We start from the raw sequence: 104,366 nt of genomic DNA, 5'->3' as shown, positions 1-104,366 counted from the left end.
CAGCGTCATCGCCAGAGGCACGATCATCCACACCAGCAACAACAGCACCGATGGCGCAAGCATGACCCGCGCTAGACCGCTTGTGTTTCGGGTTGCCATTGCACTCACCTCCCCTTGGGCCTGGGCGTCACGACATGCGCCCGGCATATCCGGAAGAACCGGCTCATTCTTGTTTTGATTTGAAAGGCTTAAACGCCACCGTACAGACTGGTGGCTTGCCGTCCCCAAGGTTCGCTGCCCGGCATTGGCGCCGGACAGCGATCTTCGGGAGGATTACTTGATGTAGCCGGCGCGGGTCATTTCACGCGTCGCGGTCGACTGGGCGCCCGCAAGCGCATCGTCAACGCTGGACTGGCCGGCAACGACCGCCGAGAAAAGCTGACCGACCGTGGTGCCGAGCGCCTGGAATTCAGGGATCGCCACGAACTGGCCGCCGGTGTAAGGCACGGGCTTTACGGTCGGCTTGGTGATGTCAGCGGCATCCATCGCGGCAAGCGTCGGCTTGGCGAAGGCGGCGGCCTTTTCATACTCGGCATTCTTGTAAAGCGAGGTGCGGGTGCCCGGAGGCACGTTTGCCCAGCCTTCCTTGGAAGCGACGAGCTCGGTATATTCCTTGCTGGTTGCCCAGGAGATGAACTTCTCGGCCGCTTCCGCCTTCTGCGAGCTCTTCGGGATCGCGAGGTTCCACGACCACAGCCAGTTGCCGTGGTTCTTCAGCTCGCCATGCGTCGGGAAGATGGCGTAACCGACCTTGTCGGCAACGGTGGAATCCTTCGGATTGGAAACGAAGGAAGCAGCGACCGTAGCGTCGATCCACATGCCGCATTTACCCTGCTGGAACAGCGTCAAGTTTTCGTTGAAGCCGTTGGAGGATGCGCCCGACGGACCGGCATCCTTCATCAGATCGACGTAGAACTGCAGCGAGCTCTTCCATTCCGGCTGATCGAACTGCGGCTTCCAGTTTTCATCGAACCAGCGGCCGCCGAAGGAGTTGGTCAGCGCGCTGATGAAGGCCATGTTTTCGCCCCAGCCGGCCTTGCCACGCAGGCAGATGCCGTTGATGTCGGCCTTGCGATCCGTGATCTTGCGGGCCGCATCGCCGATGAATTCCCAGGTCGGGTTATCAGGCATCTTCAGGCCGGCTTTTTCGAACAGGTCCTTGCGATACATGATCATGGCGGATTCGCCATAGAAGGGCGCGGCGTAAAGCTTGCCTTCGCTGGAGAGGCCGCCGCGGATCGCCGGCAGCAGATCGTCGACGTCATATTTGTCGCCAAGCTTCTCGAGCGGCAGCAGCCAGCCCTGCTTGGCCCAGATCGGCACTTCGTAATTGCCGATGGTCATGATGTCGTATTGGCCGCCATTGGTGGCGATATCGGTCGTCACGCGCTCACGCAGGACGTTTTCTTCAAGCGTCACCCACTCGACCTTGATGTCGGGGTTCTTGGTGGTGAAGTCCGAGGTCAGACCCTGCATGCGGATCATGTCGCCGTTGTTCACGGTCGCGATGGTCAGCGTCTCGGCGGAAGCAAGGGTCGAAAAGGCGAGTGCCGAGCATGCGCCCAGCAAAATGGTCTTCAATGTCATGTCTTCCTCCCAGAAGAAAAATGATGAGCATTCGCTTTGCTCTAGGGCATTTACTCACCTCATCAGTAAAAAAGTCAAGCGACATCCTGTGCTGCGACGCACATGGAAAAACCAAGCCATTGATTTTATGTGTTTAATTTTTGCTCAGTGAGTGAGCAAATATTCGCTTGTGACTTCATCGGTGATGAGGCCGTTCAGCAGACCGCCCCTCAGCGCCGCCAGAATCGAGGCGTTCTTGCGTGCGCCCTGCGCCATGCCGATGACGGTGCAGGTCTCTCTTGAAGGGATGGGAACGGAGGCGACGCGCTCGTTGACGGAATGCTCGAGAATGCGGCCATTGGCATCATACATCCAGCCGCAAATCTCGCCGACGGCACCGCTGGCCATCAGCGCCTTCATCTCGTCGACACCCAGAAAACCATCGACGCAGAGCGGTGCGTTTTCACCGAGTTCGCCGACACCGACGAAGGTGACATTGGCCGCAGAACCCAGCGCCAGCGTGGAGCGCACCATGGACTGGTCGTGCAGCAGTTCGCGCTCTTCCGCGGAGGAGCATAGAACCGGCAGCGGCATCGGAAAATGCCGCGCCTTGATGGCATCGGCCATGCTGAAGATGACGTTATAATAGGCGGCCGAGCCATCCGGCCCGATATTGCCCGTCAGCGACACGATACGGTGCTGCGGGCACTCCATCGGCGGTAGCTGGTCGACAGCGGCCTTCAAGGTACGGCCGGTGCCGATGGCGAGCACGATGGGATCGGCATTCTTCAGCCAGCGCTCGATTTCCGCCGCCCCGGCCTCGGCAATGCCGACAGTGGAGGAGACCCCGGCCGGATCGCTCGGCACCACCTCGATATATTTCAGGTCGAATTTCTCTTTCAGCCGTTCGGCTTTTTCGAGACAGGCGGCGATAGGGTGATCGAGCCGCACCTTGATCAACCGCTCGGCGACGGCAAGCGACACAAGCCGCTGCGCCGATTGCCGGGAAATGCCCATGGCGGCGGCGATCTCATCCTGCGTGCGGCCGGCGACATAATAAAGCCAGCCGGCACGGGCCGCATCATCCAGCCGTCCATGTGCGTCGTTTCGTCTGGCCATGCCGCCGCCCTTTGAGAATTATGCTTGCGCATTTGCTGGCATTTTTTTGCGTCGGCTGTCAAACGGCGGATGCGGAAGAGTGCGCTCAGTGGGCGTAAAATCATCTGGCGTGGCGGTGCGGCGTGTTTCTTCTCCCCGAGGGGGAGAAGGTGGCCCGAAGGGTCGGATGAGGGGGCGACGTTAGCGATATACGAAGAACTTGCCCCCTCATCCCGCTGCCGCGACCTTCTCCCCCTCGGGGAGAAGAAATGCGCGGCACCCACTCGGTCCCTTACCAGCGCTCAGCCCGAAGCCAGCACCAATCATTCACGCCGCTTCCTGCACCAGATGCCCTGCGGAAACCTCGCGGTAGTGGCGCTGCGGCGGCACGTAGTCCACCGGCCGGATCGGGCTTTTGATCTCGTCGGTCGCCATGTTGCGCCGGATCTGCCGCCGCGCCGGGTCCGGCACCGGAACGGCGGACATCAGCTTTTTCGTATAGGGATGCTGCGGATTGTCGAAAACCGCCGCACGCGGGCCGATCTCGACGATCTCGCCGAGATACATCACCGCCACACGATGGCTGACGCGTTCCACCACCGCCATGTCATGGCTGATGAACAGGAAGGCGAGGTTGAGGCTCTGTTGCAGGTCGAGCAACAGGTTGCAGACCTGCGCCTTGATCGAGACATCGAGCGCGGACACCGCCTCATCGGCGACGATGACCTTGGGGTCGAGCATCAGCGAGCGGGCGATGGCGATGCGCTGGCGCTGGCCGCCGGAAAATTCATGCGGGAAGCGCCGCATCATATCCGGGCTGAGGCCCACCTTTTCCAGAAGATCGGCCGCCTTTTCGCGGGCCTGCTGCTTGGTTCCGAGGCGATGCTCGATAAAGGGCTCCATGATCGCCGTGCCGATGCTCATGCGCGGATCGAGCGAGGCGAAGGGATCCTGGAAGATCATCTGCACGCTGCGGCGCATGGTGCGCAGCGTCGTCTTGTCGAGCTTCAGCACCTCGTAGCCATCGAGCATGACATTGCCGGATGTCGGCTCGATCAACCGGGTGATGGAGCGGCCTGTGGTGGACTTGCCGCAGCCCGATTCACCCACGAGAGACAGGGTTTCGCCCTCGGCGAGATCGAAGGAGACCTTTTCCACCGCATGCACGGCGCCGGATTTGCGGCCGAAAAGGCCGGTGCGGATATCGAAACGGGTGGTGAGGTCCTTGACCGAAAGAATGGGCGTGCGGCCGCCAGAGACCGTGTCCTTCACCTCCGCAACGGGCTGGCTTTCGCCGGTCTTGATATCGATGATCGGGAAACGGGCCGGCAGCACCCTCTCCTTCATCGAGCCGAGCTTCGGCACCGCCGAAAGCAGCGCCCGCGTATAAGGATGGCGGCCACGATGGAAGATGTCGTCGGTGGTGCCGGTTTCCACCACATCGCCGCGGAACATGACGATGGTGCGGTCCGAGACTTCCGCAACCACGCCCATATCATGGGTGATGAAGAGAACGGACATGCCCTCCTCTTCCTGCAACGTCTTGATGAGGTCGAGAATCTGGCCCTGGATCGTCACATCGAGCGCCGTCGTCGGCTCGTCGGCGATCAGCAATTTCGGTTTGGAGGCGAGCGCCATGGCGATCATCACGCGCTGGCGCATGCCGCCGGAAAACTGGTGCGGATAATCGTCGAAACGGTTCTTCGCATTGGGAATACGGACTTTCTCAAGCAGGCGGATGACCTCGGCGCGCGCGGCGGAAGAGGAAATATCCTGATGCACGGTCAGCGCCTCGGCGATCTGCTTGCCGATCGGGAAGATCGGGTTGAGGCTGGTCATCGGCTCCTGGAAGATCATCGAAATGTCCTTGCCGCGAACCTTGCGCATCTCCTCTTCCGGCAGCGCCAGCAGGTCGCGCCCGCCGAGCATGACCTTGCCTTCGATCCGGCTCGTCTTTTTATCGAGGAGCCGCATGATGGAGAGCGAGGTAACACTTTTTCCCGAGCCGCTCTCGCCGACGATCGCCACCGTTTCGCGCGGCGCGATCTCGAAACTCATGTTGCGGACCACGGATTTCCAGCCGCCATCGACACGGAAGGATGTGGTGAGATTTTGAACCGATAAAACCGGGCTTACCGAACCGCCGGTCTGTTCCATGGACGTCGCCGCCAAAAGCATGCCGATCTCCTGAAAAGCAGAAGGCGGCCATGAAGGCCGCCGGATGTCTTACGCAGCAAGTGCGGTTTCGGCCATCGAAACCCAGTAGCTGATGCCGTAAGGAAGCGCATCGTCGTTGAAATCATAGGCCGCATTGTGCAGCCCGGCGGTATCGCCATTGCCGATGAAGATGAAGGCGCCGGGGCGCGCTTCCAGCATGTAGGAGAAATCCTCGGCCCCCATATGCGGGTTCGGATTGGTGTTGACGGCGTTCGCACCGGCCACGCCCATGGCCACGCCGGTCGCGAATTCGGTTTCGTCACTGTGGTTGAAGGTGACGGGATAACCGCGATGATATTTCACCTCCACGGTGGCGCCATGCGCCATGGCGGTGGCGGTCGCCACTTCCTTCAGGCGCTTTTCGGCGAAATCGCGGGTTTCCGGCAAAAGCGTGCGCACCGTTCCCGTCAGCGTCACCGCACCGGGAATGACATTGACGGCCGTGCCGCCATGGGTGGTGGCGACGGTGACGACCAGCGATTTCAACGGGTCCGTCTCCCGCGAGACGATGGATTGCAGGGCGATGATGACATGCGCCGAGGTCAGCACCGGATCGATGGAAAGATGCGGGGCGGCCGCATGGCTGCCCTTGCCGGTGATGACGATTTCGAAACTATCCGCCGCCGCCATGGTCGATCCCTTGCGGATGGCGAAATTGCCGACCGGAATGCCCGGCTCGTTATGCATGCCATAGACCTGCGAAATGCCGAATTTCTCCATCATGCCGTCGTTCAGCATGGCGAGCGCGCCCGCGCCGCCCTCTTCCGCCGGCTGGAAGATCACCGCCACGGAGCCCTTGAAATTGCGGGTCTCGGCCAGATATTGCGCCGCACCCAGAAGCATGGCGGTGTGCCCGTCATGACCGCAGGAATGGGCCTTGCCCGGCGTCTTCGAAGCCCAGGGCTTGCCGCTCGTCTCGAGGATCGGCAGCGCGTCCATGTCGGAGCGGAAACCGATGGTCGGGCCATCCCCGTGCCGGCCCTTGATGATGCCGACCACGCCGGTCTTGCCGATGCCGGTCTCGACCACGTCGCAGCCGAAGGATTTGAGTTTTTCGGCCACGAATTTCGATGTTTCGAAGACATCGTAGAGCAGTTCCGGGTGTTCATGCAGATGGCGCCTCCAGCCGGCAACTTCTTCCTGCATTTCAGCCACACGGTTCAATATCGGCATTCTCTTTTTCCCTTTTTTTGTTCCCCGCCGGGTTGTCGGACGCCATATTGCGTTTGGAATTTCTCGTTTTGCAAGCATGAAATTTGCTGCATGAGCGAAAAATAGGCCCAAAACTGAATGGCTCAATTTTTGTTCATCAAAGAAACATTGGGACTTGCTTTTCAAAAAAACTGACAATAGCATCATCGGGAATGGAGGAATATTCCTTAGCAAAGTCAAATACTTAGAATAACAGACCTTGCACATGACGACGGGAAAAGCGTCAAACATTCAAATAGATAAAATCCAAAAAGGGGAAAACGACAATGAAGAAGCGCAGCGTTCTCTTTGCCAGCACGGTGGCGGCCATGGCCTTGGCAGGCTCTGCCGCCCATGCCGAGCGTGGCAGTGACGGCGAACTGAAAATCCTGTTCTGGCAGGCGGTATCGACACTTAATCCCTATCTTTCCGGTGGCACGAAGGAAGTCTACAGCTCGTCCATGGTGATTGAGCCGCTGGCGCGCTACGACGAAAAAGGCGAGCTGGTGCCGATGCTGGTCACCGAAATTCCGACGATCGACAATGGCGGCGTCGCGAAGGATCTGCTCAGCATGACCTGGAAGCTGAAAAGCGACGTGAAATGGTCGGATGGCACGCCGCTCACCGCCGAGGACGTTATTTTCACCTGGAAATATTGCACCGCACCGGATGGCGGCTGCGCGCAGGCGGCGCAATATGAGGGCGTGAAGAATGTCGAGGCCGTCGACGCCCACACCGTCAAGGTCAGCTTCACCGAACCGAAACCCTACCCCTATTCCGCATTCGTCGGCGCACAGTCGCCGGTCATCCAGAAGAAGCAGTTTGAAAAATGCGTCGGCGCTGCCGCACCCGGCTGCACATCCGCCAATTTCGGTCCCATCGGCACCGGCCCCTTCGTGGTCAAGGATTTCAAGCCGAACGACGTGATCAGCTTCGTCGCCAACACCAATTACCGCGACCCCGCCAAGCCCGCCTTCGCCACGGCGACCCTGAAGGGCGGCGGCGATGCCGCTTCCGCCGCACGCGCCGTGCTGGAAACCGGCGAGTTCGACTATGCCTGGAACATGCAGGTGGAGCCGGAAATCCTCGCCACCATGGTGGCCGCCGGTAAGGGCAAGCTTGAGACAGCCTTCGGCACCCAGGTCGAGCGTATCAATCTCAACTGGTACAATGCCGATCCTTCGCTGGGCGACAAGCGCTCCACCAAGCAGGCCGGCCCGCACCCGGCCCTTTCCGACCCCGCCGTGCGCCGTGCATTGTCGCTCGCCATCGACCGCGATGTCATCGACGAAGCGGGTTATGGCGAAGCGGGCAAGCCGACCTGCAACATCGTGCCGGCTCCGGAAGCCGTCGCTTCCACCAAGAATGACAGCTGGTGCCTGAAGCAGGATGTGGAAGGCGCAAATAAACTGCTGGACGATGCCGGCTGGGTGAAGGGCGCCGATGGCATTCGTGCCAAGAATGGCGTGAAGCTCTCCTTCCTCTACCAGACCTCCACCAACTCGGTTCGCCAGGCCACGCAGGAGCTGGTGAAGGACATGTGGTCGCAGATCGGCGTCGCTTCCGAACTGCGCAATGTCAGCGCCTCGGTCTTCTTCGGCGGCGACCCGGCAAGCCCGGATACCTTCCAGAAATTTTATGCCGACGTCGAAATGTACACCAACAATTTCGACGGCACCGACCCGGAAAAATACCTGGCGGAATGGCTGTGCGACAAGATCCCGGCACCCGCTAACGGCTGGCAGGGACAAAACATTCCGCGTTATTGCAACCCGGCATTCGACAAGCTGGTCGGCGAACTCTCCAAGACCGCAGACCTTGCCAAGCGCGGTGAGATTTCCAAGCAGCTGAACGACATGCTGACGGAGGAAGGTGCGCATATTCCGCTCATCCACCGCGGCAGCGTTTCCTCGCATTCGCTGACGCTGGAAGGCGTTCGCATGAATGCCTGGGATTCGGAACTCTGGAACGTCGCGGACTGGTCCCGCAAGAAGTAACACGCAGATGCGCCGGCTTCTCCATCCGGAGAGGCCGGCCTTCTGCATGCCCCTGGACCATGATCTGAAGACACATTTGCCGCGTTAAGGCGAAAACGCTCCCAATTTTCGTCCTGTCGCGCTCTGGGTCTGGAGAGTTTCAGATGTTTACCTTTACGCTCCGGCGGCTTGCCTTTGCCGTACCGACGCTGCTTGTCATCAGCTTCGTCATCTTCGCGCTGCTCGATCTTGCGCCGAACGACCCGACCGGCGACCTGCCGCTCACCATCCCGCCGGAAGTGCGTGAGCAAATCCGCGCCTCGCTCGGCCTCGACCAGCCCTTCTTCATCCGCTACCTGATGTGGCTGCAGCAATTCTTCATCAACGAACCGCTGAACCTCATTGAAAGGCTGACCGGCTGGCAGATCGGCGATGGCAGCCGCATGCGGGTGCTCTCCTGGGCGACACGCAGCCCGGTGGTCGATCTCGTCATTCAGCGCATGCCGCAGACACTGTGGGTGGTGGGCCTCGCCTATCTCTTCGGTGCGCTGCTGGCGATCCCGATCGGCGTCATTTCCGCCTACAAGCAATATTCGATCTTCGACCAGATCGGCACCTTCGTTTCGATGGTCGGTTATTCGGTGCCGACCTTCTTCACCGGCGTGCTGCTGGTCGTCATCTTCAGCTCCTATCTGCAATGGTTCCCGTCCGTTTACGACACCAACCTTCAGGTGACCGACTGGGGAAGTTTCGTGGCGCAGGTGAAGCAGATGTTCCTGCCCGTGCTGGTGCTGACGCTCTATAATGTCTCGCAGATCAGCCGCTTCGTGCGCGCCTCCATGCTGGACAATCTGCATCAGGATTATGTGCGCACCGCACGCGCCAAGGGCGTGAAGGAAAAATCCGTCCTGCTCATCCACGTGCTGCGCAACAGCCTGATCCCGGTGGTGACGGTGATTGCGCTCGGCGTGCCGACGATCTTTTCCGGCGCCATCATCACCGAACAGATATTCCGCGTGAACGGGCTTGGCCAATTGCTGATCACCGCCGTTCAGGGCGCGGATATTCCGCTGGTGCAGACGCTCACCTTCATTTTCGCGGTGCTTATCGTGCTCTTCAACCTGATTGCCGACGTGCTGTACGGCATTCTCGACCCGAGGATCCGCTATGACTGACGCCACCATCGCAGCGCCGACGGTTGCGGCCACCCCCACACAATCCGCCCTTGCCGATATCTGGAAACAGTTCCGCGTTCACAAGGGCGGCGTGGCGGGCCTCTTCGTCTTCGTCTTCATCCTGCTGGCGGTCTATGTCGGCCCCTATATCCACACCGTTGCGCCCAACACCATCAATGTGAAGGCGCGCAACCAGTGGCCGTCGCTCGCGCATCCTTTCGGCACCGATAATCTCGGAAAGGATATGCTGGCGCAGGTTCTTGCCGGCGGCCGTATCTCGCTTGCCGTCGGCATCACCGCCATGCTGCTGGCGCTGTTTCTCGGAACGCTGGTGGGCGTGCTGTCTGGCTATTTCCGCAGGCTCGACGGCCCGCTGATGCGGCTGACCGACCTGTTCCTGGCGCTACCGCTTTTGCCGCTGCTGCTCGTCATCCTGATGCTGTTCCGCGATACGCTGCGCGCGGCCTTCGGGCCGGAAACCGGCATCTTCATCCTGATCGTTTTCGTGATCGGGATAACCAGCTGGATGCATACGGCCCGTATCGTGCGCGGCGACGTGCTGACGATCAAAAGCCAGGAATTCATCATGGCGGCGAAATCGAGCGGCATGCGCGAATACCGCATCATCCTCAGGCATATATTGCCGAATGTGCTGAGCTCGATCATGGTCTCGGCCACGCTCGGCATTGCCGCCGCCATCATCACGGAATCCGCGCTGTCCTTCCTCGGCCTCGGCTTCCCCTCCGATTTCCCGACCTGGGGACGGCTGCTGTTCGATGGCGCGAACTTCCTGCAACTGACGCCCTCGCGCGTGCTGTGGCCAGGGCTGGCGATCTCGCTGACGGTTCTGAGCGTCAACTATATCGGTGATGCGGTGCGCGATGCGCTTGATCCAAGGGCGCTGAAGAGTTGAGGAGAATGCGAGAGAGGGGAATCCTCGAACCATTCCCACGTCATCCTCGGGCTTGTCCCGAGGATCTAATCACGTCGAAAAAAACGATACGCCGGCAGATCCTCGGGACAAGCCCGAGGATGACGTCGAGTGTACTGTGACCGCCTAGTGATAATTCACCTTTTCCGCATCGAGAATGCTGTCCGCATCCAGCGCTGCAATCGGAATATCGCTGCGCGCCGGAATATCGCCGGAAAGCTGAAGCGCCAGATAACGCCCGCAGCAGACCCGCAGGAACGAGGTGAAATTGCCGAGATCGTGCCCGGCATCGATCGATTCATTATAAAGCTTGGCGATCAGCTGCACGCTGTTCATGCCATCGCGACGCGCAATCTCGTCCAGCGTCGCCCAGAAGAAGTTTTCAAGCCGCACACTGGTGACCATGCCATCGATCCTGAGCGACCGCGTATGGCTCTCCCAAAGCGTCGGGTCTGCCTTGATGAAAAGCTTGCACATGGTTTCCTCTCTCACCACGCCTGAAAGATAGGCGGAAAACGGGGCCGGAAAAAGCCCCGTTTCGCAGGTCTTATTTGCCGAGCACGGCCATGAATTGCGAAAGCCAGGCCGGATGCGCCGGCCATGCGGGCGCCGTCACCAGCTTGCCGTCGGTGACGGCCGCATCGATGGCGATATCGGCATAGGTGCCGCCCGCCAGTTCGACTTCGGGGCGGCAGGCGGGATAGGCCGAGCAGGTGCGGCCCTTCAGGACGCCCGCAGCCGCGAGCAGTTGTGCGCCGTGGCAAACGGCGGCCACCGGCTTGTCGGCCTCGAAGAAATGTTTCACCGCAGTCAGCACATCGGCATTGAGCCGCAGATATTCCGGCGCGCGGCCACCCGGAATGACCAGCGCATCGTAATCCGCAACCTTGATATCGGCGAAGGTAGCGTTGAGCGCGAAATTATGGCCGCGTTTTTCCGAATAGGTCTGGTCGCCCTCGAAATCATGGATGGCCGTGGCAATGGTCTGGCCCGCCTTCTTGCCGGGGCAGACGGCGTGCACCGTGTGGCCGACCGCGAGCAGCGTCTGGAACGGCACCATGGTCTCATAATCCTCGGCGAAATCGCCGGCGATCATCAAAATCTTCTTCGGCATGTCTGCTCCTCCCGTTTTCGAATGCCTTTGGGCACCCTAACAGGCAGGATCGAGATGCGGGTATTATGGCAATACTACACGGCCGATAAAGGTGGATCAGCGGACCTGCGGCGGCTGCGGCCAGCGTCTCACACCGCCGCCCCAATTCTCGAAGGCTTTTGAAAGCTTCAGCACGAACAAATCTTCGTAACGCGGCCCGACGATCTGCAAGCCGATGGGCATTCCCGATCTGGAGAAGCCGCAATTGATCGAGGAGGCCGGCTGTTCAGACATGTTCCACGGCACCGTGAAGGCGATATGCTCGAAGGGGAGTTCGGGATCATTGGTGGGCGAGGCCCAGTCGGCCGGATAGGACACGATGGGATTGACGGGTGAAATCACCGCATCAACGGACTGCATCAACCGCCCGCAAGCCTTACGCATTTCCATGGTCTGGTTGAAACCGAAAACGGCGCGCGAACCGGAAATATCCGCCCCCTTCTGCGCCCATTCATGAATATAGGGAAGGATCGCAGCGCGACGGTCCGCGTTCAGCGCCGCCATGTCGCCCCAGAACTTCGCCCGCCAGAAATCGTCCAGCCCATCCAGCATTTCCCGCGTCAGCACCGGCTCGACCGGGATGACGATGGCGCCGGCAGCCTCGAACAGTTTCGCGGCGGAGAGCACGGCGTCGCGCACCTCTTCGTCCAGCGGCAGGCCGCAGCCGGCATCCAGCATCAGGCCGATTTTCAGGCCCTTCACATTAATATCGAGGTTCATCCAGTCGATATCGTTGGGCGGCAGCGCCGTGCCGTCGCGCCAGTCGGGCCGCGAAAGCGTCGCCATGGCATAGGCGGCATCGGCAACAGTGCGGGTCATCGGCCCGGCGCAGCGGCCGGTATAATAGGGATCGACAGGGATGCGGCCCTGGCTCGGCTTGAATCCGAAGAGCCCGGTCCACCCCGCCGGCAGCCGCACCGAGCCGCCAATATCCGTGCCGATATGCAGCGTACCGTAACCCGCAGCGCCTGCCGAAGCCGCGCCGGCGCTGGAGCCGCCGGGGTTCTGGGTGGTATCCCACGGGTTGCGGCTGAGCTTGTGGAAACTGGAAAGGCCGGAGGAAAGCATGCCGTAATCCGGGCAGGTCGTCTTGGCGTAAATAATCGCGCCATCTTCGCGGCAGCGTGCAGCCACCGGTGCGTCTTCAACCGCGGGCACCAGTTCCACCGCTTTGGTGCCGAGCGGCACCGGATGGCCTTTCGTGGCGATCAATTCCTTCAGCGAGACCGGAATGCCATCGAGGGCCCCGAGCGTTTCGCCTTTTTGCCAACGTTCCGTCGAGGCCAGCGCCTGCCTGCGTGCATCTTCCGGATCGTAGGCATAAAGCGCGTTCACCACCGGTTCGAAAGCATCGATGCGCGCCTCCACCGCCTGCCAATATTCCGATGGCGAAAGCTTCCTGTCCCGGTAAAGCGCCAGGATTTCGAGCGTGTTGAGGTCTATGAGATCGGTCATGGCATCGTCTCGTCAGAAAAACAGGAAATAAGGGCGATATCGGCTTGAAACGGTCAGCTGGTATCGCGCGGGTCCAGCAGGTCGCGCAGGCCATCGCCGAGAAGATTGAGACCGAAGACGGCGAGCGCGATCGCAAGGCCGGGCATGATGGCGAGCCAGGGTGCGGTGCCAAGATAGGTCTGGGCATCGGCCAGCATTCGTCCCCAGGTGGCGGCGGGCGGCGGCATGCCGAGACCGAGGAAGGAAAGGCCTGCTTCCGTCAATATCGCAAGACCGAGCTGGATCGTCACCTGCACGATGATCTGGTTGGAAATATTCGGCACGATATGGAAAAGCGTGATCTTGGCGCGGTTCTGGCCGATGCTGGTGGCGGCGGTGACATATTCCCGCGACCATATCTGCAACGCCGCCCCCAGCGTCAGCCGGGCAAAGACCGGCACCATGAAGGTGGCGATGGCGATGATGGCGGTAAAACGTCCCGTGCCGATGAAAGCGCCGAGCATCATGGCCGACAGGATGGGCGGCACGGCGAAGATGATGTCGCAGATGCGCATGACCACGGTTTCGGTGAAACCGCGCAGCGCCGCGACTGCCACGCCGATGGTCGTGCCGATAAATGCGCCGATGGCGACGGCGGCGATGGAGGTGGACAGCGAGTTCCACGCACCGGCCATCAGCATCGACAATACGTCGCGGCCGAAATGATCCGTGCCGAGGCCGCCATAAACGAAGGGCGATTTCAGCTTCTGGACGATCTGCATCTTGGTGGGGGACACCGGCGTCCAGACCAGCGACAGCAGGGCGACTGCGACCAGAAAGGCCGTGACGGCGATGCCGACGGCAAAGGCGGGGCGACGGCGGATCAATCGCATCATCGCGCACCTGCCCGCAGTCTGGGATCGATGAAGAGATAGGCGATATCGACCACGAAATTCATGACGATCACTAGCGCCGAGAAAAACAGCACGACGGATTGCATGACGACGATATCGCGCTGGGTCAGCGCCTGATAGGCAAGCCGCCCGAGGCCCGGCAGGTTGAAGACATTTTCCACCAGCACCGCGCCGGCAATGAGGAAGGTGAATTGCAGGCCGATCATGGTGACGACGGGGATCATCGCGTTCGGCACCGCATGCCGCCACAGCGCCACCCGCTCGCTCAGGCCCTTGGCGCGCGCGGTGCGCACGAAATCCTCATTCATCACCTCCAACACGGCGGAGCGGCACACACGGGTGAGAACACCGGCCTGCGACAGCGCCAGCGCGACCGCCGGAAGGATGAGCGCCGTGAGACCCGCTGAAAAGCTCGGCGTCCAGCCGGGAAAACCGCCTGATGGCATCCAGCCGAGCGTGGTGGAAAAGACGATGATGAGCAGCAGCCCGACCCAGAAACCGGGCACGGCAATGCCCACGTGCGAAAACAGCCCGGCCGCAAAATCCAGCGCCCCGTTACGGCTCCTCGCCGCCGCCACGCCGAGCGGAATGGCAATGGCCACCGAAAGGCAAACGGCCAGCAGCGCAAGCGGCAGGGTAACGGCCAGCCGCTCCAGGACCAGCCCCGCCACCGGCACGCCATAGGTATAGGATTGCCCGAGATCGCCATGAAACACGCCGGCAAGCCAGTGGAGATAACGCAGCGGCAGCGGCTGATCGAGGCCCATCTGCTTCTGCAGCGCCGCGAGCGTATCGGGGCTCGCCGAGGTTCCGAGCATGATGGCCGCCGGATCGCCCGGCAGCAGGCCCATGACGACATAGATGATGAGGGAGACGGCAAACAGCGTGATGACGAGGCTTAAAAGACGCCGGATGAGGACGGCTAACATCTGGCATCTTCTCCTTGCTTTGTTTCGCCTGCGGTCGAAGGTCCAGTTATCTCTCTCCCGTCATTCCGGCCCTGAGCCGGAATCCAGCCGACGCGCGTCTGCGCGGCGGAGAGAGCCCTTTCAGCCCAAGGACTTGGGCTGGCTGGATGCCGGATCAAGTCCGGCATGACGGAAGAAACGGCTATCGACAAACGTCACTCTTCCCAATGCACATCCGTCAGCACATTCGAGGGAATGGGTTCGTTTTCCCATAGCCCCTTCACCTTCTTGTCCCAGACGCCGAGTTTCGGCATGACGAAAAGGAAGAGAGCCGGCACGTCTTCCGCGAGGATTTTCTGGGCTTCGCCATAGAGCTTTTCCTGCTCGCCGGCATCCGCCGTCTTTTCGACATTCGCCACGACCTCATTGAAGGTCGGGTTCTTGTAATTGAAATAATAGGGGTCGCGCGCGTAGATATCGATATCCATCGGCTCGGCATGGGCAACGATGGTCATGTCGTAATTCGCGCCTTTGAGAACATCCGCCACCCATTTCGCCGGAAATTCGGTGGTCTCGATGGTCATCGTCACGCCGATTTCGGCAAACATCGCCTGCAGGATTTGCGAGGTGCGCTGGGCATAGGCCATTTGCGGGGCCTTGATGGTGAAACTGAAACCATCCGGATAACCTGCTTCGGAAAGCAGCGCCTTGGCCTTGTCGATATCAAAGGGGTGAACGCCCGTCGTATCGATATAACCGCGGTCATTCAGCGTGTAATGGCTGCCAATGGCCGTGCCGAAGCCGGACCAGGCGCCTTCAATAACAGTACCGCGATCCACCGCCATCATCAGCGCCTGGCGCACGCGCTTGTCGTCAAAGGGCTTGCGGGCATTGTTCATGCCCGCCACGACCTTGAGCTCGGTATTGCCGACGAAGGTGCCGAGGCGCGCGTCGCCATCGAAGGAGGTCATCAGTTCCGGTGCGCCGAATTCCGGGAAGGCATCGATATCGCCGGATTTCAGTGCGGCGGCCTGCGCCTGCGGGTCGGAGACGAAACGGAAGGTCGCTTTCTCCAGCTTCACCGCCACGGCCTTGTCCCAATAGGCGTCGCTCTTCTGCAGCTCGACCTTGTCGCCCTTGGCCCAGGCCACGAATTTGAACGGGCCGGTGCCGATTGGCGTGGTGCGGTTATTCTCCGCGCTTTTCGGCGCCACCATCACGGAGGCCGGCCAGCCGAGCCAGTAGAGAAGGCTGCCGGCCGGCTGCTTCAGCTTCAGCACCAGCGTTGTCGCATCCGGCGTCTCGATACTGTCGATGGCGGCGAAGAAGCGTTTCTGCGGATTGACCGAGCTTTCGCCACGCGCCCGATCCAGCGAAAATTTCGCGACAGCGGAATCGAAGGCCTCGCCATCATGGAAGGTCACGCCCTTGCGCAGCTTGAACGTATAGGTCTTGCCATCAGCAGAAATCTCCCAGCTTTCGGCAAGCTGCGGCTTCACCTTGCCTTCTCGGTCGATCTTCACCAGACCTTCGAAGACATTCTGCCAGGTGACCTGGCCGATGGCGACGGGGGCGGCGATGGTCGGATCGAGACCGGCCGGCTCGACGGCCATGCCAAGCGTCAGCGCGGTTTTCGGCGCGGCTTCGGCAACCGTTGCCGAAAGCGGCAGCCAGAGCGCCGTGCCCAATGCGAGGCTCAGCGCGGTACGGCGCGAAAGCGTTGCCGCCTGCGAAAGATAAGTGCGTGGCATCATTGTCCCCTGTCTGGCGGCCGGGGCATTTTTGCCCTCGGAAGACCGCCCGTTGCAAAAAGAGTGTCATGTTGCAGGCGCACACACAATCTCGATTTTTGTGTGCTCCGTGTAGCTGAAATGGCTACACGGAAATGCAGATGGAAATCAACCTTCCGGGCGGAAAGACCAAACCGTCCCGCTTATCCCGCCGTCGCCTCGCGCATGAAGCGCTCGATAAAATCGGCGAGCTTGGAGGCGGCGAAGGACAATTGCCGGTCGGGCGCAACGCAGAGATCGATCTGGGTATGGATGCCCTTCTTGCCGGAGAGCGGAACGGCGACCATCTGGCCGCTGCGGATTTCCCGCGCCACCGAAAGCGCCGGCAAAAGCGTGGCGGCGGCGTGGCCCAGCACCAGTTCCTTCAACATTTCAAGAGAACTGGTAATGAAGACGGGATCAAGCTCGATGCCCGCATCGGCAAACAGCGTGTCGAAGGCCTGACGCGCAGCAAAACTCTTGTCCGGCAAAGCAAGCGGCAGGCTGGCCAGCTCTTTGAGCGAGACTTCCGGCTGGGCGGCAAGCGCATGGCCGGCCGGAAAGATCGCGTCGTAGCTGATGCGGGTGCGAGAGCGCACTTTTACGCCGGAAAGCTTGGGCGCAAACAGGCTGACGACGAGATCGGCTTCCGCAGCACCCAGCGCCTCCATTGCCTGCCGGGCGCTGGTAATATGCACTTCGAAGCGCAGTTTTGGATATTTCAGGCTGAACTGCGCCAACACCGGCGCCAGAAGGTTCGCCACCGTCGCGCCATTGGCATAGACCGTGACCCGGCCGCGCTGCAGGCCCTTCAGATCGTCGATCAGCTGGTGCACATGGTCGAGTTCCCGCAGCGTCTTGCCGGCGCGGGCGGCGAGCAATTCACCTGCCGCCGTGAGCTTCACGCCGCGGCTGGAACGCTCCACCAGTGGCGAGCCGAAATAATATTCGAGGTTCTCGATCTGCCGGCTTACCGCCGTCGGCGCCACATTCAGGTTTTCCGCCGCGGCGCGCATGGAATTGGTGCGGACCAGTTCGTCGAAATACATCAATGCGCGCAGTTGCATGGGGTGGATACCTTGTTCGGGTGGGCCGATTTGGAGGCCCACCATATCATCGCCGCGTCGCGAGAAAATACTTCACCCAGGAAGATCGCTGGTGAAAGCAAAGCTCGCCGCTTGTTTCTTCTCCCCGCCGGGGAGAAGTCCGCGGCAGCGGGATGAGGGGGCGACGGCAGAGATATGCGGAGAGCTTGCCCCCTCATCTGCCCCTTCGGGGCATCTTCTCCCCCTCGGGGAGAAGAAAAAGGAGGCACCCTCGCGCCATCACGCGCGCTTGAAGCCCTCGCTCGCCACCAGCAGCTGGCGTGTATAATCCGCGCTGAATTCGCGGCTTTCCAGCGCTTCCGCCTCCAGCATTTCCACCACCTTGCCGCTTTTCATCACCGCAAGGCGATCGCACATATGGCTGATGACACCGAGATCGTGGCTGACCATGACGAAGGTCAGGTTACGATCCTTGCGGGCCTGTTCAAGCAGGTTGAGGATTTCCGCCTGAATGGAGGCGTCGAGCGCCGAGGTCGGCTCATCCAGCAGCAGGATTTTCGGCTCGACGATCAGCGCACGCGCAATGGCGATGCGCTGGCGCTGGCCGCCGGAAAGCTGGTGCGAATACCGGAAGCGGAAGCCGGAACCGAGGCCGACTTCATCCAGTGCGCGGGCAATGCGCTGTTCGCGATTGTCGAGACCGTGGATGACCAGCGGTTCGAGCAACAGCGCATCCACCGTCTGGCGCGGGTGCAGCGAGCCATAGGGGTCCTGAAACACCATCTGCACGTCGCTATAGAAGCTCTTGTCGCGGTGCTTGCCGGCATAGGAGCGCCCGGCCACCGTCAAAGAGCCTTCGTCGAAATGATTAAGGCCGGCAATGGCGCGCAGCAGCGTCGATTTGCCGGAGCCGGACTCGCCGACGATGCCGAAAGATTCACCCTCGGCCACATCGATGCTGACGCGGTCGAGCGCGATATAACCATCGAAATCGACCACCATATCGCGGACGGAAAGAACTGAACTCATGCGCGCCACTCCGGCTTGCGTTCCAGAACCGGCAGCGGATGCCGGTGGCCGCCGATTTCCGGCAGGCAGTTCAGCAGGCCCTGCGTATAGGGGTGCTTCGCCTCTTTCAGATTGGCGGAAGACAGCTCCTCCACCACCTTGCCCGCATACATGACGAGAACACGGTCGCAGAAAGAGGAGACGAGGCGCAGATCGTGGCTGACGAAGATCAGCCCCATGCCACGGTCGCGCACCAGCTTGTCGAGGATGTCGAGCACTTCCAGCTGAACCGTCACATCGAGCGCCGAAGTGGGTTCGTCGGCGATCAGCAGTTCCGGGCCGCAGACCAGCATCATGGCGATCATGACACGCTGGCCCATGCCGCCGGAAACCTCGTGCGGATAAAGATCGAAGACGCGTTCTGGGTCGCGTATCTGTACCGCTTCGAGCATGGCGAGCGTGCGCTGGCGCGCCTCGCCGCTGCCGATCTTTTCATGGGTCCGCAAGGTTTCCATGATCTGGCGGCCGATGGTCATGACCGGGTTCAGCGAATATTTCGGGTCCTGCAGGATCATGGCCATGCGCTTGCCGCGCATGATCCGCCGCTCTTTCGCAGACGCCTTAAGCAGATCGATATCGCCGAAGCGCAGCGCATCCGCCTCGATATGCGCGTTTTTCGGGGTCAGCCCCATGATGGCGCGGCCGGTTTGGGACTTGCCGGAGCCAGATTCGCCGACGATGCCGAGACGCTCGCGGCCGAGCGTGAAAGAAACACCGCGCACCGCCTCCACCAGCCCGGTGCGGGTGGGGAAGGACACGCGGAGATTCTGAACGGTCAGAAGCGGCGCACTCATTGGCCCGCCTCCTTGGGGTCCAGCGCATCGCGCAGACCGTCGCCCAGCAGGTTGAAACCGAGGCTGACAATGAGGATCGCCACGCCGGGCATGGCCGCGACCCACCATTGATCGAGAATGAAGCGGCGGCCGGAAGCGATCATCGCGCCCCATTCCGGCAGCGGCGGCTGTGCGCCGAGACCGAGGAAACCGAGGCCGGCGGCGGTGAGGATGATGCCCGCCATATCCAGCGTCACGCGCACGATGAGCGACGACAGGCAGAGCGGCATGACGTGCTTCAACACGATGCGGAAGGGCGACGCGCCCATGAGCTTGACCGCGGCGATGAAATCGGAATTGCGGAAGGTCATGGTTTCGGCGCGCGCGATGCGCGCATAGGGCGGCCATGAGGTGAGCGCGATGGCGAGCACCGCGTTTTCGATGCCCGGCCCGAGGGCCGCGACCAGCGCCAGCGCCAGAACGAGCTTTGGAAAGGCAAGGAAGATATCGGTGATGCGCATCAAAACCGCATCCACCCAGCCGCCGGCATAACCGGAAACCGTACCGACGATAAGGCCGACGGGGGCCGCGATGATGGCGACCAGCAGAACCACGAACAGCGTCAGCCGCGAACCGTGGATGAGGCGCGAGAGAATATCGCGGCCCTGATCGTCGGTGCCTAGCAGATAACCTTCCGTGCCGGGCGGCAACAGCCGGGCATTGCGCAGATCGCCCTGCACCGGGTTATGCGGGGCCAGAACATCGGCAAACAGCGCCACGAACAGCAGCGCGATGATGATGGCCAGCCCGAGCAGCGCCAGACGGTTTTCCGAAAAGCGCCGCCAGATGACATAGGCGCGGCCAAGCCGCGCCTGTTTGCGCGAGGCCGGCCGGTCGGAGAGCAGCCATTCGCGGCTATAGGGTTTGATCGTATCGGTCGAAAGGGTCATCGGCTGCGCGTCCTTGGATCGAGCGTCCGGTAAAGCAGATCGGAGAAGAGATTGATGCCGACGAAGATGGCGCCGATCACGATCGTGCCGCCAAGAACGGCATTCATATCCGCATTCTGCAGGGAATTGGTGATGTAAAGGCCGAGCCCCGGCCAGGCGAAGATGGTTTCGGTAAGCACCGAACCTTCGAGCAGACCGGCATAGGACAGCGCAATCACCGTTACCAGCGGCACGGCGGCGTTGCGCAGCGCGTGGAACCAGATGATGCGGGTTTCCGAAAGCCCCTTGGCGCGGGCCGCGACGATATATTCCTGGCCAAGCTCGTTCAGCATGAAGGAGCGCGTCATGCGGCTGATATAGGCCAGCGAAAAATAGCCGAGCAGACAGGCCGGCAGGATGATGTGGCGGAAGAGATCCCACAACACGTCCCATTGCCGCTGCCAGATCGCGTCGATCAGGAAGAAGCCCGTGACCGGCGTGAAGGTGAATTCATAAACGATGTCCATGCGGCCGGGATAAGCCACCCATTGCAGCCGGGCGTAAAACACCAGCAGCGCCAGGAGGCCGAGCCAGAAGATCGGCACGGAATAACCGATGAGGCCGATGACGCGCACCACCTGGTCGGCAAAGCTGCCGCGCTTGACGGCGGCAAGCACGCCGAGCGGAATGCCGAAGACGGCGCCGATGATGGTGCCGAGCGTGGCAAGTTCAATCGTCGCCGGGAACACCCGCTTGATATCCTCCATCACCGGATTGGTGGTGAGGACGGAGGTGCCGAAATCGCCCGATAGCGCCTGTTTCAGATAAAGGAAGAACTGCTGCCAGAGCGGCAGGTTGAGGCCGAGCTGCTCGCGCACCCGCTCGACCACATGCGCAGGCGCACGGTCGCCGACGATCGCCAGCGCGGGATCGATCGGCACGACGCGGCCAATGAAGAATGTGACCGCCATCAGCCCCAGAAAGGTGGTGATGACGGTGACGGCGAAGCCGAGAACGGCTTTCACGCGGGCATTGGCACGGCGTTTGCCGTGCCTCGCCCTGCTGTTGGTTTCAACCATGCTCATTCAACGATCTCCAAGGGACCGATCCTTCCGGATCATTCCTTGGAAATGGTGTATACGAAGTTGGTGTCGAAGCTCGGTCCGAGCTTCAGGCCCTTCAGCTTGGCGGAATATCCCGCCACTTCCGTCTGCTGGAAGATGATGACGAAGGGACCCTTCGCCAGAACTTCCTTCTGCAGGTTTTCATAGATGGCGGCGCGCTTGGCGCTGTCCTTCTCCAGCAGTGCCGACTGGGTTTCCTTGGTCAGATCGGGAACGTCCCAGGCATTGCGCCAGGCGAGCGTCTTGTTCTTACCCTCGTCGGAATTGTCGTAGTTGATGGTGAAGGTTTCCGCATTCGAGTTCGGGTCGAAATAGTCCGAACCCCACTGACCGATATAGATATCATGGGTGCGGGCGCGATATTTGGTCAGCGTCTGCTTGCCGTCGCCGGGGATGATTTCCAGCTTGATGCCGGCCTGCGCCAGCGTCTGCTGCACGCTTTCGGCAATGCCGGTCACCGGCTGGGTGTTGCGCACATCCATGGACACGGTAAAGCCGTCCTTCAGGCCGGCCTTGGCGAGAAGCTCCTTCGCCTTGGCGACGTCGAGCTTGTAGGGGTTCTCGTCAAGCGCGCCGAGCTGGCCCTTCGGCAGGAAGGTCTGGTGAACTTCGCCGATACCCTTGATGATCGTCGCACCGATGGCATCGTAGTCGACCAGATATTTGAAGGCTTCGATGACCTCGGGCTTCTTCAGGTTCTCGTTCTTCTGGTTGAGGCTGAAATAATAGACGGTGCCCTTCGGCGCGGAAGTGACGGCAAGGCCTTCCTTCTTGGAAACGGCTTCCATGTCGCCCGGCTCGAGGTTGCGGGCAACGTCGATATCGCCGTTTTCAAGCGCCAGGCGCTGGCCCGAGCTTTCCTTCATGTGGCGATAGACCACGCGCTTCAGCTTCGGCTTCTCGCCGTAATAATTCGGGTTGGCCTCGAGGATGACCGCTTCATTGGCCTTCCAGCCGAGGATTTTGTAGGGGCCGGAACCGGCATAACCGGTCTTCAGGAACTCGTTGCCGAAATCGGTATCGTACTTGTAATCGGCGCTCGGCGTGACCGACTTGGCCTTTTCCGTCACGAATTTCTTGTCGACCACCGAAGCGACGGTTGCGGTCAGCACGTTCAGCACGAAGCTCGGCGCATAGGGCTTGTCGACCGTCAGAACGAAGGTGTTCGCATCCGCGGCCTTCGCCTTTTCGGTGACGTTGTCACCGCTGAGGCCGAACTGCGTCAGCAGGAATGCCGGCGACTTGTCGAGCTTCACGGCGCGTTCGAAGGAGAAGGCCACATCATCGGCCGTGACCGGATTGCCCGACGCGAATTTCAGGCCGGATTTCAGCTTGAACGTATAAGTCAGGCCGTCCTCGGAGGTCGTCCAGCTTTCGGCCAGATCGCCGATCACCTTGGACGTATCGTTGAGATCGATGGAAACCAGCTTGCTGTAGGTATTGCCGGTGACTTCGGCGGCGGAAAGTTCGAATGCCTCGCCCGGATCGAGCGTGATGATGTCGTCGATGGCGAAACCTTCGACCAGCGTATCGGCCGGCGTTGCGGCAAACGCATGGGGCGCCGCCAGCATCATCAGCGACAAAGCGGCGCTGGTGCTGAGAATACGCATGGATTTGTTGAGCGATTTGATCATAGGATCTCCCCTTTTGTTATAAGCTTGATTTGGTTCGCTTCAGCTCTTCTCAGGCCGCCTCGTGCCAGGCCTCAGACAAAACACGCAGCCAGTTTTCCCGGCATATTTTAGCAAGTTCTCCATCACCGTAGCCCGCCGATTTCAGCGCCGCAACCAGATTGTGATTGCCGCTCGCATCGGCAACGCCGACGGGTATCGTCGCGCCGTCGAAGTCCGATCCCAGCGCCACGCAATCGATGCCCATGCGCTCCACCATGTAATCGATATGGCGCACCATGTCGGAAAGCGGCGTATCGGCAATGTCGCGCGCATCCGCCCGCAGCATGGTCACAGCGTAGTTGAGACCCACCAGCCCGCCGCTTTCCTTGATGGCATCCATCTGCCTGTCGGTGAGATTGCGGGCCACGGGGGTAAGCGCATGCGCATTGGAATGGCTGGCGATCAGCGGCTGGTTGGTGGTTTTCGCCACATCCCAGAAGCCTTTTTCGGTGATATGCGCGAGATCGATGAGAATGCCGAGCCTGTTGCATTCCTTCACCAGCGCAAAACCGGCCTCGGTGAGGCCCGGCGCCGTATCGGGAGACATGGGATAAGAGAACGGAACGCCATGGCCGAAGATATTGTGCCGGCTCCAGACCGGGCCGAGCGAGCGCAGGCCGGCGGCGTAAAACACCTCCAGCGCGTCGAGATCGGCCCCAATCGCCTCGCAGCCTTCCATATGCAGCACGGCGGCGAAGATATCCTCGGCAAAGGCCTTGCGGATATCGGCCGTGGAGCGGCAAAGCCGCCACGCGCCGGCGCGGTCGAGCCTCAGCGCAATCGCCGCCTTTTCCATGGCGATATCGAGCGAAGGCTGGCGCTCCAGTGGGGAGGCGAGCGGCGTGTTGTAATGGCCGCTTTCATCCGGTTCCTGAAGAATGAGATCGCCGGAGGGAATATAGATCGCACAGATGCCGCCGCCGAGACCGCCTGCCCTCGCACGCGGGCCGTCTACATGGCCTTCCCGTGTACCGTTCCTGAATTCGGCCACCGGATCGGCACCGGCCTTGCTGTTGCGCCACAACCGAAGCAGCACATCATTATGACCGTCGAACACTGCGTGCATGGGAAGAAATTCCAGTCATCGGAAAGAACAAAACGGGGGCGGGCAGACGCCGGGATGACACCGCGCGAAAGCAAACCGGCGCATTGTTCGCCGACCGCTATTGTCTGTCGGAGGCGATCTTAGGACGATCTCTTCGAGCTTCGCAAGACACAAATTAGGCAGCGGTGAAATTATCACCACTTGCCTTTTGCCGGAATTTGCGCTTCGTCAGGCGCGCCAGCCGCCTTCCGCTTTCGTGAGCAGCGGCGTTGAAAAAACACCCCTCACCCGCTCCGGCCATTCCGGCCCGAAAGCGGCGATTTTTTCCCGCCAGCGATCCGATTGCAGCATGGCCGCGCCGATGACGGCGGGCCGAATGCCGGAGGCGGCGAGAAGAGAAAGACCCGCTATGATGGAGCTGCCGCTGGAGATCACATCATCCACCAGCGCCACCCGCCGGTTCTCGATGAGCGGCAGCATGCGCGGATCGATATAGAGCCGTTTTTCCTGCCTTGTGGTGATGGAGGACATCGGCACCGACAATTCCTCCAGATACCAGAATTTGCGCGAGGTGCCGAGCGGCACGTAACGGGAATGGCCGAGATGCCGGGCGACGGCGGCGGCGAGCGTCAGCCCCAGCGTCGGCAGGCCGATGACGACATCGGGCTTGAAGGGAAGAAGTTGTGCGGCAAGGTCGGCCGCCAGCGCCTCGAGCACCTCAAAAGAGGCCTGATTGACGATAAGCGAAGCGAGCGCATGTTCGCCATCCGCCAGCGGCCTTATCGGCAGACATATCTGCCTTCCGTCATCCAGCTCCGCCGGAAAGAAGGCGGAATGCGGGCCGGCCGTTTCGAAGCTGCGGCGCGGATGGATCTCCTGCCAGAACTCATGCGGCGCGGCGGGGGAATGGGCGGCAGGCGATGCGGATGACGGCATCGGTTTTTCCTTTCAGAACCGGGATGGCGCAAGGCGGAGATGGTTTTCGGCCGCGCCAATCCCGTTCGGCAGATTAGTCATTTTAGCAACCACAGAGACGCTGCGGGTTCATTTCATTGGCTTTTTCCGTTAGGGTATTTCCGTTTTTCTCCGAAACACGGAAATACCCTAGCTCTTTGTTTTACGCATTTCCGAACGCAAAACCGCTACACACTTTTGCTGGAAATGCTCTAGAAGAGAAACAAGCAACAGGCATTCGGATGAACCCACCTATGACGCGGGTTTTTCCCATATTCAAGGACAAGCTGCCCATGAGACTGCTGGACCGCATCGGCGAGGACCTGCCATTCCTGACGGAGCTTCGCCACGACCTGCACGCGCATCCCGAACTGGGCTTCGAAGAGGAAAGAACCAGCGCCATCGTCGCCGATCTTCTCGAGCGTGCCGGGCTGAAGGTGCATCGCGGTCTCGGCGGCACCGGCGTGGTCGCCACGCTGCAGGTGGGCAACGGCACCCGCAGCATCGGCCTGCGTGCCGACATGGATGCGCTTGCCATGCCGGAAGTGCCCGACCGGCCCTATAAGTCGAAATTTCCCGGCAAGATGCATGCCTGCGGCCATGACGGCCACACCGCCATGCTGCTGGGTGCGGCGCGTTACCTCGCAAAGACCCGCGATTTTTCCGGCACCGTGCATTTCATTTTCCAGCCTGCGGAAGAAGGCCGCGGCGGCGCAAAAAAAATGGTGGAGGACGGGCTTTTCACCCTGTTTCCCTGCGATGCGGTCTATGGCCTGCACAATATGCCGGGGCTTGGCATCGACGAAATGGCAGTGGTGGAAGGCCCGCAGCTCGCCTCTTCCGACAGCTGGCGCGTCACGTTCAAAGGCATCGGCACCCACGGCGCCAAGCCTCATCTCGGCCGCGATCCGGTGACGGCGGCGGGCACTTTCCTCGCCTCGCTGCAAACCATCGTCGGCCGCGTTGTCGATCCGCTGCAACCCGCCGTGGTCAGCGCCTGTTCGGTGCAGGCGGGCGACCCGAAGTCGCTCAACGTCATTCCCGATCTCGTCGAAATCGGCGGCACGGCGCGTGCTTATGCGGCTGACGTGCGCGACCAGCTCGAAGCGGAAATCGGCAGGCTGGCAAAGGGCACGGCGGCGATGTTCGACATCGAGGCGCATTACGAATTCATCCGCCGGATTCCGCCCGTCATCAACGAGGCGGATGCGACGAAACGGGCGCTGCGCGCCGCAAGAACCGTCTTCGGCAACAGGACCCGCAACGCCTTCCCACCCTCGACCGCCGGCGACGATTTCGCCTTCTTCGCGGGCGAAGCTCCCGGCTGCTATGTCTGGCTGGGCAACGGCCCGGCGGTGGATGGCGCGCTGCACCACAACACCTCCTACGACTTCAACGATGCGGCCATCGTGCCGGGCGTGGCGTTCTGGGCAACGCTGGTGGAGCAGGAACTGGCGGCGGAGTGAAAGTGGCCACCCGGCGCAATGGCCGCTCAGGCGCGCCGCGCGCCCGGGCGAGCGAGGCTGGCTAAAATTCCGGCAAGCGCGCAGCCGGCGGTAATCGCCATGATGCCGGGCCAGCCGGCATGGATCCAGAACCAGCCGCCGACCCAGCCGGTGATGCTCGCTCCGCAATAATAAAACAGCAGATAAAGCGCGGAAGCATGGCTTTTGGCGGCGCCCGCATTCGCGCCCACTCCGCTGCTGGCAGCCGAATGCCCGATGAAAAATCCGATGGTTATCGCCGCAATCCCCGCCACGATGAGGATGATGCTCGAGGCGAATGTGAGCAGGATACCGGCAAGAATGGTGGAAAAGGCAACCACCAGCATGATCCGCCGACTGAACCGGTCGACCAGCGCCCCGCCATAGGAGGACGCGACGATACCCAGGGCGAAGGTCAGGAAAATCATGCTGACGGCCGTCCGGCCCAATTCGTAAGGCGGCGCGACGAGGCGAAAGGCGCAATAGTTGAAAACGGTGGTGAACACGCTCGTCAGCATCGCGCCCAGGAAATAGAACCGCCGAAGTTCCGGATTTCCAAGATGTTGCGCCCATATTCTCAGATGATTTTTAAGCGGCATGTGCTGCGGCCGGAAATTCCGCGAGGGCGGAAGCAGCAGCAGGAAGCCGATGGCCGCGAGGATGCAGACCGCCCCCAGCGCATACATTGCCACCTGCCAGGAGGTATAGGCCGACACCAGCCCCATGCCGACACGTCCCGCCATGGAGCCGAAGGCCGTGCCGCCGACATAAAGCCCCATCGCCTTGCCGAGACTGGAAGGTTCGATCTCCTCGGCAAGATAGGCCATGGCGACGGCCGGAACGCCGCCGAGCACGAAGCCTTCCAGCGCACGGGCGGCAAGCAGCCATGCCCAGCCTTGCGTACTTGCTGCAATGATATTGGCGATGGCGGCCAGCATCATCGAAACGAACATCAGATTTCGGCGGGTGAAGAGCTGGGCAAAGGCCCCGCTGAGAAGAATGGCGAAGGCAAGCGTTCCCGTCGTCAGCGACAAAGCGAGCGATGCGGTTGCAGGATTGATGCCGAATTCCGCCGGAAATTCCGGCAAGAGCGGCTGTACGCAATAGATCAGCGAAAAGCTGGCGAAGCCCGCGAGGAAAAGCGCCCAGCTCGCCCGGCGAAACTGGCGGCTTCCCTGCCGTATCCAGAGCACATCCGGCGGCTCCTCCGTCATGACGATCGGCGGGGTGAAATCCTGTTTTTTGAGCTGGCGCATCGGGTTTGTCCTTTTCGCTCCCAGCTATAGCGCAGCTCCGTCTTTCATTCTAATATATGGAAGGCGTTCCCATCATATCTGGATCTAATATCATGGAACTCAGGCACATCCGCTATTTTCTGGCCATCGCCAATGAAGGCAGTTTTACGCGGGCGGCAGAACATCTGGGAATCGCGCAGCCGCCGCTCAGCCAGCAGATAAAGGTTCTGGAACAGGAAATCGGCGTGCGGCTCTTCCGGCGTCTCGCGCATGGCGCGGAACTGACACCGGCGGGCCATGCCTTTCGTGCTGCGGTGGCCCATATTCCGCATCAGGTGGGCGAAGGTGTCCGGCTCGCACGCAGGGCGGCGGCCGGTGAAACCGGCATTCTGAGAATAGGCGTTACCGGCACGGCGGCGCTCAACCCTCTGGTTCCGGCCTGCATCCGCACCTATAGACGCCAATATCCCGACGTGGAACTTCAGGTGATGGAGGCAGCCGCCCTGGCGTTGACGCCGGCTCTCCTCGAAGATCGGCTGGACGTGGCGCTTTTGCGCCCTTCTCAATCCGATCCCGATACATTGCTCGAGGAAGTGCTCACCGACGAACCGCTTCTGGTCGCCCTGCCGGCATCCCATCCGCTCGCGCGGCGCGGCACCGCCATAGACCTGATGGAATTGCGCGACGACCCTTTCATTCTGACGCCACGCAACGTCGGCACCAGCCTTCACGATGCATCGATAAAAGCCTGCCAGGAGGCCGGTTTCACGCCGCGCCTCGGGCCGGCGGCACCGCAAATCGCCTCGATATTGTCGCTGGTCGCGGCCGAACTCGGGGTTTCCCTCCTTCCGGAATCCGTCGCGCAGGTCAAAATGCAGAACATCGTCCTATTACCCTCCAGCGGCCCGCCACCGCGGCTTTCCATATCGCTCGCCTATCGGCGCGGAACGACATCACCGGTGGTGAAGAATTTCGTGTTGGCGGCGCGCATTGCCGCGCGCGAAACACAGACGCCTGATGCGCCCACCGTCGAATAAACCGCAGCCCGCAGATGCGGGCCGCCGCTATTCGAGAACGGCAATCACCGGGCTTTCCATCACCCTGCCCGTCAACACATCGGCAATGCCCATATCCGTCTGGTGCGGGCCGATATTGCAGGCGAGCGTGGCGCCGAAGCAGGCCTTGAAGACGAGATAGGGCGGCTGCCATTCCACCACCCTGCCGACGGCTTCGCGCAATTCTTCGAAAGCCTTTGCCACGTCTTCAAGCGGGGCATCGGAAACGAGGCCGGAAAGCGGCAACGGGAGAAGTGCGGTGACCTTGCCTTCGGAAGCGACAGCCATGCCGCCGCCTGTCTTTATCACCGCATTGGCGGCGAGCGCCATGTCGTCTTCATTACCGCCGAAAACGGTGAGGTTGTGGCTGTCATGCGAGACGGTGGTGGCGAAGGCGCCGTTCCAGTTTCCCCAGCCGGTGAGGAATCCGGTTCTGGTGATCGGCTCGGCCATGCCGTGGCGATGGGTGACGGAAATCATCGTCGCACCTTCGGGCGGAACGACGAAACCGTCCTTCACCTCGGCTTCAGCCTCGCCCCATTGCGTGAAGCGCGGGCGGTCGATCGTGGCAAGACGCACCTTTGCGCCTTCGCAGGCAACCCGGAAATCATCGGCTGCGCGCAGCGGCAGCTTCATCGAGCCTTCGAGCGCCGCCGCATCACAGGCCGGAACGTCGACGAGCATATGCCCGCCTTCCGCAACCGCCCTGCCCCCGGCCAGAACGTGGCGGGCGGCAAAACCGCTCAAATCCTCGAACACAACGATATCGGCGCGACGGCCGGCGGCGATGAGGCCGAGATCGGCACGGCCGAGCCTTTGGGCAGCATTCAGCGTTGCGGCGCGCAGCGCCCATTCGGGCTTCAGGCCATAACGGACAAGGCGGCGTACCACATCGTCAAGCCCACCGCCCTGCAACAGATCGTCAGGGAACACGTCGTCTGTGCAGAGCGTCACCGTCTGCGGCAGGTGGCCGAGCGCGTTCAGAGCCTCCACGAATTCCGGCAGCAGGTGATCGTGCGAGCCGCGCAGTTCGATGGTCAGTCCTGCCCGCAGTTTCGCCATCAGGTCTTCGCCCGAGACCAGCTCGTGATCGGAAGAAACGCCCGCCGCCATGAAGGCGTTAAGATCGGCATCTTTCAGGCCGCGTGCATGGCCGCAGACCAGCTTTTCCGAGGCAAGCCCGGCCTGCACGATACCGCTCATGCGCGGATCGCGCTCGATGACACCGCGCATATTCATGATTTCCGCAACGCCGCCAACCTGAGGCCATGACAGGATATCGGCAAGAATGGCGGCATCGAAATCCGCCCCACCGCGCTCCAGCCCGGGTGCGGAGGGCACGCAGGAAGGCGCGAGCAGAATGGCGCGCAGGGGCAGGTTCTGGATGGATTTCGCCGCCCAGCGCACCCCATCCACACCATGCACATTGCCGAATTCATGCGGGTCCCAGACGATGGTGGTGACGCCACGGGCAACCACGGCCGCCGCATAGGCGGCCGGTGTGACCATCGAGCTTTCGATATGCATATGTGTGTCGATGAGGCCGGGCGAGACATAGGCGCCTGCCGCATCGATGATCCGTGCAGCGTCGCTCCGGCTTGCCCGCTCGTGCACGCTGGCGATCAGCGGGCCGACGATGCCGATATCGGCGGCGCGAAGCTCTCCCGTCACCACATCCACCAATGTTCCGCCGGTGATGAGAACATCGAAAGGCGCATCGCCGCGTGCGGCGGCGACCGCGCGGCTGCGCAGCGCATCATCGGTGAGATCGGCAGGCTCGCATTTTGTAGAGTTCGCGTTCATCGGGCGGCCTCCCGGCGCAGCGCCTCGAGAATCGCCGTCTTCGCACCTTCGGCATCCACCGTTTCGGCGAAATGCGCGTTGAAGGCTTTCGCTTTCTGAGCGCGCGTCTCGACCACAGTTCGCCCACGCGTCAGCGTCGCCTGAAGCTCGACATCGATCCGCGCATGACGCCAACCGATGAGACCGGAGGTAAAGGCAACGGCGGCGACGGGATCGTAAAGCGCCATGGCGGCTCTGCCACGGCTGGTGGCGATGCCGATGAAACCTTCCAGCAGATCGGCGATCAGCCCGGCGTTTTTACCACCGGCATTGCGGATCGGCAGCACATCGGCCGGCGAGGCGGTGACTTTGCGGCAGGCATCCAGATCGACCATGCGCAACGGCAGGCCGTGGGAGAGCACGATCGCCAGCGCTTCCGGATCGGCAAAGGCGTTGAATTCTGCCGAGGCCGTGTGGTTGCCGCTGGTCACGCCGCCACCCATCCAGGTGAGATCGGAAATTTTTGCGGCAAGATCGGGCCGGGCAAGGCACAGGGCGGCGATATTGGTGAGCGGTCCGAGTGCGAGAATGCGCTTTTCGCCTGCCCCCTCCAGCCAGCCGCAGAGCGCGGCAAAGGCATCGCTGTTCGGCACGGCCGGCGCATCCGGCAGGCTTTGGCCGACGGTCGGAATGCCGTTATCACCCAGAATGCATTGCGCGGTTTCGAGTGCGCCAAGCACCGGCATGGCGCGGCCCCGATGGATCGGCATCGACCAGCCGAAAGCTGAGACGGCGCCTGCGGCATTGCAGCAGACCGCCTGAAGCGTCGTGTTGCCGAAGACCAGCGAAATGCCGCCGATGGCAAGGCCCGACGATTGCACCACCATGATGGCGGCGATGTCGTCAAAGCCCATATCTGTATCGATCCACACACCCATGGTCAGTTGAACACCTTGAGGCTTGCCGCCTTTTCGACCGGCAGGTCGAAGGCGAGCGCATCGCCGATTGCATGGGAGGTCAGGGCGGCGTCCGTTTCCGCCTTGATGGGGCCGAGCGGCGTATCGAGCAGATATTCGCGGCTGTTGCCGGCAAAGGAGGTGCCGCGCACGGTTCCCTGGAAAGGACCTGAACCGAGGGTGACCATGCGCGGCCGCCAGGCCAGTCCGGATGCTGAAAGGACTGGTCCGGGAAGCGGTGTCGTGCCGTTTGCGGTTTTGAGCGCGCCGCCTTCCAGCGCGAAGATGTTTTCAAAGCCGACGAAATCCGCCACGAAGGACGAAACCGGCGCGTTGTAGATGTCTTCCGGCGTGCCGATCTGCTCAATCTTGCCGCCCTTCATGACGACAATACGGTCGGCGAGCGCCAAAGCCTCGATCTGGTCATGGGTGACGAAGATCATCGTCACGCCGGTTTCCTTCTGCACGCGCTGCAATTCGGTGCGCATTTCGAGCCTGAGACGCGCATCGAGGTTGGAGAGCGGCTCATCGAGCAGGAGCACCTTCGGCTCCATGACCATGGAGCGCGCCAGCGCCACGCGCTGCTGCTGGCCGCCGGAAAGCTCCGCAGGCTTGCGCGAGGCGAAGCTGGACAAGCCCACCGATTTCAGGCCGGAGGCGACCTTGTCTTCCAGCGCCTTGCCGTTCATGCCCTTGAGCTTCAGGCCGAAAGCGACGTTTTCGTAGACCGTCAGATGCGGGAAGAGCGCATAGGACTGGAACACCAGACCCACGGCGCGCTTGTTGGCGGCAACGCGGGTGATATCGGCGCCATCGAGATCGATGCGCCCGCCAGCCACCGGCATCAGCCCGGCAATGGCGCGCATCGTCGTGGTCTTGCCGCAGCCGGAAGGCCCGAGAAGCGCGAGCAGCTCGCCCTTGCGGATATCGAGATCGAGGTCCTTGACGGCGACATTGCCACCATAGGCGAGCGAAACTTTTTTGAGCGAAAGGTAATTTGCGTCAGACATAACGGGAGAACCCCAGAAAACGTTCGGCCATGAAGACGATGCCGATGGAAAGGAAGGCGAGCAACGAGGAAAGGGCTGCAACGGAGGGATCGAAGACGATTTCCATATAACCCAGCATATCGATGGGCAGCGTGCGAACGCCGGGGCCCGACAGGAACAGCGATACCGGCACCTGGTTGAAGCTCGTCACGAAACCGAGAATGAAGGCGGACAGGATGCCGCCGCGGATATTCGGCAGCACGACGCGGAAAAACGCCCCGACCCGCGACGAGCCGAGCAGCACCGCCGCCTCCTCGATATCGGAACGCAGATTGTTGAGACTGGCCGACACCACCCGCACCGCATAGGGCAGGATGAGCGCGGTGTGGGCGAGGAACAAAGCAAGCGTGATGCCGATGCCGAAGGGCACGACGAAATAGCGCAGCAGCGCCAGACCCACGATGATGCCGGGCACGATGATCGGCGCGGAAACGATGGTGCGCACCGTCTCGGCAAAAGGCAGCTTGTAGCGCGACATGGCGTAGGAGGCCGGAATGCCGAGGATGAGCGCCGCAAACGTGCCGCCGATGGCGAGGAACATCGACATCGCAAAGCTTTCGCGGAAGCTCTCAACGGTAAAGACCTTGGCGATCCATTTCAGCGAAAAGCCCTGCGGCGGAAAGGCGAGCGTATCGCCGGCCGAAAACGAGGCCGCAACGATGATGAGGAACGGCCCAATCAGGAAACCGACGACAAGAAGGAGCGTGAGCGGAATGAAGAGCTGCCGGGTCATTTCTTGTTCCTTGCGGTGGCGATGCGCTTCAGCAGGATATTGGCGGCAAAGCTCATGACGATCAGGATGAAGGCGATGACGCTGGCGGAGACGAAATTGTTGGAGACCGTCACCTGCTGGTAAAGCAGGGTTTCCAGCATCAGCACCTTCGAGCCGCCGAGAATGGCGGGCGTGATATAGGCCGTCAGCGAACCGGTGAAGACCAGCGTGCCGCCGACGACCAGCCCTTCCTTGGTGAGCGGCAGGATGACCTTCCAGAACACCTGCAGCCAGCTTGCGCCGAGAACGCGGGCAGCCGCAATCGTATCCTTCGGCATGTTCTCCAGCGCGCTGATGAGCGAGATTATCATCAGCGGCAGGAACAATTGCAGAAGACCGATGAAGACGGCCGTTTCGGAAAACAGGATACGGATCGGCCCGTCGCTGAGGCCGACGGCCTGCAGCGCCTGATTGACGATGCCGGTTCGACCCAGAATGACGATCCAGGCATAGGTGCGGGCGACGGGCGAAATCATCAGCGGCAGCACGACCAGATTGACGACGTGCCCCTTCGCGCCCTGCGACAGGTTGACGATGGCGAAGGCCGCCGCATAACCCACCACCGCCGAGACGATGGTGACAAGCGCGCCGAGCTTCAGGGTGCGCAGGAAAACCGTCTGGTTCAGCGGATCGGTGAAGAAATCGGCGTAAGCCGACAATGTCCAGCCATCGGCGGTGCGGAAGCCCTCCGACAGCAGGATGAAGACCGGCACAAGAAAGACCGCCGCCGCGAAAATTGCGGCAGGCAAGGCAAGCGCCAGCGCTTCGGCCCGGTTCTGAAACATGGGTTTATTCCCTGAACGGCAGCGGCGGTGTGCACCGGCTGTGGTTGGAGTTTGGCGAATGCAGCAAAAGTTGAGGCCAATCACCACCTCCCTCATTCCTGTGCTTGTCACAGGAATCCAGCCAGCCCAAGTCTTTGGGCTGAAAAGACTCATCCCGCCACGCAGACGCGTGTCGGCTGGATTCCTGTGACAAGCACAGGAATGAGGGAGTGTGTGGTGGGCCAAAACACGAAATCATTGAGCTTGGTGCCATTGGGTTCGCCAGACGCGCCGGCCTACGATCAAAAGAGTGGAAAAGCGGTCAGGGGACGACCGAACCGCTTTTCCGGGAATGGAGCCGCCCTGACGGACGTTCAGTGCCCCATTCCAAACGGTGAACGACTTACTGGCCGACCTTCGAATTCCACTCCGACAGCCACTTGTCGCGGTTATCGAGAGTCACGTCGGAAGGAATGAGCTGCAGGCTTTTTGCGGTTTCGTCACCATAGGTGATGTTGTTCGCCACCTCGTCGGAAACCTTGACTTCCCTGTTGGTCGGGCTGTCCACCAGCTTTTCGGCCAGCGCCTTCTGAATATCGGTCGAGAGCCAGAAATCCATGAACTGCAACGCCAAGTCTTCGTTCTTCGTGCCCTTCGGCACCACGAGCACGTTCATGCCGCCGGTCTGGCCTTCCTTGGGCGTTGCCCAGGCGAGCGGCAGGTCGAGCTTGGTGAAAGGCGCCCAGGAGAAGCGGCCGATCGGGGCGGCCCAGATTTCTTCCTGCTGCATCAACTGCACCAGCTGCGAGGATTTGACGTAGAAAGTGACGATATCGTCCTTCTTTTCGCCCACGGCCTCGATGGCGCCGGCAAGATCCGGCGTATCCTTGCCGATGGCCTTGCCGAGCATGTAAAGCGCCGGCGGGCCCTGGTTGGTGGTGACATTCGGGAAGGCGACGTGATCGACAATGCCGTCCTTCAAAAGATCGGCCCAGCTGTCGATCTTCATCTTGTCGGTGCGGTAAACGATGGAGGTGGCGTAGAAATTGACGCCGACGCTCATGCCGTCGCCATTCGGATCCTTGGCGATATCATAGAGCTTTTCGATATTCGGGACCTTGGAAGCGTCGATCTTCTGGATCAGGTCCTTGCGGGTGGCCGACAGCGCATCCGCCATGGAAACGATGGCGAGATCGACCACCGGATTGGCCTTGTTGGCCTCCATCTTGGCCAGACGCTCGACGCTGTTGCCGGTCTCGACGACCAGCTTGCAGCCGCATTGCTTTTCGAACGGCGTATAGACCAGTTCCTTGAATTCGTCCTGCGCGAAGGCGTAGACGGAAATCGTCAGCGTCTTGTCCTGCGCCTGCGCGGCGCCCATCGTCAACATCAGGGCGGCGCCCGATGCAAGAATGATCTTTTTCATGGTGTGAGTTCTCCTGCTGTCGTTTTTTTGGCTTCAATCGCATCATGCTTTGCCTTGCCGGTGGAGCCGCGCATGATCAGCGCCATCGGTACTTTCGAGATGTCCGCCATCACATCGACGGCGATGCCGTTTTCGCCCGCGCCGTCTATCGCGCGCAGCAGCGCGCCGACGGCGAGATCGGCGATGCGGCCCATATCCATGCGCATGGTCGTCAAGGGCGGGGTAACCACGGCGGAAAAGATGAGATCGTCGAAGCCGGTGACACTGGCCTCTTCCGGCACTTCGATGCCCTCGCGCTGCAATTCCGTGAGCACGCGCAGCGCATGCAGATCGGATACGGCGGCAAAGGCGGTGAAACCTTCGGCAACCTTCTCTGCAAGACCAAGCCGGCAGCCCGCGCCACCTGCCTTTTCAATGCCATCTATCCACAGCGTCTGTGTCAGGCACGCCTTGCCGAGACCATCGCGAATGCCGCCAAGACGGTCGTTCTGAACGTTGGAATCGCGGTTCTTGCCCACCAGCACCACCTTGCGATGGCCAAGCCCCACCAGATATTCGCCGACCTGCCGGCCGCCGTCCCAGTGGTCGGCGGCAACAGTATTGCCCGGTGTCGAGGGGCTGTCGATCACCGCGACGGGACAATCGACATCGGAAATGCGGGTGCCGCGGCGGGGAACGATGACCATGCCATCCACACCGCGCTCGATCAGCCGGTTGATCGCATCCGTCTGCATGGCGATCTCGCCGCGCGAGTCGGCGATGAGCACGCCGTAACCGGCAGTGACGGCCGCCTTTTCGATGGCCTGCGCGATCTGCGGAAAAAGAGGATTGGCAATATCCGGCAGAACCAGCCCCAGAACCCCGCTTCTGCCGGTGCGCAGCGCCCTGCCCGCCGAGCTCGGCACATAGCCCAGCTCGCTTGCCGTCTTGCGAATGCGCTCCACCAGCTCCGGCGAAACGCGGCCCTTGCCCGACAGCGCATTGGACACGGTTGCCGCCGACACGCCGAGTGCCGCTGCTATCGCGCTCAGATTGGTGGCAGGCCGTGAAGACGCCATGATGGTCCGGAAGGGCTGATTAAACGTTTAATCTCGATAATCGAGCAAGGCCGCCCTGTCGAGTCCGGCGGAGGGCAAAATCGGCGAAAACCCGGGCATAAAGTCTAACTGCCCGAAAAAAGTGCGATTATTTTTGCGAGGCTTCGCTGTTCGCTGCGCGGTATGCCTCCACCTGTCGCACCAGCCAGTCACGAAACAGCACGACCGGTACGTGATTGGCGCGCGAAAGCGGCGCCACGGCATAATAGGAGCTGGGGCTTCTGGCCTGATGATCGAAGGCTTTCACCAGTTGCCTCGATTTCAGTTCGTTGTCGATCAGGAAAAGCGGCATCAGCGCCACGCCGAGCCCGGCGATGCAGGCCTGCGCCACGCTGGAAAATTGCTCGAAGCGCATGCCCTGCGGCAAGGCGAGCGACAGGCCGAGGCTTTCGAACCAGTGCCCCCATGCGCCCGGCCGCGAGGCCATGTGCAGCAGCGGCAGGGCGGCGATATCCTCTCCCTTTTCCACGGGATGGGCGCTGAGGAATTGCGGGCTGCACACCGGCGCAACCATTTCATGCATCAGAAAGGTGCTTTCCGCCCCCGGCCAGTCGGCCTGGCCGATATGGATCGCCATATCGAGCTGCTCGCGCTCGAAATCGAATTGCCCGATGCGGGTGGCGAAATTGATGGTGATTTCAGGGTGGTTCGCCACGAAATCCGGGATACGCGGCAGAAGCCAGCGGGTGCCGAAGGTGGGCAGCATGGCGAGGTTCAGCGTATTGCCATGCGTTTTGGTCATGATCTGCAGCGACGCGGAGCGTATCTCGCCAAGGGCGGAGGCAATCGATTTTGCATAGGCGCGGCCCTCTGTCGTCAGCGCCACGCCGCGTGCGCCGCGTTCGAACAGGCGCACGCCAAGCTGTTCTTCCAGTGACATAACCTGCCGGCTGATCGCCCCCTGCGTCAGGGCAAGCTCATCGGCAGCCGCGGAAAAGCTGCCGAGCCGGGCCACGGAATCGAAGGCGGCGAGCGCACTGGTGGAGGGCAGGAGTTTGCGGCTGAGAGATGTCATGAGCCATTACTATATGTAATGCAAAAATGAGTAAACATGGCTTGTGCCGACTGGCTCGAATACCAATAATCCGGCCAGCAAATCCGGAGGCATCACGTGAGCGAACACGCATTCAATTGGCAGGACCCTTTTCTGCTCGAAGACCAACTGAACGACGACGAGCGGATGATCCGCGACGCCGCCGCCGCCTTCGGCAAATCGGAACTCTTGCCGCGTGTCTCCGAGGCCTATCTTTCCGAGACCACCGAACCGGAACTGTTCCGCCTGATGGGCCGCACCGGCCTGCTCGGCGTCACCCTGCCGGAAGAATATGGCGCGGCCAATGCCAGCTATGTGGCTTACGGCCTCGTCGCCCGCGAGGTGGAGCGGATCGACAGCGGTTACCGCTCGATGATGAGCGTGCAGTCCTCGCTCGTCATCCATCCGATCTTCGCCTATGGCTCCGACGAGCAGAAGAAGAAATACCTGCCCGGCCTCGTCTCGGGCGAGTTGATCGGCTGTTTCGGCCTGACCGAGCCGGATGCCGGTTCCGATCCCGGCGGCATGAAGACCCGCGCCGAAAAGATCGCCGGCGGCTATCGCCTGCGCGGTTCGAAAATGTGGATTTCCAATGCGCCAATCGCCGATGTCTTCGTCGTCTGGGCGAAATCGGAAGCCCATGACAACCAGATAAGGGGCTTCGTGCTGGAAAAGGGCATGAAGGGCCTCTCCGCTCCCAAGATCGGCGGCAAGCTGTCGCTGCGCGCCTCCATCACCGGCGAGATCGTTCTGGACGGTGTGGAAGTGGGCGAAGACGCGCTGCTGCCCAATGTTTCCGGCCTTAAAGGCCCGTTCGGCTGCCTCAACCGCGCCCGTTACGGCATTTCCTGGGGGGTCATGGGTGCGGCGGAAGATTGCTGGTTCCGCGCCCGGCAATATGGTCTCGACCGCAAGCAGTTCGGCAAGCCGCTCGCCGGCATGCAGCTTTATCAGAAGAAGCTCGCCGACATGCAGACCGAAATCGCGCTCGGCCTTCAGGCATCGCTCCGCGTCGGCCAACTGATGGACGACCATAAGATGGCGCCGGAAATGATCTCCATCATCAAGCGCAACAATTGCGGCAAGGCGCTGGATATCGCCCGCCAGGCCCGCGACATGCATGGCGGCAACGGCATCCAGATCGAATATCACGTCATGCGCCATGCCCAGAACCTTGAGACGGTCAACACCTATGAGGGCACGCACGACGTCCACGCGCTGATCCTCGGCCGGGCGCAGACGGGCATTCAGGCGTTTTTCTGAGGCTTTATCCGCGTCGAGGAGTTCGGCTTTAAAGAGGCCCAAAACCTCTCCTTCGTCATGCTCGGGCCTGTCCCGAGCATCTGCAACCGATTGTTCTAACGAGACGTGGTTGGATCCTCGGGACAAGCCCGAGGATGACGGCGAGTGCGAGAGAGGGTCAACAGTTCGAGACCTCCGAAAATCATTTCGGAGGTCTCTTCGCTTTTCAAATCCGGCAATCGCTTAGAACGTGCCGCGAATACCGACGCCAAACATGCGCGGTTCGGTCATGCTCGCCTCGATGCCGCCAATTCCGCGGTTCTGCTGCATATAGGTGGGGGCGCGCTCGTCGAAGACGTTCTTGACGTAAGCGTAGAACTCAAGCTCGTCCTGGAACTTGTAGCTCGCCCGCACGTCCGCGATCGTATAGGGATCGATCGCATAGGTGGCCGTGTTGGCCGTATCGGAATAATAACCGTCGATATGGCGCACCTGTCCAGAAACGGTGAACTTGTCGGTCACATCCCAGCTTGCGCCGATACTAAACATGTAGCCCGGCGATTTTGCGAATTCATTGCCGGCATAGCTGGTGTTGCTGGCGATCTCGTCGATTTCGGTCTTCAGCAGACCGGCGCTGGCCTTCAGCGTCAAATTGTCGAGAACCTGATAATCGGCGCCAACTTCCAGACCATAGGCGTGAGCCTTCTGTGCATTGATCGTATAGGACTGGGTGACACCCGAAGAGATGACGACCGGAATGTTAAATTGGGCATTCGTATAGTCCATGTAGAACAGGTTGCTGTTAAGCACCAGCCGGTCATCCAGCAGACTCGCGCGAGTGAACAACTCATAGTTCCAGATCTTTTCCTCCTCGAAGGTCATCCATTTGCCCGAGGAGATATTGAGTGACACCCCGCCCGGATTGTATCCGCGGCTGATCATGCCACCGACAGTCCAGTCGTCGTTCACCGCATAGGCAAGCGTCGCCTTGGGTAGCAGTTCGGAGAATGTTTCGTCAAAATCCACGGCCTGAGCCGAATAGACGGAACGGCCTGTACGCTGAATTCGGTCCTGCTGGTAGCGCAGCCCGCCGGTCAGCGTCCATTGGTCCGTTAGGCGATAGCTCAACTCGCTGAAGATACCTAAGTTATCTTTGGTGTCGTCGAACGTCGAAAGACTATTGTTATATCGCCCCGTAAGTCGAAGAAGCTCGTCAGCCTGAGTATGAGCGTAATAAATACCCGCGACACCGCTCAGCACGTCTTCCTGATCACCGAAGGTCACGCGTGTTTCGTGGGAAGTGTTCGTCTGGTCGATATCCGCATCGCCGTTGTTCACGACGCCAACCCGGCGTCTGGCATCGGAAGCCGAGAACTGCGTCTGGTTGAACAGTTTCACGCCGTTCTCGAAATCGTAATTGATGTCGAGAATACCGGTGTGGGTGTTCTGGCTCCAGCTTGGCATGGTGGTGGTGACGTGATTGAGATCCTCGAAAGGACGCGACGCCGCTTCCTGGCTCGGCCGGTTGGCGGCATTATAAGAATAGGTCAGTTTGGTCGTCAGCCCGGGAATCTCCGGCGGTTCCCACAGAAGCTTGAAACGCGCGTTAAATTCCTTGAAGTCCTGATCCGTTCCCTCATGGGCGAATGCGGAATTGATGTAATCGATGAAGGTGTCGCGGCCGGAATAATCAACCGCCAGACGCGCCGCTAGCTGATCCTCGACAAGCGGGCCCGAAAGCGCAAATGAAGCCCGCTTCTGGTGGTAATTCCCGATTTCCGCCTGATAGGAGGCTTCCGGCGTGAATGTCGGATCCTTCGTGTTGACGATGATCGCGCCGGCAATGGCGTTGGCACCCTGCGAGGTGGTCTGTGGGCCACGGAAAACTTCGATGCTTTCGACATCCCAGATGGAGGTGGCACCATAGATGAATTCGTTATAACCGAGATAATGGCCGTCCACATTGATCGTGGCGCGTGGCACGGTGCCGGCAAAAAATGCCGTCGCGCCCGTATTCGGACCTTGCGTATCCAGACCGCGAATGATCGGGGCGCTGACATTGTCGGTGTAAACGACGTTCGGAATATCCTTGATCGCTTCCGATACGGTCGGGTCGCCGGTCTTTTCCTTTTTGATTTTATCCCCGGATATGACCGAAACGGACGACGCCGTGTTCTTCATGTCGCGCGCCACTTTTTCACCGGTCACGACGATCGGCTTCAAGACGGTGGTGCCCGCCGTCGCCGCCTGCTGATCCTGACCGAGAACCGGCGTCACAAACAATGTCGCCAGCGTCAGAGCGCTGACCCCGCTCATCAAACGACCGTTAGAGCTAAACCCCATCACACACCCCTAATAAACATGAGTATTAAAGTCATATTCAAGTAACGGAAGCGTTATCCGTTTCGCAATAGAGAATGCGTTCTGTATTGCGGACAAAAAGGCTTCCGTAACGGGATGTGCCATATTTACAACAAAGTTTACCCACCGCCGCTTGCGTACCCGCAGCGTTTCGAAAGGGAACAGCATGGTTCCGTCCGCAGAAATCGATTCCGATTTCCGGCCCGATGCGTTAGGCATGCTCAACAAAACGGGGGGAACGCGCTTGAACGCCATGGATGACGATTCGGACAATCTGCCGGAAAACGAGGGCGAAAAGCGCTCGGCCCTCATTCAGTCGGTATCGATCGCGGCGCGTTTCCTCAATCTTCTCGCCAGATCGGACAGGGCGCTGGCACTTGGCGAACTGGCCAAACGCGCCGGCACCGGCCGTTCCACCGCGCATCGCTACATGCAAAGCCTCGTGCGGGAGGGGCTGGTGATACAGGACCCCGCAAGCGGCAGTTACGATCTCGGACCCGCGGCGCTCGGAATAGGCATCAGCGCGCTCAGGCGAATCAATCCGGTCGAAACCGCCGGCCGCCAGATGAATGCGCTTGCCTCCGAGATCGGCGCCAGCTGCGGCGTGGCGATCTGGACCGAACGCGGCCCGACCGTGGTGCGGTGGGCGAGAAGCGCCAGCTTTTCCATCAGCACCGTAGCGCTCGGCGATGTTCTGCCGCTGGACAACAGCGCCTGCGGGCTGGTTTTTCAGGCCTACCTGCCGCCGGACAGGATAGCCGCCGTGCGCAGGCTGCAACCGGCCGCCTTTCGCGGCTCCCGTCCCGATGCCGGCATTCTGGAAACCATCCGCGAAGCGGGTGGCGCGGAACTCAATGAACATCTGTTCTCCGCCCTGACCGGCAAGGCCGCGCCGGTTTTCGACGCCCAGGGCGAACTCTGTTGTGTCGTCACCACCGTATCCTTCGTGGCCACCGCCGAGACCGAACGGCATTTCTCCCGGCTGATCGAAGCCGCCGGACAGGCGACGGCCGAATCCGGCGGCGCGTAAGCCTATTCGGCCAGATGCTCCGCAAAGGTGCGGCCGGAATAGGCCGTGCGGAAAAGCCCGGCATCGGCGAGCTTCGGCAACAGCCGCTCCAGCACCAGCCGCATGGACGCCACCGAACCGCCGGGCACCGCGACGAAACCGTCGATCGCACCGGCAGCCGCCCATTCGCGGATGGCCTCAAGGGCATCTTCAACGGTGCCGATGATCTGCCAATGGCCCGACCCCATCACTTCCGGACGCCGCAATAATTCCGCAACACTCAGCGTCTCCCGCTCGATCAGCCGGCGCAGCAGGCCGGCATGGGTGCGGCTTCTCGGTGTCTCCGGCGGCGGCGGCAGGTCGGAGGCGGTAACGATCCGCGTGAGCGGCCAGTCCGTGAGATCAAGACCCGTCATATCGCGGATGGAGGCAAAGGCGCGGGCACGGTTGGCGCGGGCATGGGTCTCCGCGAAGAGTTCCAGCGCCTCCCTGCCGGTCTCCGCGAGATAGAGGCTGAGGCCCGGCATCAGCTTCACGCCGTTGGGGTCTCGGCCATGCCCCTCGGCACGCCGCCGCAAATCCGCCCTGAGTTCGATGGCCGCCTGCATATCCGGCGTCGAGGCAAAGACGGCGTCGGCCACCGACGAAGCGAAATCACGCCCCTCTGGAGAGGCGCCCGCCTGCACCAGCGGAATGCGGCTGGCATGGGACGGCAGGTTGAGCGGGCCTTTGACGCTGAAGTGCCTGCCCTCATGCGCCACCGGCCGCACCAGCGAGGAATCGGCGAACCGCCCGCTTTCCCGGTCGAGTTTGATGGCTTCGTTCGGAAAACTCGCCCATAGCGCTTTCACCACCTGCGTGAATTCGGCGGCGCGCTCGTAGCGTTCCTGCGGCGAAGGCATCTCTTTCAGGCCGAAATTTTCGTGCCCCTCAAGCGCCGTGACGATATTCCACCCCGCCCTGCCGTTGCTCAGCCAGTTCAGCGACTGTATCTGGCGGGCCACCACATAGGGCGGCAGAAATGTGGTCGAAACGGTGGACAACAGCCCGACATGGCTGGTTTCCCGCGCAATGGCCGCAAGAAGCATGGTCGGATCCATGCTGGCAAATCCGCCGCCGGTCTCCAGCCCCTCGGTGCGCAGAAAAAGCGTATCCGGCCGAAACACGAAATCCACATGGGCAGCTTCCGCGCGCTGCGCCAGATCGACGAAATAATCGCTGGAAAACACCCCGTTTATATCGCTGTCCGCGCGCCGCCATGCCTCGCCGCTGAGCCAGGTTGGGGCCAGCGACATGCCGACATGAAGCTTGGCTGCGACTGACATGATGCACCTCGACTGAAATAACCGGCAGGAAATCCGCACGTTGAATCGGCAAATTTCGATTTGTGGAGAGTTTTACTATAGTTTAGTGTCGCTTCAAGACCACACCGTCGCGCCTGCCGGAAAGAAATGCTTTTTCCACGGGTTCGATATTTAAATTCAAATACTTATAACGACCGTGCGGCGTCTCGACGCATGGGTGTATGAATAACAGGAGTTGTATCCGGTGCTTGACGCCACGGACCTTCACGCCAGCTATGGACATGTTCCCGTCCTGCGGGGGCTTTCCGCCCGTTTCAGATCAGGCCGCGTCACCGCGCTGGTGGGCCCCAATGGCTGCGGCAAGTCGACGCTGTTGAAGACCATCATGGGTTTCGTGCCTTTGTCATCGGGGGCAATAAGGCTCGGCGAGCGTTCGATCGGCGAGATCGGACGCCGCGAACTGGCGCGGCGCATCGCCTATCTGCCGCAGGAGTGCCATTGCCCTGACTATATGACGCTCGGTGAGCTGATCGAGCTTGCCGGTTACGCCCGTTACGGCCTTGCGGGCGGCCCCACCGAACGCGACCGGGCGCTTTTTGCCGAGGCGCTGAAGACCGTCGGGCTGGAAGACAAGGCGAAAGCGCAGGTCAACACGCTTTCCGGCGGCCAGCGCCAGCGCGCCTTCATCGCCATGGTGCTGGCGCAGGATACGGACGTGATCCTGATGGACGAGCCGGTCAATCATCTCGACATGAAATATCAATATGCCGTTCTCGGCCTCGTGCGCGAACTGACGGACAGGCATGGCAAGACCGTCATCGTCGTGCTGCACGATCTCAACCTTGCCTCCACCTTCGCCGATGATGTCATCATGCTGAAAGCCGGGCGGGTTCTTGCATCCGGACCGGTTGAAAGAACGGTCACGCCCGAAAATGTCGCCGAGGTCTTCGATCTCGAAGCGGATATCTTCTCCCGGCAGGGGCGGCTCATCTGCGTGCCCCGGCTGGAGCGGCAGGAACAGGCCATTCCGGCATGACCCCGAAAATAACGCTGATTTTCGTCGCCGCGCTGCTGCTGGCCGCCATCCTCGCCATCAATCTGCTGGTAATGTCCGGCGACATGCCGCCTGCCGAAATCCTGGCGACGCTCTGGCGCGGCGAGGCCGACAGCTATGAGCAGTCGGTGCTTCTCTATCAGCAAATCCCACGCGCGCTGATTGCCATCTATGTGGGGGCGACTACGGCCGTCAGCGGTTGCGTGCTGCAGGGGCTTGCGCGCAATCCCCTCGCCTCGCCCTCCACCCTGGGGCTGAATGCCGGCGCGACGCTTTTTGTGATTGCCGGTGCGCTGGTGTTCGATTTCTCTCCGGAAATACAGGGCCTTGCCGCGCTCGCGGGCGCCGGCTTCGGTTTTGCCGCCTGCTTCGTTGTCGCGCGTCTCGCCGGGCGGGCGAACGATCCGCGCGGCCTGTCGCTCATCCTTTCCGGCGCGCTGGTTTCCATGCTGCTGATCGGCGTGACCAACGCCCTGCTTCTCTCCAACCCCACACGCCGCGCCGAGTTCCTCAGCTGGGTGGGCGGCAATATCAACCACGTCTATGCCGAGCGCCTGTTCGATTTCTGGTGGATCGGCGCAATTGCGCTCGTCATGTTGTGGGCGGTCGCCCGGCCGCTGACGCTGGTTCTGCTGGGCGCGGAAAAGGCCGCCTCCGCCGGTGTGAATGTCACGCGCATTTCCCGGGTCGCGCTCTTCGCCACCATGCTGGCCTCGGGTTCGGCGGTGGCGATCTGCGGCCCCATCGGCTTCGTCGGCCTCATCGTGCCGCATATGATCCGGCCGCTGGTCGGGGTGAACTTCACGCTTGCCCTGCCGGCCTCCGCGCTTGTCGGCGCGGGCCTCTGCGTGCTGGCCGATCTTGGCGCGCAAACCCTGTTTGCGCCCTATGTGGTCAATACCGGGCTGTTCATGGACCTGCTCGGCGGCCTCGTCTTCATCGTCATCGTCAAGCGCTTCTATCTGTCGCCTTCGGCGAGGGGGCTGTCATGAAGGGGGCTTTCATGAAACGGCATTTCGCCACCGACGGCAAAGCGGTGCTGCGGCTGCCGAGCGGCCTGCAGATCGGCATCGGCAATCTGAAGGCCGGCCTTGCGCTGATGGTGCTGGCGCTGGCGCTCGCCGCCCTGTCCGTCAGCCTCGGCAATACCGAAACGGGCCTCGCCGATCTCCTGCGCGGCTTGGTGGGCGGGCATCTCGGCGACGATCAGGCCTATGCGCTGTGGACGGTGCGGCTGCCGCGCATCCTGCTCGGTTTCATGGCCGGCTGGAGCGTGGCGCTGGCAGGCGCGATGCTGCAATCCGTCGCCCGCAATCCACTCGCCGATCCCGGCCTGTTCGGTCTGAGCCAGGGCTCGATGACCACCATCATGCTGCTTCTGGTGCTGGTGCCAACCGCACCCAAAACACTGGTGGCGCTCGCTGCCGTCGGCGGCGGTCTGGCCGTCGCCTTCCTTCTCGTCGCCCTCGTCGGACGGGAACGCTCGAGCGGCCTAGCCATATTGCTGATGGGCATCGCAATTGAATCGGCGCTTTCCTCCGTTTCCTCCGTGCTTCTGCTCTACACGCCGGCCGAAACCTCGCTGTCGCTGGCTGACTGGATGGCGGGTTCGCTGTTTCAGGCCAGTTGGTCGACCATACTCGTTTTCGCCCCCCTCTTCGCCGCAAGCCTCGTGGGCATTTTTCTCATCGGCCGGGCGCTCGCGGTCTTCGATCTCGGCAATGAAATGGCCATGGCGCTTGGCGAAACCGTCAGGCATTCGCGCCCGCTCGTCATTGTTTTTGCGGTCATCCTCAGCGCCTCCTCGGTTACCGCCGTCGGCCCGCTGACCTTCCTCGGCGTTATCGCCCCGCATCTCGCCACCTTCGTTTCGCCCGCCGTCGGCCGCGCCAGGCTTTTCCTGTCGGGGCTTACCGGCGGCATTCTGGTCGTCACGGCCGATACGCTGTCGCGCGGACTGGTGGCCGATACGCCGATGCCGATCGGCCTTGCGCTGACGCTGATCGGCGTGCCGCTTTTCATCCTCACGCTGCGCCTTCAAGCGCTGCGCAGAAACAACAGCCACTGAAGACATCGAATAAAGGGAATGCCATGCGAATTGCCATCCTCATCGCCACACTTCTGGCCGCCGGAACGAGCCTCGCCGCCGAGCGCAGCGTGACCGATGCCGCCGGCCGCACCGTCTCCGTTCCGGAAAAGCCGCAGCGCATCGTCGTCATGCACGAGCCGCTGCTCGGCGTGCCGCTGATGGATCTCGACGCCAATGTGGTCGGCGCCTATGGCCGCAACAGCGACGGCAAATTCGCCACCGCCGTCGATTTCGTCGACACCGTTCTCGGTGAGGGCCGCACGAAACCGAAAGGTTTCGGCGCGGTCGGCCAGATCGACCTTGAAAAACTGCGGGCGCTGCAACCGGACCTGATCGTCGCCACGGAAATGGATGGCGGCAAGGCCCAACAGCTCTCCACCGTCGCCCCCGTCTATCTGCAAAAAGTCAGCACCGGACATGCCTATGGTTTCAGCGTCGAAGAAAACCTTGCCGCCCTGGTCGGGCGAAGCGATGTCTTTGCCGAGCGCCGGAAGACCTATGACACGAAGCTCGCCGCCGTCAAAAAGACGCTGGGCGACGATATCAAGGGCAAGACCTATCTCGCGATCCTGCTGACCGACCAGATCAATGCGGTGGGTGACATGTCCGGCGCGGTGCAGGCATTGGAGGATCTGGGTTATACCCGCCTGAAGATCGACAACGCCGCCTCTTCGGGCGGAATGGGCTCGACCCTGATGATGCCGCTGAGCGCCGATGCCTTCGGCAAGCTCAATCCCGATCTGCTGGTGGTGATGAACAGCTATACCAGCCCCGCCCGCGGCGAGGCCGGAACGCGCGCCGCCCTTGAAAAGATCATTCCCGGCTGGGAGCGTTTCGTAAAACCGGCGCGCGAGAAAAGGATCGTTTTCCTCGATTCCACCAGGGTTACGACGCCTTCCATTCCGAGCGCCCTGCACACATTGAATGAGGTGGAAAGCTGGGCAGGCCGCCGCTGAACGACGTTATCCAAAGCCAATCCCGGCACGATTTATGTGCCGGGCATAAACTTGAGTTTTTAAAGAAAGTTATATTGCCGGGGCCGAAACCGCCTGTTATGGTTCGCGCATCTTGACGCAACGACGCCGGAATATCGCGCCGGATGAGATTCCCAACGCGCGATCGCCCGGCACGCCGACCCGGGACAGCGAGACCGCCGAACCCGTCGGCGATATCCCAGGAAAGACAACAGCATGAGCATGCCAGAAACCATAGATTCCCCCATCCCGGACCGCACTCCCAAACGTCATCGCCACGCCGTCGCGCTGCGCGCGCTCAATGTCGCGCGTGTCGAAAAGCTCAGCCGGTCCATGGTCCGCATCGTCCTGACCGGGCCGGAACTGGAGGGCTTTGCGAGCCTCGGTTTCGACGACCACGTCAAGATGTTCTTTGCCCAGCCCGGCGAAACCGAACCGAGCCTGCCGGTGATCGGCCCGAACGGCATTGAATTCCCGGAAGGTGCGCCGCGCCCGCTGGCGCGCGACTACACACCACGCAGCTTCGACGCCGAAAAGGGCGAACTCGCCATCGATTTCGCCACCCATCACGACGGCCCCGCCAGCAACTGGGCGAGAGCCGCCAAAGCGGGTGACAAAGCGTGGATCGCCGGTCCGCGCGGCTCTTTCACCGTTCCCTTCACCTACGACTGGCACCTGCTGATTGCCGACGATACCGGCCTTCCCGCGCTGGCGCGGCGGCTGGAGGAAATGCCTGAGGGCACCCGCGTCGTGGCGCTGATCGAGGTAGAGACGGATGCCGACCGGCTGGAGCTCACGACGAAGGCGGATGCGTCTATCGTCTGGGTGACGCAGAAGACGGAAAACGGAACCGACCACAACGCGCTGGCGGGCGCGCTGCGCAAGCTCGACCTGCCGAAGGGCGATTTCTTCAGCTGGGTCGCCTGCGAATCGAAGGCCGCCAAGGAAGTTCGCGCCCTTCTGGTCGAAGAATTCGGCGCCAACCCCAAATGGACTCGTGCTTCCGGTTACTGGCGGCGCGGCGCCAGCGGCGTTCACGATCATTTCGATGAATGAACCGGCAATCGCGGCGGACGCCATGCCGGAGGCGGAAACGATGATGACGGAACTCAAGGCCCTTATCGCCAGGGTTCTCGACGATGAAGCGCGCGACATCGAACCGGGGGACAACCTGTTCGGTCGCGGGCTTCATTCGCTTGCCCTCATGCGGCTGATGCCGCCGCTTTCCCAGCTTGCCGGGACACGGCTCGATTATGAGGATCTGGCCCGGCGGCCCACGCTTGCCGCCTGGCAGGCGCTCATCGAACGGTCGCGCGCGGGACATTGATCCCACGACACAGCACTTTTCGCGCCGGAGCGCGATTCCCGAATATTTCCAAGGAGAGGACCATGGCAGCAGACAATACGCGTATGCTCGCACGTCGCATCGAAGAAACTTTCGACAGGGGAGATGCAGCCCCGCCGAGCCAATACGAAGAACGGGTCTGGTTCGAGCAGTTTCAGGATCCCGATCAGGTCTTCCGGGCCCTTCTCGCCTATCGCATCGGTGAAGAGTGCGATCTGCTGCGTCTGACCTCGGCGCTGAAGACGGTTTGCGAGGTCTGGCCCGAACTTCGTGCACGCTTTGCCTTCGGCGAGGACGGCATGCTTGCCAAGAGCATCGAGGCCCCGTCCGCATCCATCGTGCAACTGCTGCATGTTCCATCGGCAGGCGAGGCCCTGACCTTGCTGCACGACCTGCAGGCAAGACCCTTCGATGCCGAGACCGACCCGCCGTTTCAGGCCGTCGTGCTCTTAAGCGAAGGAGAAATCCTGCTGGCATTTCTGGTCCACGGCCTGCTCGGCGAAGTCCTCTCGCCGCAAATCCTGCTGGAAGGCATTACGGCGGCCTATGCCGGTGAGACACCGAAACAGCTTTCGCCGCGCGCGGTCGAAAGCGACGGCGTCGACCCGCTTCCGCTTCAATGGCTGCAACGTCCGGCCTCCGGCTCGACCGTCGTGGCGCTGCGGCAAAACGGGATCGACAGGCCGGCGAGCCACAGCCACGGCGTCGATCTTCCCGTCACCCTGCTCGGCCTCAACAGCTCCACGGCGACGAACGCTCTTCTGGCCCGCGCCGGATCGCGTTTTGCCCTTTTCCTGGCGAAAAACGGCGGTCCCGAGACCGTAACCCTGCGCCTGGAGCCTGGTACCGGCGCTTCAATGCCGATGTCGGCTGAGGCTGCGGCACGGGTAGCGATCTCCCGCGACCAAACGTCCGAACAGGCTGAAAAAGCCGTGCTGTCCGGTCTGGAGCAGCGAAACGACAATGAAGGCGGAACCGCAACCTTCACGCTGCAGGCGCTTGCGACACCCGTTCAAGCCATATCGGAGCATGGGCTCCAGTTTGAGCACCTGCCCCTGCCCTCCCTGCAATCCGGTCTCGGTCTGACGCTTGCCGCCGGTCCGACAGCCGCCGGCGACATCCGCCTCGAATTGACGGGCGGAAGGGAGACATCGCCGCATGCGACGGCCTTCCTGCTGGAGCGCTTCGTCAGCCATCTCGAAGGCGGCGCGGATTTTTCCGGCATCGTCCCTCAAAACGCCGTGGCGACACCGCAGCAGGCGGCCCTTTCGCCCGCTGCTTCCGGTGAAAACGACGACGACACCGCCGCAACGATCCTTGCGGAATTCCGTGAAGCGCTCGTCTCGCCCGACATGGGGCCGGATGACGATTTCTTCGATTTCGGCGGCCATTCGCTGATTGCGACGCGCATCATCGGACGTCTTCTCAGCAATCACGGCATCGAGCTGCGCTTCAACGACCTGTTCAGCTACCCGACCGCCGCCTCGCTCGCAAAACAGGCGACCCGGCTCGAAACCGCAGCACCCGCGCAGGCCGAAGCGACGGCGAGCGGCTCGCTCACCGCACCGCTTTCGCTGGCGCAGATGTCGCTCTGGAAGGCCTATGCCGCCTTCGGTTTCGGCGAAATCTTCAACATTCCCTTCGCACTCGATTTCCTCGATCCCGTGGATGAGAATGCCTTCGAATGCGCCTTCCTCGATATCATCGAGCGCCATCCCGGCCTGCGGACCCATTTCTACGTCGAAGACGATACGGTTCTGCAGAAGATCGTGCCGATGCACGACCTGCCCGGTTACAAATGGTTCTGGACCAGCGAAGAAAGCCAGGGTGTGGACCGGCACGCGGAGGCCGGCTGGCGGTTCGATCTTGCGCGTGAACTGCCGATGCGGCTGCGCTTCCTTAAGGATGCGCAGACCGGCCGCCAGGTGCTTTCCTTCCTCTTCCATCACATCGTACTCGACGAATGGTCGGTGAACCTGATGATGGACGAGCTGACCGAAGCCTACCGGGCAAGGGCGGCGGGCAAGGCTCCGGTCTTCGCCACCAAGCCGGCGCCCTTCCATGAATTTGCGAGAAAACAGGTCGCGTCAGGCGTCAATGCCGACCACCTTGCCTATTGGACCGATATGCTGCGGGATGCGCCGAAAGGCCTTACCCTCAACGGACAGGACAGCACGCCGCACGAGGCATCGCAGGACGAAGCACCGGCAGGCGGCTGGATCGAGTTCAAGCTCGAAAAACATGTCAGCGACGGGCTTTACGCCATTGCCAAGCAGAACAGCGCCTCGCTGTTCAACGTGGTTTACGCCGCCATTGCCGCATCGCTGCGCCATCTCGGCGGGTTGAGCGATCTCGTGGTCGGCACCTCGGCTTCGGGCCGCACCGATAGCGGTTATTTCGATACGATCGGTTATTTCACCACGGTTGTCGCCCATCGCGTGCGTTTCGGCGAGACCATGACCGTCGGCGACCTGATTTCTTCGGTGAAGAACACCATCAACGGCTCGCTGGAACATAGCGAAATCCCGATCGATCTCGTCGAGGAAGCGCTGGGCATGACGCCCGGCCGCGACCATCTGTTCGAGGTCTTTATCCAGATCCACGCCAAGAACAAGCTGAACGGCACCCTTGCCGGGCCGGATGGCAAGCCGGTGGAGTTCCGCCAGATCGACCCCGACAAACATGAATCCATGCTGGGGCTGCAATTCGAGGTGATGGAAGAGACGATCGGCGGCGAGCGTTCCATTCGCGTGCTGATGAGCTACCGTTCGGACCGCTACGGCCCGCAGGACGTCGAGCGGCTGCGCAACACCACCAGCGGCGTCTTCAGCCGCTTTGCCGAAGCCGGCGCTTCGAGCCGCGTGCTGACGACACTCGCCTGAGCTGGAATTGGGCACGGAAAACCCGGCTTCGCCTTAGCGGAGCCGGGTTCAATTTGTTGGCAAAATCCTGAAAGCCCACCTCCGTCATGCTCGGGCCTGTCCCGAGCATCTGCAGCGCCTCGACTTATTGGACGTGATTAGATCCTCGGCACAAGGCCGAGGATGACGTAGAGTATTGGGTAAGCGTTATCGGCCTTCCACTCAAACCGCCAGACGGAACGCCGTGGACGCCTCCGCCGCCGCAAGCGTCAGCGCCTCTTCGCGCAGCATTGCATCGAGGAACAATGGCAACTCCTCGCGGTAACGGGCGAAATCCTCCGCTTGCGTCAGTGCTGAATCCGCATCGATATGCAGGTTCAGCTCGCTGCCGTCATCTTCGCCACGGAAGGTCAGATTGAACCCGTCGCCGGGACCGTTGGCAAGGATGTGCCTGACAACGGTAAGCCCGGCAAAGACCGGCGCACTGAAGGGCAGGACATTGATGAGCGGCGAAAAGAAGAAGCGCCGGCCCTTCGGGATTTCCCGGTCGGCGGCGATCTGCTCGATGCGGTAGCGGCCATGCAGGCGCTGCTTTCGCAGATTGGCGGCGTTGCGCGTCAGAAATGCGCCGAGGCTCTCGCCCGGCTCAATGGTGAGATGGAAGGGCAAAATATTGACGAGCATGGCCGGCATATGCGCGCCGACGCTGCCCCAGCGGCTCATGAAAGGCAGCCACAAGGTCAGCACATCGCGGTCCGGCCGCGGCAGGACACGGTGGAGATAAAGGCCGGAAAGCAGCACCAGAAGGTCGGGCCAGCCGATCTCCATTGCGCCCGCCACCTGTTGCAACCGCGTGCTGAAACCCTGCGGCAAGGCCGCGTCCGTATGCAGGCCGCCGCCGCCATAGTCCTCGCAATCCTTGTCCAGTACCGGCAGATCGGCGGGTGCGGCAAGATAGGCCGCCCAGAAATCGCGGTCCTTTTCAAAACGCCGGCTTTGCTTGTAGGCATCCTCTTCGGCAAGGAAATCGCCGAAGGGGTGGAAATCCGGACCCGCTTCGCCCTTGCCGCAATAGTGCCCGTAAAGCTGGCCGCAGCGCTGCTCCACCAGCGTCAGGCCATAACCATCGACGACGATATGATGGGCGCGGATATACCAGAGGTAACGATCGTCGGCGATACGGTAGAGCAGCTGCGCCGAAAGCCTGTCGGTTCTGAGATCGAGCCTTGCTTCCACATCCGCGTTCATGCGCCGCAGCGCCTCTTCCAGAGGAGCGGCATCGCCGCGGAGATCGACAAGCTCCACCACCGGGGCATGGCTCGGGTCGCAGCGTTGCTGCGGCGTCTCGCCATCATCGCCGATACGGAAACGGATCGACAGGACTTCGGATTCGCGCACGGTGCGTTTGATCGCCTGAAGGAGCGCGCTTTCATTCACCGCACCGGAAAGATCGATGTAATGGGCGACGGTGGAAACCGGCTCGTCGGGATGGAAGGAAAACTCCTCCCAGAAATCGAGTTGCGGCTGCGTCAGTGGAAGCCAGCCGCCGGCAGGATCGATATGCGCCATCTGTTTTTCCTTGCACAATTTCCGTTATCGGGCGCGAAGTGCCGCCCGAAATGATTGGGTTCACGCCGCCCGGGCGGCCAGGAGCGAAGTCACCTGTCTGGCGTTGCGGCACCGCAAAAGCTGCTGCGGTGTGAGCTCCACGCCGAAGGCAGTGCGGATTTCAGCCGAGACTGTTTTCAGATGCGAAGGCAGAAGACCGAGCGCCAGCAGGTCGCTGTTCGCATCCACATTCGCCGGTTTTTTACCCAGCACGCCGAGATAGATATCCAGCACCCTGCGGTCGCCGTGATCGACGGCCGGGGCTGCGGGTGCGGAGATTTTTGCCGGTTCCGCATCACCGGTCAGCAATTCGCGGGCGCGACGGCGATCCGGCTTGCCATTGGCCGAGAGCGGCAGATCGTCGACCTTGAGAAACCGGCCGGGCACATGCGATTCCGGCAGATGCTGGCGGGCAAAATTGCGCAGATCGGCGGTCGACAGATCAAGGCCCGGTACAACGACGTATAGCACGCCGATGGCCGCCTCGCCCTTTTGTTCGACGCCGTAATCCACCACCAGAACGTGCTGGATGGAAGGATGGCGGATAAGCTCGTTTTCCACATCCGGCAGCGAAACGCGCACGCCGCGCACCTTGACGTAACCATTGACGCGGCTGGCAAACATGATCTTGCCATCCGGCCGGTAACGGCCCCGATCTCCGGTGCGGAAGGCGCGCACGGGGTTTCCTTCCGGATCGGCAACCGTCACGAAATCCGTCTGGGTAATCGCGCCATCTTCGAGATAGCCGATTGCCACATTCACGCCGGCCGTATGGATGCGGCCAACGACACCGGCCGGGCAATGGCCGCCCTGATCGTTGAGGACGAAATAACGATTGGCGGGCAGCGGGTGGCCATAGGGCACGGCCGCCACATCTTCCGCTACGATCTCGTGCCAGATGCTCCAGATCGTGGTTTCCGTCGGCCCGCCGAGCGATATCAGCCGCAGGCCGGGCTTCAATCTGCGAAGCTCTTCGACGATCATCGGCTTGATGTAATCGCCGCCCTGCGCGACGAGCCGCAGCGAGGCAAGCTGGTCGCCACGGCGGCAGGAGAGAAGCATTTCGAGGATGGCCGGCACCGAGCACCAGAGCGTGACGCCATGTTCGGCCACCAGCTCGTTCCAGCGCACCGCATCCTTTTCCTCACCCGGTTCCGGCAACACCAGGGTCGCTCCCGCGACGAGCGCGCCGAAAACATCGAAGACGGACATGTCGTGATGCAGCGGCGTGACGGAGATGAACACGTCGCTATCCGTCACCGCCCACTCCGCAAGCGTGCTGCCGATGACATTGGCCGTGGCGCGGTTGGAAAGCACGACGCATTTCGGTTTGCCCGTCGTGCCGGAAGTGTAGAGATAATAGGCAGGCTCTTCGCTTTGGGAAAGCGCCGCCACCTCCGCCATGCTAACGGGTGCGCCATCCGGTGCGGGTGCTGACAGAAGCGCCGCCGGATCGACAGCGTCGAAACCCTGCGGAACGCTGCGAGCGACGACGATCGCCGGGCGGCAATTGGTCAGCAGATAGCGCAGGCGATCTTCCGGCGAGCCGGCATCGACCGGCACCCAGACTGCACCCATCAGCGCTGCAGCGAGCGTGATGGCCGTATGTTCCGGGCTGCGCGGCAGGCACACGGCCACGACATCGCCACGGCCGATGCCGCGCGCCCTGAGGCCCGCCATCGCTCCTGCCACCATCTGACCGAGTTCGCCATAGGCAATACGCCGCTTGCCGCTGACGAGCGCCGTGCGCGACGGGTCGCCCTCGAAAAGATGGCCGGCGATCCGTTCCAGAAATGGCAGGCAGACGAAGTTTCCTTCCTCGCCGTTCAGCCAGTAGTGGGACAGGTCGACAATATCGCGTGCGTTGAAGGAGAAAGCGCCGCTATTGGCGATCCCGGCAATCGCGCGTTCGATGGCGGCGAGAATATCCGCCACCGTCGCCGCATCGATCGCCTGCTCGGCATAATCGATATCGAGCACGAGATCGCCCTGCGGATTCTGCGAAAAGCGGAAATCCAGCGCCACCTGCGGCGTCTGGGTAAGCCCGCCGGTCCATTGCATCGTCGATTCGGATGAAAGCGTCGGCCAGGTCAGACCGTTGGTGATCACCACCGGCAAGGCCAGCCCGCCCGGATTGGCATTGAGAAGCACACGATTGAGATCGATACCCGAAAAGGCGAGATGGTTCAGCCCTTCCAGCACATCCGTCTGGAGGCCTGCCGCCCGCTCCGCAAAGCTATTCTTGGCCGCATCCCATTGGACGGCGATGAAGCTGGAGCGGTTAGCGAAGGCGCCTTCCACCTGCGGCGCGACGGGAATGCCGACGACGAGCGCGCCTTCGTTGAGCCAGAGCGAGAGCACATCGAGGATAACGGCCGTCAGCGCCGAATTCTTGAACAGCCGCTCTTTCGCACCGATGCGTGAAAAGGCGGTGAAACGCGGTTTGTCGACAGTTAGACTCTGGCGGCTGTAACGCGAGGTGGGAATGGTTTCGAGCGGTGCTTTCCACGGCAGTTGTGAGGGCACCTCAGCATCTTTTAACTTTTCAGCCCAATAGGCGGCATCCCCGGCACGGGCCGCCGAGATATCCTCCTTCGGCGTTTCGGCCGTTGCGGCGGCTTCCGGCGGCACGACACCATCGAAGAGTTCCGCTGCGAGGCTGGCAATGGCCCGCCCATCAAGGATAAGCGCGTCGAAACGCAGGAAGACCACGATCTTATGCCCCGTCGGCCCTGCATCCGGCATAAGAAACACCGTGACCTGCCATGGCGAGGCTGCGAGATCGAAATGTGCATGGGAGAAATCCCGTCGCACCGCGTCGATCCTTGCCTCGGCTTGCGGAAGAGACAGGGCCGAAAGATCGACGAGATCGAGATTGATCTTCGGCTCATCGGAGACCATCTGCACCAGCCGTCGCTCATCGATGCGGGTGCGCAGGCTTTCATGTCTCGCGACCATCGCGGCAAGCCGCGACCGCAGCAGTTCCGGGTCGATATCGCCGCGATATTCGCGGAACTCCTGCATGGCCACGCCGCTCAGCGGCAGATGGGTGCCGCGCCCGAGCAGATAGGCCTGTTGCAGGGGTGAGAGAGGACGTTCCATGGGTTTTCCTTTTGCCTCGGCTGCCGTTTCCGGCCGCTGCGCGACCAATCGCGCCACGCTTTCGCAAACAAGATCGGGGCTCTCGGCAAGCCGGCGGAGAAGAGCGACATAGGTTTCAAACAAGACGCGCAGCCAGCGTTCCGGCAGCGCATCGAGCCGCACATCCCAGTTAATCAGCAGACCGCCATCCACCGCCGCCACCTGCGCATCCAGCGCCACCCCCGGCCCCTGCGAGACGGTGTGGACCATCGGACCGAACACCCGCCCGACCCTTTCCGAAAACAGCTCCCCGCCCGGAAGATCGACGCCTGCGGTGAAAACCACCGGCGAGGTCTGCAAACCACCGCGCTGACGGGAGAGATCGCGCATGACGCTGACGCCCGGATAGGACTGGTGTGCGAGAAGCCCATTCATCTCATCGAACAGCCTGCCGAGCAGCGCCTCGAGCGATTCTTCAGGCCTGATATCGACGCCGAGCACGAGCACGTTGGAAAACTCGCCGACGATTTCATCGACCCCTTGCACCAGCGGCGCGCGCCAGAAACCCGGCACGGAAAGCCGGAATTTTTCCGCGCCCGACGCCTGCGACAGCGCCAGTGCGAAAACACCGAGCAGAAGGGTCGATGTCGTCACGGAAAAACGACGCGCCGTCTGTTCCAGACTGCCGCGCTCGGCCACAGAAAGCAGCGTGGCGAGCCGGTCCGTGTGAACGGCGCGCAAGGGGTCATCGGACAGAAACGGCAGCGGCGGCGCGTCCGGAACATCGGCAAGCCGTTGCCGCCACCACAGGCGGTCCCTTTCGCGCAAGCCCCGCAAGTCCGGATCGGACATGAGACGTTCCGCCCAGTCGAAAAACGACGGGGTCACCGATTCGAAAGTCCGGGTTTCGTCTGCGCCTGACGCCGTCTCGTAAAAACGGGCAAGGTCTTCCATCACGATCCGCACACTGGCCGGATCGACGGCCAGCATGTCCGTGTCCACATGCAGACGGCAACGCCCCCCCGGCAACAGGCTGAGCGAGATCGCCGCCGGTGCGGCAACGCGAAGATCGGCCCGGCGATGGCTCCATTCCTCGCGTTTCGCCTCAAGACGGCGTGCAAGCGCCTCCGAATCGAGCGCGGCCATGTCCTCTACATCGAGGCGGAGCGGCCGGCCGGCAGGATCGACGGACTGATGGCCTTCAACATCGATCCTGAGGCTCAGCATGGGGTGACGCCGGCAGAGCCTTTCCACGGCAACGGCCAGTTTTTCCGTATCCACCGCCTGCCCGTCGAATTCGAGGTAGAGATGCGGCGTAACTTTCCCGAGTATTCCATCCGCCTCGCGGCCGACCCAATAGGCCACCTGCATGGGGGTTAAATTTAGCATGTGAATTTGAACCGGTTGACAAAACATGATTAGCATACTCAAGTATAAGCCATCGTCAACCACTCGCACAGGAGGCATCCCATGAAAACGGGAGCACTCAGGACGAATGACGTCGAATCCGACGAAATTACTGAATTTAATAGAGAATTTCTGTTTACTTCCGGCAGCGGGCAATTGCGCGCCAAGGGCATTCGCGAAAAGATAGCGATTCCCGCCCGGGGCGGCGAAGACATTGCCAGCCCGCTGCAGCAGGCACTGGCCGGCGCCTTCGAGCGTGCGCAGCGGGAGGGACAGGAGAACCCCATCGCCATCGGCGCTATCCCCTTCGATGTCAGCGAACCTTCATGCCTGTATATTCCATACAACTATGAATGGAATTCCAAGGATGCGGAACCGATCGTCGCCGATTCGGCCATGCCCGCACTTGTCGGCCAGAACAGCCTGCCGGACGAGAGCGGTTTCAAGCATGCCGTCGAACATGCCATCGTCAATTTCCGCCATTCCGAAGTCCGCAAGGCGGTGCTTTCCGTCATGCGTGAACTGACTTTCGCCTCCGAGGTCAATGTCGAAAGATTGCTGGCGAGCCTCGCCAAACAGAACCGCGAAGGTTACCAGTTCCGCATTCCGCTGCCCGATGGCGGCGACCTGATCGGCGTCAGCCCGGAACTTCTGATTTGCAAGCAGGGCGAGAAAATCACCTCGAACCCGCTGGCGGGATCGGCAAAACGCGTGGTCGATCCGGCGGCGGACAAGGCCAATGCGGATCGGCTCTCGGCTTCGGAAAAAGACCATTACGAGCATAGCCTCGTCATCGAGGATATCCGCTCGCTGCTTTCGCCGGTCTGCGCGGAACTCGATGTTCCCGAAAAACCCTCCCTCATCAACACGGCGGCGCTCTGGCATCTTTCGACCCGCATCGAAGGCCGTCTCGCCGATCCGGAAACCAATGCGCTGCAGCTTGCCTGCCTGCTGCACCCGACGCCAGCCGTCTGCGGCTTCCCCACCGAGCGCGCCCATCGCCTCATCCGCTTCGTCGAGCCTTTCGAGCGCGGCCTCTTCACCGGCATGGTCGGCTGGACGGATTCGCAAGGGAATGGCGAATGGGTGGTGACGATCCGTTGCGGCACCGTGCAGCGGGAAACCGTGCGGCTCTTCGCCGGCGCGGGCATCGTGGAGGCCTCGGAGCCCGAATCCGAATGGGCCGAGGTGCAGACCAAGCTCAAGACCATGCTGAACGCCTGCGGTCTTGCGGCCTAATTTTTCCAGGGACAAACCATGACAATCGAATTCCAACGCTGGCCCGAGGATTTCGTTCGCCGATACCGCGAACGCGGCTACTGGATCGACCGGCCGCTGAGCGGCATTCTCGCCGAACAGGTGGAGCGCCGGCCGGACGCCACAGCGCTGATCTGCGGCGACCGTCGTTTCAGCTATGCCGATCTCGACCGGCAATCCTCCAATCTGGCCGGACATCTCTCCGCCGCAGGCATCGGCAGGGGTGATACGGCGCTGGTGCAGTTGCCGAACATAGCCGAGTTCTATCTCGTCTTTTTCGCGCTCATCAAAATCGGCGCCGCCCCCGTCAACGCGCTTTTCAGCCATCGCCGGCTGGAAATGACATCCTATGCGGAGCAGATCGCGCCGAAGCTGGTGATCGCCTCGCGCAGGCACGAGCTTTTCGCCGATGACACATTTGTGGAGGCGCTGAAGGCGGCCTCTCCAAAGCTTGCCCTGACCCTGCTGCTCGGCGAAACCGATCCGCAGCGCAGCCTGGAGCAGAAGCTGGCCGCCCCGGCCGAAAATCCACCGGCTTACGCCCCTTCCGCCGCCGATGAGGTGGCGCTGTTCCAGCTTTCCGGCGGCAGCACCGGAACGCCGAAACTGATCCCCCGGACGCATAACGACTACGACTACAGCGCCCGGGCCAGCGCGGAGATTTGCGAACTTTCGCCGCAGACCCGCTTCCTCTGCGCCATTCCGGTGGCGCATAACTACCCGATGAGTTCGCCCGGCGCGCTCGGTGTGTTCCACGCCGGCGGTACGGTGGTCATGGCCGCCAATCCGGAGCCGCTTGCCTGCTTCGATCTGATCGAAAAACACGACGTCGATATCGTGCCGCTGGTGCCGCCGGCGGTGGCGCTGTGGCTGCAGGCGGCTCCCGCCCATCGCGAACGGCTGAAATCCCTCAAGCTCCTGCAAGTCGGGGGCGCAAGCTTCGCCGAAGCGCTTGCCCGCCAGGTGCCGGAGGTCTTGGGCTGCGACCTGCAGCAGGTGTTCGGCATGGCGGAAGGTCTGGTGAACTACACCCGCTTCGGTGACCCCGACCATATCGTCTTCACCACGCAAGGCCGGCCGATCAGCCCGGACGACGAAATCCGCATCGTCGATGAGGACGGCAACGACGTGCCCGAGGGCGAAGCCGGCATGCTGGCGACCCGTGGCCCCTACACGTTCCGGGGCTATTACCGCGCGCCCGAACACAGCGCCCGGGTCTTCGACAAGGACGGCTTCTATTATTCCGGCGATGTCGTGCAGCGCACGCCCGAAGGTTATCTGCGGGTCGTTGGCCGAGTGAAGGACCAGATCAATCGCGGCGGCGAAAAGGTCGCTTCGGAAGAGGTGGAAAACCTGATCCTGCGGCATCCGGATGTGACGCACGCGGCGCTGGTGGCGATGCAGGACGAACTTCTCGGCGAAAAAAGCTGCGTCTTCGTCGTGTCGCGCAATCCCGCGCTCAAGGCGCCGGCCATCCGCCAGCATCTCGCCGGTCTCGGCGTCGCGGATTACAAGCTGCCGGACCGCGTGCGCTTCATCGAGGCCATGCCGCTCACCGCCGTCGGCAAGATCGACAAGAAGCGCCTGCGCGACCTGCTGACGGCCCCCGTCGCCATCAGCGCCTGACAAGCAGCGCCAATCGAAAGGGACGCTCAAAAGGGCGTCCCCATTCCAAAGATTACGCGCCGCCCGAGCCGGCGCAGCAAAAAACCGAGGTCATCATGACGATCCCCACCATTTCCGATTATCCGATGCCGGTTGCCGCGAGCTTTCCGGCCAACAAGACAAAATGGCAGCCCGATGCGAAACGCGCCGTGCTTCTCATCCACGACATGCAGCGTTATTTCCTGCGGTTCTACCAGACCGACGGCAAGCTGATGACCACCCTCATCGACAATCTCGCCAAGGTGAAGGCATGGGCCGTTCAGAACGGCGTGCCGGTCATCTATACCGCCCAGCCGCATAACCAGCCGCCCGGCGACCGCGCGCTCCTGAACGACATGTGGGGACCGGGGCTCACCGTCGTCGATCCCGAATTGCAGAAGGTGGTCGACAAGCTCGCGCCGACGCCCGACGATGTGGTTTTGACCAAATGGCGCTACAGCGCCTTCCAGCGTTCCGACCTTGCCGAGCGCATGAAAGGCTGGGGCCGCGACCAGATCATCGTCGGTGGCGTTTACGCCCATATCGGCTGCATGATGACGGCGGTGGAAGCCTTCATGAAGGATATTCAGCCCTTCATAATCGGTGACGGCGTCGCCGATTTTTCCGAGGCCGAGCACCGCATGGCGCTGCAATATGTGGCGACGCGTTGCGGCGTGGTGATCGACACCGCAAGCCTTGTCGGTGCAGGCGAGGCCACCGGCACCCGCGAATGGCTGAAAGCCCGCGTCCTGCAGATGGTGGAGGATGAAAGCGACATCGACCCCGATGAAAACCTGATCTTCTATGGGCTGGATTCGCTGCAAGTGATGAAGCTTGCCGGCGAATTGAAGGAACGCGGTGTCACTGTCGGCTTCGATGAGCTTGCGCGTGTACCCACACTTTCCGCCTGGTGGGCGCTGATCGAAGAAAAGCGGCTCGCAGCCTGAGCGGACGGACAAGATGACGCAACAGAGATTTACCGGACGGCGCGTGCTGGTGACGGGCACGGCCCAGGGCATCGGCCGCCGCATCGCCGAACGTTTCATCGAGGAAGGGGCCGAGGTCATCGGCCTCGACCTTCTGGCCGACACGGCGGAGGCCCCCTTCCGCCAGATCGCGCTCGACATCACCGACGCGGCGGCAGTGGAGGCGGCCTGCAAGGCGATAGAGAGCGAATGGGGCGGGCTCGATATTCTGGTCAATGCCGCCGGCATCTTGCGGCTCGGCGACAGCGAAAGCCTGACGCCGGCGGACTGGAAAGCCTGCATGGATGTCAACGCCGCCGGGCCGTTCTATATGCTGCGGCAATGGAGCGGCACCTTCAAGCGGCAGCGGCGAGGCGCCATCGTCAATGTCGGCTCCAATGCCGCCGTCGTGCCGCGCATCGGCATGATGGCCTATTGCGCTTCCAAGGCGGCGCTGGTCAGCCTCAGCCATTGCGCCGCCCTCGAGCTTGCGCCTTATGGCGTGCGCTGCAATGTCGTTTCACCTGGCTCCACCGATACGCCGATGCTTGCCGGCATGCTGAGCGATCCTTCCGGCAAGGACCGGCTGGTCGCCGGCCTGCCCGAGCAGTTCAAGCTCGGCATCCCACTCGGCAAGATCGCGAGGCCGGACGATATCGCCGATACGGTGCTGTTCCTCGCCTCCGATCAGGCAGGCCATGTGACGATGCAGCAGATCGTCGTCGATGGCGGCGCAACGCTTGCGGCCTGAACGGCAGCGGGAGGGCGAAAAGCGTGAGCGCATGATCTAGGCCGCTGGATGAAGGTGACGGACATGGCCATTGCAACGGCGTTTCATCGCAAAGCCGTCTCCGGCGATCCACCGGAGGCCATCTGGCCTTGGCCGGACGACAGCTGCGATTGCCATTGCCTCACCCTTCGTTACAGCGCCGATGAGGGTTGCGGCGGCGAGGTCCCTCCCTTGCCGCCGCAGCTTTTACACGCCCTGCCCAGACGCAAGGCGGAGTTCATCGCCGGGCGCAGATGCGCGGCCGAGGCCATCCGCCGCCTCACCGGCCGCTCTATCTTTCCCGGCATGGGTGAGGACCGCGCGCCGATCTGGCCCGAAGGCGTGATCGGCGCGATTTCCCACAGCCATGAGCGGGCGATTGCCCTCGCTGGCTCTTCCGGGCGGTTCCGCGGCATCGGCATCGATATTGAAAGGCTTCTGAATGAAGAGGAGGCCTGCGATATCGCCACGCAGGCCCTGACGGCGAATGAACGCCACAACCTCGGCAATGCCATCGACCCCTTCATGACCGGCCTGATTTTTTCGGCCAAGGAAAGCCTGTTCAAGGCGCTTTATCCGACAGTGAAACGGTTTTTCTTTTTCGAGGCGGCGGAATTATCCGGCTTCGACGATAACGGCTCGGCCTCGCTGCGGCTGACCGCCGACATAGGCGGCGAATGGCGCAGGGGAACGGAGATTCCCTTCCGTTTCTGCCGTCTCGACGGCTTTCTCGTCACCCGCATCCTGATCGGGCGCTGACGAAAAAAGCCGCCCCGGCGCAGGGAAAATGACCGCCGATACTGCCCTTTCCGTCATCCGCATGAAATATTGGGACGGTAGGCACCTTGCTGGAATGATTCCAAACAAGCAACGGTGGAGACAGACTATGACCGACATCGATACGAGCAAATTGTCCTGGGACGAGTGGGATGAACTGCAGAACCCGCCGCCGGCCGAAACCGATTTCGACCGCGTCGTCGAAACCGCGATTTCCCGCCGCGGCTTTCTCGGCGGCGTGCTTGCCTTCGGTTCGGCCGCGGCCGCCATGGGCACGCTCGGCAACCTGATGAGCAGCACCTCGGCCGAAGCGCAGGAAGCCGCCGTCGGCCGTTTCCCCTTCAAGCCGGTTGCCGCCGCCACCGACAACACCATCCATGTCCCGGAAGGTTATAACTGGAAGCCGCTGGCGAAATGGGGCCAGCCGCTGTTCTCCAACGTTCCCGATCTCGACCCCGCCAAGGGCGTCAGCGTTGAAAACTCCGACAAGGTCTTCGGTGAAAACACCGACGGCATGGAACTCTTCGTGGTCGGCAGCCACCAGCTGATCGCCGTCAACCATGAATATGTGAACCCCGAAATCAACCTGCCGCACGCCGAAAAGGGCAATCCGAAGACGGCCGACGACGTGAAGATCCTGCAGAACATGCAGGGCGTCACCGTCATGGAAGTCGCGGAAGACAAGGATGGCTGGAAGATCGTTCTCGACAGCCCCTTCAACCGCCGTATCCACCACAATACGCCGATGAAGCTTTCCGGCCCGGCCGCCGGTTCCGACCTCGTCAAGACTGCCGCTGACCCGAAGGGCATCGACTGTCTCGGGACCTTCAACAATTGCGGCGCCGGCCGCACGCCCTGGGGCACCTACCTCACCTGCGAAGAAAATTTCAACGGCTATTTCGGCACCACCGACGCCGCCTTCAAGCTGCCTGACGATTACAAGCGTTATGGCATCGTCGCCGAGACCCGTTATGCCTATGAGAAATTCGACGCGCGTTTCGACGTTGCCAAGAACCCCAACGAGCCGCGCCGCGCAGGCTACGTGGTCGAGATCGATCCTTCGGATGCCTCCTCCACCCCGATCAAGCGCACTGCGCTTGGCCGCATCAAGCACGAAAACGCCGCCGTGGTGATCGCCCGTGACGGCCGTGTGGTCGTTTACATGGGTGACGACGAGCGTGGCGAGTTCCTCTATAAATTCGTCTCCAACGGCATTTACGTGCCGGGCGGCGACACCTCGAAGCTGCTCGACGAAGGCACGCTTCACGTCGCCAAATTCGCCGATGACGGCGCCGGCGAGTGGGTGGCTCTCACACCTGAGACCACCGGCATGAAGATCGATGAAATCTGCGTCTTCACCCGTCAGGCCGCTTCCAAGGTGGGCGCGACGACCATGGACCGCCCGGAATGGGTCGCCATCAACCCGGTCGCCATCGAAGCCTATTGCGCGCTGACCAACAACAGCCGCCGCGGCGAAATGAAGGATGGCAAGCTGCGCGCCAATGCCGGCGGCGACGCCATGGCCATCAATGCCGCCAACCCGCGCGAAAAGAACGAATACGGCCAGATCGTGCGCTGGTATCCGGAAAATGACGACCATGCGGACGGCAAGTTCAAGTGGGACCTGTTCTGCATGGCCGGCAACCCTTCCGTCCACAAGGACGCCTATGCGGGTTCTTCGAACATCAACGAAGGCAACATGTTCAACTCGCCTGACGGCATGATGTTCGATAGCACCGGTCTGCTCTGGATCCAGACCGATGGCGAGGACACCAATGAAGGCAACTTCGCCGGCCAGGGCAACAACCAGATGCTGGCGGGCGACCCGGCCACCGGCCGTATCGAGCGCTTCCTCACCGCCCCGAAGGGTTCCGAAGTCACCGGCCAGACATGGTCCGGCGACAAGCGCACCCACTTCGTCGGCATCCAGCACCCCGACGCTCCCTTCCCGGATGGCGAAGGCAAACTGCCGCGCTCGGCCCTCATCGCCATCAAGCGCGATGACAATGTGAAGATCGGCTGATCTCTCGCAAAAGCTCCGGGCCGCGGAAGATCGCGGTCCGGTTCGATAAAAGAAAACGCCGTGCGTTAGGATGCACGGCGTTTTCTTTTGCTTCAATCGGAATGCCGCTTCGAAGGCCGTTCCGGCCTGCCGCAAGACTCATTTCGGCCCGCCCTGTAGCGCAGGGCGGGCCTAGGCAACCGGCAGGCCGGAACACCTCAAACCTCGCGGAAGGAGCGGCTAGCCTGATCCAGCAGGGGCTTGAGGAAATAGGAAAGCACGCTTCTTTCCCCTGTCGTAATGAAGGCTTCCACCGGCATGCCGGGCATCAAATTGAATTCGCCCAGCCGCTTTATCTGCTCCGGTGAGATGGCGACGCGCACGACGTAATAGCTGGCGCCTGTTTTTTGATCCACCGTCACGTCCCCTGAAATGCGCTCCACCGTTCCGGTGATTTCCGGCGTCGTTTTTTGATTGAAGGCGGAAAAGCGCAGGTTTGTCGCCTGGCCGTAATGTATCTGGTCGATATCCTGCGGCGCGACCTTGGCCTCCACCACCAGCTTGTCCACCTCCGGCACGATCATCATGATCTGTTCGCCCGGTGCGATGACGCCGCCGACGGTGTGCACGGCCAGCTGATGCACCACGCCATCCTGTGGCGCGAGAATATCGACACGTTTCAACTGGTCTTCGGCCGCCACCCGTCGTTCTACATATTCGCCGATGCGGGCGTCCATCTCACGCAGATCGGAACCGACCTCCTCCGACCATTGCTCGTCGATCTGAAGGATTTGCAGCGCGGTTTCGCTGATCTTCGCCTCGACCCCGGCAATGCCCGCCATCAGCCGACCGATATCGCCGTCAATATCCGTGGCCTGACGCTCCAGCGTGCTGAGCCGGCTCTTTTCCATCAGGCCTCTTTCGTGCAGGGAGCGAAAGCGGATCAACTCCTCGTCGACCATGCCCTGTTCGCGAAAATTCGCCGTGCGTTCGGCTTCCATGCCGGCGATCTCATCGCGAAGCTGCTGCACGCGCTGTTCGAGTTGACGCTTTTTGCTTTCGCGAACGGCCCTGCGGGTTTCGAAAAGACGCTGTTCTGCGTCCAGCATCGCGACGATCTCGGCATCGCCGCTCCGGTCGAGCAAGGCCTGTGGGAACACCACCTTGCCGGCCCGGTCACGCTCGCTCTCCAGCCGCGCCTTGCGGGCGGTGAATTGATCGAGGCTTTTGACGATGATGGCCAGATTGGCCCGCGTCATCGTCGCATCGATGCGCATGACGACATCCCCGGCCTTCACCCGGTCGCCATCGCGCACCATCAATTCGCTGACGACGCCGCCGACCGGATGCTGGACCTTTTTCAGGCTGGTTTCCACCACCAGCGAACCCTGCGCGATGACCGCGCCGACGATCTCGGTGCCAACCGCCCAGCCGCCAAGCAGGCCCGTCAGCGTGAGAAAGCCAAGCCCGCCAACGAGAAGGTGGCTGTGGATCGAGCGTTTGAGTGTCTGCCATTCGTCCATCTTCATGCCTTTCCTGTTTCCGCGGCCTGCACGACCTTGAGGGCGCCCGCCGCGCCGCCGACCGGCCGCAGCACCTTGGCGAGAACCTCCTCCTTCGGACCGAAAGCCTGCTGGCGGCCATCGGCGAGCATCAGCACCTTGTCCACGGCCAGAAGCGCGCTTGGGCGGTGGGCGATGATGACGGCTACGCCGCCGCGCTCGCGAATGCCGAGGATCGCCGCCGTCAGCGCATCCTCACCTTCGGAATCCAGGTTGGAATTCGGCTCGTCGAGCACGACGAGGAAAGGGTCGCCATAAAGCGCCCGCGCAAGGGCGATCCTCTGCTTTTGCCCCGCCGATAATTGCCGCCCCGTCTCGCCCACTTCGGTGGAATAACCATCCGGCAGGCTGACGACGAGATCGTGAATGCGCGCCGCGCGCGCCGCCGCGATGATCTTGTCCGAACTTGCCTGCCGGTCGAAGGAGGCGATGTTTTCGGCAATGGTGCCGTCCAGCAATTCGATCGCCTGCGGCATATAACCGATGTGGCGCGCCAGCGCCTCGGCCGGCCATTGCTCCAGCGTCGCACCGTCCAGCCGGACGGAGCCTTTGAGCGGCCGCCACAGGCCGACAAGCAGGCGCGCCAGCGAACTCTTGCCGGAACCGCTCGCCCCGATCACGCCAAGGCCGCTGCCGGCCGAAAGCGTGAAGGCGATATCCTGCAGAACCGGCTCCGCCGTCTCCGGTGGAATGGCGCTGACGCGCTCGACCGACAGCAGCGCCTGCGGCGCGGGCAGGTCCATGCGCATCGCGGCCTCCGGCAGCAACGCCAAAGTTTTTTCAAGCCGGCGGCGGCTTTGCCGGGCGGCGATGAAACCTTTCCAGTTGGCGATGGCGATATCGACCGGCGCAAGCGCCCGCGCGGACAGGATGGAACCGGCAATGATGATGCCGGGCGTCGCCTGCTCGTTGATGACCAGCCAGGCCCCGACGGCCAGAATGCCGGATTGCAGAACCATGCGCAGCACCTTGCTCGCCACGCCGAGGCCGGAAGCGATATCGCTTGCGGAGCGCTGCTCGCGCACATAAGCGCGATTATCCGCCTGCCAGCGATCCCGTAGCGGCGCGCCCATGCCCATGACGGCGATGATATCGGCGTTGCGGCGGGTGGCTTCGATCAGCCTGTTGCGCCGGGAAGCATGTTGTGCGGCCTCTTCCACGGGACGCTTGGAGACCAGCTCCGTCATCAGCGTGAACACGGTGAGGACGGCGGCCCCGGCAAGCGCCGTGACGCCGAGCCAGAAATGGAATGCGAAGCAGATGGCAATGTAAAAAGGCAGCCAGGGCAGGTCGAACAGCGCGGTCGGCCCGCTTCCCGACAGGAAAGAGCGGATCGTGTCGAGATCGCGAAGCGGCTGCGCCTGACGGCCGCTCACCGGCATGCGCAATTGCAGGCCGATCACCGCATCGTAAACCCGGAAGGACAAAAGCTGATCGAGCCGATCGGCGATGCGCACCAGCAAACGCCCGCGCACCGCATCGAAAAGCCCCTGAAACGCATAAAGCACCACCACGATGGCGAACAGCGCCACCAGTGTCGGCAGGCTGCGGCTCGGCAGGACGCGGTCATAGACCTCCATCATGAACAGCGAGCCCGTGAGATAAAGAATATTGACCAGAGCGCTCATCAAGCCGATGCCGATGAAAGCACCGACGCAGCCAGCGAAAACGCCCTTGATCTGGCGAACATTATTATTGGCGGAACGATAACGCATTTTACTATCCGTTGAGATCGTGGCGGCGGCAACCGGCGATGACACGCCTGTCGCAACCACCCGCGAACGAGAAAAAGGCGCATCCCGGAGGATGCGCCTTCATGGTTCAGGCGAAGCGGAAGTCGTCGATGACGAACTGCTCGGTCTTCACGCCATCGAAGGTGACGGTCGAGCCGTCCTTGAAGGCGATCTGCGCGCCGTTTTCACCGTCGGTGAAGGCGCCGGAGGCGATCAGCGACTGATAGTCGGCAAAGACATCCTTGGAGAGCATGACGACATCCTTGCCGTCTGCGCCGGCCTGGAAGTCCGTCACCACATCCCGGCCGGTGCCGGCCGTAAAGACGAAGGTATCCGCGCCGCTGCCGCCGGTCAGCACATCGTTGCCCGAGCCGCCGGCCAGCACGTCGTTGCCAGACCCGCCGCTCATCTCGTCATTGCCGCCGTCGCCGTAAAGCACGTCGATACCTGCACCGCCCATCAGCACGTCATTGCCTTCGCCGCCATAGACATCGTCGTGGCCGTCGCCGGCGATAACCCGGTCATTGCCGTCGCCGGCATCCACCATGTCATTACCGCCGCCGGCAGATAGCCTGTCATCGCCGGCGCCACCTTCGATCATATCCTTGCCGCCGGTTGCGATCAGTACGTCATCGCCATCGCCGCCTTCGACAATGTTATATTCGGTATAACCATCCACGGTAACAGTGGTGGCGCCCGTCGATTCACCGCCATTGGCGTCGCGCACGGTATAGGTGAGCGAGACGGTTGCCTGCTCATAATCTTCCAGCTTAGCGAAGGCGGAAGAGGGATCGACCACGAGCTTGCCGTCCACCACGGAGAAGGCTGCCGCCGCCTGCTCCTTCGTCAGGGCAAGACCGGCCACGGCCGTCACCGTAACGCCGACCAGGGTCAGGCGGTCACCTTCGACATCGGTGTCATTGGCCACGAGATCGAAGACGCCACGATCCTTCTCGCCCACGGCGACCGTGTCGGCAACCGCGACCGGCGCGTCGTTGACCGGCTTGATGGTGACGGTGACGATGCTCTCCGTCACACCGCCCCTGCCATCGGAAACGACGACGGTGAAGCTGCCGGTTCCGTTGACATTCTCATTGGGCGTATAGGTCCATGCGCCGGTTTCCGCATCGATCCGGGCGGCGCCGTTGACGGCATCGCCCTTCAGGGCAAAGGCGAGCTTGTCACCGTCTATATCGGTGGCGACGAGCTTGCCGCTGACGGCCTTGTCCTCATCCGTGACGACAGCGACCGACGCGACCACGGGCGCATCATTGACCGGTTTGACCGTGAAGGCGGCCGTCGCTTCGCTGGAGCCGCCGCGGCCATCGGCGATGCTGTAGCGGAAGCTCGCCTCGCCGTTAAAGTCGGCCGAAAGCGTAAAGCGGATGCCGGTTTCCTCCAGCACCGCCGTGCCGCCGACCGACCCCGAGACGCCGGTGACCGTCAGGCCGTCGAGATCGGCGTCGCGGTCGTTGCCGAGCAGGGTGGCGAAGGAGATGACGAAGGACGGCGCGTCCTCGTTCACCGCCGCCAGCCGGTCATCCGCCGCTGCCGGGCCGCGATTGACGAGAGCCTTGACGATATCGTCGCGGTTCAAAACCTTGCCATCTGCGAAAGACAGCCTTTCGATGCCGCCATCGGCAAGCTGGTTGCGCAAAGTCAGCTTTTCCCCATCCGCCAGCTCGATTTCCACGGACTGGCCGTATTTGCGCAGCACCGCTTCGCTTCGGGCGATATCGTGCAGCGAGAGCCGGTCAACCGCGCCGGAGGCCGAGGCGGTTTCCAGGATCTCGTCGGAACCGTCGCCGCGTCCATAACGATATCTGTCCGAACCATCGCCGCCGATCAAGAGGTCATTGCCCTTGCCGCCCTCGATGAAATCGTCGCCGAAGCCGCCGGAGATCATATCGTTGCCGGCATCGCCCCACAGTTCGTCATTGCCGGCGCCGCCGGAAAGCGCGTCATTGCCCGCACCGCCCGAAAGCGCATCGTCACCCGCGCCGCCATCCAGCCGATCATGGCCGCCAAAACCCTGCAACTCGTCATTGCCGTCATGGCCGAGAATGATATCGTCTGCAGCCGTGCCGACCAGAAGATCGTGGCCGGACGTGCCAGTTATCTCGCTCGCGTCCGGTATCGTCACCGCCTTGCCGCTCGGCAAGGTTACCAGAACATCGTCAAAGGCGACGCCCTGACCGGCGCGCCAGTTATAGAGGCCGAAGGTGCCCTTGCCCGGACCGTCGATGCCGATCGTCTTGGTGAACAGGGCCTCGCCATTCAGCCAGACCTGCAGACGATCATCCACCATATCGGCACGCAGCGTATTCGCAGCCGCAACCTTGTAGACGGCAGGCCCCTGCCAGAGGGTCTGTTCGATACCGTCCTTCATCGAAAACAGCTGCGACAGGCCGGTGCGGTTGTCCAACTCGAACTTGATGTAGTTTCCATCGTTACGGTAATGCAGCAGAAGACCCACCGCGCCGGACTGCGTCGTGAAGCCGGTCTGAACGGAATAGTCGCTCCACTCGTCGGAACCCGCGCCCTCGTAAAGTGCGTAGGTTCCCTTGCGCAGGGCATAGATGCCGTCACCCAGCGCGCTCCAGCTGAGGTTCCATTCAGCCGTCGGCGCGGTATCGCCATTGCCGCCGAGTTCACGGCTGTAGCGGTTGGCGCTCTGCACAAGGGCGCCGTTGACGACGGCCCACTTTGCGGCAGCGCCCAGCTCTCCTTCATCCACGAAGCGGAAGTTTGCCGCCTTGCCATCGGCGAAAGAGGTGCTGAGAAGGACATTCTTCGCGGCGATGATTTCGACCGTGACGGTATCGGATGCCTTGCGGCCGGCATCGGTCATATCGACGCGAACCAGATGCGTGCCCTGGCTTAGCTCAACGCGGCTCTTTGCGCCATCGGCGAGCTTTACGCCCTGTTCAGACCAGACGAATCGCGCCGCCTCGCTTGCACCGATTTTTGCCGATGCAACGAGGTCGACGGCGACCTTGCCATCGCCATCGCTGTCGACCAGCCGTATCGAACGGCCGGCATCGACGGCGAATGCACCCTTCTCGACAAAAATATCGTCAAAGAAGACCTGCTTGGTTTGATTGGCCCAGAGACCGATGCTTCCGCCCGCAAGCGGCGAGGCCTTGTCTTCAACGACGCCGCCGAACAGAACCTCGCCGTCGAGCGATGCAAAAAGACGGCCGCCATCGATTGCCAGTTTCACCACGCCATCGCGGTCGAAGGGCGCACCGGCCTGCTCGCTCGCCAGCACCGTTCTCACGCCATCGCGCATCTTGACAAGCTCGCGCCTGTTCGATGCGATGTCGAAGGACAGCAGGTAGTAATTATTTGCGTCGGTGTAATAGGCAACCAGACCGAAAGGCTTGTTGTCTTCCGACAGGATCGTCGCCGATACCGTATATCCGCTCCAGCCGCGCGAGCCTTCACCCTGCCACAGCTTGATGCCGTCCGCATCGCGATAGGCGCGCAGAGCGCCTTCCGGTGCGGCGATGGTCGCATTTGCCTGAGCCTGCCTGCCCGTCGCCGAGCCGACGACCTGCCATTTCGCACCGGCATCGGACCAGCCATTCGCATTGCCATCGTCGAAATTGTCGTGAAGCAGCGTGGCGGAGGTCTTGACGGCGATCTTGACGTCGTCGGTGCTGACGACGCCCTTGTCGGAGCGTGCAACGAGCGTCATCCGGTGGACACCGCCGCCGAGTTCGACCTCGACATTGGTTCCGCGACCGACGATCTCGCCATTTTCATTCAGCCACTCGACGCTGGCAATCTGGCCGAGCTTGTCGATATTGGCCGCGACGAGCTTGATCTTTTGCAGGCCGGTCGCCGCCGTCACGGTCTGGTCGTTGCCGGCGCGGGCGACGAACTGAATGTCCGGCTTTCCGAGATGGACGCCGGTGATGGTTTCCTGATGCTCGCGATAGGCTCCCGTCAGCTGAACGGAGGATTCCGTTCCGATCTTCTGGGACAAGGACCCCGAGCCGAAGCTTGGCGCGAAGGTGCCGTTGGAAAAATCGAACTGAACCATGTTGACGCCGGAAAGCGTGGACTGGAACGGCCCCTTGGGCGTGACGGTTCCAAGTGCCGCCACTTCGGCGGAAGACAGCGTTTTTTCGAGAAACGCCACGGAAGACAGCGAGAAGGGCGCCGTTTCCTTGTCGTTATCGGCAAACAGCAGGAAGCCGGCCGAACCGATATCATAGGTCGCGCCGACGGGCTGGCTGCCCATCAGCTTGCCGTCGGCATATTTGTGCAGCGTGTAGCCGCCGGCCGGATTGCGCTCGACCGCAATGACGATACGCGTCCAGACGTCGAGAGGCACCGCCCCTTCATCGCGATTGTCGGTGCCGATCAGCGCCGTCTTGCCGCGATAGTTCAGCCACAAGTCGCCATCGGTGACATTGGTGAGGTCGCTCTGGAAGATCGACGCCAGCGAAGCGCCGTCCTTCGGCAGTTTGACATCCATGACGATGCTGTAATTGTCGAAGGTCGAGCCGCCATTCTTCGGGTTGAAGCCGGGCGTCACCTTCAAACCGTTGCGACCATCGAACTGCGGCGCGGTGATGACGCCGCTTACCGCGCCGCCGACGGTTTCTTCACCGAAGACAACCGGCTGAATGCGCGGATCGCCGCCGATATTCTGCGACAGCGAGCCGGAACCGACCGTCGGCGACATGGTGCCGTTGGAAAAATCGAACTGCACCATTTTAACGCCAGGAACCTGAGACGGGAACGGACCTTGAGCCGTTACCCTGCCAAGGGCCGAGACTTCGCCCGCCGACAATGTCTTTTCGAGGAAGGCGACCGACGACATGGAGAATGCGGCTGTTTCACCGCTGTCATCGGCAAACAGCAGAAAACCCGCGGCGCTGATGTCATAGGTGGCGCCGACGGGCTGGCTACCCATCAGCTTGCCGTCGGCATATTTGTGCAGCGTGTAACCGCCGGCCGGATTGCGCTCGACCGCAATGACGATACGCGTCCAGACATCGAGAGGCACCGCCCCTTCATCGCGATTGTCGGTGCCGATCAGCGCCGTCGGGCCGCGATAGTTCAGCCACAGATCGCCGTCGGTCTTGTTGGAAAGATCGCTCTGGAAGATGGAGGCGAGCCCGCCGCCGTCCTTCGGCAGCCGGACATCCATGACGATGCTATAATTATCGAAGGTCGAGCCGCCATTGCTGGGCGTGAAGCCGGGTGTCAGCTTGAGCCCGTTCAGCGGATTGAACCGGGGGGCCGTGATGATGCCACTCGCCACGCCGTCAATAGTCTCCTGGCTGAACGCCACGGTCTGGATTTCGACATTCGCCGTCGCCGCCTCGGCGCCCTTGCCGTCGCGCGAAGGTACGGCGTCCCCACGCGAACCGGTGAGATATTCATCGAGCGCCGAGAGATAGGTGCTGGTCATCACCGTGTTATTGTCGGGATCGATGGTCACCAGCCGGATTGCGCCGTTGCCGCCATTGCCGCCGCGCGACGCATCGCCATTGCCCGTGACTTCCGTCGCCACGCCGTCCTGATAGTTGACGAGCATCTGATAGACAGGCTTGCCCGCATCGTTCAGCGCCACGACCGTTTCCGCGCCGTCGCCGAAAACGTGACCGGAGAAGACGAAGCTGATATTCGGATGTTTCGAGATCAGCTTCTGCCACATATCCTCGCCGTCATTGGCATTGGCGGGGCTGGTGCCGATGCCGTAATTCTTGCCGGTGCCTTCGGCGAAAAGACGGTGCGAGAAGTTGTCGGCGCGATTGGCCATGTTGGTGTAATGGTGGGTCGTAACGATCGCTCGATATTCCACATTGGCCGCGAGAACCTCACCGGCCCAGCGCAGAACATCGTCGCGCGCGCCGAATTCCAGCGTCAGCACCATCCATTTCGTATTGTCGGCGCCCGTAAACGTGTACCAGGCGTTCTTGCTTTCATTCGGTTCCTGATCGTAAACCCCACCCAGCGTCGAATTCTTGCGTAGGTAGTCCGGGGAGAAACTGTCCGTAATCAGCGAGGTATAGTTCTTCGCGCCGAAACCCTGGTCGTGGTTTCCCGGCACCATGGCGTAGGGAATCTTGCCATCCAGCTTGCCGATTGCCGCCTTGGCGATGGCCCACTCTTTGGCGGTGTTGTTCTGGGTAACGTCACCGACCTGCGTCACGAAGCGGATGTTGAGCGCTTGGGAATTCTTCACCAGCCAGTCGAACATGCCGTTCAGGGTTTTGTCGCCATTGGGCAGATAGGTGTAGTCCTGCGTATCCGGCACCACGGCGATGGTATAGGCGTTGGGGCCGGCGACGCGCACGCGGAAATCGTCTATCGCGGTCTTGCCGGCGCTGTCGGTGGCCGTCACGCGGATATCGGAATGGCCGAGAGCCGCAAAATCGAGCACCAGCTTGTTGCCGTCCTTCAGCACCGCGCTGACCGTCTCGTTCTTGCTGTTCTGGACGGTGAAGGTGAGCTTTTCACCGGAGAAATGCTTCGACAGGTCAATCGTCGCATTGGCCGCATCCGGCGTCACCATCATGTCCTTGATGGCGGAGATCTTGACGACGGCGACCGGATCGACGGCGGGTTTTTCACCGATGGCGAGAATGCCGGCCTGGGCCGGAGTCTTGAATTCAAGTGCCGTACCGTTGCCAGTGACTTTGCCGGAACCCATGACCGGTGTCGCCGAACCCTGGGCAAAGCCGACTTCAAGGACACCAACCTTTTCGGCCTCGGACTTCATCTCGACCGGCAAAATGCCGGAGGCCTTGGCCTCGCCAAGATAGGACATTTCCTCGCTTGTCAGAGCCTGTTTGAGGAACAGGAAATTGCTGAGATAGCCGGGCGAGGTCTCGCCGTCCTCATCGGAGAAGATCAGGAAGCCCTTGGCCATGTCGATGGCGAAGCGGCCAGCGCTGGATGCGGCAATCTTCTGGTCGGCGATAAATTCGCCGTTAATGTACTTCTTCATTGAAACCGCGCCGCTGGCGTCCGTTTCAATGGTCAGACCGATACGGTTCCAGGCGTCCAGCTTGGCCGTGCCGCGATAATCGCTGCTGATGCCGAGGCCATAGCTGTCACCGCTTGCCTTGCCGAAAATATCGCCGTCGCTGACGTTGGTAAGGTCGGTCTGCAGCAGGGGCATCCAGCCGGTGGAACCGTTTTTCGGGAAATAAACGTCGTAGACGAGGCTGTAGGAGGTCGCCATGCCGGTGCCGTTCGGCGAAACGAGAATGCTCTGATTTTGCGACAGGCGTGGAATGGTCAGCAGCCAGTCGGAAGAGGTTTCGATGGGATTGGCGATCGAGTTTTGGGTGGTCGTCATCTCTTTGGCCTTTTTAACGTGAAACGGGGTGGCCGAAGGGGCCATGGGCGGCACGATTAGAGGCCGGGACTAACGCCCCGATGACGAATTCCTAACAAATCGTAAACGCGCCATAGCGATTCCCGATGTCGCCCATCGGTTTTGTCACGGGGTTAATGAAGTTGTCCCGCTAACGTCATGGAATTGTCAGCATTTTCGCCGATAGTCCAATCGCACCGGTGCCTTTCGTGTCGGCCGGCGGCAGAACAGGATCCCATGTCGACCACGCAGCTGAAGGCCTTCCACATCGTCGCGCAATCGGGCGGCTTTTCTCAGGCCGCGCGGGACATGGCGATCAGCCAATCGACCCTTTCGGCCCATGTGCGGGAGCTGGAAGCCATCAGCGGCGTCAACCTTCTGGAACGAAAACCGCGCGGGGTGAGCCTCAGCCCGCAGGGCGAGCGCCTGTTCGAAATTACTGCGCGCCTGTTTCAGGCGGAGAACGAGGCCAAGGCCTTCCTGCGCGGCGATACGGGTTTTGCCGGGGGACATTTGCGGGTCGCCGCGGACGGTCCTGTCCTGCCACTGCCGATCCTTTCGCGACTGAAGGCCGAGCGGCCGCAGCTCACCTTCTCTCTTTCGGTCGATAATTCAGCGCGGGTGGTGGAGCAGATCATCGACTATCGCGCCGACGTCGCCATCACCGCCCGCGCACCGGACGATCCGCGTCTTTATGGCGTCAAATTTCTTAGCATGCGGCTTGGCCTGTGCGTGCCCACCACCCACCCGCTAGCGGAACGTGAGGGTGTCTTCATGGCCGAACTGGAAGGCTTATCCTTCGTCATGCGCGAGCGGGGATCCCGCACCCGCGAAATCTTCGAAAAGAACCTTGCCGATCATGGCATTTCCATCCAGCCGGTGATCGAGATTTCCTCCCGCGAGGGCGTGCGCGAGGCCATCGCCAACGGGGTCGGATGCGGCGTGGTCGCCGATCTGGAATTCGGCCATGATGCGCGCCTTTCCTTCGTGTCGCTGCGCGACGCCAGTGAACTCATCGACGAATATGCGATCTGCCTTGCCGAAAGGCGGCATCTGCCGCTGGTGCGCCGGTTCATCGAAGAAGCCGGCCGGGCCTGATTGCGGCCCGACGAAGGCCCCCGTCGCCGCAATAGTCAGAACACGTTCCGGTGCACATCCGTCATCGCGCGCCGCAGGTCGTCGACGGCAGAGGCCGTCGGCCCCGGCTGGTCGTTGAGCGCCGGCGGCATTTTCCAGCCGGGGTCTATGCCTTCCATATTGGGCAATTCGTGGGCGATGCCTTTATGGCAATCGATGCAGGTGGCCTTGCCCGTCAGCAGATATTTGGAATGGATATCGGCGGCGCGCTGCGTCTGTTTGGTAAAGTCCATGGCGGCGGAGGAATGGCAGTTGCGGCATTCCAGGCTGTCATTGGCCTTCAGGCGCGACCATTCGTGCTGGGCAAGCTCCAGCCGCTTGTCGAGGAACTTCTTGCGCGTATCGATGGTGCCGAAAATCTTGCCCCAGACCTCCTTCGAGGCCTGCATCTTGCGGGCGATCTTGTCCGTCCACTCATGCGGCACATGGCAATCCGGACAGGAGGCGCGCACGCCGGAACGGTTGGAGAAATGCACCGTCCGGGTCAGTTCCTCATAAACATTCGCCCTCATCTCGTGGCAGGAAATGCAGAAGGCTTCCTTGTTGGTCATTTCGAGCGCGGTGTTGAAGGCGCCCCAGAACATGACCCCGCCGACGAAACCGCCAAGAGTGAGGAAGGCTAAGCTGAGCGTGCCGGCCGGTGTCGTCAGAACCGCCCAGAGCCAGACGAGAAGTTTTTTCACACGGGCGATCATCATTCGCTACCCGCCGGTTTGACGCCCATCTCGCTCATGTCCTGAAAGGTGTTGGGCACGAGCGGCCGAGTGTCGGCCTGCGGCACATGGCAGGCGGTGCAGAAATAGCGGCGCGGTGAAACATCCGCCAGCATCTGGCCTTCGCGCGTCATGTAATGGGTGACGCTGATCATCGGCGCGCCGGAATCCTGCGTGAATTCGCGCTTGTGACAGGAGAGACAGCGGTTGGCGTTGACCGACAGCTGGTAACCGTCGATCGAATGCGGGATGACCGGCGGCTGCTCCGGATAGGCGCGCATGCGCCTGAAATCGTCGATCACCCATTTCGGCAGGGGTTTGGCGGGTTCGGTCTGCATGGCGTCACCGCGCGGGCCGGACAATTCCGGCACCATCTGCGCAACCGCCCCCGTCGCCACCGTCGCAACGACGAAAGCGGCGATCATCCATCCGTGTTTCCTGATCATGCGACCGGCTCTATCTTGACTGCGCATTTCTTGAAATCCGTCTGCTTGGAGATGGGATCGGTTGCGTCGAGCGTCACCTTGTTGATGAGCTGGCTGGCATCGAACCAGGGAACGAAGATGACACCGGGCGGCATGCGGTTGCGGCCGCGTGTTTCCACGCGGGAGCGTATTTCGCCACGGCGCGACACGATGCGGATTTCTGCGCCCTGATTGAGCCCGCGCTTGCGCGCATCGTCGGCATTCATGAAACAGCGGGCGCCGGGGAAAGCCTTGTAGAGTTCCGGCACGCGCATGGTCATGGAGCCGGAATGCCAGTGCTCCAGCACGCGACCCGTCACCAGCCAGGTATCGAATTCCGCATCCGGGGATTCCGCAGGCGGCTCGTAGGGCACGGCGATGATGACCGCCTTGCCGTCCTTGTTGCCGTAAAACTTCACGCCCTCGCCCGGTTTGACATAGGGGTCGTAACCTTCGCGGTAACGCCACAGCGTTTCCTTGCCATCCACCACCGGCCAGCGCATGCCGCGCACCTCGTGATAGGCATCGTAAGGCGCCAGATCATGACCGTGGCCGCGCCCGAAAGCGGCATATTCCTCGAAGAGACCCTTCTGCAGATAGAAGCCGAAGTGTTTTGCCTCCTGGTTTTCGTATTCGCCGTTGATCTCGCTCAGCGGGAACTTGCCGACATCGCTGTCCTTGAAGAGCACCTCGTACAGCGTCTTGCCGCGATAGGCGGGATTGGCATCCAGTATCTCCGCCGGCCACACCTCATCCGTGGTGAAGCGTTTGGAAAATTCCACCAGCTGCCAGAGGTCGGAACGCGCTTCACCCGCGGCCTCGACAAGCTGGTGCCAGACATGGGTGCGCCGCTCGGCATTGCCATAGGCCCCTTCCTTCTCCACCCACATGGCGGCGGGCAGGATGAGGTCGGCGCTCATGGCCGTGATGGTCGGATAAGCATCCGAAACGACGATGAAATTTTCCGGGTTGCGATAACCCTGATAGGTCTCGTTCTTGGTGTTGGGACCGGCTTGGACGTTATTATTGACCTGCACCCAGTAGAAATTCAGCTTGCCGTCGTGCAGCATGCGGTCCTGCTGCACGGCGTGGTAACCCGGCTTTTCCGGGATGATGCCGTGCGGGATGCGCCAGATTTCCTCGGCATGTTTGCGGTGTTCCGGGTTGGTCACCGTCATGTCGGCCGGCAGGCGATGGGCGAAGGTGCCCACCTCGCGCGCTGTGCCGCAGGCCGATGGCTGGCCGGTGAGCGAGAACGGGCTGTTGCCCGGTTCGGAAATCTTTCCGGTCAGCAAATGGATATTGTAGACCATCTGGTTGGCCCAGACGCCGCGCACATGCTGGTTGAACCCCATGGTCCACAGCGACATGACCTTGCGGTTCGGGTCCGCATAAAGCTCGGCCAGCTCCTCCAGGAAACCGGCTTCCACGCCGGTCATGGCGGCGGTCTTTTCCAGCGTGTATTCGGAGACGAATTCCTTGAAGGTCTCGAAATCGATCGCTTCAGTCTTGGTCGGATCGGCGGAATTGGCGGCATTTACCTCCGCCGGATTGTCGGGCCGCAGGCCATAACCGATATCGGTGACACCGCGCACGAATTTCGTGTGGTTCTTCACGAAGTCTTCGTTGACGCGCCCGGTCTTGATGATGTGGTTGGCGATGTAATTGAGGATGACGAGATCCGTGCCCGGCTTGAAGACCATCGGAATATCGGCAAGGTCCATGCTGCGATGGGTGAAGGTCGAAAGCACCGCCACCTTCACATGGTCGAAGCCCAGACGCCGGTCGGCAATGCGCGTCCACAGAATGGGATGCATCTCCGCCATGTTCGAACCCCAGAGCACGAAGGCATCGGCGTGTTCGAAATCATCGTAACAGCCCATCGGCTCGTCCATGCCGAATGTGCGCATGAAGGCGTAAGCGGCGGACGCCATGCAGTGGCGGGCATTGGGATCGAGATTGTTGGAGCGGAAGCCGGCACGCATCAGCTTGGTTGCGGCGTAGCCTTCGAAGATGGTCCATTGGCCGGAGCCGAACATGCCCACGGCCGTCGGCCCCTTCTCCTTCAGCACCCGCTTGCACTGCTGCGCCATCACGTCGAAGGCCTCATCCCAGCTCACCGGTTCGAACTCGCCGTCCTTGGCGTAGACGCCGCCTTTTTTGCGCAGAAGCGGGGTTTGCAGGCGGTCCTTGCCATACATGATCTTGGACAGGAAATAGCCCTTGATGCAGTTGAGGCCGCGATTGACCTCCGCCTGCATGTCGCCATGGGTGGCGACGACCTTGCCTTCCTTGACGCCGACCATGACGCCGCAGCCCGTGCCGCAGAAACGACAGGGCGCCTTGGACCACTTGATCTGCAATGCGGAAACCCCGCCCGGCACCGGCTGGGCGGCGGCCGGCAGCGCAATGCCCGCCGTTGCCGCCGCAATGCCGGCGGCATGGGCCTTCAATAGATCACGCCGCGTCAGTTCGCTGCTCATCGCCGCTTGTCTCCTCTGTGTCGACGTGTTCGAAAACCATGTTGGCGGCAATCACACCGTCGAGTGTCGAAATATAAGTGAGCGTATCGCCCAGCATGCCGGTGCTCGTGCCGTCTATGACGATGACGATCTTGCCGTTGCCCTCGCCATGAACCTCGACATTGTCGAGCGTTGAAAGCGTTGCCAGCACAGCGTCCCGCATCTGCGGCATCACCGCCACCACGGCACTTGAAACATGATACCGGCCTGTATTTTCAGGCATATTGCATCTCCGTGGCTCTCTCTTTGATCTCGATCACACTGGCGGGACAGACGGACACGCAGGCCCCGCAACCGGTGCAGGCATCTTCCAGCAGTTCCGGAACGAAGGGGCCGCCACGGCGGGGCCGAAACCGGATGGCCTCGGTCGGACAGGCATCGCGGCAGGCCTGACAATCGATATTGCCGAAGGCGAGACACCCCTCACCGATCGCCACGACATGATCGAAGCGCTGTGCCGCGGGGGCGGTAAAGACAGGCTCGGGACAGGCCTCCGCACATTTGCCGCAGAAGGTGCATCCCCCGGCGGAGAAATCCACGGAAGGCAGACCGTCCGCCATGGCAATGATGCCGGTGGGACAGACCTCGACGCATTTTGCGCAACCGCTGCACGCGGCGAGGTCGCTCAACGCGACCCCGGGGGGACAGATGCGCGGTCTATTTTTTTGTCCGCCGCGCAAAAAATCGCGCCGGCTGAGAGAGACTTCCATCATCATCTCGCCCTCAATGGCCGGGCGGCCCCGGCGGGCCGTAAATGATCTGGAACATCCAGACGATAAAGCCATAGGCTCCGACAAATCCGACCGCCAGAATGGGCCAGATTCCAAAGGCCAGAACGGCGAAGGTCACAAGTTCCTTTGTCCGGCTCGGCTTTTCATCTGCGTGTTGAGGCGCGACTATTTTAGGCATATTCGCGTTTCCCTATTCGGTTGGAGTGATAATCGACCAAAAAGAAAATATGTTCAACCATTTGATTTTATTGATTATTTATCAAAACTAACATTCATCAATATCCCTCTTCTAAGTCACTGATTTCACATTGTGCTTTTGCTGAAAAAATAAACAAATTCGCCGGAACAGTGATGTCGGCGCAGCGGGGCAAGCTCTCGCTCATCCGCATGCCCCCGCCTCATCGATGCCAGGCGCGCGCATGAAAGGCAGAAAGCCCTGCAACCAGACCCCGAAGCTCGCCGCCCACAAAGCGGCGCTGAGGCCATGGTGATAGGGCGATAATGTCGCGGCAAAATCGAATTCCGGCAGGATGCGGACCAGACCGGCCATCACCATCAGAAGGGCGGCCGCACGCGCCTGCCATGGCAGATGCGTCAGATTGCGGCCCGTATGCCGCAGCCCGGCAATGATGAAGACGGCCATGACGGCGCATCCCAACGCCCCGACCGACAGCAGATGCAGCCCCGCGGCGGGCGTGACGGGAAAACCGAGCCGTGTCGCGCCGAGCGCCAGAAAACCTGCGCCCGCAAAGGCGCTGCCGAGGCCAAGCAACAGCACCTCTGTCTTGAAGACGGCACGCCCGATGAACCATTCGGCCAGCCGGTCGAAAAAGGCGGCACCGGCCGCGAGCGAAAGCCAGGCGCAGACATCGCTTTGCGGAAAGAAAAGTTTCGCCGCCATGTAAAGCGTCACCATGGCGCCTGCCATATGCTGGCGACCGGGATGCGGCCGGTAAGGCGTGGTCTCGCCGCCGGGATCGAGCGCCAGATTGATGACGACCACATTGATACGCGCGGCGGAAAGGGAAAACAGCACGGTGAAAATGCACAGCGCCGCTTCCAGAAAGCGGGATGCAAGTTCGAGATCGCCGCTCCACCAGGCATAACGCACACCCGCTTCAGCCGCCGTAAACAGAAGAAGCCAGATAAGGAACGCCAGGTGCTTCGCCGTGCGCCGCGCCAGCATCGCCCTGCCGATGAGAACGCAGAGCGCGAGCAGAAAGGCGAGATCGAAAAAACCTGCAAACAGGCTCCCTGCCTCCACCCCGAGAAAGCCGATAAGGCGGCCCGGCAGCCAGAGACCGGCGAGATGAAGCAGCGTTCGTCCCTGCGCCGGCTTCGTATCCGTCCATTCCGGCACCGCCGAGCCAAGGAAACCGACAAGCGCCATGCCATAGGTGCCGAAGATCATTTCATGGGCGTGCCATTGCGATGCAGGCACCGCATCGGCAAAAGGCAGGGCATAACCACCGATGACGATCCACAGGAAGGGCCAGCCTGCGCCGTGCAGGGCGGCCAGAGGGAAAAACAGCCGCAGGGCTTCGGAAAGGATGGGGGGTTGCTTCATCGCACCCGCTCCTTTGCCGAAAACAGTTCGGCGAAGGCCGGGCTCCCGGACAGGCGTTCCGCTTCGTCGAAAACCGCACGCGCCATGCGCCGGCCCGGCGAACCCGCGGGCTTATGCGCGGCAACGACACGGCCATCGACGCCGGAGAGCACGATCAGCCGGTCGGCCACCAGCAACGCCTCATGAAGATCATGGGTGACGAGAAGGGTGGAAAAACCGCGCCGGCGGACGGCGCCCACCAGAAGCTCCTGCAAATGACGGCGCAGGCCGACATCGACGGCGCTGAAGGGCTCATCCAGAAACAGCATGTCCGGTTCCACGGCTAGCGCCCGCGCCACGCCGGCGCGCTGGCGCATGCCGCCAGAGAGTTCCACCGGATATTTGCCGAAATCCGCCGCCTCCAGACCGACCTCCAGCGCAAAACGGCCCGCCCTTTCGCGCCGTTCCCGTTTCGGCATGCCGGCCGCCGCAAGGCCGTAGGCGATATTGTCGATAAGCGTCATCCACGGCAGCAGCCTCGGCTCCTGAAACACCAGACCCTGCCGGCGATAATGGCGGTGCACGCGACCGCGAACAGGATCGATGATACTAGCCGCGATCTGCAAAATCGTCGTCTTGCCGCTGCCGGAGGGGCCAAGCAGCGCCACGGTTTCCCCCGACGCTATGCCGAGATCGAAATTCTCGAACAGGCTGCGACCGAGAAAGGCGTGGCCGACATGTTCGAAACGCAGGATGGAACGGTCGCTCATCGTTTGACACCCCATGGCAGCCCGGCGGCGCGCCAGCGTTCCAGCGCCTCGCGCAGCAGATGCAGCAGGCCGTAATCGGTCAGCAGCGCCAGCGCGACGGTGATGGTGAGCCAGGCGCTGACCTGCGCGATGTCGAACAGCGCGCGTGCAGTGGCCAGTTCGCCGCCAATGCCGCCGGAATTCGAAAGGAGCTCGGCCATGACGGTTACTTTCCACGCGCTTCCGGCCGTCGTCGTCCAGGCCGGGAAGAGGTAGGAGAGCACATGCGGCATGGTGACGGTGCGCAGCCGGTAAAACCATGGAGCGCCGAAGGCCTGCGCCATCACCTCCAGCTGACGGTCCCGCTTGGCGACACCTTCCAGCGCACCGGCAAAGGACACGGGAGCCGAGGCGATGATGACGGTCATGACAGCCGTGCCCCCCGACGAGCCGAACCAGATGAGCGCAAGCACGATCCAGCCGATGGGCGGCACGCCGAGCAGAACGGTAACGACAGGCTTCATCAACCGCATGGCCGCGAAGGAATAGCCCGCCAGCACGCCCGCCACCGTGCCGATGCCGGCGGCGATGGCGAAACCGGCCAGGGCCCTGACGGCGCTCTGCGACAGGATGGCGAAGAAATCCGGCCGCGCTGCCAGAAGCCCCATTGCCGTGAAGGTCTCACCGGGCGAAGGCAGGATGAAGGAGCCATAAATCTCATGCCCGGCCTGCCAGGCGGCGAGAAAACAGAAAATACCTGAAAGCCCGGCCCAGCCCGCCCAGAGATAGCGGCCCATCCAGCCAAGACTTTCGAGAATGCGGTTCATGCCTGCTACACCAGATAAAACCCGTCATCCGGCCGCCGGCCGCCGATGATTGCCGGGTCGGCCCTGGCAAGCTCATCGTAAAACGCCTCGAGATCGGCGCGCGCAGCGCTCGCCTTCAGGGCGCACAGATGACTTGTCGGAAAGGAGGCGGCGATGATTTCCGGCGGGAAACCCAAGGCATCGGCGGCCGCAGCTGCCGCCGTCTTCGGATCGGCTACGGCGCTGGCGAGCGCTGTCTCCATGGCGTCCTGCAGAGCCTCTATACCGGCCCTGCCGAGTTTTTGCTGGACTGGCGATGTCAAGGCGAGGCCGGCCTGTGGAATTTCAGCCTTGCCCGCCACCTTCGCCCATTCCCGCTGGATATCGATGGTGCGATGGACGGTCATGAAAAACGACTTCGCCTTGATGACCACGGCGGTCGCGGCCGGCTCGCTCAGCAGGGCGGCATCCACCCGTCCCGTCAGCAGCAATTGCACGGCTTCTGGCGGCGAAGCGGCATATTCCAGCTTGATGTCACCGAGCTTCAGGCCGTTTTCGGCAACAAGGCGGCGCAGCACGAAATCGGGCATGTCGTTCTTGAACGGCAAAGCGAGGGTCTTGCCGGAAAGGCTCTGCAGGGAGTTCAACGTCCCGTCTTTCGAAACGATATAGAGCAGGCCCGTGGTCAGCACGTTCAACAGCGCGAGGCCGAGACCGCGATTGTGGAGATTGGCGACGCCGTAGCTCGGCATCACCACCGCCCCCATGGAACCGGAGGCGACGGCGGCGCGCATTTCATCCGGCGTTTTCCAGGCTTTGAAGACCGCTCCGGGTGCAACATCCTTCAGGAACCCGCCCTTTACCGCATGGGCCAGCACGGCGGAGGGCGCGGCAGGAGGACCATAAAAGGTGAGTGGCGTTTCCGCCTTCGCAACATGCGGTGCGGCAAGTGTCGCGACCGCGAGCCCGGAAAAGGCTGAAAGAGCCTGACGGCGGGTGAGATGGGCCATGGTCCTGATCCTTTCGCGCCGGAAGCGCCATGATGCGCGTGACGCCCGCTCAGACCGTTTTCCGGTCCCGGCGCGTCACCACCCGGAAATGACATTTTGCAAGCGCCCGCTCTTTGCGCAGGATCAAACAGGGCCGAAAACAGGGATTATTCACCCTTCCTGAGTGAGAGCGCGTCCCGCAGGAGCCGCGAGCCCTCCTGAGCGGCGGCGGCGATATCGAGAAACATCAGGCTTGCGGTTTCAACCACACCTTGATCCACCGTGTCGTCTTCGGCGAAATCGCAGAGCATCTCGGTCAGGAGCGCGATCTTGCGACGCTCCTCGCGGGCGGCGGCCAGAAGCTTGACGATATTGCGCTGGCGCTCAAAATCCTCGAGTTCGCGCAGCGCCTCGTGCACCCTGTCGCGGCAGCCGCAATCAAGCGCGCTCTGCAAGACAATGTCGCGCACCAGATGGATTGCCGCCGCGATATCCGCTCCGCCCGGCGTCGCTGCGGACAGCGTTTGCTCACTTTGCCTGTTCGTCGTCATGCATTCACCCCATGCGCCGTGTTGCGGGCACGGGCGATCCAGGCCGCCCCTTCCTGCCCGTGGTGAAAACCATTGGAAAAGGGCACGTCCGGATAGATTTGCCCGAGACGTGCAAGACCGTCCTCCGCCTCCCGCCTGCCGGCCAGAACATCGTGATGGATTTGCGCCACCGCAACCATATCGCAGTCCTGCGGCGACAGCCGGAAGCGGGAAATGCCGGCGGCGGCCAGATCCTGCAATTCGCCAAGCAGCGACTGGCAGGTATGCGACACGGTCTGCACGCCGTTCAGCGCCAGAAACGACTGCCGGTCGAGCGTGCGTACCGGCAATCCATCCGGATCGTCACCGCAGACGAACTGGCAATTATCCTTGATATTGCCCTTGGCGCGGGCATGGGCACAGCGCGCCGAAATGGCGAGCGGCAGGCGGCCAAAGGCGAAGATTTCGAAGTCCACATCAGGCGTCTGCGCCACGATGCGCTCCACCGAGGTCATCGGCAGTTCCGGCGGCAGGCATATGGCGCTCGCGCCGCGAGACGACAGCAACCGCGCGGTCGCGGCATTATAGACATTCACCATTGGCCCGACGACATGCGGCGTGCCGTGCAGCATGCCGAGCGCGGAAAGATCGTTCGCCTCGACCGGATAGGGACTGTCTGCGATCAGGCCGCGCAGGTGGCGACTTTCCCGCTCCAGCGTCACCAGTGAAAGCGTCGAGAGGATCACCCGTTTTCCCGCACTCTCCAGCCGCTCGATCACCTCTGCCAGATGCGGCTCGGTGAAATGAAACCGTTTGGAGCAGACGGTTTCACCGAGATAGACATGGCTGACGGGCGCTTCATCGGCGATGCGGAAATAGAAATCACGCCATTTCTCACCCTGCCAGAGATAGAGGACCGGGCCGAGCGCCAATGTGGCTTTTGCGGGTTTTGCCATCGCCGTCATCTCCAGCGTTTCTCATAAGCACCGACGGTGGTGCGCTGGCCTTCGCTCAGGAGCCGGAGGCGGGAAAGCAGCCTGCCACGCTCTTCAGCACCGGCAGCAAGCGCCCGGTGCAGGGTGGAAACCACTTCCGCCACATAGGCCTTGCCGCGCTGGCGGCCCTCGATCTTCAGCGCGCTGACGCCCGCCTCGCGCAAGGCATCGATCTGGTCCATCACGTCAAGCGACACCGGATCTTCGAAGGCATAGGACCTGTAATCGGCAATCTCGAAACGGCCCTTGCACAGCGTCGGGTAACCGGCCGCCTCGCCGGCGGGAAAACGGTTGATGGTATAATCGCCAAGTTCCGATACCAGCTCCTGCCCGTCCTGCCGGTAGCGGACATGGCTTGCCGGCGAGCAGACGCCGTTCATGTTGGGTGACTTGCCTGTGGCGTAGGAGGATAGCGAGCAGCGCCCCTCCGCCATGACGCAGAGACCGCCGAACACGAAGATTTCGATCTCACAGCGGATTTGCCGCGCCAGCCGGGCGATGTCGGGGATAGTCAGGGTGCGCGGCAGCACCACACGTTTCGCGCCGAAGGCATCGACGAGGAAATTCACCGCATCCGCATTGGAGGCGGAGGCCTGCACGGAGACGTGGATACGTTGCTGCGGATGATGTTCCGCCACATGCGTCATCAGGCCGAAATCGGCAAGGATAAGCGCGTCCGCTCCCGCCTTCACGGCATCGGCCGCGCCGCGATACCAGATATCCTCATGCCCGGCGCGCATGAAGGTGTTGAGCGCCACGAAGGTCTGCACGCCGCGCTTTTTCGAGTAAACGATGGCCTCGGCGAGTTCCTCGCGGGAAAAATTAAGGCCGGGGAAATTGCGGGCATTGGTTTCATCGCGAAACCCGCAATAGACGGCATCCGCCCCGGCATCCACGGCCTCACGAAAGGCGGCGGGCGTTCCCGCAGGACAGATCAGTTCCATGCCTCACCTCCCCGTGTTTCGGATAGAACATGGCCGCGCAGGCGGTTCGCAAGGCCCGTTACCATCGGCGCGAAAGGTCCGGCAAACGCACCGAGATCGCGCGGCAGATCGATGCCGCTATCATCGAGCGCATTGCGCAACGCCAGCATCGCCTCCATATCGCCGGTGACGCTGAGATCGCGCGAGAAGAACAGCGCATCGGCATCCTGCCGCCCCTCCATCAGCGCAAGCAGCATGAAGAGCGGTCCCTCGACCGCCGCGTCCGTCTTGGGCAGGCGGGCCTTGCGGCTGACGGTGATGGCGGGACCTGCCGGCTCGACCATGAAGGCGAAGGGGAGATCGACGGGCAGAAAGGCGTAGCGCTTGCCACGATGTTCGCCGAGCCGGACGAACATATCCGGGTGCCGTTTCATGACCTGCGCCAGCATCGCCGCCGTCGCTCGCTGCACCACGGCAATGGGCAGAAAATTCATGGGGCGGGCGATGGCGGCGGGAAAAGGTCTCATGAAAGGTCCTGTCGGCTCAGTTGCGGGCGGCAACCTAACCGCAGCGCGAGGATGGCGGTTTGAGCGAACGCAAAGACAGGGAAATTTTCGGGTGCGCCTTCACAAAAGCCGCTATAAATCATTTACTTGCCAAGCGAAGGAGGCCGCCCGTGTCCGATTTAAGGGTCAAACGGATTTACGAACCCGCCAGCGACGATGACGGCGCGCGCATTCTGGTGGACAGGCTGTGGCCGCGCGGCATGAGCAAGGAAAACGCAAAGCTTTCCCTGTGGATGAAGGAAATCGCGCCCAGCAACGAATTGCGCAAGAACTTCTCCCATATGCCGTCTCGCTTTGAGGAATTCACCCGGCATTATCATGAGGAGCTTTCGGCCAATCCCGATGCCGTGGCACACATGAAGGAACTGATGGCGAAGGGCCGGGTCACGCTGCTTTATGCCGCCCACGATACCGAACACAACCACGCCCTGGTTCTCGCCGACTATCTTCGTTCGCACTGAGCCGCATTTGCGGCAGCGCAAGGACATGCCGCACTGGCGCCTGCAAACAGGCGGCATGAGAGACGAAGAAACAGAAACGAGACCCATCCGCACCGCCGATCTGCGCGGTTTCATCCGGCTGCTGGAAGAACGTGGGCAGCTGCGGCGAATTCGTCAGCCGGTTTCGCTGGTGCACGAAATCACTGAAATCCACCGCCGCGTGCTCGCCGATGGCGGGCCGGCGCTGCTTTTCGAGCAACCTGTCGACCATGAGGGCAAGGTGCGGGACATGCCGCTGCTTGCCAATCTGTTCGGCACGCGGCAGCGCATCGAATGGGGGCTCAGGCTGGAAACCGGCGGCCTGCCCTCGCTTGGACAAAAGCTCGCCGAATTGCGCGAGCCGCAGCCGCCGAAATCCATGGCCGAGGCATGGGGTAAGCTGCCTTTGCTGCGGGCAGCACTTTCCATGCGGCCACGCAACATCTCGCGCGCGCCGGTGCAGGAAAGGGTGCTGACGGATGATGCGGTCGACCTTGCCTGCCTGCCGGTGCAATGGTGCTGGCCAGGCGAGCCGGCCCCGCTCATCACCTGGCCGCTGGTCATCACCCGTTCGCCTGACGATCCCGACGATATCAATGTCGGCATCTACCGCATGCAGGTGTTGGGACCGGACAGGGCGATCATGCGCTGGCTGGCGCATCGCGGCGGCGCGCATCACCACCGGTTGTGGCGTGCGCGCGGGCTGGATATGCCTGTTGCCGTCGCCATTGGGGCCGATCCTGCCACCATTCTCGCCGCCGTGATGCCGCTTCCCGACCATATCAGCGAGCTTGGCTTCTCCGGCCTGCTGCGCGGCTCGAAAAGCCGCATCGCAAAGGCATTGACGGTGCCGATGCCGGTGCCCGCCAATGCCGAAATCGTGCTGGAAGGCACCGTTTCGGCAACGGAAACGGCACTTGAAGGCCCCTATGGCGACCACACCGGCTATTATAATTCGGTCGAATCCTTTCCGGTCATGACGCTGTCGGCGATCACCATGCGCCGCGATCCGATCTATCTTTCCACCTATACCGGCCGGCCGCCGGATGAACCTTCGGTTCTCGGCGAAGCCATGCTCGAGATTTTCCTGCCGCTCGTGAAAAAGCAGTTTACGGACATCGTCGATCTGTGGATGCCGCCGGAGGCCTGTTCCTACCGCGTCATGGTCGCATCCATCGACAAGCGTTACCCGGGACAGGCAAAGCGGGTGATGATGGGCCTCTGGTCGATGCTGCCGCAGTTCAGCTATGTGAAGCTCATCATTCTGGTCGATCCCGACATTGATGTGCGTAGCTGGGCGGATGTGATCTGGGCGCTCTCCACCCGTTTCGATGCTTCGCGCGATACGACGATCATCGACGATACGCCGATCGATTATCTCGACTTCGCCTCTCCTAAAGCCGGTCTCGGCGGCAAGATGGGACTGGACGCCACCCGCAAGCTGCCGCCGGAGACGGAGCGCGAATGGGGCCGCGTGCTATCCATGACGCCTGACGTGATCGCGAAAGTCGATCTGATGTGGCGCGATCTCGGCCTTGGAGAACGGCCATGACCCCGTGCCGCGTCGTGGTCGGCGTCACCGGCGCCTCGGGCGCCGGCATCGCCCTGCGTATTATCGAGCGCCTTGCCGGGATGAAAAGCGTCGAAATCCATCTCGTCCTGTCGCAATCCGCCGGGCGCACCGTGTTGCATGAGGAAGGGGCGCAAGCCATGGGGCGGATGTTTTCGCTCGCCGGCGTCAATCATTCCATCGACGATATCGGCGCTGCGATTGCCAGCGGCTCTTTCCCGACGGCCGGCATGATCGTCGCCCCCTGCTCCATGCGGACGCTCGCGGCCATTGCAACCGGGTTTTCGGACAATCTCCTCACCCGCGCCGCCGATGTGCATCTGAAGGAACGCCGGAAACTTGTGCTGATGACGCGCGAGACGCCGCTGCATCTCATCCATCTGCGCAACATGTGCACGGTGACGGAGGCTGGCGCCATCGTCATGCCGCCGGTGCCGGCCTTTTACAACAGGCCGCAAAGCGTCGACGATATTATCGACCAGCTCGCCGCCCGCGCCATCGATCAGCTCGGCATCGCTTCCGCGCCGCAGGCGCCGATATGGCAGCCACATATGGTGAAGGCACGCTAAGCGATCAGAGATAGGCCATGGGGTCTGCGCCGAAAAGCATGGCATGGCCGCCGGCCAGCAGCCACCACACCGTCAACCCCGTCAGCGCCGCCGCAAGCAGCATCGGCCCATCCACGGCTATGCGGGTTTTGCCTGTGAGAGCCGCCGCGAAGGGAATCGTAGCGCTTCCGGCAGCCGCCACGTTCCACGCATTCCCCAGTCTTTTCCGCGCACGTTTTTCGGTCATGGCCATTCCGCCCATCGAGAACAGCGCAAAGCCGCCGAACATGATGACGGAGCGCAGATCGCCATTCGGCACGACATGGCCAAGCGACCAGAACAGAAAACCGATAAGCACCGGATGGCGGGTGATACGCACGATTGCTCCCGGCTCCTGCCCCTGCCGCACGGAAATGGAGAGCGGATTGACGCTGAAGAGGCCTGCCAGCACGAAAAACAGGCCAATCGGCGCTGCCAGAAACGTGACATGCGCCTGCCAGGGCGCGACATCCCAGAGCGGAATATAATCGACCGACAGCGCGGCATAAAATACCCAGCCCAACGTCAGAAGCGAGACGGCGGAATAAGCCCCGAAATAGGCGGGCCTGCCGATGGTCGCGATCAGCCGTCCGCGTACGGCAGGTACGGCGGGAATGGAATGCAGCGCCACGAAAAGCGAAAGAGCGGCGACAAGTTCAAGCATGCGACTGTCTTCTCACTGGTTCAGGAACAGCACCGAAGCAATGGCCACGGAGGCAAGCACAGCGGAAACCGCGCCCATGCGCTGCAACACTCCCATACGGTACAACAGCACCGCAAAGCCAATGATAACAGGGGTTGCGACAATCAGCCCGACCTGTGCGTCGTTCATGGGAAGCTCCATTTTTGAGAGTTGCGCTTTGTCAGGACAATAGGGCTTTGCGCGCTCCCTTCTTTGACCGACCGCAAAGAAGCGGGGTTTGAGGACGCCTAAGCGTGGCTTGCTGTTTTACAATTACGGACAAGGCCATGGCGACAAATACGGAAGAGGAAAGCGGAAATCTGCTCCTGTGGATTCTGGTCTGGAGCGAACTTGCCGCCTTCGGCGCTTTGACCGGCGCATTCATCATCGCCTTCGCCCTCAATCCCGATGCATTCGCCGCCGCGCGCCAGCATCTGCAGCCGCAACTTGCCGGTCTCAATACGCTTATATTGCTGGCAAGCGGCTGGCAGGCGGCAGTGGCGGCCAGCCGTCACACCGCGCTGCCGGGCAAAAGGCGGGCGCTTGTCCTTGCCGGTCTGCTGGGCTTCGCTTTCGTCGGTGTGAAGCTCCATGAATATTCCACCGAAATCGCCTTCGCGTCCGATCCCGCCTATGACGCATTCTTTGAGCTTTATTTCCTGCTCACCGGCTTCCACCTGCTGCATGTCGTCTTCGTGGCGATCCTGCTGTTCATCGTGGCCTGCTGGCCGAAAAACGAGAACATCACGCTGGTGACGACGCTGTGGCATGTCATCGATCTGGTCTGGATCGTCATCTTTCCCGTCGTTTATCTGGTTTGACATCATGATCCATCGCACCTCCCGCCAGCTTGCAAGAAGCTTCGCAGCACTCGCCATTCTCGTTCTCGCCGGCACGGCCGTCATCATATCGTGGAAGGCGGCGTTTCTGCCGCCGGTCGCAGCCGCCTGCCTGATGCTGCTTTTCGCGCTCATGAAATCCAGACGCGTCATCGACGACTTTCTGGGCTTTCGGAAAGAGCGCGGCCTGCTGCGCGCCGCCCTTCTGGCATGGCCCGCCATCTTCGCCGCCGCAGCCCTTTTGCGGGCATTCGTCCAGGGCATTTTGTCACTCTGAAAAAGCCGGCGGCACCACCTCTCCCGTTGTTTGCCAAAAGGCAAAGAACGCCCGCGGCCAACGGCTAGAAAGGGTTCAGGCCCCACCGCATTCCGCCAGCCCGCTGGCAAATCCCGGCATGAGGGTTCGATCAAGCCAGTCCGCATAAGCGGTCTTCCGGATGGAAAGGACCATTGGCATGGCAGAACGCCTGACCAAAACAGGAGCGCGAAACGTCTTTTACGGCGGCTCCATCTTCTTCTTTGTCATATTCGTCGGGCTGACCGCCCATAGCCATTATTACATGCGCACCACCTCGACGGATGAAAGCACGCTGACGGAAAGCGTCGCACGCGGCAAGCACGTGTGGGAGAAAAATTCCTGCATCAACTGTCACACGCTTCTCGGCGAAGGCGCCTATTTCGCGCCCGAACTCGGCAATGTCTGGAAGCGCTATGGCGGCGTGGAAGACAAGCAAGCGGCGCGCGATTCCATCAAGGGCTGGATGGCCGCCCAGCCCACCGGCATCGAGGGCCGACGCCAGATGCCGCAGTTCAATCTCACCGAACAGGAACTCGATGATCTCGTCGACTTCCTCGAATGGACGAGCCGGATCAAGACGCAGAACTGGCCGCCGAACGAGGCGGGTTGAGGTGGACGGCAAGGAGATGACGAGATGAAATACCAGACACAAAAAGTCGCCATGCTGTATTTTTACGGCGCAATCGGGCTGTTCGTGGCGCAGATCCTGTTCGGCGTCGTCGCCGCCACGATCTACGTGCTGCCCAATACGCTTTCCGAGCTTCTGCCCTTCAACATCGTGCGCATGATCCACACCAACGCCCTTGTGGTGTGGCTGCTGATGGGCTTCATGGGCTCGACCTTCTACCTGCTGCCGGAAGAGACGGAAACGGAGCTTTACAGCCCGAAACTCGCCATCGCGCAGTTCTGGATCTTTCTGGTGGCCGCAGCCGTTGCGGTGGTCGGATATATGTTCCGCATCCATGAAGGCCGCGAATTCCTCGAGCAGCCCTTCGCCATCAAGGTCGGCATCGTCCTCGTCGTCCTGATGTTCCTGTTCAACATCACAATGACGGCGCTGAAGGGCCGCAAGACCACTGTTATCAACATCCTGCTCTTCGGTCTCTGGGGTCTGGCGATCTTCTTCCTCTTCGCCTTCTACAATCCCATGAACCTGGCGCTCGACAAGATGTACTGGTGGTATGTCATCCATCTTTGGGTGGAAGGCGTGTGGGAACTGATCATGGCCTCGATCCTCGCCTTCCTGATGATCAAGCTCAACGGCATCGACCGCGAAGTGGTGGAAAAATGGCTCTATGTCATCGTCGGCCTTGCCCTCTTCTCGGGCATCCTCGGCACCGGACACCACTATTACTGGATCGGCGCGCCCGGTTACTGGCAATGGATCGGCTCGCTCTTCTCGACGCTGGAAGTGGCCCCCTTCTTCACCATGGTCATCTTCACCTTCGTCATGACCTGGAAGGCCGGCCGCAAGCATGAGAACCGCGCGGCACTGCTCTGGTCGATCGGCTGCTCGGTCATGGCCTTCTTCGGTGCCGGCGTCTGGGGCTTCCTGCATACGCTGTCGTCGGTGAATTACTATAGCCACGGCACGCAGCTCACCGCTGCTCACGGACACCTCGCCTTCTTCGGCGCCTATGTGATGCTGAACCTCGCCATGATGGCCTATGCCGTGCCGGAAATGAGAAAGCGCGCGCCTTACAATCAGTGGCTTTCGATGACGAGCTTCTGGGTGATGTGCACGGCCATGTCGGTGATGACCTTCGCGCTGACCTTTGCCGGCGTGGTGCAGATCCAGCTACAGCGCGTCATGGGCGAAAGCTTCATGGATGTGCAGGACCATCTGGCGATCTTCTACTGGATCCGCCTCGGCTCGGGTTTCGCGGTTCTCATTTCGGCGGCCATGTTCATCTGGGCAATCCTGGTCCCGGGCAAAGAAAAACAGGGTGGCGTTGCCCGCCTCGTGCAGCCCGCCGAATGAGAAAACGGACCGGCTCTCCTTTTCCCCCGGAGAGCCGGTTCCTTACCATCAAACATGGAGATGACCATGAACACCCTCTTCCGCCCGACGCCGCCGCCCTTACCAGATGCCCCCTTCTACACGCCGCTCGGCAATGAATGCGTGCTGTTCGAAAGCGCCTGGGTGCGGCAATTGCCGCTTCTGCTGAAAGGCCCGACAGGCTGCGGCAAGACCCGTTTCGTCAGCCATATGGCGGCGAAACTCGGCCTGCCGCTTTCGACAGTTTCATGCCACGACGACCTTGCCGCCGCCGACCTGACCGGCCGTTACCTGCTGAAAGGCGGTGAAACCGTGTGGATGGACGGCCCGCTGACACGCTCGGTGCGACAGGGCGGCATATGTTACCTCGACGAGATCGTCGAGGCGCGCAAGGATGTGGCCGTCGTGCTGCATCCGCTTACCGACGACCGCCGCATCCTGCCGCTGGAGCGCACCGGCGAGGTTCTGCAAGCGCCCTCCGGCTTCATGCTCGTCGTGTCCTACAATCCCGGCTACCAGAACCTGCTGAAAAGCCTGAAGCCCAGCACCCGACAGCGTTTCGTCGCCATTGAATTCGACTTTCTGCCCAAGGAACAGGAAATCGCCGTCGTTTCGCATGAAAGCGGGCTCGATGCGCGCGATGTCGAGCCGCTCGTCGATCTCGCCCACCGGCTGCGCGGCCTGAAGGGTCACGATCTGGAAGAGGGCGTCTCCACCCGCCTGCTCGTCTATTGCGCCAGCCTCATCGATACCGGCCTTCCCGCCCGCCAGGCCGTGCGCGCGGCGATGATCGAGCCGCTGACCGACGAGCCTGACGTGAAGGCCGCGCTGCATGAAGTCGCGGATGCGATCATCCGATAGGGCGCATTTATATCCATCTCGGATTGCGCGGCGTGGCCCGCGCATTCCGGCCCGATGCCATGAGGATAAACCATGCTGGACTTTCTGGAACTGGAAGAAACCGTCGGCCGCGCCTGGCACAGGCTGATCGGCGAAACCGGCACATGGCTGCGCTTTCCAGATCATGCCGTGAAGCTGGAGGACATGCAGGCCGTGCTGGCCATCTGTTTCCGCGGTTTTGGCGGTGAACATGCGGTGCAGATCGCCCCGGCGCGCGCGCGCACCTCCACGCACCGGCTGAGGCTTCGCCAGCGCATGGGCCTTGGAGAGGAGAAACTGGCCCAGCCAGGCCGCGATCACGCCACGCTGATGCTGCCGCCGGTGCTCGATCTGTTTCCCGACCGCCGCCTCAACCGCGATCTCTATCTCTGGCTCGCGGCCGCCATGGCGATGATGCCGCTTCAACCGGTCATGGTCGCCGACCCGCTGCGCAACGATCTTGCCCGGCTCGACCGCGCCGCAGAACTGGCGGAAGCTGTCATCCGTGCCTTCGCCGGAATGAAGACCCGTTATCGGCGGCTTTGCGCTGCCCTGCTCGCGGTGCGCCAGAAGCGGCCGCTGCCGCAGGCCGAGCAGCAGGTGGAACAACGAGTGCTCTCCATGCTGGCGGAAGCGGCGGGGATCGAGGGCCACACACCGCCCGCCGGCTTCCCGGTCAAAGCGCCGCCGCGCTACCTGCCCATGCTGCCGGTTCCGCTCTGGCCGGACACGCTGCTGCGCGAAACCTCCGAGGCGCGGCAGGGCGAAGACCAGCCGGCGGCGAGCGCCGCGCCGCAGGGGGCGGAAGCGGCCCGCCATATCGCCGTGCGTGAAAAGGCGGAGAACCGGCAGACCGAGCGAAGCCCCTTCATCCTCAACCGTTTCGAAAAGATCCTTGCCATGGCCGAGATGGTCAATGTCGACCGTCCCGGTGACGACAGCGACGATGCCGACGGCAGTGCGGCCGACGAGTTGGACGACATGACGCTTGGAGAAAGAAAGGGACGTCCTTCCGCCCGCTTCCGCTTCGATCTCGACCTGCCGCCCGAAGCGCTGGATCATACGCCGCTGACGGCGGAACTGACCTATCGCGAATGGGATTATCGCAGTGGCACCTACCTCGCCGACCATTGCCGGGTCATCGCCTCCCGTGCGAAGGGTGCTGAGACGGCACCGGAACCCGACCCGGACACCAAGAGCCTTATCCGCCGGGTCAGGCGGCAGTTCGAGGTACTGAGGCCACGTCACGAAATGCTGCGAGCCCAGCTTGACGGCAACGATCTCGATCTTGACGCGGTGGTGCGCGCCAGAAGCGACATCGCCGCCGGCGGACAGGGCAGCGACCGCATTCATATGGCAAGCCGCCCGCAGGCGCATGATCTTGCCGTGACGATCCTCGTCGACGTATCGCTGTCGACCGACGCCTGGTTCGACAATCGCCGAGTGCTGGACGTGGAAAAGGAAGCGCTGCTGGTGCTTGCCCACGGGCTTTCCGCCTGCGGTGACAGTCACTCGATCCTGACCTTCACCTCACGCCGCCGCTCCTGGGTGCGAGTGGAGACAGTGAAGGATTTCGATGAACCGATGGGCCACACTATCGAGCGTCGCATCGCGGCGCTGAAGCCCGGCTTCTACACCCGCATCGGTCCCGCCATCCGCCACGCCAGCGCCAAGCTGCATGAAAGACCGGAGCGCCGCAAGCTGCTTCTGTTGCTGACGGATGGCAAGCCGAACGATGTCGATCATTATGAAGGTCGCTTCGCCATCGAGGACAGCCGCCGTGCCGTTTCCGAGGCAAGGCGCTCGGGCGTCAGCGTCTTCGGGGTGACTGTCGACAGCAAGGCGCAGTCCTATATTCCGGCCATGTTCGGCCAGAACGGTTATGCCATCGTCAGCAGGATAGCGAAGCTGCCATCGGCGCTGCCGGCAATCTATCGCAGCCTTGCCGGCTGAAGCCTGTCGCGCAAACAGACCTGACGAATCTCAGGTTTATTTGCGCGGCGACAATGTCTCCCAACCGCACGGCGGATAGGTTTTTCCAGTCCGCCGGCCGGCCGCACCGCCGGACATAGTTTCATCCGCGGCCGTGGAGCCAGCCTATGTCCGAAGCCCAAACTGCAACCAATATCGATGTGCGCATCATTCCGCACCGCGAACGCCATCCGCGCATTTTCGGCGCGCTCGGCGCATTGGCTCAAGGGCAATCGCTGCAGATCACCAGCGATCATGATCCCCGTCCGCTGCTTTATCAGCTTGCCACCAATTTCCCCGGTGAATTCGGCTGGGAATATCTCGAACAGGGTCCTGAAGTCTGGCGTCTCGATATCGGCCGGCTGGAAGAACAGGCCGAAGGTTCCGAGGACGATATGTCCGGCTGCGAATGCTGCTGCGGATCCGAGCATTGACCCCAGCGCCTGCGGCATGGTGAAAAGACCTCTGGCGGACGGCTCATGCCGCCGCCAGCCGACTAACGAGGTGAAGCAATGACGGAAATGATCAGGGAACTCGATGTCCGGCCGCTTTTGCAGAGCGGCGGCGAGCCCTTTCCGGCAATCATGGAAGCCGTGGCCGGGCTTGCGCCGGGTGAGGCGCTGCGATTATTGGCCACCTTCCGGCCCGTTCCGCTGTTCAAGGTCATGGCCGAGCGCGGTTTCAACCATCAGGTCCGGGAAATCGGCGGCGGCGACTGGGAAGTGCTGTTTACGCCGCAATCCAGTGAAGCCGAGCAGATTTCCGTTTCACCGGCGCTTGCGGGCAACGCAGAGGAGCCGCAGATATGGCCCGACCCGGTCACCTATCTCGATCTCAGCGACGAGGCGACCGAGGGTCAGACGAGCCGTACGCTTGCCGCACTTGACCGTCTTCCCCCGGGTGCCGTGATCTTCGTGCTGATGCCGCAGGAACCGACCTTCCTCTACCCGGAGCTTCTGGCCCGGGGCCATCAATGGGCCGGTAATTTCGACGAGGCGCGCACGGCGTTTCGCATCTTCATCCGCGCCGGGGCCGGTGCACATTAAACCATCGGGTATCCTCGATAGCGAAACGCCCCGGAAATTGCTTCCGGGGCGTTTCGTTTTGGCGGTTTAGCAACGAACCCGACTACGCTTTCAGCGGTTTGCGCTCACGCATCAGTATCGGCCCGTATTCAACGCAGAAGAGACCGAAACCCACGATCCAGAGAAGCGCCGAGCAGGCGTAAAGATGCATCATGGCGCCGGGGAAGAACTCGGCTGTAGGTCTCAGCAGCGCGCAGGTGATCAGCGCCACATAAGCGGCAATAGTGACCCTGCTGGCCGCAAGCTTGCGTCCGGTGTGGCCAAGGCTTGCTCTCGTCATGACCGCAAGCATCATGCAGGCGATGACGCCGACGGTGAAGACATGCAGGACGGAGCGCGTGTCCATCACGTCAAGCGCCGCCAGCGCTATGGTGATGAAACCGACGGGAATGAAGGCATAGGCCACATGCAGCACCACCAGCACCTGCTCCGGCCAGGTCGTCCAGCCGCGCCAGCGAATGAGACGCACGGCGTGCATGAATGCCGCCAGAAGTGCTGTGGGCACGACCGCCATGCTCTCGGGCTCTATTGTCCAGACGGCCAGCGCCGCGATGCCGGTGAGGATGGCGGCGGTATCGAAGCCGTTATAGGGAACCGGGAAATCCGTGCGGCCGAAACGGTTCAGCCAGTTGCGGGTAAAACTCGGCACGATGCGGCCGCCGACGATGATGACAAGAACCGTATAGGCCGAGACCGCAAGGCGGGTCGCGATCTGGCTATGATCGCCCCCAATCGCCGCAACGTGGAATATGATGTTGGCAACGGAAAGCGCCAGCAGCCCGCCCAGCACCTTCAGATCTTTCCATTTTCGCCCGGCAATGACCTCACGCGCGCAGATCGTGAGAAGTGCCGGCAGGAAAAGCCCGTCGACGGCTGCGGCGGTGACCACGCCCACCTGATCCGGCACAAGCAGCAAAAGCCGGCCGGCGCACCAGAGCGCAAACAGCCACACCAAGGGTTTGCCCGACACCGGCAGCCGCCCCGTCCAGTTCGGCACGGCCGTCAAAAGAAAGCCGGCCAGCACCGCCGAAGCGAAACCGAACAGCATCTCATGGGCATGCCAGTTCGGCGCGCCATAATCCCCGCCAAGGTCGATGAAGCCGGAAAGGGCTGCGATCCACAACACCATCGCCACGATGGCCCAGAGGGCGCCGCCGAGGAAAAACGGCCGGAAGCCGTAAGAAAAGATAACCGGGCCGGTGCGCGCCAGCCCTCTTGGAATGCCGCCCTTTGGCCGGCTGCGCCCTTGGGTGAGAACGGTTTCGCTGCCACTCATTATAATGCTCCTTGCTTGGTCTTGACATATGTCTAGACGCAAGCCCGTCCGGCTTCTTTGCGAACAGGCAAAGAGGCGGTGCGACGCTTCCACACCGGCCTTCAGCCGCCTGCCAAAATGTCGCAGGGTGCCGAAAGCGAAGTTTGCTCCATCTCAAATTGTATTTCCGCCCCTCCGCTACAAATGCTGTGACAGAGCGAAACATGCTCTGCCCCAAGAGGGATAGGAGAAGAATGATGACGGAAACCTTCCACATCACACGGCGTAATATTCTCGCAGGCGCAGCATTTGCAGGGGCTATAGCTCCCGTCATCATGCCATCGGCAGCGAGCGCGGCAGAGGAAAAGAAGGCCGCAGCCAAGCCATTGACGAGCGCGGAGATTGCAGCGCTGCCTCGCGTAAAGGTTGATCTCGTCAAGCCGCCCTTCGTGCACGCCCACACGCAGAAAGCCGAAGGCGGACCGAAGATCGTCGAGTTCACGCTGACGATCAAAGAGCAGAAGATGGTTCTCGACGACAAGGGCACCGAGGTCCACGCCATGACCTTCAACGGCTCGGTTCCCGGCCCCTTGATGGTGGTGCATCAGGACGACTATGTCGAACTGACCCTCATCAACCCCGATAGCAACGAGCTGCAGCACAATATCGATTTCCACTCGGCCACCGGCGCGCTCGGCGGCGGCGGGCTCACCATCGTCAACCCCGGCGAAAAGGCGATCCTGCGCTTCAAGGCCACCAAGGCCGGCGTCTTCGTCTATCACTGCGCACCTCCCGGCATGGTGCCGTGGCACGTCACCTCGGGCATGAATGGCGCGATCATGGTGCTGCCGCGTGAGGGCCTGACGGACGGCCACGGCAAGGAGCTTGTTTATGACAAGGTCTATTATGTCGGCGAGCAGGACTTCTACGTTCCCCGCGACGAGAACGGCAATTTCAAGAAATATGAAAGCGCCGGCGACGCCATGGCCGACACGCTGGAGGTGATGCGCAAGCTGACGCCGAGCCACATCGTCTTCAACGGCGCAGTCGGCGCCCTGACGGGGGAACACGCCCTTCAGGCCGCCGTTGGCGAGAAGGTGCTGATCGTTCATTCGCAGGCGAACCGTGATACCCGCCCGCACCTCATCGGTGGCCATGGCGATTATGTCTGGGCGACGGGCAAGTTCCGCAACCCGCCGGATCTCGACCAGGAAACCTGGTTCATTCCCGGCGGCACGGCAGGCGCTGCCTTCTACACCTTCGAGCAGCCCGGCATCTACGCTTATGTCAACCACAACCTCATCGAAGCCTTCGAGCTGGGTGCAGCCGCTCACTTCAAGGTGACGGGTGAGTGGAACAACAACCTGATGCAGGCGGTGCTCGCCCCCTCGAGCATCTGACGCAAACCGGAGCGCGCCGCCGCCAGCGGTCGCGGCACGCTCCCCCTTCTGCTATGCGGCCTGAAAGCAGGTCCGAACTTTGGCGTCTTCTTGACGCAGGCAGGTTCCCATGGGCATTCCCGGCAACAGCCATTTCCCAAATGCCGTCTCGCTTCTTTTGCCGCTCTCGCTTGCCGCGCTGCTGGCGACGGCCATCGGTTTTCAGTCCGGGATCATCCGCAGCGGCGCCGATCCACGCGCTGCCATAATCGCTCCGCAGGTCGTCACAGTGCCCGCCGGACATTTCACCTACCGGGCGGAGGGCGAATATTTCCGCAATGGTTATGCCGTCGATGGCCCGATGATCGACGTGACGATGCGGCAAAATCTGACGATCATGAAATATCAGGTATCGAGCGCGGATTATGCGCGCTGTGTGGCCGAAGGCAGCTGTCAGCAGCCGGAACCCGGCTTTGCCGCCCCCGTCGACGGCGCGATACCGGCAACCGGCATCAGCCAGGATGACGCCCGCGCTTATGCGGCGTGGCTGAGCGAACGGACAGGCGCTGTCTGGCGCCTGCCGAGCGATGCCGAACTTGCTTTTGCCGCCGGGTCGCTTTTCCCGGATGAGACGCTCGGCGTGGCTGCGGATAGCGAAAACCCCGCTTTGCGCTGGCTGGCGGATTACGAGCGGCAGACCAGCCGCAAGGCGTCGGGCAATCCCGTTCCGCAATCTTATGGCAGCTTCGGTGAAAACGAATATGGCCTTACCGATTTCGGCGGCAATGTCTGGGAATGGACCTCCAGCTGCAGCCACCGTGTGACGCTCGGCAAGGATGGCGATGTAGTCGATACCGTCGCCTCCTGCGGCATTCCCGTCGCTTCGGGAAAACACCGGGCGGCGATGAGCGCCTTCGTCAAAAACCCGAAAAGCGGCGGCTGCGCCGTCGGCGTGCCGCCGGACAATCTGGGGTTCCGGCTGGTGAGGGATACGCGCTGGTATGCGCCGCTTCTAGAAAGCTTGGCGCAGCTGCGCTGTTTTCTTGATAATCGTCAATAAAAACAATTGGTTGATTCATATCATTTGATCTTCTTCGGCCCGTGATAGTGCTGTATTGTGAGGATACAGAAGAGGCCGACACCCGGGGTGCCCATTGCGGGAACCAGGGCGGCGGCCAATCACCGGAGAGGGTGCAAGTGAAGATTGACCGAAGCGTCATCCGGTCGCTGGCCTTGTTTGCCAAGATGGCCGACGATGAGCTGGACGGGCTGCTGACCCACGCCACATCCCGGCTGGTGCCGCCGGGCGAAGCCATTTTCGAGCAGGGCCAGCCGGCAACGCATTTCTTCCTGCTTATCCACGGCCGCCTGAAGGTGACGCAGGTGACCCATGACGGCCAGCAGATCATCGTGCGCGTTGTGCATCCCGGTGATCTCTTCGGTTTCGCAAGAGCGCTGCAACGGTCCGATTATCCCGGCACCGCCACGACGGCAGCCGAAAGCGTCATCCTGTCGTGGCAGACGGACCTCTGGCCGCAATTCGTCGAACAGAACCCGCATCTTGCCGTCTCCGCCATGCAGACGATCGGCCAGCGTCTCGAGGAAGCCCATACGCGCATCCGCGAAATGTCGACGCAGGAAGTGGAGCGCCGGGTGGCCCATGCCGTGTTGCGCCTTTCGCAGCAGGCGGGACGTAAAGAGGTGGACGGCATCCGCATCGACTTTCCGATTTCGCGTCAGGATATAGCCGAAATGACCGGCACGACACTGCACACCGTTTCCCGCATCCTCAGCAGTTGGGAGAGCAAGGGGCTGGTGCAGGGCGGGCGGCAGAAGCTTCTGGTCTGCAATCTGCCGGGCCTCGCCCAGCTGGCGGAAGGCGAAGTGAGCCAGGTCTAGCGCGCAGGTACCTGACCTTCGCCAGGAGCTTTACTTCCACCGGGCAGCCGTGCTGCTCTCACTCAACGGGTTTCGAAGCCGCGCTTTCAATATAGGCGATGAGATTGTCCAGATCTTCCGGCTTGCTGACGCCGGCCAGCGCCATCTTGTTGCCGGGTATTTTCTTTTTCGGCGCGCTCAGGAAATCCCGCAATTCTTCCGGTGCCCAGACAAGGCCGTCCTCGCCCGCTTTTTTCATCGCAGCCGAATAAGTATAGTCGGGCACGCCGCCTGCCGCACGGCCAATGATGCCGTTAAGCTGCGGGCCGACCCTGTTTTTCGCGCCCTCGCCTATGGCGTGACAGGCGGAACAGCGCTTGAATACCGCCTCCCCCTTGGCAACATCGCCCTCCGAAAGAGCGGGAATGGCGCTTGCGGCAAACATTGCCGCCGCGATGATTGTTATATTGCGCATCGTATAATCCTTGTCTTGCCGCTTGAGCGTGGCCCGCCCGCAAATGCGGACGGGCCAACAGTTCTCTCTTCAGGTCGTGCCCCAGGCCGGCGTGCCCTTCTTGTAGGGAACGCGGTCTTCGAAACCGCCGGGAATCTCGTCGTAAACGAGAACTTCCGTGGCGCCGATCTTCGAGGTGAAGAAACCGAGCAGCGTCAGCTGCTTGACCAGCGTGAAGGCGTGCGGCTTTGCCGGCGTTTGTTCCGCCTTGGCTTGCTTGTCCAGCGCGGCAAGCAGCGCCTGCCGCTGTTCCGGCGTCAGCTCCAGAAAGGGCTTTTTGTGTTCGGCCTGACTGCG

The 104,366-nt window shown here is 61.8% G+C and carries 88 protein-coding genes and 1 pseudogene (1 of these 89 only partly in view); 35 read left to right on the top strand and 54 right to left on the bottom strand.

From position 1 onward, the window contains the following. The 5 genes and pseudogenes from ACQZ60_RS20995 to ACQZ60_RS20975 form a co-directional block, all read right to left on the bottom strand. Positions 1-99 (bottom strand): annotated as a pseudogene (locus tag ACQZ60_RS20995) (sugar ABC transporter permease); the annotation flags it as partial. Between the two features lie 174 nt (positions 100-273). Then, the gene (locus tag ACQZ60_RS20990) at positions 274-1,587 is read right to left on the bottom strand and encodes an ABC transporter substrate-binding protein (protein WP_065655300.1); all 1,314 of its coding nucleotides are present in this window, start codon (positions 1,585-1,587) and stop codon (positions 274-276) included. A 144-nt stretch (positions 1,588-1,731) separates the two neighbouring features. Continuing rightward, positions 1,732-2,685, bottom strand: coding sequence for a sugar-binding transcriptional regulator (locus ACQZ60_RS20985; RefSeq protein WP_003524928.1), 954 nt, complete (start codon positions 2,683-2,685; stop codon positions 1,732-1,734). A 306-nt stretch (positions 2,686-2,991) separates the two neighbouring features. Further along, positions 2,992-4,842, bottom strand: coding sequence for an ABC transporter ATP-binding protein (locus tag ACQZ60_RS20980; protein WP_065655299.1), 1,851 nt, complete (start codon positions 4,840-4,842; stop codon positions 2,992-2,994). Between the two features lie 48 nt (positions 4,843-4,890). Then, a complete protein-coding gene (locus tag ACQZ60_RS20975; RefSeq protein WP_020813214.1) occupies positions 4,891-6,054 on the bottom strand; it encodes a M20 aminoacylase family protein in 1,164 nt (387 codons plus the stop codon). A 305-nt stretch (positions 6,055-6,359) separates the two neighbouring features. On the opposite strand from ACQZ60_RS20975, the gene ACQZ60_RS20970 reads away from it, so the two are divergent. The 3 genes from ACQZ60_RS20970 (at position 6,360) to ACQZ60_RS20960 (ending at position 10,136) form a co-directional block, all read left to right on the top strand. Beyond that, positions 6,360-8,069, top strand: coding sequence for a peptide ABC transporter substrate-binding protein (locus ACQZ60_RS20970; protein WP_020813215.1), 1,710 nt, complete (start codon positions 6,360-6,362; stop codon positions 8,067-8,069). Between the two features lie 143 nt (positions 8,070-8,212). Then, on the top strand, positions 8,213-9,223 hold the full coding sequence (locus ACQZ60_RS20965) for an ABC transporter permease (RefSeq protein WP_020813216.1): 1,011 nt from the start codon (positions 8,213-8,215) through the stop codon (positions 9,221-9,223). After that, the gene (locus tag ACQZ60_RS20960) at positions 9,216-10,136 is read left to right on the top strand and encodes an ABC transporter permease (protein WP_020813217.1); all 921 of its coding nucleotides are present in this window, start codon (positions 9,216-9,218) and stop codon (positions 10,134-10,136) included. Before ACQZ60_RS20965 ends, ACQZ60_RS20960 begins: the two co-directional genes overlap by 8 nt. A 144-nt stretch (positions 10,137-10,280) precedes the next feature. On the opposite strand, the gene ACQZ60_RS20955 is transcribed toward ACQZ60_RS20960, so the two are convergent. From ACQZ60_RS20955 to ACQZ60_RS20890, 14 genes are all read right to left on the bottom strand, one after another. After that, entirely contained in the window at positions 10,281-10,631 is a 351-nt protein-coding gene (locus ACQZ60_RS20955; RefSeq protein WP_127758383.1) for a ribbon-helix-helix domain-containing protein, read from the bottom strand. Between the two features lie 70 nt (positions 10,632-10,701). Then, positions 10,702-11,268 carry a DJ-1/PfpI family protein gene (locus ACQZ60_RS20950; RefSeq protein WP_448736060.1) on the bottom strand — a complete coding sequence of 189 codons (567 nt, stop codon included), beginning with the start codon at positions 11,266-11,268 and terminating at the stop codon, positions 10,702-10,704. Positions 11,269-11,364: 96 nt separating this feature from the next. Next, positions 11,365-12,762: an amidase gene (locus ACQZ60_RS20945; protein WP_448736059.1), complete on the bottom strand. Its 1,398-nt coding sequence runs from the start codon at positions 12,760-12,762 to the stop codon at positions 11,365-11,367. A gap of 53 nt (positions 12,763-12,815) precedes the next feature. Next, complete coding sequence (locus ACQZ60_RS20940; RefSeq protein ID WP_188128978.1) at positions 12,816-13,637, bottom strand: ABC transporter permease; 822 nt, start codon at positions 13,635-13,637, stop codon at positions 12,816-12,818. Continuing rightward, positions 13,634-14,584, bottom strand: coding sequence for an ABC transporter permease (locus ACQZ60_RS20935; RefSeq protein WP_448736058.1), 951 nt, complete (start codon positions 14,582-14,584; stop codon positions 13,634-13,636). Before ACQZ60_RS20935 ends, ACQZ60_RS20940 begins: the two co-directional genes overlap by 4 nt. A 194-nt stretch (positions 14,585-14,778) precedes the next feature. Continuing rightward, the gene (locus ACQZ60_RS20930) at positions 14,779-16,314 is read right to left on the bottom strand and encodes an ABC transporter substrate-binding protein (protein ID WP_448736057.1); all 1,536 of its coding nucleotides are present in this window, start codon (positions 16,312-16,314) and stop codon (positions 14,779-14,781) included. Positions 16,315-16,496: 182 nt separating this feature from the next. Next, complete coding sequence (locus ACQZ60_RS20925; protein WP_065655290.1) at positions 16,497-17,399, bottom strand: LysR family transcriptional regulator; 903 nt, start codon at positions 17,397-17,399, stop codon at positions 16,497-16,499. A 258-nt stretch (positions 17,400-17,657) separates the two neighbouring features. Beyond that, positions 17,658-18,407 (bottom strand): ABC transporter ATP-binding protein, encoded by a 750-nt coding sequence (locus ACQZ60_RS20920; protein WP_448736056.1) that lies wholly within the window; start codon positions 18,405-18,407, stop codon positions 17,658-17,660. Then, positions 18,404-19,240: an ABC transporter ATP-binding protein gene (locus tag ACQZ60_RS20915; protein WP_448736055.1), complete on the bottom strand. Its 837-nt coding sequence runs from the start codon at positions 19,238-19,240 to the stop codon at positions 18,404-18,406. The genes ACQZ60_RS20920 and ACQZ60_RS20915 overlap by 4 nt, the downstream gene beginning before the upstream one ends. Further along, positions 19,237-20,169: an ABC transporter permease gene (locus ACQZ60_RS20910; RefSeq protein WP_003523147.1), complete on the bottom strand. Its 933-nt coding sequence runs from the start codon at positions 20,167-20,169 to the stop codon at positions 19,237-19,239. Before ACQZ60_RS20910 ends, ACQZ60_RS20915 begins: the two co-directional genes overlap by 4 nt. Further along, positions 20,166-21,233: an ABC transporter permease gene (locus ACQZ60_RS20905; RefSeq protein WP_020813226.1), complete on the bottom strand. Its 1,068-nt coding sequence runs from the start codon at positions 21,231-21,233 to the stop codon at positions 20,166-20,168. The genes ACQZ60_RS20910 and ACQZ60_RS20905 overlap by 4 nt, the downstream gene beginning before the upstream one ends. A 32-nt stretch (positions 21,234-21,265) precedes the next feature. Continuing rightward, entirely contained in the window at positions 21,266-22,906 is a 1,641-nt protein-coding gene (locus ACQZ60_RS20900; RefSeq protein WP_003523144.1) for an ABC transporter substrate-binding protein, read from the bottom strand. 49 nt (positions 22,907-22,955) lie between these two features. Next, positions 22,956-24,011 (bottom strand): dipeptidase, encoded by a 1,056-nt coding sequence (locus tag ACQZ60_RS20895; protein ID WP_448736054.1) that lies wholly within the window; start codon positions 24,009-24,011, stop codon positions 22,956-22,958. Positions 24,012-24,218: 207 nt separating this feature from the next. Then, positions 24,219-24,926, bottom strand: coding sequence for a phosphoribosyltransferase (locus ACQZ60_RS20890; RefSeq protein ID WP_425644943.1), 708 nt, complete (start codon positions 24,924-24,926; stop codon positions 24,219-24,221). A 311-nt stretch (positions 24,927-25,237) separates the two neighbouring features. Between ACQZ60_RS20890 and ACQZ60_RS20885 the strand changes: the two genes are divergently transcribed. Continuing rightward, positions 25,238-26,410 carry a M20 aminoacylase family protein gene (locus ACQZ60_RS20885; RefSeq protein WP_448736053.1) on the top strand — a complete coding sequence of 391 codons (1,173 nt, stop codon included), beginning with the start codon at positions 25,238-25,240 and terminating at the stop codon, positions 26,408-26,410. Between the two features lie 26 nt (positions 26,411-26,436). Here ACQZ60_RS20885 and ACQZ60_RS20880 read toward each other — a convergent pair whose 3' ends face one another. Further along, a complete protein-coding gene (locus tag ACQZ60_RS20880; protein ID WP_003520902.1) occupies positions 26,437-27,684 on the bottom strand; it encodes an MFS transporter in 1,248 nt (415 codons plus the stop codon). A 92-nt stretch (positions 27,685-27,776) separates the two neighbouring features. Here ACQZ60_RS20880 and ACQZ60_RS20875 point away from each other — a divergent pair, with 92 nt between their 5' ends. After that, positions 27,777-28,700 carry a LysR family transcriptional regulator gene (locus tag ACQZ60_RS20875; RefSeq protein WP_448736052.1) on the top strand — a complete coding sequence of 308 codons (924 nt, stop codon included), beginning with the start codon at positions 27,777-27,779 and terminating at the stop codon, positions 28,698-28,700. 27 nt (positions 28,701-28,727) lie between these two features. Here ACQZ60_RS20875 and ACQZ60_RS20870 read toward each other — a convergent pair whose 3' ends face one another. The 8 genes from ACQZ60_RS20870 to ACQZ60_RS20835 all read right to left on the bottom strand — a co-directional run bounded on the left by ACQZ60_RS20870 (position 28,728) and on the right by ACQZ60_RS20835 (position 37,579). Then, entirely contained in the window at positions 28,728-30,521 is a 1,794-nt protein-coding gene (locus tag ACQZ60_RS20870) for an adenine deaminase (RefSeq protein WP_448736051.1), read from the bottom strand. Next, positions 30,518-31,438: a nucleoside hydrolase gene (locus tag ACQZ60_RS20865; protein WP_448736050.1), complete on the bottom strand. Its 921-nt coding sequence runs from the start codon at positions 31,436-31,438 to the stop codon at positions 30,518-30,520. Before ACQZ60_RS20865 ends, ACQZ60_RS20870 begins: the two co-directional genes overlap by 4 nt. Positions 31,439-31,440: 2 nt before the next feature. Beyond that, positions 31,441-32,466, bottom strand: a complete 1,026-nt coding sequence (locus tag ACQZ60_RS20860; RefSeq protein WP_448736049.1) for an ABC transporter ATP-binding protein — start codon at positions 32,464-32,466, stop codon at positions 31,441-31,443. After that, entirely contained in the window at positions 32,459-33,238 is a 780-nt protein-coding gene (locus tag ACQZ60_RS20855; RefSeq protein WP_065655279.1) for an ABC transporter permease, read from the bottom strand. The genes ACQZ60_RS20860 and ACQZ60_RS20855 overlap by 8 nt, the downstream gene beginning before the upstream one ends. Next, complete coding sequence (locus ACQZ60_RS20850) at positions 33,235-34,062, bottom strand: ABC transporter permease (RefSeq protein WP_078053248.1); 828 nt, start codon at positions 34,060-34,062, stop codon at positions 33,235-33,237. The genes ACQZ60_RS20855 and ACQZ60_RS20850 overlap by 4 nt, the downstream gene beginning before the upstream one ends. Positions 34,063-34,444: 382 nt before the next feature. After that, the gene (locus ACQZ60_RS20845; protein ID WP_448736048.1) at positions 34,445-35,467 is read right to left on the bottom strand and encodes an ABC transporter substrate-binding protein; all 1,023 of its coding nucleotides are present in this window, start codon (positions 35,465-35,467) and stop codon (positions 34,445-34,447) included. Then, entirely contained in the window at positions 35,464-36,525 is a 1,062-nt protein-coding gene (locus ACQZ60_RS20840; RefSeq protein WP_448736047.1) for a LacI family DNA-binding transcriptional regulator, read from the bottom strand. The genes ACQZ60_RS20845 and ACQZ60_RS20840 overlap by 4 nt, the downstream gene beginning before the upstream one ends. A 127-nt stretch (positions 36,526-36,652) precedes the next feature. Beyond that, on the bottom strand, positions 36,653-37,579 hold the full coding sequence (locus tag ACQZ60_RS20835) for a LysR family transcriptional regulator (RefSeq protein WP_020811026.1): 927 nt from the start codon (positions 37,577-37,579) through the stop codon (positions 36,653-36,655). 96 nt (positions 37,580-37,675) lie between these two features. On the opposite strand from ACQZ60_RS20835, the gene ACQZ60_RS20830 reads away from it, so the two are divergent. Next, positions 37,676-38,860, top strand: coding sequence for an acyl-CoA dehydrogenase (locus ACQZ60_RS20830; RefSeq protein ID WP_448736046.1), 1,185 nt, complete (start codon positions 37,676-37,678; stop codon positions 38,858-38,860). 222 nt (positions 38,861-39,082) lie between these two features. Here ACQZ60_RS20830 and ACQZ60_RS20825 read toward each other — a convergent pair whose 3' ends face one another. Further along, entirely contained in the window at positions 39,083-41,182 is a 2,100-nt protein-coding gene (locus ACQZ60_RS20825; RefSeq protein WP_448736045.1) for a TonB-dependent receptor, read from the bottom strand. Between the two features lie 271 nt (positions 41,183-41,453). Between ACQZ60_RS20825 and ACQZ60_RS20820 the strand changes: the two genes are divergently transcribed. After that, complete coding sequence (locus ACQZ60_RS20820) at positions 41,454-42,230, top strand: IclR family transcriptional regulator (RefSeq protein ID WP_137005956.1); 777 nt, start codon at positions 41,454-41,456, stop codon at positions 42,228-42,230. 2 nt (positions 42,231-42,232) lie between these two features. On the opposite strand, the gene ACQZ60_RS20815 is transcribed toward ACQZ60_RS20820, so the two are convergent. After that, entirely contained in the window at positions 42,233-43,534 is a 1,302-nt protein-coding gene (locus ACQZ60_RS20815) for an NtaA/DmoA family FMN-dependent monooxygenase (RefSeq protein ID WP_020811030.1), read from the bottom strand. A gap of 214 nt (positions 43,535-43,748) precedes the next feature. Here ACQZ60_RS20815 and ACQZ60_RS20810 point away from each other — a divergent pair, with 214 nt between their 5' ends. From ACQZ60_RS20810 to ACQZ60_RS20780, 7 genes are all read left to right on the top strand, one after another. Continuing rightward, positions 43,749-44,549: an ABC transporter ATP-binding protein gene (locus tag ACQZ60_RS20810; protein WP_059760923.1), complete on the top strand. Its 801-nt coding sequence runs from the start codon at positions 43,749-43,751 to the stop codon at positions 44,547-44,549. Continuing rightward, positions 44,546-45,559 (top strand): FecCD family ABC transporter permease, encoded by a 1,014-nt coding sequence (locus ACQZ60_RS20805; RefSeq protein ID WP_448736044.1) that lies wholly within the window; start codon positions 44,546-44,548, stop codon positions 45,557-45,559. The genes ACQZ60_RS20810 and ACQZ60_RS20805 overlap by 4 nt, the downstream gene beginning before the upstream one ends. Positions 45,560-45,570: 11 nt before the next feature. Further along, positions 45,571-46,635, top strand: coding sequence for a FecCD family ABC transporter permease (locus tag ACQZ60_RS20800; protein ID WP_448736043.1), 1,065 nt, complete (start codon positions 45,571-45,573; stop codon positions 46,633-46,635). 23 nt (positions 46,636-46,658) lie between these two features. Then, positions 46,659-47,612 (top strand): ABC transporter substrate-binding protein, encoded by a 954-nt coding sequence (locus tag ACQZ60_RS20795; protein ID WP_448736042.1) that lies wholly within the window; start codon positions 46,659-46,661, stop codon positions 47,610-47,612. 234 nt (positions 47,613-47,846) lie between these two features. Continuing rightward, on the top strand, positions 47,847-48,686 hold the full coding sequence (locus ACQZ60_RS20790) for a siderophore-interacting protein (protein WP_448736041.1): 840 nt from the start codon (positions 47,847-47,849) through the stop codon (positions 48,684-48,686). Next, on the top strand, positions 48,679-48,957 hold the full coding sequence (locus tag ACQZ60_RS20785) for a phosphopantetheine-binding protein (protein ID WP_448736040.1): 279 nt from the start codon (positions 48,679-48,681) through the stop codon (positions 48,955-48,957). The genes ACQZ60_RS20790 and ACQZ60_RS20785 overlap by 8 nt, the downstream gene beginning before the upstream one ends. A gap of 62 nt (positions 48,958-49,019) precedes the next feature. Continuing rightward, a complete protein-coding gene (locus ACQZ60_RS20780; protein WP_448736039.1) occupies positions 49,020-51,857 on the top strand; it encodes a condensation domain-containing protein in 2,838 nt (945 codons plus the stop codon). 201 nt (positions 51,858-52,058) lie between these two features. On the opposite strand, the gene ACQZ60_RS20775 is transcribed toward ACQZ60_RS20780, so the two are convergent. Together ACQZ60_RS20775 and ACQZ60_RS20770 are read right to left on the bottom strand one after the other, a co-directional pair. Next, the gene (locus ACQZ60_RS20775; RefSeq protein WP_448736038.1) at positions 52,059-53,405 is read right to left on the bottom strand and encodes a condensation domain-containing protein; all 1,347 of its coding nucleotides are present in this window, start codon (positions 53,403-53,405) and stop codon (positions 52,059-52,061) included. 60 nt (positions 53,406-53,465) lie between these two features. Next, a complete protein-coding gene (locus ACQZ60_RS20770) occupies positions 53,466-57,914 on the bottom strand; it encodes an amino acid adenylation domain-containing protein (protein ID WP_448736037.1) in 4,449 nt (1,482 codons plus the stop codon). Between the two features lie 81 nt (positions 57,915-57,995). Between ACQZ60_RS20770 and ACQZ60_RS20765 the strand changes: the two genes are divergently transcribed. From ACQZ60_RS20765 to ACQZ60_RS20740, 6 genes are all read left to right on the top strand, one after another. Then, positions 57,996-59,171 (top strand): isochorismate synthase, encoded by a 1,176-nt coding sequence (locus ACQZ60_RS20765; RefSeq protein WP_448736036.1) that lies wholly within the window; start codon positions 57,996-57,998, stop codon positions 59,169-59,171. 18 nt (positions 59,172-59,189) lie between these two features. Further along, complete coding sequence (locus ACQZ60_RS20760; RefSeq protein WP_448736035.1) at positions 59,190-60,815, top strand: (2,3-dihydroxybenzoyl)adenylate synthase; 1,626 nt, start codon at positions 59,190-59,192, stop codon at positions 60,813-60,815. Positions 60,816-60,910: 95 nt separating this feature from the next. Then, positions 60,911-61,780, top strand: coding sequence for an isochorismatase family protein (locus ACQZ60_RS20755; protein WP_448736034.1), 870 nt, complete (start codon positions 60,911-60,913; stop codon positions 61,778-61,780). 13 nt (positions 61,781-61,793) lie between these two features. Next, entirely contained in the window at positions 61,794-62,549 is a 756-nt protein-coding gene (gene dhbA, locus ACQZ60_RS20750) for a 2,3-dihydro-2,3-dihydroxybenzoate dehydrogenase (RefSeq protein ID WP_448736033.1), read from the top strand. Between the two features lie 63 nt (positions 62,550-62,612). Next, the gene (locus ACQZ60_RS20745) at positions 62,613-63,326 is read left to right on the top strand and encodes a 4'-phosphopantetheinyl transferase family protein (protein ID WP_448736032.1); all 714 of its coding nucleotides are present in this window, start codon (positions 62,613-62,615) and stop codon (positions 63,324-63,326) included. Positions 63,327-63,453: 127 nt separating this feature from the next. Then, a complete protein-coding gene (locus ACQZ60_RS20740) occupies positions 63,454-65,367 on the top strand; it encodes a PhoX family protein (protein ID WP_448736031.1) in 1,914 nt (637 codons plus the stop codon). 197 nt (positions 65,368-65,564) lie between these two features. On the opposite strand, the gene ACQZ60_RS20735 is transcribed toward ACQZ60_RS20740, so the two are convergent. The 3 genes from ACQZ60_RS20735 to ACQZ60_RS20725 form a co-directional block, all read right to left on the bottom strand. After that, positions 65,565-66,869 (bottom strand): HlyD family type I secretion periplasmic adaptor subunit, encoded by a 1,305-nt coding sequence (locus tag ACQZ60_RS20735; protein ID WP_448736067.1) that lies wholly within the window; start codon positions 66,867-66,869, stop codon positions 65,565-65,567. A 2-nt stretch (positions 66,870-66,871) separates the two neighbouring features. Beyond that, positions 66,872-68,623: a type I secretion system permease/ATPase gene (locus ACQZ60_RS20730; protein ID WP_448736030.1), complete on the bottom strand. Its 1,752-nt coding sequence runs from the start codon at positions 68,621-68,623 to the stop codon at positions 66,872-66,874. A 106-nt stretch (positions 68,624-68,729) separates the two neighbouring features. Continuing rightward, positions 68,730-75,965 carry an Ig-like domain-containing protein gene (locus ACQZ60_RS20725; RefSeq protein WP_448736029.1) on the bottom strand — a complete coding sequence of 2,412 codons (7,236 nt, stop codon included), beginning with the start codon at positions 75,963-75,965 and terminating at the stop codon, positions 68,730-68,732. Between the two features lie 255 nt (positions 75,966-76,220). On the opposite strand from ACQZ60_RS20725, the gene ACQZ60_RS20720 reads away from it, so the two are divergent. Then, positions 76,221-77,081: a LysR substrate-binding domain-containing protein gene (locus tag ACQZ60_RS20720; RefSeq protein ID WP_020811049.1), complete on the top strand. Its 861-nt coding sequence runs from the start codon at positions 76,221-76,223 to the stop codon at positions 77,079-77,081. Positions 77,082-77,116: 35 nt separating this feature from the next. On the opposite strand, the gene ACQZ60_RS20715 is transcribed toward ACQZ60_RS20720, so the two are convergent. From ACQZ60_RS20715 to ubiT, 14 genes are all read right to left on the bottom strand, one after another. Beyond that, positions 77,117-77,812, bottom strand: coding sequence for a cytochrome c3 family protein (locus ACQZ60_RS20715; RefSeq protein WP_031234041.1), 696 nt, complete (start codon positions 77,810-77,812; stop codon positions 77,117-77,119). Between the two features lie 2 nt (positions 77,813-77,814). After that, positions 77,815-78,306 carry a nitrate reductase cytochrome c-type subunit gene (locus tag ACQZ60_RS20710; protein ID WP_065655264.1) on the bottom strand — a complete coding sequence of 164 codons (492 nt, stop codon included), beginning with the start codon at positions 78,304-78,306 and terminating at the stop codon, positions 77,815-77,817. Then, complete coding sequence (gene napA / locus ACQZ60_RS20705; RefSeq protein WP_020811052.1) at positions 78,276-80,780, bottom strand: periplasmic nitrate reductase subunit alpha; 2,505 nt, start codon at positions 80,778-80,780, stop codon at positions 78,276-78,278. The genes ACQZ60_RS20710 and napA overlap by 31 nt, the downstream gene beginning before the upstream one ends. Then, on the bottom strand, positions 80,755-81,042 hold the full coding sequence (locus ACQZ60_RS20700; protein WP_003520944.1) for a chaperone NapD: 288 nt from the start codon (positions 81,040-81,042) through the stop codon (positions 80,755-80,757). The genes napA and ACQZ60_RS20700 overlap by 26 nt, the downstream gene beginning before the upstream one ends. Continuing rightward, positions 81,035-81,535 (bottom strand): ferredoxin-type protein NapF, encoded by a 501-nt coding sequence (locus tag ACQZ60_RS20695; protein ID WP_020811053.1) that lies wholly within the window; start codon positions 81,533-81,535, stop codon positions 81,035-81,037. The genes ACQZ60_RS20700 and ACQZ60_RS20695 overlap by 8 nt, the downstream gene beginning before the upstream one ends. Positions 81,536-81,542: 7 nt before the next feature. Then, positions 81,543-81,728 carry a periplasmic nitrate reductase, NapE protein gene (napE, locus tag ACQZ60_RS20690; protein ID WP_031234042.1) on the bottom strand — a complete coding sequence of 62 codons (186 nt, stop codon included), beginning with the start codon at positions 81,726-81,728 and terminating at the stop codon, positions 81,543-81,545. Between the two features lie 201 nt (positions 81,729-81,929). Further along, complete coding sequence (locus ACQZ60_RS20685) at positions 81,930-83,117, bottom strand: NnrS family protein (RefSeq protein WP_448736028.1); 1,188 nt, start codon at positions 83,115-83,117, stop codon at positions 81,930-81,932. After that, complete coding sequence (locus tag ACQZ60_RS20680) at positions 83,114-83,866, bottom strand: ATP-binding cassette domain-containing protein (RefSeq protein WP_020811055.1); 753 nt, start codon at positions 83,864-83,866, stop codon at positions 83,114-83,116. The genes ACQZ60_RS20685 and ACQZ60_RS20680 overlap by 4 nt, the downstream gene beginning before the upstream one ends. Further along, positions 83,863-84,672, bottom strand: a complete 810-nt coding sequence (locus tag ACQZ60_RS20675; RefSeq protein ID WP_020811056.1) for an ABC transporter permease — start codon at positions 84,670-84,672, stop codon at positions 83,863-83,865. Before ACQZ60_RS20675 ends, ACQZ60_RS20680 begins: the two co-directional genes overlap by 4 nt. A gap of 5 nt (positions 84,673-84,677) precedes the next feature. After that, positions 84,678-85,661, bottom strand: coding sequence for an ABC transporter substrate-binding protein (locus tag ACQZ60_RS20670; RefSeq protein ID WP_020811057.1), 984 nt, complete (start codon positions 85,659-85,661; stop codon positions 84,678-84,680). A 146-nt stretch (positions 85,662-85,807) separates the two neighbouring features. Continuing rightward, positions 85,808-86,191: a hypothetical protein gene (locus tag ACQZ60_RS20665; protein WP_448736027.1), complete on the bottom strand. Its 384-nt coding sequence runs from the start codon at positions 86,189-86,191 to the stop codon at positions 85,808-85,810. Continuing rightward, complete coding sequence (gene ubiV, locus ACQZ60_RS20660) at positions 86,188-87,126, bottom strand: ubiquinone anaerobic biosynthesis protein UbiV (RefSeq protein WP_448736026.1); 939 nt, start codon at positions 87,124-87,126, stop codon at positions 86,188-86,190. The genes ACQZ60_RS20665 and ubiV overlap by 4 nt, the downstream gene beginning before the upstream one ends. Positions 87,127-87,131: 5 nt before the next feature. Then, positions 87,132-88,109, bottom strand: a complete 978-nt coding sequence (ubiU, locus tag ACQZ60_RS20655; RefSeq protein WP_448736025.1) for a ubiquinone anaerobic biosynthesis protein UbiU — start codon at positions 88,107-88,109, stop codon at positions 87,132-87,134. Beyond that, the gene (gene ubiT, locus ACQZ60_RS20650) at positions 88,100-88,615 is read right to left on the bottom strand and encodes a ubiquinone anaerobic biosynthesis accessory factor UbiT (protein ID WP_448736024.1); all 516 of its coding nucleotides are present in this window, start codon (positions 88,613-88,615) and stop codon (positions 88,100-88,102) included. The genes ubiU and ubiT overlap by 10 nt, the downstream gene beginning before the upstream one ends. A 149-nt stretch (positions 88,616-88,764) precedes the next feature. Here ubiT and ACQZ60_RS20645 point away from each other — a divergent pair, with 149 nt between their 5' ends. From ACQZ60_RS20645 to ACQZ60_RS20635, 3 genes are read left to right on the top strand one after another with little or no spacing between them, the layout of a single operon-like run. After that, positions 88,765-89,115, top strand: coding sequence for a DUF488 domain-containing protein (locus ACQZ60_RS20645; protein WP_003520958.1), 351 nt, complete (start codon positions 88,765-88,767; stop codon positions 89,113-89,115). A 55-nt stretch (positions 89,116-89,170) separates the two neighbouring features. Continuing rightward, positions 89,171-90,685 carry a UbiD family decarboxylase gene (locus ACQZ60_RS20640; protein ID WP_448736023.1) on the top strand — a complete coding sequence of 505 codons (1,515 nt, stop codon included), beginning with the start codon at positions 89,171-89,173 and terminating at the stop codon, positions 90,683-90,685. Beyond that, positions 90,682-91,272, top strand: coding sequence for a UbiX family flavin prenyltransferase (locus tag ACQZ60_RS20635; RefSeq protein ID WP_448736022.1), 591 nt, complete (start codon positions 90,682-90,684; stop codon positions 91,270-91,272). The genes ACQZ60_RS20640 and ACQZ60_RS20635 overlap by 4 nt, the downstream gene beginning before the upstream one ends. A gap of 4 nt (positions 91,273-91,276) precedes the next feature. Here ACQZ60_RS20635 and ACQZ60_RS20630 read toward each other — a convergent pair whose 3' ends face one another. Continuing rightward, a complete protein-coding gene (locus ACQZ60_RS20630) occupies positions 91,277-91,954 on the bottom strand; it encodes an NnrU family protein (RefSeq protein WP_448736021.1) in 678 nt (225 codons plus the stop codon). 12 nt (positions 91,955-91,966) lie between these two features. After that, complete coding sequence (locus tag ACQZ60_RS20625; protein ID WP_003504656.1) at positions 91,967-92,122, bottom strand: hypothetical protein; 156 nt, start codon at positions 92,120-92,122, stop codon at positions 91,967-91,969. Positions 92,123-92,259: 137 nt separating this feature from the next. Here ACQZ60_RS20625 and ACQZ60_RS20620 point away from each other — a divergent pair, with 137 nt between their 5' ends. From ACQZ60_RS20620 to ACQZ60_RS20585, 8 genes are all read left to right on the top strand, one after another. Next, positions 92,260-92,793, top strand: a complete 534-nt coding sequence (locus tag ACQZ60_RS20620; RefSeq protein ID WP_448736020.1) for a cytochrome c oxidase subunit 3 — start codon at positions 92,260-92,262, stop codon at positions 92,791-92,793. 4 nt (positions 92,794-92,797) lie between these two features. Beyond that, positions 92,798-93,088, top strand: a complete 291-nt coding sequence (locus ACQZ60_RS20615; RefSeq protein ID WP_087746648.1) for a hypothetical protein — start codon at positions 92,798-92,800, stop codon at positions 93,086-93,088. A 178-nt stretch (positions 93,089-93,266) separates the two neighbouring features. After that, complete coding sequence (locus ACQZ60_RS20610; protein ID WP_003504650.1) at positions 93,267-93,719, top strand: c-type cytochrome; 453 nt, start codon at positions 93,267-93,269, stop codon at positions 93,717-93,719. A gap of 24 nt (positions 93,720-93,743) precedes the next feature. After that, positions 93,744-95,090 (top strand): nitric-oxide reductase large subunit, encoded by a 1,347-nt coding sequence (locus tag ACQZ60_RS20605; RefSeq protein ID WP_087746647.1) that lies wholly within the window; start codon positions 93,744-93,746, stop codon positions 95,088-95,090. Between the two features lie 66 nt (positions 95,091-95,156). Next, on the top strand, positions 95,157-95,969 hold the full coding sequence (locus tag ACQZ60_RS20600) for a CbbQ/NirQ/NorQ/GpvN family protein (RefSeq protein WP_080867472.1): 813 nt from the start codon (positions 95,157-95,159) through the stop codon (positions 95,967-95,969). Between the two features lie 72 nt (positions 95,970-96,041). Beyond that, a complete protein-coding gene (locus ACQZ60_RS20595; protein ID WP_448736019.1) occupies positions 96,042-97,940 on the top strand; it encodes a VWA domain-containing protein in 1,899 nt (632 codons plus the stop codon). 146 nt (positions 97,941-98,086) lie between these two features. Continuing rightward, positions 98,087-98,392 (top strand): DUF2249 domain-containing protein, encoded by a 306-nt coding sequence (locus ACQZ60_RS20590; RefSeq protein ID WP_003504642.1) that lies wholly within the window; start codon positions 98,087-98,089, stop codon positions 98,390-98,392. Positions 98,393-98,470: 78 nt separating this feature from the next. Beyond that, positions 98,471-99,004: a DUF2249 domain-containing protein gene (locus tag ACQZ60_RS20585; RefSeq protein WP_020809042.1), complete on the top strand. Its 534-nt coding sequence runs from the start codon at positions 98,471-98,473 to the stop codon at positions 99,002-99,004. 82 nt (positions 99,005-99,086) lie between these two features. On the opposite strand, the gene ACQZ60_RS20580 is transcribed toward ACQZ60_RS20585, so the two are convergent. Beyond that, positions 99,087-100,319, bottom strand: coding sequence for an NnrS family protein (locus tag ACQZ60_RS20580; RefSeq protein WP_448736018.1), 1,233 nt, complete (start codon positions 100,317-100,319; stop codon positions 99,087-99,089). Positions 100,320-100,555: 236 nt separating this feature from the next. Here ACQZ60_RS20580 and nirK point away from each other — a divergent pair, with 236 nt between their 5' ends. From nirK to ACQZ60_RS20565, 3 genes are all read left to right on the top strand, one after another. Beyond that, complete coding sequence (gene nirK / locus ACQZ60_RS20575) at positions 100,556-101,698, top strand: copper-containing nitrite reductase (RefSeq protein WP_142845976.1); 1,143 nt, start codon at positions 100,556-100,558, stop codon at positions 101,696-101,698. Between the two features lie 109 nt (positions 101,699-101,807). Further along, positions 101,808-102,737, top strand: coding sequence for an SUMF1/EgtB/PvdO family nonheme iron enzyme (locus ACQZ60_RS20570; RefSeq protein ID WP_448736017.1), 930 nt, complete (start codon positions 101,808-101,810; stop codon positions 102,735-102,737). Positions 102,738-102,874: 137 nt separating this feature from the next. Next, positions 102,875-103,576: a Crp/Fnr family transcriptional regulator gene (locus ACQZ60_RS20565; RefSeq protein WP_448733310.1), complete on the top strand. Its 702-nt coding sequence runs from the start codon at positions 102,875-102,877 to the stop codon at positions 103,574-103,576. Between the two features lie 58 nt (positions 103,577-103,634). Here ACQZ60_RS20565 and ACQZ60_RS20560 read toward each other — a convergent pair whose 3' ends face one another. Further along, on the bottom strand, positions 103,635-104,030 hold the full coding sequence (locus ACQZ60_RS20560) for a c-type cytochrome (protein WP_448736016.1): 396 nt from the start codon (positions 104,028-104,030) through the stop codon (positions 103,635-103,637). A gap of 69 nt (positions 104,031-104,099) precedes the next feature. After that, positions 104,100-104,366: the final stretch of a gluconate 2-dehydrogenase subunit 3 family protein gene (locus ACQZ60_RS20555; RefSeq protein WP_448736015.1), read on the bottom strand. It continues 294 nt past the right edge of the window; the window shows 267 of its 561 coding nt (coding positions 295-561); its start codon lies off the right edge, out of view — the gene reads right to left on this strand; it ends in the stop codon at positions 104,100-104,102.

This window comes from Agrobacterium sp. 22-223-1 (genome assembly GCF_053522385.1).
Note: the sequence above shows the minus strand (reverse complement) of the source record. Positions and strands in the feature narration are given on the sequence as shown.

Excerpts from the sequence above, each read along its gene's own strand:
- ACQZ60_RS20990 (WP_065655300.1), bottom strand. The coding sequence starts at position 1,587 with ATGACATTGAAGACCATTTTGCTGGGCGCATGCTCGGCACTCGCCTTT.
- ACQZ60_RS20985 (WP_003524928.1), bottom strand. The coding sequence starts at position 2,685 with ATGGCCAGACGAAACGACGCACATGGACGGCTGGATGATGCGGCCCGT.
- ACQZ60_RS20980 (WP_065655299.1), bottom strand. The coding sequence starts at position 4,842 with ATGCTTTTGGCGGCGACGTCCATGGAACAGACCGGCGGTTCGGTAAGC.
- ACQZ60_RS20975 (WP_020813214.1), bottom strand. The coding sequence starts at position 6,054 with ATGCCGATATTGAACCGTGTGGCTGAAATGCAGGAAGAAGTTGCCGGC.
- ACQZ60_RS20970 (WP_020813215.1), top strand. The coding sequence starts at position 6,360 with ATGAAGAAGCGCAGCGTTCTCTTTGCCAGCACGGTGGCGGCCATGGCC.
- ACQZ60_RS20965 (WP_020813216.1), top strand. The coding sequence starts at position 8,213 with ATGTTTACCTTTACGCTCCGGCGGCTTGCCTTTGCCGTACCGACGCTG.
- ACQZ60_RS20960 (WP_020813217.1), top strand. The coding sequence starts at position 9,216 with ATGACTGACGCCACCATCGCAGCGCCGACGGTTGCGGCCACCCCCACA.
- ACQZ60_RS20955 (WP_127758383.1), bottom strand. The coding sequence starts at position 10,631 with ATGTGCAAGCTTTTCATCAAGGCAGACCCGACGCTTTGGGAGAGCCAT.
- ACQZ60_RS20950 (WP_448736060.1), bottom strand. The coding sequence starts at position 11,268 with ATGCCGAAGAAGATTTTGATGATCGCCGGCGATTTCGCCGAGGATTAT.
- ACQZ60_RS20945 (WP_448736059.1), bottom strand. The coding sequence starts at position 12,762 with ATGACCGATCTCATAGACCTCAACACGCTCGAAATCCTGGCGCTTTAC.
- ACQZ60_RS20940 (WP_188128978.1), bottom strand. The coding sequence starts at position 13,637 with ATGATGCGATTGATCCGCCGTCGCCCCGCCTTTGCCGTCGGCATCGCC.
- ACQZ60_RS20935 (WP_448736058.1), bottom strand. The coding sequence starts at position 14,584 with ATGTTAGCCGTCCTCATCCGGCGTCTTTTAAGCCTCGTCATCACGCTG.
- ACQZ60_RS20930 (WP_448736057.1), bottom strand. The coding sequence starts at position 16,314 with ATGCCACGCACTTATCTTTCGCAGGCGGCAACGCTTTCGCGCCGTACC.
- ACQZ60_RS20925 (WP_065655290.1), bottom strand. The coding sequence starts at position 17,399 with ATGCAACTGCGCGCATTGATGTATTTCGACGAACTGGTCCGCACCAAT.
- ACQZ60_RS20920 (WP_448736056.1), bottom strand. The coding sequence starts at position 18,407 with ATGAGTTCAGTTCTTTCCGTCCGCGATATGGTGGTCGATTTCGATGGT.
- ACQZ60_RS20915 (WP_448736055.1), bottom strand. The coding sequence starts at position 19,240 with ATGAGTGCGCCGCTTCTGACCGTTCAGAATCTCCGCGTGTCCTTCCCC.
- ACQZ60_RS20910 (WP_003523147.1), bottom strand. The coding sequence starts at position 20,169 with ATGACCCTTTCGACCGATACGATCAAACCCTATAGCCGCGAATGGCTG.
- ACQZ60_RS20905 (WP_020813226.1), bottom strand. The coding sequence starts at position 21,233 with ATGAGCATGGTTGAAACCAACAGCAGGGCGAGGCACGGCAAACGCCGT.
- ACQZ60_RS20900 (WP_003523144.1), bottom strand. The coding sequence starts at position 22,906 with ATGATCAAATCGCTCAACAAATCCATGCGTATTCTCAGCACCAGCGCC.
- ACQZ60_RS20895 (WP_448736054.1), bottom strand. The coding sequence starts at position 24,011 with ATGCACGCAGTGTTCGACGGTCATAATGATGTGCTGCTTCGGTTGTGG.
- ACQZ60_RS20890 (WP_425644943.1), bottom strand. The coding sequence starts at position 24,926 with ATGCCGTCATCCGCATCGCCTGCCGCCCATTCCCCCGCCGCGCCGCAT.
- ACQZ60_RS20885 (WP_448736053.1), top strand. The coding sequence starts at position 25,238 with ATGAGACTGCTGGACCGCATCGGCGAGGACCTGCCATTCCTGACGGAG.
- ACQZ60_RS20880 (WP_003520902.1), bottom strand. The coding sequence starts at position 27,684 with ATGCGCCAGCTCAAAAAACAGGATTTCACCCCGCCGATCGTCATGACG.
- ACQZ60_RS20875 (WP_448736052.1), top strand. The coding sequence starts at position 27,777 with ATGGAACTCAGGCACATCCGCTATTTTCTGGCCATCGCCAATGAAGGC.
- ACQZ60_RS20870 (WP_448736051.1), bottom strand. The coding sequence starts at position 30,521 with ATGAACGCGAACTCTACAAAATGCGAGCCTGCCGATCTCACCGATGAT.
- ACQZ60_RS20865 (WP_448736050.1), bottom strand. The coding sequence starts at position 31,438 with ATGGGTGTGTGGATCGATACAGATATGGGCTTTGACGACATCGCCGCC.
- ACQZ60_RS20860 (WP_448736049.1), bottom strand. The coding sequence starts at position 32,466 with ATGTCTGACGCAAATTACCTTTCGCTCAAAAAAGTTTCGCTCGCCTAT.
- ACQZ60_RS20855 (WP_065655279.1), bottom strand. The coding sequence starts at position 33,238 with ATGACCCGGCAGCTCTTCATTCCGCTCACGCTCCTTCTTGTCGTCGGT.
- ACQZ60_RS20850 (WP_078053248.1), bottom strand. The coding sequence starts at position 34,062 with ATGTTTCAGAACCGGGCCGAAGCGCTGGCGCTTGCCTTGCCTGCCGCA.
- ACQZ60_RS20845 (WP_448736048.1), bottom strand. The coding sequence starts at position 35,467 with ATGAAAAAGATCATTCTTGCATCGGGCGCCGCCCTGATGTTGACGATG.
- ACQZ60_RS20840 (WP_448736047.1), bottom strand. The coding sequence starts at position 36,525 with ATGGCGTCTTCACGGCCTGCCACCAATCTGAGCGCGATAGCAGCGGCA.
- ACQZ60_RS20835 (WP_020811026.1), bottom strand. The coding sequence starts at position 37,579 with ATGACATCTCTCAGCCGCAAACTCCTGCCCTCCACCAGTGCGCTCGCC.
- ACQZ60_RS20825 (WP_448736045.1), bottom strand. The coding sequence starts at position 41,182 with ATGGGGTTTAGCTCTAACGGTCGTTTGATGAGCGGGGTCAGCGCTCTG.
- ACQZ60_RS20820 (WP_137005956.1), top strand. The coding sequence starts at position 41,454 with ATGGATGACGATTCGGACAATCTGCCGGAAAACGAGGGCGAAAAGCGC.
- ACQZ60_RS20815 (WP_020811030.1), bottom strand. The coding sequence starts at position 43,534 with ATGTCAGTCGCAGCCAAGCTTCATGTCGGCATGTCGCTGGCCCCAACC.
- ACQZ60_RS20805 (WP_448736044.1), top strand. The coding sequence starts at position 44,546 with ATGACCCCGAAAATAACGCTGATTTTCGTCGCCGCGCTGCTGCTGGCC.
- ACQZ60_RS20800 (WP_448736043.1), top strand. The coding sequence starts at position 45,571 with ATGAAACGGCATTTCGCCACCGACGGCAAAGCGGTGCTGCGGCTGCCG.
- ACQZ60_RS20795 (WP_448736042.1), top strand. The coding sequence starts at position 46,659 with ATGCGAATTGCCATCCTCATCGCCACACTTCTGGCCGCCGGAACGAGC.
- ACQZ60_RS20790 (WP_448736041.1), top strand. The coding sequence starts at position 47,847 with ATGAGCATGCCAGAAACCATAGATTCCCCCATCCCGGACCGCACTCCC.
- ACQZ60_RS20785 (WP_448736040.1), top strand. The coding sequence starts at position 48,679 with ATGAATGAACCGGCAATCGCGGCGGACGCCATGCCGGAGGCGGAAACG.
- ACQZ60_RS20780 (WP_448736039.1), top strand. The coding sequence starts at position 49,020 with ATGGCAGCAGACAATACGCGTATGCTCGCACGTCGCATCGAAGAAACT.
- ACQZ60_RS20775 (WP_448736038.1), bottom strand. The coding sequence starts at position 53,405 with ATGGCGCATATCGATCCTGCCGGCGGCTGGCTTCCACTGACGCAGCCG.
- ACQZ60_RS20770 (WP_448736037.1), bottom strand. The coding sequence starts at position 57,914 with ATGCTAAATTTAACCCCCATGCAGGTGGCCTATTGGGTCGGCCGCGAG.
- ACQZ60_RS20765 (WP_448736036.1), top strand. The coding sequence starts at position 57,996 with ATGAAAACGGGAGCACTCAGGACGAATGACGTCGAATCCGACGAAATT.
- ACQZ60_RS20760 (WP_448736035.1), top strand. The coding sequence starts at position 59,190 with ATGACAATCGAATTCCAACGCTGGCCCGAGGATTTCGTTCGCCGATAC.
- ACQZ60_RS20755 (WP_448736034.1), top strand. The coding sequence starts at position 60,911 with ATGACGATCCCCACCATTTCCGATTATCCGATGCCGGTTGCCGCGAGC.
- dhbA (WP_448736033.1), top strand. The coding sequence starts at position 61,794 with ATGACGCAACAGAGATTTACCGGACGGCGCGTGCTGGTGACGGGCACG.
- ACQZ60_RS20745 (WP_448736032.1), top strand. The coding sequence starts at position 62,613 with ATGGCCATTGCAACGGCGTTTCATCGCAAAGCCGTCTCCGGCGATCCA.
- ACQZ60_RS20740 (WP_448736031.1), top strand. The coding sequence starts at position 63,454 with ATGACCGACATCGATACGAGCAAATTGTCCTGGGACGAGTGGGATGAA.
- ACQZ60_RS20735 (WP_448736067.1), bottom strand. The coding sequence starts at position 66,869 with ATGGACGAATGGCAGACACTCAAACGCTCGATCCACAGCCACCTTCTC.
- ACQZ60_RS20730 (WP_448736030.1), bottom strand. The coding sequence starts at position 68,623 with ATGCGTTATCGTTCCGCCAATAATAATGTTCGCCAGATCAAGGGCGTT.
- ACQZ60_RS20725 (WP_448736029.1), bottom strand. The coding sequence starts at position 75,965 with ATGACGACCACCCAAAACTCGATCGCCAATCCCATCGAAACCTCTTCC.
- ACQZ60_RS20720 (WP_020811049.1), top strand. The coding sequence starts at position 76,221 with ATGTCGACCACGCAGCTGAAGGCCTTCCACATCGTCGCGCAATCGGGC.
- ACQZ60_RS20710 (WP_065655264.1), bottom strand. The coding sequence starts at position 78,306 with ATGCGCAGTCAAGATAGAGCCGGTCGCATGATCAGGAAACACGGATGG.
- napA (WP_020811052.1), bottom strand. The coding sequence starts at position 80,780 with ATGAGCAGCGAACTGACGCGGCGTGATCTATTGAAGGCCCATGCCGCC.
- ACQZ60_RS20700 (WP_003520944.1), bottom strand. The coding sequence starts at position 81,042 with ATGCCTGAAAATACAGGCCGGTATCATGTTTCAAGTGCCGTGGTGGCG.
- ACQZ60_RS20695 (WP_020811053.1), bottom strand. The coding sequence starts at position 81,535 with ATGATGATGGAAGTCTCTCTCAGCCGGCGCGATTTTTTGCGCGGCGGA.
- napE (WP_031234042.1), bottom strand. The coding sequence starts at position 81,728 with ATGCCTAAAATAGTCGCGCCTCAACACGCAGATGAAAAGCCGAGCCGG.
- ACQZ60_RS20685 (WP_448736028.1), bottom strand. The coding sequence starts at position 83,117 with ATGAAGCAACCCCCCATCCTTTCCGAAGCCCTGCGGCTGTTTTTCCCT.
- ACQZ60_RS20680 (WP_020811055.1), bottom strand. The coding sequence starts at position 83,866 with ATGAGCGACCGTTCCATCCTGCGTTTCGAACATGTCGGCCACGCCTTT.
- ACQZ60_RS20675 (WP_020811056.1), bottom strand. The coding sequence starts at position 84,672 with ATGAACCGCATTCTCGAAAGTCTTGGCTGGATGGGCCGCTATCTCTGG.
- ACQZ60_RS20670 (WP_020811057.1), bottom strand. The coding sequence starts at position 85,661 with ATGGCCCATCTCACCCGCCGTCAGGCTCTTTCAGCCTTTTCCGGGCTC.
- ACQZ60_RS20665 (WP_448736027.1), bottom strand. The coding sequence starts at position 86,191 with ATGACGACGAACAGGCAAAGTGAGCAAACGCTGTCCGCAGCGACGCCG.
- ubiV (WP_448736026.1), bottom strand. The coding sequence starts at position 87,126 with ATGGCAAAACCCGCAAAAGCCACATTGGCGCTCGGCCCGGTCCTCTAT.
- ubiU (WP_448736025.1), bottom strand. The coding sequence starts at position 88,109 with ATGGAACTGATCTGTCCTGCGGGAACGCCCGCCGCCTTTCGTGAGGCC.
- ubiT (WP_448736024.1), bottom strand. The coding sequence starts at position 88,615 with ATGAGACCTTTTCCCGCCGCCATCGCCCGCCCCATGAATTTTCTGCCC.
- ACQZ60_RS20640 (WP_448736023.1), top strand. The coding sequence starts at position 89,171 with ATGAGAGACGAAGAAACAGAAACGAGACCCATCCGCACCGCCGATCTG.
- ACQZ60_RS20635 (WP_448736022.1), top strand. The coding sequence starts at position 90,682 with ATGACCCCGTGCCGCGTCGTGGTCGGCGTCACCGGCGCCTCGGGCGCC.
- ACQZ60_RS20630 (WP_448736021.1), bottom strand. The coding sequence starts at position 91,954 with ATGCTTGAACTTGTCGCCGCTCTTTCGCTTTTCGTGGCGCTGCATTCC.
- ACQZ60_RS20625 (WP_003504656.1), bottom strand. The coding sequence starts at position 92,122 with ATGAACGACGCACAGGTCGGGCTGATTGTCGCAACCCCTGTTATCATT.
- ACQZ60_RS20620 (WP_448736020.1), top strand. The coding sequence starts at position 92,260 with ATGGCGACAAATACGGAAGAGGAAAGCGGAAATCTGCTCCTGTGGATT.
- ACQZ60_RS20615 (WP_087746648.1), top strand. The coding sequence starts at position 92,798 with ATGATCCATCGCACCTCCCGCCAGCTTGCAAGAAGCTTCGCAGCACTC.
- ACQZ60_RS20610 (WP_003504650.1), top strand. The coding sequence starts at position 93,267 with ATGGCAGAACGCCTGACCAAAACAGGAGCGCGAAACGTCTTTTACGGC.
- ACQZ60_RS20605 (WP_087746647.1), top strand. The coding sequence starts at position 93,744 with ATGAAATACCAGACACAAAAAGTCGCCATGCTGTATTTTTACGGCGCA.
- ACQZ60_RS20600 (WP_080867472.1), top strand. The coding sequence starts at position 95,157 with ATGAACACCCTCTTCCGCCCGACGCCGCCGCCCTTACCAGATGCCCCC.
- ACQZ60_RS20595 (WP_448736019.1), top strand. The coding sequence starts at position 96,042 with ATGCTGGACTTTCTGGAACTGGAAGAAACCGTCGGCCGCGCCTGGCAC.
- ACQZ60_RS20590 (WP_003504642.1), top strand. The coding sequence starts at position 98,087 with ATGTCCGAAGCCCAAACTGCAACCAATATCGATGTGCGCATCATTCCG.
- ACQZ60_RS20585 (WP_020809042.1), top strand. The coding sequence starts at position 98,471 with ATGACGGAAATGATCAGGGAACTCGATGTCCGGCCGCTTTTGCAGAGC.
- ACQZ60_RS20580 (WP_448736018.1), bottom strand. The coding sequence starts at position 100,319 with ATGAGTGGCAGCGAAACCGTTCTCACCCAAGGGCGCAGCCGGCCAAAG.
- nirK (WP_142845976.1), top strand. The coding sequence starts at position 100,556 with ATGACGGAAACCTTCCACATCACACGGCGTAATATTCTCGCAGGCGCA.
- ACQZ60_RS20570 (WP_448736017.1), top strand. The coding sequence starts at position 101,808 with ATGGGCATTCCCGGCAACAGCCATTTCCCAAATGCCGTCTCGCTTCTT.
- ACQZ60_RS20560 (WP_448736016.1), bottom strand. The coding sequence starts at position 104,030 with ATGCGCAATATAACAATCATCGCGGCGGCAATGTTTGCCGCAAGCGCC.